The sequence below is a fragment of the Streptomyces sp. NPDC043176 genome, from assembly GCF_056436715.1.
The window spans coordinates 1-114,988 of sequence record NZ_JBWKCA010000024.1; the positions used below are offsets into that span (position 1 = coordinate 1).

General features: G+C 73.5%; 94 protein-coding genes, 3 pseudogenes and 1 riboswitch. Of the genes and pseudogenes, 58 read left to right on the forward strand and 39 right to left on the reverse strand.

Annotated elements, in window-relative coordinates; genetic code table 11:
• Positions 1 to 148: 148 nt before the first annotated feature.
• A complete protein-coding gene (locus tag AC067A_RS30555; RefSeq protein WP_479245934.1) occupies positions 149 to 1,594 on the reverse strand; it encodes a glyceraldehyde-3-phosphate dehydrogenase in 1,446 nt (481 codons plus the stop codon).
• A gap of 136 nt (positions 1,595 to 1,730) precedes the next feature.
• Between AC067A_RS30555 and AC067A_RS30560 the strand changes: the two genes are divergently transcribed.
• A complete protein-coding gene (locus AC067A_RS30560) occupies positions 1,731 to 4,748 on the forward strand; it encodes an AfsR/SARP family transcriptional regulator (protein ID WP_479245935.1) in 3,018 nt (1,005 codons plus the stop codon).
• Between the two features lie 42 nt (positions 4,749 to 4,790).
• Here AC067A_RS30560 and AC067A_RS30565 read toward each other — a convergent pair whose 3' ends face one another.
• The 3 genes from AC067A_RS30565 to AC067A_RS30575 form a co-directional block, all read right to left on the reverse strand.
• The gene (locus AC067A_RS30565; protein WP_479245936.1) at positions 4,791 to 5,450 is read right to left on the reverse strand and encodes a GNAT family N-acetyltransferase; all 660 of its coding nucleotides are present in this window, start codon (positions 5,448 to 5,450) and stop codon (positions 4,791 to 4,793) included.
• Positions 5,451 to 5,556: 106 nt separating this feature from the next.
• Positions 5,557 to 6,588 carry a serine hydrolase domain-containing protein gene (locus AC067A_RS30570; RefSeq protein ID WP_479245937.1) on the reverse strand — a complete coding sequence of 344 codons (1,032 nt, stop codon included), beginning with the start codon at positions 6,586 to 6,588 and terminating at the stop codon, positions 5,557 to 5,559.
• Between the two features lie 237 nt (positions 6,589 to 6,825).
• Entirely contained in the window at positions 6,826 to 8,577 is a 1,752-nt protein-coding gene (locus tag AC067A_RS30575; protein ID WP_479245939.1) for a VanW family protein, read from the reverse strand.
• 290 nt (positions 8,578 to 8,867) lie between these two features.
• Here AC067A_RS30575 and AC067A_RS30580 point away from each other — a divergent pair, with 290 nt between their 5' ends.
• From AC067A_RS30580 to AC067A_RS30600, 5 genes are all read left to right on the forward strand, one after another.
• Positions 8,868 to 9,632, forward strand: coding sequence for an IclR family transcriptional regulator (locus AC067A_RS30580; protein ID WP_479245941.1), 765 nt, complete (start codon positions 8,868 to 8,870; stop codon positions 9,630 to 9,632).
• A 46-nt stretch (positions 9,633 to 9,678) separates the two neighbouring features.
• Positions 9,679 to 10,008: a putative quinol monooxygenase gene (locus tag AC067A_RS30585; protein WP_479245943.1), complete on the forward strand. Its 330-nt coding sequence runs from the start codon at positions 9,679 to 9,681 to the stop codon at positions 10,006 to 10,008.
• Positions 10,009 to 10,112: 104 nt separating this feature from the next.
• On the forward strand, positions 10,113 to 11,147 hold the full coding sequence (locus AC067A_RS30590) for a LacI family DNA-binding transcriptional regulator (protein ID WP_479245944.1): 1,035 nt from the start codon (positions 10,113 to 10,115) through the stop codon (positions 11,145 to 11,147).
• A 126-nt stretch (positions 11,148 to 11,273) separates the two neighbouring features.
• Positions 11,274 to 15,785: an aminotransferase class I/II-fold pyridoxal phosphate-dependent enzyme gene (locus AC067A_RS30595; RefSeq protein ID WP_479245946.1), complete on the forward strand. Its 4,512-nt coding sequence runs from the start codon at positions 11,274 to 11,276 to the stop codon at positions 15,783 to 15,785.
• Positions 15,785 to 16,552, forward strand: a complete 768-nt coding sequence (locus AC067A_RS30600; protein WP_479245947.1) for a class I SAM-dependent methyltransferase — start codon at positions 15,785 to 15,787, stop codon at positions 16,550 to 16,552. The genes AC067A_RS30595 and AC067A_RS30600 overlap by 1 nt, the downstream gene beginning before the upstream one ends.
• A 10-nt stretch (positions 16,553 to 16,562) precedes the next feature.
• Here the strand turns inward: AC067A_RS30600 and AC067A_RS30605 are convergent, their stop codons facing one another.
• The 3 genes from AC067A_RS30605 to AC067A_RS30615 form a co-directional block, all read right to left on the reverse strand.
• Complete coding sequence (locus AC067A_RS30605; RefSeq protein ID WP_479245948.1) at positions 16,563 to 17,657, reverse strand: glycosyltransferase family 4 protein; 1,095 nt, start codon at positions 17,655 to 17,657, stop codon at positions 16,563 to 16,565.
• Positions 17,658 to 17,721: 64 nt separating this feature from the next.
• Positions 17,722 to 19,632: a glycosyltransferase family 4 protein gene (locus AC067A_RS30610; RefSeq protein WP_479245950.1), complete on the reverse strand. Its 1,911-nt coding sequence runs from the start codon at positions 19,630 to 19,632 to the stop codon at positions 17,722 to 17,724.
• Between the two features lie 702 nt (positions 19,633 to 20,334).
• Positions 20,335 to 21,123, reverse strand: coding sequence for a glycosyltransferase family 2 protein (locus AC067A_RS30615; protein ID WP_479245952.1), 789 nt, complete (start codon positions 21,121 to 21,123; stop codon positions 20,335 to 20,337).
• Positions 21,124 to 21,318: 195 nt separating this feature from the next.
• Between AC067A_RS30615 and AC067A_RS30620 the strand changes: the two genes are divergently transcribed.
• The 6 genes from AC067A_RS30620 to AC067A_RS30645 all read left to right on the forward strand — a co-directional run bounded on the left by AC067A_RS30620 (position 21,319) and on the right by AC067A_RS30645 (position 28,939).
• The gene (locus AC067A_RS30620; RefSeq protein ID WP_479245953.1) at positions 21,319 to 23,160 is read left to right on the forward strand and encodes a glycoside hydrolase family 15 protein; all 1,842 of its coding nucleotides are present in this window, start codon (positions 21,319 to 21,321) and stop codon (positions 23,158 to 23,160) included.
• 61 nt (positions 23,161 to 23,221) lie between these two features.
• On the forward strand, positions 23,222 to 23,692 hold the full coding sequence (locus AC067A_RS30625; protein WP_479245955.1) for a hypothetical protein: 471 nt from the start codon (positions 23,222 to 23,224) through the stop codon (positions 23,690 to 23,692).
• Positions 23,634 to 24,707: a phosphatase PAP2 family protein gene (locus AC067A_RS30630; protein ID WP_479245957.1), complete on the forward strand. Its 1,074-nt coding sequence runs from the start codon at positions 23,634 to 23,636 to the stop codon at positions 24,705 to 24,707. Before AC067A_RS30625 ends, AC067A_RS30630 begins: the two co-directional genes overlap by 59 nt.
• A 43-nt stretch (positions 24,708 to 24,750) precedes the next feature.
• Positions 24,751 to 26,976, forward strand: a complete 2,226-nt coding sequence (locus AC067A_RS30635) for an NADP-dependent isocitrate dehydrogenase (protein WP_479245959.1) — start codon at positions 24,751 to 24,753, stop codon at positions 26,974 to 26,976.
• A gap of 119 nt (positions 26,977 to 27,095) precedes the next feature.
• Entirely contained in the window at positions 27,096 to 27,389 is a 294-nt protein-coding gene (locus tag AC067A_RS30640; RefSeq protein ID WP_479245961.1) for a hypothetical protein, read from the forward strand.
• Positions 27,390 to 27,484: 95 nt separating this feature from the next.
• Entirely contained in the window at positions 27,485 to 28,939 is a 1,455-nt protein-coding gene (locus tag AC067A_RS30645) for a sigma-70 family RNA polymerase sigma factor (RefSeq protein ID WP_479245963.1), read from the forward strand.
• Between the two features lie 16 nt (positions 28,940 to 28,955).
• Here AC067A_RS30645 and AC067A_RS30650 read toward each other — a convergent pair whose 3' ends face one another.
• The 4 genes from AC067A_RS30650 to AC067A_RS30665 form a co-directional block, all read right to left on the reverse strand.
• The gene (locus tag AC067A_RS30650) at positions 28,956 to 29,567 is read right to left on the reverse strand and encodes a CAP domain-containing protein (RefSeq protein WP_479245965.1); all 612 of its coding nucleotides are present in this window, start codon (positions 29,565 to 29,567) and stop codon (positions 28,956 to 28,958) included.
• A 137-nt stretch (positions 29,568 to 29,704) separates the two neighbouring features.
• Positions 29,705 to 30,577, reverse strand: a complete 873-nt coding sequence (locus tag AC067A_RS30655; RefSeq protein ID WP_479245966.1) for a universal stress protein — start codon at positions 30,575 to 30,577, stop codon at positions 29,705 to 29,707.
• Between the two features lie 355 nt (positions 30,578 to 30,932).
• Positions 30,933 to 32,366 (reverse strand): acyl-CoA dehydrogenase family protein, encoded by a 1,434-nt coding sequence (locus AC067A_RS30660; protein ID WP_479245968.1) that lies wholly within the window; start codon positions 32,364 to 32,366, stop codon positions 30,933 to 30,935.
• A 158-nt stretch (positions 32,367 to 32,524) separates the two neighbouring features.
• Entirely contained in the window at positions 32,525 to 32,980 is a 456-nt protein-coding gene (locus AC067A_RS30665; protein ID WP_479245970.1) for an RrF2 family transcriptional regulator, read from the reverse strand.
• 907 nt (positions 32,981 to 33,887) lie between these two features.
• On the opposite strand from AC067A_RS30665, the gene AC067A_RS30670 reads away from it, so the two are divergent.
• Positions 33,888 to 34,772, forward strand: coding sequence for a glutathione S-transferase C-terminal domain-containing protein (locus tag AC067A_RS30670; RefSeq protein WP_479245972.1), 885 nt, complete (start codon positions 33,888 to 33,890; stop codon positions 34,770 to 34,772).
• Between the two features lie 168 nt (positions 34,773 to 34,940).
• Here AC067A_RS30670 and AC067A_RS30675 read toward each other — a convergent pair whose 3' ends face one another.
• Entirely contained in the window at positions 34,941 to 35,978 is a 1,038-nt protein-coding gene (locus AC067A_RS30675) for an NAD-dependent epimerase/dehydratase family protein (protein WP_479245974.1), read from the reverse strand.
• Between the two features lie 142 nt (positions 35,979 to 36,120).
• Between AC067A_RS30675 and AC067A_RS30680 the strand changes: the two genes are divergently transcribed.
• A complete protein-coding gene (locus AC067A_RS30680; RefSeq protein ID WP_479245976.1) occupies positions 36,121 to 36,357 on the forward strand; it encodes a DUF5133 domain-containing protein in 237 nt (78 codons plus the stop codon).
• 137 nt (positions 36,358 to 36,494) lie between these two features.
• Positions 36,495 to 39,005 carry an ATP-binding cassette domain-containing protein gene (locus tag AC067A_RS30685; protein ID WP_479245979.1) on the forward strand — a complete coding sequence of 837 codons (2,511 nt, stop codon included), beginning with the start codon at positions 36,495 to 36,497 and terminating at the stop codon, positions 39,003 to 39,005.
• Positions 39,006 to 39,120: 115 nt separating this feature from the next.
• On the opposite strand, the gene AC067A_RS30690 is transcribed toward AC067A_RS30685, so the two are convergent.
• A complete protein-coding gene (locus AC067A_RS30690) occupies positions 39,121 to 40,350 on the reverse strand; it encodes a D-alanyl-D-alanine carboxypeptidase family protein (RefSeq protein ID WP_479245980.1) in 1,230 nt (409 codons plus the stop codon).
• 333 nt (positions 40,351 to 40,683) lie between these two features.
• Here AC067A_RS30690 and AC067A_RS30695 point away from each other — a divergent pair, with 333 nt between their 5' ends.
• Both AC067A_RS30695 and AC067A_RS30700 read left to right on the forward strand, forming a co-directional pair.
• Complete coding sequence (locus tag AC067A_RS30695; RefSeq protein ID WP_479246089.1) at positions 40,684 to 42,603, forward strand: NAD-binding protein; 1,920 nt, start codon at positions 40,684 to 40,686, stop codon at positions 42,601 to 42,603.
• 106 nt (positions 42,604 to 42,709) lie between these two features.
• Positions 42,710 to 43,912: a cytochrome P450 family protein gene (locus AC067A_RS30700; protein WP_479246091.1), complete on the forward strand. Its 1,203-nt coding sequence runs from the start codon at positions 42,710 to 42,712 to the stop codon at positions 43,910 to 43,912.
• 73 nt (positions 43,913 to 43,985) lie between these two features.
• Here AC067A_RS30700 and AC067A_RS30705 read toward each other — a convergent pair whose 3' ends face one another.
• The 5 genes from AC067A_RS30705 to AC067A_RS30725 form a co-directional block, all read right to left on the reverse strand.
• Positions 43,986 to 44,231, reverse strand: a complete 246-nt coding sequence (locus AC067A_RS30705; RefSeq protein ID WP_479245982.1) for a hypothetical protein — start codon at positions 44,229 to 44,231, stop codon at positions 43,986 to 43,988.
• 62 nt (positions 44,232 to 44,293) lie between these two features.
• Complete coding sequence (locus AC067A_RS30710; RefSeq protein WP_479245984.1) at positions 44,294 to 44,770, reverse strand: NUDIX hydrolase; 477 nt, start codon at positions 44,768 to 44,770, stop codon at positions 44,294 to 44,296.
• Between the two features lie 107 nt (positions 44,771 to 44,877).
• A complete protein-coding gene (locus AC067A_RS30715; RefSeq protein WP_479245986.1) occupies positions 44,878 to 46,110 on the reverse strand; it encodes an FAD-dependent oxidoreductase in 1,233 nt (410 codons plus the stop codon).
• Positions 46,107 to 47,525, reverse strand: a complete 1,419-nt coding sequence (locus tag AC067A_RS30720) for an FAD-dependent oxidoreductase (RefSeq protein ID WP_479245988.1) — start codon at positions 47,523 to 47,525, stop codon at positions 46,107 to 46,109. The genes AC067A_RS30715 and AC067A_RS30720 overlap by 4 nt, the downstream gene beginning before the upstream one ends.
• Positions 47,525 to 48,988: an FGGY family carbohydrate kinase gene (locus tag AC067A_RS30725; RefSeq protein WP_479245989.1), complete on the reverse strand. Its 1,464-nt coding sequence runs from the start codon at positions 48,986 to 48,988 to the stop codon at positions 47,525 to 47,527. Before AC067A_RS30725 ends, AC067A_RS30720 begins: the two co-directional genes overlap by 1 nt.
• 301 nt (positions 48,989 to 49,289) lie before the next feature.
• Here AC067A_RS30725 and AC067A_RS30730 point away from each other — a divergent pair, with 301 nt between their 5' ends.
• A complete protein-coding gene (locus AC067A_RS30730; RefSeq protein ID WP_479245990.1) occupies positions 49,290 to 50,264 on the forward strand; it encodes a hypothetical protein in 975 nt (324 codons plus the stop codon).
• Between the two features lie 79 nt (positions 50,265 to 50,343).
• A complete protein-coding gene (locus tag AC067A_RS30735; RefSeq protein WP_479245991.1) occupies positions 50,344 to 51,876 on the forward strand; it encodes an amino acid permease in 1,533 nt (510 codons plus the stop codon).
• Positions 51,877 to 51,991: 115 nt separating this feature from the next.
• Here the strand turns inward: AC067A_RS30735 and AC067A_RS30740 are convergent, their stop codons facing one another.
• Complete coding sequence (locus AC067A_RS30740; protein ID WP_479245993.1) at positions 51,992 to 52,756, reverse strand: GntR family transcriptional regulator; 765 nt, start codon at positions 52,754 to 52,756, stop codon at positions 51,992 to 51,994.
• Between the two features lie 183 nt (positions 52,757 to 52,939).
• Between AC067A_RS30740 and AC067A_RS30745 the strand changes: the two genes are divergently transcribed.
• Positions 52,940 to 54,280, forward strand: coding sequence for a DUF2252 domain-containing protein (locus AC067A_RS30745; RefSeq protein ID WP_479245995.1), 1,341 nt, complete (start codon positions 52,940 to 52,942; stop codon positions 54,278 to 54,280).
• Positions 54,281 to 54,311: 31 nt separating this feature from the next.
• On the opposite strand, the gene AC067A_RS30750 is transcribed toward AC067A_RS30745, so the two are convergent.
• Positions 54,312 to 55,703 carry an NAD(P)/FAD-dependent oxidoreductase gene (locus tag AC067A_RS30750; protein WP_479245996.1) on the reverse strand — a complete coding sequence of 464 codons (1,392 nt, stop codon included), beginning with the start codon at positions 55,701 to 55,703 and terminating at the stop codon, positions 54,312 to 54,314.
• Between the two features lie 185 nt (positions 55,704 to 55,888).
• On the opposite strand from AC067A_RS30750, the gene AC067A_RS30755 reads away from it, so the two are divergent.
• Positions 55,889 to 56,278 (forward strand): hypothetical protein, encoded by a 390-nt coding sequence (locus AC067A_RS30755; protein ID WP_479245998.1) that lies wholly within the window; start codon positions 55,889 to 55,891, stop codon positions 56,276 to 56,278.
• A gap of 52 nt (positions 56,279 to 56,330) precedes the next feature.
• Here AC067A_RS30755 and AC067A_RS30760 read toward each other — a convergent pair whose 3' ends face one another.
• From AC067A_RS30760 to dhaK, 9 genes are all read right to left on the reverse strand, one after another.
• Positions 56,331 to 56,867 (reverse strand): PadR family transcriptional regulator, encoded by a 537-nt coding sequence (locus tag AC067A_RS30760; protein WP_479245999.1) that lies wholly within the window; start codon positions 56,865 to 56,867, stop codon positions 56,331 to 56,333.
• Between the two features lie 32 nt (positions 56,868 to 56,899).
• Entirely contained in the window at positions 56,900 to 58,915 is a 2,016-nt protein-coding gene (locus AC067A_RS30765) for an oxidoreductase (protein ID WP_479246001.1), read from the reverse strand.
• A gap of 96 nt (positions 58,916 to 59,011) precedes the next feature.
• Positions 59,012 to 59,884, reverse strand: coding sequence for an ATP-binding cassette domain-containing protein (locus AC067A_RS30770; RefSeq protein ID WP_479246002.1), 873 nt, complete (start codon positions 59,882 to 59,884; stop codon positions 59,012 to 59,014).
• Positions 59,881 to 60,630 carry a cobalt ECF transporter T component CbiQ gene (gene cbiQ, locus AC067A_RS30775; protein WP_479246004.1) on the reverse strand — a complete coding sequence of 250 codons (750 nt, stop codon included), beginning with the start codon at positions 60,628 to 60,630 and terminating at the stop codon, positions 59,881 to 59,883. Before cbiQ ends, AC067A_RS30770 begins: the two co-directional genes overlap by 4 nt.
• 6 nt (positions 60,631 to 60,636) lie before the next feature.
• Positions 60,637 to 61,137: an energy-coupling factor ABC transporter substrate-binding protein gene (locus AC067A_RS30780; RefSeq protein WP_479246092.1), complete on the reverse strand. Its 501-nt coding sequence runs from the start codon at positions 61,135 to 61,137 to the stop codon at positions 60,637 to 60,639.
• A gap of 8 nt (positions 61,138 to 61,145) precedes the next feature.
• Positions 61,146 to 61,844 (reverse strand): energy-coupling factor ABC transporter permease, encoded by a 699-nt coding sequence (locus AC067A_RS30785; protein WP_479246006.1) that lies wholly within the window; start codon positions 61,842 to 61,844, stop codon positions 61,146 to 61,148.
• Positions 61,845 to 61,873: 29 nt separating this feature from the next.
• Positions 61,874 to 62,106, reverse strand: a riboswitch (cobalamin riboswitch).
• 52 nt (positions 62,107 to 62,158) lie between these two features.
• Positions 62,159 to 62,602 carry a PTS-dependent dihydroxyacetone kinase phosphotransferase subunit DhaM gene (locus AC067A_RS30790; protein WP_479246093.1) on the reverse strand — a complete coding sequence of 148 codons (444 nt, stop codon included), beginning with the start codon at positions 62,600 to 62,602 and terminating at the stop codon, positions 62,159 to 62,161.
• A gap of 113 nt (positions 62,603 to 62,715) precedes the next feature.
• Positions 62,716 to 63,336, reverse strand: coding sequence for a dihydroxyacetone kinase subunit DhaL (dhaL, locus tag AC067A_RS30795; RefSeq protein WP_479246007.1), 621 nt, complete (start codon positions 63,334 to 63,336; stop codon positions 62,716 to 62,718).
• Positions 63,337 to 63,373: 37 nt separating this feature from the next.
• Complete coding sequence (dhaK, locus tag AC067A_RS30800; protein WP_479246009.1) at positions 63,374 to 64,366, reverse strand: dihydroxyacetone kinase subunit DhaK; 993 nt, start codon at positions 64,364 to 64,366, stop codon at positions 63,374 to 63,376.
• A gap of 400 nt (positions 64,367 to 64,766) precedes the next feature.
• On the opposite strand from dhaK, the gene AC067A_RS30805 reads away from it, so the two are divergent.
• Positions 64,767 to 65,078, forward strand: coding sequence for a hypothetical protein (locus tag AC067A_RS30805; protein ID WP_479246011.1), 312 nt, complete (start codon positions 64,767 to 64,769; stop codon positions 65,076 to 65,078).
• On the opposite strand, the gene AC067A_RS30810 is transcribed toward AC067A_RS30805, so the two are convergent.
• The gene (locus AC067A_RS30810; RefSeq protein ID WP_479246013.1) at positions 65,079 to 66,041 is read right to left on the reverse strand and encodes an SDR family oxidoreductase; all 963 of its coding nucleotides are present in this window, start codon (positions 66,039 to 66,041) and stop codon (positions 65,079 to 65,081) included. It lies immediately after the preceding gene.
• Positions 66,042 to 66,201: 160 nt separating this feature from the next.
• Here AC067A_RS30810 and AC067A_RS30815 point away from each other — a divergent pair.
• Positions 66,202 to 66,774 (forward strand): annotated as a pseudogene (locus AC067A_RS30815) (aminoglycoside phosphotransferase family protein); the annotation flags it as partial.
• Between the two features lie 211 nt (positions 66,775 to 66,985).
• Here AC067A_RS30815 and katG read toward each other — a convergent pair.
• Positions 66,986 to 69,190 (reverse strand): catalase/peroxidase HPI, encoded by a 2,205-nt coding sequence (gene katG, locus AC067A_RS30820; RefSeq protein WP_479246015.1) that lies wholly within the window; start codon positions 69,188 to 69,190, stop codon positions 66,986 to 66,988.
• Positions 69,191 to 69,538: 348 nt separating this feature from the next.
• Complete coding sequence (locus AC067A_RS30825; protein ID WP_479246016.1) at positions 69,539 to 69,919, reverse strand: STAS domain-containing protein; 381 nt, start codon at positions 69,917 to 69,919, stop codon at positions 69,539 to 69,541.
• 138 nt (positions 69,920 to 70,057) lie between these two features.
• On the opposite strand from AC067A_RS30825, the gene AC067A_RS30830 reads away from it, so the two are divergent.
• Positions 70,058 to 70,537 carry an ATP-binding protein gene (locus tag AC067A_RS30830; protein WP_479246018.1) on the forward strand — a complete coding sequence of 160 codons (480 nt, stop codon included), beginning with the start codon at positions 70,058 to 70,060 and terminating at the stop codon, positions 70,535 to 70,537.
• 173 nt (positions 70,538 to 70,710) lie between these two features.
• Positions 70,711 to 71,313, forward strand: coding sequence for a hypothetical protein (locus tag AC067A_RS30835; protein WP_479246020.1), 603 nt, complete (start codon positions 70,711 to 70,713; stop codon positions 71,311 to 71,313).
• 477 nt (positions 71,314 to 71,790) lie between these two features.
• Here AC067A_RS30835 and AC067A_RS30840 read toward each other — a convergent pair whose 3' ends face one another.
• The gene (locus tag AC067A_RS30840) at positions 71,791 to 72,585 is read right to left on the reverse strand and encodes a DUF2382 domain-containing protein (protein ID WP_479246022.1); all 795 of its coding nucleotides are present in this window, start codon (positions 72,583 to 72,585) and stop codon (positions 71,791 to 71,793) included.
• A 269-nt stretch (positions 72,586 to 72,854) separates the two neighbouring features.
• Between AC067A_RS30840 and AC067A_RS30845 the strand changes: the two genes are divergently transcribed.
• The 6 genes from AC067A_RS30845 (at position 72,855) to AC067A_RS30870 (ending at position 78,159) form a co-directional block, all read left to right on the forward strand.
• Positions 72,855 to 72,989 (forward strand): hypothetical protein, encoded by a 135-nt coding sequence (locus tag AC067A_RS30845; RefSeq protein WP_479246024.1) that lies wholly within the window; start codon positions 72,855 to 72,857, stop codon positions 72,987 to 72,989.
• Between the two features lie 165 nt (positions 72,990 to 73,154).
• Positions 73,155 to 73,703, forward strand: a complete 549-nt coding sequence (locus AC067A_RS30850; RefSeq protein WP_479246026.1) for a phosphatase PAP2 family protein — start codon at positions 73,155 to 73,157, stop codon at positions 73,701 to 73,703.
• Positions 73,704 to 74,143: 440 nt separating this feature from the next.
• Complete coding sequence (locus tag AC067A_RS30855) at positions 74,144 to 74,752, forward strand: hypothetical protein (protein ID WP_479246028.1); 609 nt, start codon at positions 74,144 to 74,146, stop codon at positions 74,750 to 74,752.
• A 374-nt stretch (positions 74,753 to 75,126) separates the two neighbouring features.
• On the forward strand, positions 75,127 to 75,588 hold the full coding sequence (locus tag AC067A_RS30860; RefSeq protein ID WP_479246030.1) for a class F sortase: 462 nt from the start codon (positions 75,127 to 75,129) through the stop codon (positions 75,586 to 75,588).
• A gap of 1,297 nt (positions 75,589 to 76,885) precedes the next feature.
• The gene (locus AC067A_RS30865; RefSeq protein ID WP_479246032.1) at positions 76,886 to 77,518 is read left to right on the forward strand and encodes a carbonic anhydrase; all 633 of its coding nucleotides are present in this window, start codon (positions 76,886 to 76,888) and stop codon (positions 77,516 to 77,518) included.
• A complete protein-coding gene (locus tag AC067A_RS30870) occupies positions 77,515 to 78,159 on the forward strand; it encodes an L-threonylcarbamoyladenylate synthase (RefSeq protein WP_479246034.1) in 645 nt (214 codons plus the stop codon). The genes AC067A_RS30865 and AC067A_RS30870 overlap by 4 nt, the downstream gene beginning before the upstream one ends.
• 210 nt (positions 78,160 to 78,369) lie before the next feature.
• Here the strand turns inward: AC067A_RS30870 and AC067A_RS30875 are convergent, their stop codons facing one another.
• The gene (locus AC067A_RS30875) at positions 78,370 to 79,536 is read right to left on the reverse strand and encodes a Rieske 2Fe-2S domain-containing protein (protein ID WP_479246035.1); all 1,167 of its coding nucleotides are present in this window, start codon (positions 79,534 to 79,536) and stop codon (positions 78,370 to 78,372) included.
• Positions 79,537 to 79,931: 395 nt separating this feature from the next.
• Between AC067A_RS30875 and AC067A_RS30880 the strand changes: the two genes are divergently transcribed.
• The 10 genes from AC067A_RS30880 (at position 79,932) to AC067A_RS30925 (ending at position 90,588) form a co-directional block, all read left to right on the forward strand.
• Positions 79,932 to 80,732, forward strand: a complete 801-nt coding sequence (locus tag AC067A_RS30880; protein ID WP_479246094.1) for an alpha/beta fold hydrolase — start codon at positions 79,932 to 79,934, stop codon at positions 80,730 to 80,732.
• The gene (locus AC067A_RS30885) at positions 80,732 to 82,072 is read left to right on the forward strand and encodes a PP2C family protein-serine/threonine phosphatase (protein ID WP_479246037.1); all 1,341 of its coding nucleotides are present in this window, start codon (positions 80,732 to 80,734) and stop codon (positions 82,070 to 82,072) included. The genes AC067A_RS30880 and AC067A_RS30885 overlap by 1 nt, the downstream gene beginning before the upstream one ends.
• Complete coding sequence (locus tag AC067A_RS30890; protein WP_479246038.1) at positions 82,069 to 82,398, forward strand: STAS domain-containing protein; 330 nt, start codon at positions 82,069 to 82,071, stop codon at positions 82,396 to 82,398. The genes AC067A_RS30885 and AC067A_RS30890 overlap by 4 nt, the downstream gene beginning before the upstream one ends.
• Before the next feature lie 760 nt (positions 82,399 to 83,158).
• Positions 83,159 to 84,094, forward strand: coding sequence for a TauD/TfdA dioxygenase family protein (locus tag AC067A_RS30895; protein ID WP_479246039.1), 936 nt, complete (start codon positions 83,159 to 83,161; stop codon positions 84,092 to 84,094).
• 20 nt (positions 84,095 to 84,114) lie between these two features.
• Positions 84,115 to 84,672: an NADPH-dependent FMN reductase gene (gene ssuE / locus AC067A_RS30900; RefSeq protein WP_479246040.1), complete on the forward strand. Its 558-nt coding sequence runs from the start codon at positions 84,115 to 84,117 to the stop codon at positions 84,670 to 84,672.
• Between the two features lie 23 nt (positions 84,673 to 84,695).
• Positions 84,696 to 85,733, forward strand: coding sequence for an ABC transporter substrate-binding protein (locus tag AC067A_RS30905; protein WP_479246041.1), 1,038 nt, complete (start codon positions 84,696 to 84,698; stop codon positions 85,731 to 85,733).
• Between the two features lie 5 nt (positions 85,734 to 85,738).
• Positions 85,739 to 86,563 carry an ABC transporter ATP-binding protein gene (locus tag AC067A_RS30910; protein ID WP_479246043.1) on the forward strand — a complete coding sequence of 275 codons (825 nt, stop codon included), beginning with the start codon at positions 85,739 to 85,741 and terminating at the stop codon, positions 86,561 to 86,563.
• Entirely contained in the window at positions 86,560 to 87,702 is a 1,143-nt protein-coding gene (locus AC067A_RS30915) for an ABC transporter permease (RefSeq protein ID WP_479246044.1), read from the forward strand. Before AC067A_RS30910 ends, AC067A_RS30915 begins: the two co-directional genes overlap by 4 nt.
• Before the next feature lie 169 nt (positions 87,703 to 87,871).
• A complete protein-coding gene (locus AC067A_RS30920; protein WP_479246045.1) occupies positions 87,872 to 89,242 on the forward strand; it encodes an LLM class flavin-dependent oxidoreductase in 1,371 nt (456 codons plus the stop codon).
• A 128-nt stretch (positions 89,243 to 89,370) separates the two neighbouring features.
• Positions 89,371 to 90,588 carry a phospholipase D-like domain-containing protein gene (locus AC067A_RS30925; protein ID WP_479246047.1) on the forward strand — a complete coding sequence of 406 codons (1,218 nt, stop codon included), beginning with the start codon at positions 89,371 to 89,373 and terminating at the stop codon, positions 90,586 to 90,588.
• Here AC067A_RS30925 and AC067A_RS30930 read toward each other — a convergent pair.
• Entirely contained in the window at positions 90,579 to 91,502 is a 924-nt protein-coding gene (locus AC067A_RS30930; protein WP_479246048.1) for a YihY/virulence factor BrkB family protein, read from the reverse strand. The genes AC067A_RS30925 and AC067A_RS30930 overlap by 10 nt on opposite strands.
• A 112-nt stretch (positions 91,503 to 91,614) precedes the next feature.
• On the opposite strand from AC067A_RS30930, the gene AC067A_RS30935 reads away from it, so the two are divergent.
• The 4 genes from AC067A_RS30935 (at position 91,615) to AC067A_RS30950 (ending at position 95,699) form a co-directional block, all read left to right on the forward strand.
• Positions 91,615 to 91,854: a hypothetical protein gene (locus AC067A_RS30935; RefSeq protein ID WP_479246049.1), complete on the forward strand. Its 240-nt coding sequence runs from the start codon at positions 91,615 to 91,617 to the stop codon at positions 91,852 to 91,854.
• A 211-nt stretch (positions 91,855 to 92,065) separates the two neighbouring features.
• On the forward strand, positions 92,066 to 93,901 hold the full coding sequence (locus tag AC067A_RS30940) for a bifunctional phosphatase PAP2/diacylglycerol kinase family protein (RefSeq protein ID WP_479246051.1): 1,836 nt from the start codon (positions 92,066 to 92,068) through the stop codon (positions 93,899 to 93,901).
• Positions 93,867 to 94,844: a YihY/virulence factor BrkB family protein gene (locus tag AC067A_RS30945; protein ID WP_479246053.1), complete on the forward strand. Its 978-nt coding sequence runs from the start codon at positions 93,867 to 93,869 to the stop codon at positions 94,842 to 94,844. Before AC067A_RS30940 ends, AC067A_RS30945 begins: the two co-directional genes overlap by 35 nt.
• Before the next feature lie 48 nt (positions 94,845 to 94,892).
• Positions 94,893 to 95,699 (forward strand): phosphatase PAP2 family protein, encoded by an 807-nt coding sequence (locus AC067A_RS30950; RefSeq protein WP_479246055.1) that lies wholly within the window; start codon positions 94,893 to 94,895, stop codon positions 95,697 to 95,699.
• A 33-nt stretch (positions 95,700 to 95,732) separates the two neighbouring features.
• Here the strand turns inward: AC067A_RS30950 and AC067A_RS30955 are convergent, their stop codons facing one another.
• On the reverse strand, positions 95,733 to 96,056 hold the full coding sequence (locus AC067A_RS30955) for a YkvA family protein (protein ID WP_479246057.1): 324 nt from the start codon (positions 96,054 to 96,056) through the stop codon (positions 95,733 to 95,735).
• Positions 96,057 to 96,133: 77 nt separating this feature from the next.
• Here AC067A_RS30955 and AC067A_RS30960 point away from each other — a divergent pair.
• Positions 96,134 to 96,232 (forward strand): annotated as a pseudogene (locus AC067A_RS30960) (IS5/IS1182 family transposase); the annotation flags it as partial.
• 80 nt (positions 96,233 to 96,312) lie between these two features.
• Here AC067A_RS30960 and AC067A_RS30965 read toward each other — a convergent pair.
• Both AC067A_RS30965 and AC067A_RS30970 read right to left on the reverse strand, forming a co-directional pair.
• Positions 96,313 to 98,274, reverse strand: a complete 1,962-nt coding sequence (locus AC067A_RS30965) for an acyl-CoA dehydrogenase family protein (protein ID WP_479246059.1) — start codon at positions 98,272 to 98,274, stop codon at positions 96,313 to 96,315.
• Positions 98,275 to 98,692: 418 nt separating this feature from the next.
• Positions 98,693 to 98,929, reverse strand: a complete 237-nt coding sequence (locus AC067A_RS30970) for a hypothetical protein (protein ID WP_479246096.1) — start codon at positions 98,927 to 98,929, stop codon at positions 98,693 to 98,695.
• 595 nt (positions 98,930 to 99,524) lie between these two features.
• Between AC067A_RS30970 and AC067A_RS30975 the strand changes: the two genes are divergently transcribed.
• The 3 genes and pseudogenes from AC067A_RS30975 to AC067A_RS30985 all read left to right on the forward strand — a co-directional run.
• Positions 99,525 to 100,028, forward strand: a complete 504-nt coding sequence (locus AC067A_RS30975; RefSeq protein ID WP_479246061.1) for a hemerythrin domain-containing protein — start codon at positions 99,525 to 99,527, stop codon at positions 100,026 to 100,028.
• 944 nt (positions 100,029 to 100,972) lie between these two features.
• Positions 100,973 to 101,710, forward strand: a complete 738-nt coding sequence (locus tag AC067A_RS30980; protein ID WP_479246063.1) for a dienelactone hydrolase family protein — start codon at positions 100,973 to 100,975, stop codon at positions 101,708 to 101,710.
• 152 nt (positions 101,711 to 101,862) lie between these two features.
• Positions 101,863 to 102,231 (forward strand): annotated as a pseudogene (locus tag AC067A_RS30985) (transposase family protein); the annotation flags it as partial.
• Between the two features lie 20 nt (positions 102,232 to 102,251).
• On the opposite strand, the gene AC067A_RS30990 reads toward AC067A_RS30985, so the two are convergent.
• Positions 102,252 to 102,545: a hypothetical protein gene (locus tag AC067A_RS30990; protein ID WP_479246065.1), complete on the reverse strand. Its 294-nt coding sequence runs from the start codon at positions 102,543 to 102,545 to the stop codon at positions 102,252 to 102,254.
• A gap of 1,293 nt (positions 102,546 to 103,838) precedes the next feature.
• Here AC067A_RS30990 and AC067A_RS30995 point away from each other — a divergent pair.
• From AC067A_RS30995 to AC067A_RS31035, 9 genes are all read left to right on the forward strand, one after another.
• Positions 103,839 to 104,795 (forward strand): RecB family exonuclease, encoded by a 957-nt coding sequence (locus tag AC067A_RS30995; protein ID WP_479246067.1) that lies wholly within the window; start codon positions 103,839 to 103,841, stop codon positions 104,793 to 104,795.
• 259 nt (positions 104,796 to 105,054) lie between these two features.
• Entirely contained in the window at positions 105,055 to 106,047 is a 993-nt protein-coding gene (locus AC067A_RS31000; RefSeq protein WP_479246069.1) for an ATP-binding protein, read from the forward strand.
• Positions 106,044 to 106,559 (forward strand): hypothetical protein, encoded by a 516-nt coding sequence (locus tag AC067A_RS31005; RefSeq protein ID WP_479246070.1) that lies wholly within the window; start codon positions 106,044 to 106,046, stop codon positions 106,557 to 106,559. The genes AC067A_RS31000 and AC067A_RS31005 overlap by 4 nt, the downstream gene beginning before the upstream one ends.
• Positions 106,556 to 107,341: a zinc finger domain-containing protein gene (locus AC067A_RS31010; protein ID WP_479246072.1), complete on the forward strand. Its 786-nt coding sequence runs from the start codon at positions 106,556 to 106,558 to the stop codon at positions 107,339 to 107,341. The genes AC067A_RS31005 and AC067A_RS31010 overlap by 4 nt, the downstream gene beginning before the upstream one ends.
• 222 nt (positions 107,342 to 107,563) lie before the next feature.
• The gene (locus AC067A_RS31015) at positions 107,564 to 108,067 is read left to right on the forward strand and encodes a single-stranded DNA-binding protein (RefSeq protein ID WP_479246073.1); all 504 of its coding nucleotides are present in this window, start codon (positions 107,564 to 107,566) and stop codon (positions 108,065 to 108,067) included.
• A gap of 66 nt (positions 108,068 to 108,133) precedes the next feature.
• Positions 108,134 to 109,303 (forward strand): recombinase RecA, encoded by a 1,170-nt coding sequence (gene recA / locus AC067A_RS31020; protein ID WP_479246075.1) that lies wholly within the window; start codon positions 108,134 to 108,136, stop codon positions 109,301 to 109,303.
• A gap of 44 nt (positions 109,304 to 109,347) precedes the next feature.
• Positions 109,348 to 110,580 carry a Holliday junction branch migration DNA helicase RuvB gene (gene ruvB, locus AC067A_RS31025; protein WP_479246077.1) on the forward strand — a complete coding sequence of 411 codons (1,233 nt, stop codon included), beginning with the start codon at positions 109,348 to 109,350 and terminating at the stop codon, positions 110,578 to 110,580.
• Between the two features lie 1,256 nt (positions 110,581 to 111,836).
• On the forward strand, positions 111,837 to 113,198 hold the full coding sequence (locus tag AC067A_RS31030; RefSeq protein WP_479246078.1) for an alpha/beta fold hydrolase: 1,362 nt from the start codon (positions 111,837 to 111,839) through the stop codon (positions 113,196 to 113,198).
• On the forward strand, positions 113,195 to 114,859 hold the full coding sequence (locus tag AC067A_RS31035; protein ID WP_479246079.1) for an alpha/beta fold hydrolase: 1,665 nt from the start codon (positions 113,195 to 113,197) through the stop codon (positions 114,857 to 114,859). The genes AC067A_RS31030 and AC067A_RS31035 overlap by 4 nt, the downstream gene beginning before the upstream one ends.
• Positions 114,860 to 114,988 lie beyond the last annotated feature (129 nt).

A 114,988-nucleotide genomic window follows, 5' to 3' on the forward strand; every position in this document is an offset into this window, starting at 1 on the left:
CCGGTACGTAAGGGGGGGAGGGACCCGGGAGCGACCCCAGGGGGACGCCGGCCGGGCCGCCCGCGGGGGGGGGGGGGGGGGGGGGGCCGCCCCCCCGGGGGGGGGGGGGGGGGGCGCGCCGCCGTGCTGTGGTGCGGAGGGGCGGGGATCAGACCGCCGGGACCGGGAAGGTCGGGTACTCCACGCCGGAGACGTGCTGGACGACCCGGATGACCTGGCACGAGTAGCCGAACTCGTTGTCGTACCACAGGTAGAGGATCGCGTTGTCGCCGTCGACCTTGGTCGCACCGGCGTCGACGATGGACGCGTGGCGCGAGCCGACGAAGTCCATCGAGACGGCGTCGGGGGCCGTGGTGAAGTCGATCTGACGCTTCAGCGGCGAGTGCAGCGAGACGTCGCGGAGGTACTCGAGGACCTCTTCGCGGGTGGTCTCACGGCCCAGGCGCAGGCTCAGGATCGCGATCGAGACGTCCGGGACGGGGACGCGGATCGAGCTGCCGGTGATCGGGGCCTTGAGGTCGGGCAGCGCCTTGGCGACGGCCGAGGCGGCACCGGTCTCGGTGATCACCATGTTGAGCGGCGCGGAACGGCCGCGACGGTCGGCCTTGTGGTAGTTGTCCAGCAGGTTCTGGTCGTTCGTGAACGAGTGGACCGTCTCCACGTGGCCGCGCAGCACGCCGTACTCGTCGTCCATGGCCTTCAGCGGCGGGACGATCGCGTTCGTGGTGCAGGACGCGCAGGACAGGATCTGCTCGTCCGGCTTGACCGTGTCGTGGTTCACGCCGTGCACGATGTTCGGCACGTCGCCCTTGCCGGGCGCGGTGAGGACGACCTTGTCGATGCCGGGGCGCAGGTGCTTGGAGAGGCCCTCGCGGTCCCGCCACTTGCCGGTGTTGTCGATGAGGATGGCGTTCTCGATGCCGTACGCCGTGTAGTCGACCTCGGAGGGGTCGTTGGCGTAGATCACCTTGATCGTGTTGCCGTTGGCGACGATGGTGCTGTTCGCCTCGTCGACGGTGATCGTGCCCTGGAACTGGCCGTGGATGGAGTCGCGGCGCAGCAGCGAGGCGCGCTTCACGAGGTCCTGGTCGCCGCCGCCGCGGACGACGATCGCGCGCAGGCGCAGACCGTTGCCGGAACCGGCCTTCTCGATGAGGAGGCGGGCGACCAGGCGGCCGATGCGGCCGAAGCCGTAGAGGACGACGTCGCGTCCGTCACGGCGCTCGATCTTGTTCTCGCCCGTGGCGCCGGCGACGGCCTCGGCGGTGAACTCGGCCACGGAGAGCCCGCGGTCGTCGGTCTTGTAGTCAGCGGCCAGCACACCGATGTCGATCTGGCACGGGCCGAGGTCGAGGGTCGTGAGCGTCTGGAGGAACGGGAGCGTCTCGGTGACCGAGAGCTCCTCGCCGTCGATCTGCCGGGCGAAGCGATGGGTCTTCAGGAGGCTGACCACCGACTTGTTCACCAGGGAGCGGCTGTGGACCAGGACGGTGACGTCCTGCTCCCGGTGCAGCTTCCCGATGATCGGGATCATCGACTCCGCGATCTCCTCGCGGTTCTTCCAACTGGTGAACGAGTCGTCATTGACAGTCACAAGATTATCTTTCGAGCTAGGCGGCGCTCATATGGTAACCCCCGGCCGGTTTGATCAATCAAGGGGTGCCGAACCGTACGATGGGGCCCGTCGGGATCCGCCGCTCGCAGGCGGCCCGCCTACCTGATGCGGGGGCATGGTGGTGGTGAAGTTCGGGCTGTTGGGACCGCTCGTCGTCCACGACGGGACGGAGCCGCGACCGGTGACCGGTCCGAAGGTCCGGGTCCTGCTCGCCGCGCTGTTACTCCAGGCGAACCACACGGTGTCCAGGGACGCCCTCAAGGAGGCCCTCTGGGGCGCGTCCGTGCCGGCCAGCGCCGACGCCGCCCTCGCCAACCACCTCACCCGGCTCCGCAGGGTCCTCTCCGCCGCCGACGGCGGCGCCGAGGAGCGCCTGCGGACCGTGGCCCCCGGCTACCGGCTGCTGGTCCACGAGGGCGAACTGGACGCCGACGTCTTCGAGGAGCGCGTCGGCGCCGTACGCGAGGCGCACCGCCGCGAGGACTGGGAGGAGGTCCGGCGGCAGACCGCGCTCGCCCTGCCGCTGTGGCGCGGCACACCCCTGGCCGACCTGGCCCCCTTCTCCGACACCGAGGCGCCCGCCCTCCGGATCCACCGGCTCGCCGAGGCGCGCCTCCAGGCCCTGGAGTGGAACTTCGACGCCGAGCTCCGCCTCGGCCGCCACCACGAGGCCGTCGGCCCGCTCGCCACCCTGGCCGCCGAGCACCCCCTGCGCGAGGAGTTCCACGGGCTGCTCATCCGGGCCCTGCACCGCTCCGGCCGCCAGGCGGAGGCCTTCTCCGCCTTCCAGCGGCTGCGCCGCGGCCTGGTCGACGAGCTCGGCACCGAACCCGGCGCCGCCGTCCAGGACGCCCACCGCGAGCTCCTCGCGGGCGAGCCCGCCCCCCGCCCGGCCCCGGCTCCCGCCCCGGCCGCCGCGCCGCCCCGGCCCCCCTTCCAGCTGCCCTACGAGGGCGACGCCTTCACCGGCCGCGAGGACGAGGTGGCCCTCGTGCGCTCCCTGCTCACCGGGCCGGCGACGGAGTGCGGGGCGCCCGGCGCCGATGAGGCCCGGGCGAACGGCGAGGCGTCCGCGGGCCGTCCGGCGCCCACGGTGCCGGCGCCCCGTCAGGAGCAGGCCCGCCCCTCCCCGTACGTCAGGCCCGTGGTGATCTCCGGCATGGGCGGCGTGGGGAAGACCGCCCTCGCCGTCCACGTCGCGTACGGGCTCCGCGAGGAGTTCCCCGACGGGGCGCTCTACGCCGACCTGCGCGGCTACTGCTCCCACGGCGCGCGGACGGCCCACGAGCTGCTCGCCCGGTTCCTGTCCGACCTGGGCGTGCACCACGAGGCGCTGCCCGACGACACCGACGACCGGGCCCTGCTGCTCCAGGCGGCACTCGCCGAGCGGCGCGTCCTCCTGGTCCTCGACAACGCGCGCGACGCCGCCCACGTGGCGCCCCTCCTCCCGGCGGGCGGACGGAGCGCCGCCCTGATCACCAGCCGGCAGCTCCTGGCCGACCTGCCGGGATCCGCCGGCGTCCCGCTCTCCCCGCTGTCCCCGGCCGACCAGCACGCGCTGCTCGCCAGGCTCGCCGGAGCCGACCGCGTACGGAGCGAGCCCGAGGCACTGGCCGACATCCTGGCCGCCTGCGGGGGCCTGCCGCTCGCGCTGCACATCGTCGGCGGACGGCTGGCCTCCCGGCCCCACTGGCCCCTCGCGCTCCTCGCCCGCCGGCTGACGCCCCACCAGGGCCGCCTGGAGACCCTCTCGATGGGAACCTTCGACGTCCAGCGGACCTTCGCCATGAGCTACGTGGCCATGCGCGACAGCCACCGTCCCCTGGAACGCGAGGCCGCCCGCGCCTTCCGGACCCTGGGCCGGGTGTGGTCGGCGCACCCGGTCACCCCGCAGTCCGCCGCGGCCCTGCTCGACCTCACCGAGGCCCGGGCCGCCGCCGTCCTGGACGTACTGGCCGACGCCCATCTCGTCCTCAACCCCGAGCCGGACCGGTACGTGCTCCACGACCTGCTGGGCGAGTACGCCGGGCAGCGGGGCGACGAGGAGGACCCGGAGGAGGAGCGCGCCGCCGCCGCCCTGCGGATCATCGCCTGGTACGTCGCGGCCCTGTCGGAGGCGACGCGCACGGCCACCCGGGAGACGCAGTCCCCGCCACCGCTCGACGCGGAGGCCGGGACGACCCTGTCGCTGCCCGCGTTCGCCGACGACGACGAGGCGATCCGCTGGTCCGCCAGGGAGCTCCCGGCCGTCCGGGACGCCCTCGCCCAGGCCGGCGAGCTCGGCCGCTCCGACATGGCGTGGCGACTGGCCGTAGGGCTCTTCGGCTACGCCGGCACCCACTGGTGGACGGGGGAGTGGGACACCTGCCTCGCCCAGGCGATGGACATCGCCCGTGCCCACGACGACACGCTCGGCCAGGCCTGGCTGCACCGGCGGATGGCCGTCGCCCACGGCATGGCGTTCCGCAACGAGGCCTGCCTGGAGCACCTCGGCATCGCCCTGGAGCTCTTCACCGCACGCGGCGACACGGCGGCCCGGGCCTCCATCCTCGGCAACATCTCCGCTCTGTACATCCAGATCGGCGACGCCGAGCAGGCCCTCGTCCACGCCGAGGTCTCCCGTGACCTCCACCGCGGTCTGGGGAACAGCCGCGGGGAGGCGCTGCTGCTCAGCCGGATCGCCGACATCCGTCACCTGCGCGGCGAACTCGACCTGGCGGCCGCCGACTACCGGCGGATCGTCGACCTCCTGCAGGGCGCCGGCCACGGGGTCTTCCTGGCCACCGCCCTGACGAACCAGGCGGACAACCTGCGCGTCCTCGGACGCCGCGACGAGGCGTTCGCCGCCCTCGAGAAGGCACTCGACATCCGGCACCGCATGAACGACCACGGCGGCACCGCCGACTGCCTCGTCGTCACCGCCCGGACCCACCACCACTTCGGCGAGTGGGCCGCCGCCCGCGACACCTGGGAGACCTGCCTGGAGCTCGCGCGCCGACACCGCCTCCCCACCCGCGTCGAGGAGTGCCTGGAAGGCCTCGCGGCCCTCCCCGACCCCCCGCCCGCCCCTCACGCCCCCACCCCGCGCCCCGTGCCCTGCCCGTCCGCCTCCTGGGGCGGCCGGCGCGGCTAGGGCCTGTCCGGCACTTCCCGCCGGGTCCGGGGCACCACGGCGTCAGGCCCGCCCGGGGGCGGTGGTGGGGGACGTGCGGCGTTCGCGGAGGGCGGCGAGGCGGTGTTCGAGGGCGGTGCGGCGGTCGGGCCATTCCTCGGTGATGACCGAGAAGACGGCGGAGTCCCGGAGGCGACCGTCCTCGCCGGGGGCCCAGGAGCGGGCGGAGTTCCGCAGGACGCCCTCGAAGGTGGCGCCGACGCTCTGGATGGCGGCCCGCGAGCGGGCGTTGCGGGCGTCGGTCCTGAGGTCGACCCGGGCCACGCCCCAGGTCTCGAAGGCGTGCCGGAACAGCAGGTACTTGGCCTCGGTGTTGACGCCGGTGCCCTGGGCGGAGGCCGCGAGCCAGGTGAAGCCGACCTCGACCGCGCAGAGGCCCTCCCCGGACGGCCACGGGCGCGGCTCCCAGAAGGAGGTGGCGCCGACGACGCGGCCGGTCACCGCGTCCACCTGGACGTACGGGGCGAGCCTGCCGTCGGCGGCGCGACCGAGCTGCGTGTCGATGTACGCCCCGACCTCCTCCCGGCGCGGCACCCAGGTGAAGCCGTACGAGTCCCGTTCCTCCTCCGCCGCGTCGGCGAGGCCGGTGGCGTGGTGGTGCCCCAGCGGCTCCAGACGCACGAACGCGCCCTCCAGAACCGGCCCTTCCAGGGTGAAACCCATGAATCCGCACTCCGTACGCGTCGAACCCGTCAAAGACCGTCCAGCTGGTGAGCAGAGTGGCAGAGCCCCGTAGCGGGGAGCACCCGAAATTCTCTCGGGGGAGCCGTCACGGAAAGGCGAGGGCCCGGAAGACGTCCCGGACCCGGGCCAGCGGGCCGGGGTCGCGCGTGAGGTAGAGCCGGTTGGTGAGCAGGACGGCCCAGCGGCCGCGCGTCGGCGAGACCCACAGGGCCGTGCCCGTGAAGCCGAAGTGCGCCCAGACGTCGTCCGGCGGCTCCGTGCCCGGTGCCGGATGCCAGAACAGGCCGCGCGGCGGGACGAGCGGACCCGTGCGGACGCGGAGCGAGGCCGCCGTCCAGTCGGCGGAGAAGACGCCGGGCACCGGGGCGAGCAGATGGCGCAGGAACCGGCCGATGTCGGCGGTGGTGGTGAAGACCCCGGCGATCCCGCAGGCTCCGCCGAGGAGCCGGGCCGAGAAGTCGTGGACGGTGCCCTTCAGACGGGCGCCGCTCTCCTCGTCGTACTCGGTGGGCGCGCACCGCTCCCGCGCCGCGGCGTCCAGCGGCCCGTACCGGGTCTCCGTCATGGCGAGGGGGCCCCAGACGCGCTCCCCGGCAAGCCGGGGGAGGGGCCGCCGGGTGAGGTGCTCGGCGAGGTAGCCGAGGATCAGCGCGGCCCGGTCGGTGTACGCGACCGCCTCGCCCGGCCGGTGCCGCAGCGGTTCGGCGAGGACGCCGTCCCGGACGTCCTGCGGGTCGGAGCCGTACAGATGGCGGAGGTTGGCGCGGAGCGGCAGGCCCGCGGTGTGCGTGAGCAGGTCGTGCGCGGTGGCCCCGGACAGCGGCCGGCCGGCCGCCTCCGGCCAGTACGAGCCGAGCGGAGCGGTCAGGTCCAGCTTCCCGGCGTCGACGAGGGTGCCGACGACGGCCCACACCGCGAGGATCTTCGTCAGGCTCGCGACGTCGAAGAGGGTGTCGGCGCGCACCGGTTCACCGGGGCGCGCCGGGTCGAGCAGCCCTACCGCGCCGGAGGAAAGGGTGGTGCGGGCGTCGCCCACGGCCCAGGCCGCGCCGGGGGTGACGCCCGCGCGCACGGCGTCGTCGAGGATCCGCTCGAAGGGGTCGCTGCGCTGTGCCAAGGCTGCCTCCGACGGGTCGCACGGGGCGGGCCCGCCGGGAGGGGCTGACGGGCCGCTCCGGAGTGATGCCCCGGCCGTACCGGAAGACACCCTTCCGGTGGCCCGTGTCCCGCCGTGGCGGCCTCCCCGCCCCGGTGTCGCCCGCCGGCATGTGCGGCGGCGCGGCGGACCGGCGCTGCCTCCCGGCCCGTCAGGCCCGGACGAAGGGCGAGAAGCGACCCGGGCGTCCCCGGCCCGTCAGTCCGTCGTCGTCTTGCAGGTGACCTCGTCGCGCGGGGTGTAGTGGGTCTTGAAGGTCTCCCGCTTCACCTCGGCCCCGCCGTTCCTGAAGACCCGGTCCACCGAGATGTCGAACCCCTCGAGCGGCGGCTGCGGCACGCAGGCCTCGCCGGTGCCCTCGCGCTTCGTGGGCTCCGTGAGGTTGGTGCGGGGTCCCTCGACCGCCTCGACGGAGTCGTACTTCTTCGTCCCGAGGAAGCTGACCGTCACCGAGGAGTCCGTCGCGCCCGCCTTGATGTAGATCGGCTTGCCCGTGTCGTTGCGGAACTTCAGGTCCAGGCTGCCCCAGGCGACGGTGGCCTCGCGGCCGGCGGGGTAGCGCTCGATGTAGAACGAGTGGGCGCCGTACTCGACGGGCTTCACCCCGGCGAAGAACATGGCGTTGAAGACGGTCGTGGCCATGGCCGACACACCGCCGCCGGGGGCCGACCGGTACTGGCCGTCGAGGATCATCGTGCCGTCGACGAAACCGTTGTCGGCGGTGCGCTCGCCGACCGTCCTGTTGAAGCTCCACACCTCGCCGGGCTGCACGAGCGAACCGTTGATGAGCTCGGCCGCCCGGCCGATGTTCTTCGTCCGGTACGGAGCGGTGGGGAAGTTCACCGTGAACGACGACATCTGCTCGGTGATCCCGAGGCGGGCCAGCGACTCGGCGGTCAGCTGGGGCTGGGTGACCGTGGTGGCCACCGGAGCCGTACGCGCCGCCGCACCGGTCTTCGTGAGCAGCGGGCGCACGGCGTCGCCGAGCGCCTTCGCGGTCACCTCGTGGCCCGGACGGCCCTCCGACTCGACCACGACCCTGCCGTCCCGCACGCCGAGGGCCGCCTCGACCGGCGTGCCGGTCAGCCCGGCGATCGGTCGCGCCACGTCGGGGTCGCGCAGCAGCGCCTCGGGGTCGAGGTCGGCGGTGAGCCGCCCGTCCTCGTTCTTCACGGTGAGGTGGTCGCCGAGCGTGGCGGGGGAGATGCGGAGCCGCTCGGTACCCGTGGTGAGGGTCACCGGCCCGGACACGGCGGGCTTCGCGTACGTGTCGAGGAAGCGCGTCACCTCGGCGGCGGGCAGCTTGGGCTCGGTCACGGAGACGGGGAGGCTCACGGCGGAGGCGCCCGTCGTGGCGGGATAGGCCGCGCGCAGGGTCTCCACGGCACGGCCGGTGTCCAGCTTCCGGCCCGTCACCGGCTGGGTCGCGACCGCCTTGCCGTCGCGGAAGGCGACGGATCCCTCGCGGACCGCGCGGTCGTTCTCCTTCGCGAGGCCGGCCACGGCGGCCTTCGCCTTGCCCTCGTCGTAGGCGAGCACGGGACGGATCTCGCGTTCGCCGGACGAGAAGAGCCGGCCGATCACGGTGAACGGGTCGCGGGCCGGGTCGGCTGCCAGGTCGGCGGTCTTCGCCACGTCCACGGTCAGCCCCGCCTCGGCGGGGGCGACGGTGGTCGCGCGGTCGCCGACCTGGACGGGTATCGGCGCGGTCCACGAGGCGGGGGCCTCGGCCGCGAGCCTGGCGCGCGCCTCCGCGCGGCTCATCCCGCCGATGTCGATGCCGTCGACCCGGGTGCCGGCCGATATGTCGTCCCCGGTGGCGACGAGCCCCGCCACGTACAGGCCGCCCGCGGCGACGGCGACCACGCCCGTCGCGATCGCCGCCGTGCGCAGGCGCGGGCTGCGCCCCTGGCGGGGCGTCGGGGCATGGTCGGTCCTGGAGCGGAGCACACGCTCTCCCGGGGCGTCGGGGATGGGGGATCCACACGACGGTACGCCGAAAGAGTGTCTTATGCACATAAGGAGGCTTTGACCTGCTGTGATACGAAGCGCGCCGAAGTGGCCACGGACCGTGCCCGAGCGGGATCCGGGCGGCGCCCCGAGCGGAATCCGGACGGTGCCCCGAGCGCGATCCGGGCGGGGTGCCGAGCGGGATCCGGGCAGCCCCCGAGCGGCCCGGAGGTGTCCGGATCCCGACCGGCGCGACCCATCCGCCGGGGCCTGACGCCTAAGCTGGAGCGATGTCCGTCACACCGAGCCCCAGCCCGGGTCCCCAGTCCGTCGACCGGGCCCTCGCCGTCCTGGACACGGTCGCCGACGCGGACCGGCCGGTGGCGGCGAAGGCGCTGGCGCGGCGGCTCGGGTGCGCCCTGTCGACCGTCTACCACCTGACCGGGCCGCTGCTGGCCCGCGGCTACCTGGTGCGCACCGCCGAGGGGTACGCGCCCGGCCCGCGGGTCCCGGCGCTCCACCGCTCCCACCAGCGGCACCACGGACTCGGCGCGGGGACCGGCGAACTGCTCGGCCGGCTGCGCCGCGCCACGGGCGCGGAGGCGTACCACACGGCCTACCGCGACGGGCGGATCACGGTGGTCGACACCACCGCGCCGGTGACCGACGCGGCCCACCCTTTCGTGCCGGGCCCCGAGTTCCGCGCGCACGCGACCGCCCACGGCAAGGCGCTGCTCGCCGCGCTGCCGCGCCCGCTGCGCCGCCGCTACCTGACGGAGCACGGCATGGCCCGCTTCACCGACCGGACGATCACCAGCGAGGAACGCTTCGAGGCCGAGGCCGCCCGGGTCCGCGACCAGGGCTTCGCCGTGTCGGTTGGGGAGGCCGACCCGGCGTACACCTGTCTCGCCGTGGCCCTGCCGGAACGCGGCGACGGGATCGTCCACGCGCTGTCGGTGTCCCTGCCCACCGCCGACTTCGCCCGTCGGCAGGGCGACATCAGGGCCGCGCTGGTGCGGGCCGTCCCCGGCTTTCCGGCCCTGCCGGAATCCTGACCGGTCGGACGCGCGCCGCCGCGGCGGGCGGTCGCAGAGTGGACGCATGATCTTCATCGCCGTGCGGTTCACCGCCCGCCCCGACCACGCCGACCGCTGGCTCGACCTGGTCGCCGACTTCACCCGCGCCACCCGCGAGGAGCCCGGCAACCTCTTCTTCGACTGGTCCCGCAGCGTCGACGACCCGAACGTCTTCGTCCTCCTGGAGGCCTTCGCCGACGCCGAGGCCGGCGCCGCCCACGTCGCCTCCGCGCACTTCAAGGCCGGCCTCGCCACCCTGGCCGGAGCCGTCGCCACCACCCCCGAGATCATCAACGTCGAGGTGCCGCAGCAGGGCTGGGGCGCCATGGCCGAGCTCGCGCCGACCGACGCCTGAGGAGGGTCCGCGGCCCCGCCGCACACACCCCGGCGTACGCCGTCCCGCCTGATAGGTTCGCGTGCAACGCAGGCGGGGCGGCGGCCCGAGGGGAGAAGCGGCACATGGCGGCGAGCGGACGGCAGACCGGCAGGCCCACCCTGGAGGAGGTCGCGGCCAGGGCAGGCGTCGGCCGCGGCACGGTCTCCCGGGTCATCAACGGCTCTCCCAAGGTGAGCGAACAGGCCAAGGCCGCCGTCGAACAGGCCGTCGCCGAACTCGGTTACGTCCCCAACCGGGCCGCCCGCGCACTCGCCGGAAGCCGCACCGACGCCGTCGCCCTCGTGATCCCCGAGACCGAGGCCCGGCTGTTCGCGGAGCCGTACTTCCTCGACATCATCCGCGGTGTCAGCAGCGAACTCGCCGACGCCGACAAGCAGTTGCTTCTCACCCTGATCCGCAGCGAACAGGAGCGGCAGCGCTTCGAGCAGTACCTCGCGGCGCAGCGCGTCGACGGCGTCCTCCTCGTCTCCGTACACGGCGCCGACCCGCTGCCCGACCAGGTCAGGGCACTGGGCCTGCCCGCCGTCCTCAACGGGCGCCGGACCGAGGACGAACGCGTCGCCTTCGTCGACTCCGACAACACCGGCGCCGGCCGGACCGCCGTCGCCCATCTCGCCGCCCGCGGCCGGCGCTCCATCGCCACCATCACCGGCCCCCTCGACATGTACGTGGCCCGCTGCCGGCTCGACGGCTACCGCGAGGGCCTGGCCGAGGCCGGGCTCGCCCCCGCCCCGGACCTCGTCGCCACCGGCGACTTCACCGAGGAGGGCGGCCGCCGCGCCATGCGGGAACTCCTCGGCCGAAGGCCCGACCTGGACGCCGTCTTCGCCGCCTCCGACGTGATGGCCGCGGGCGCGCGGGGCGTCCTGCGCGAGGCGGGCCGCCGCGTCCCCGAGGACGTCGCCCTCGTCGGCGTCGACGACTCCGCCGTCGCCCGGCACATGGACCCGCCCCTGACCAGCGTCCGCCAGCCCATCGAGGAGATGGGCCGCGCCATGGCCCGCGTACTCCTCCAGGAGATCGCCGACCCCAGCGACGCCGACGACCAGCCCCGCCGGATGCTCCCCACCGAACTCGTCGTCCGCGCGTCCTCCTGACGGACGGACGCCCACGGCGCCGAGATGCAGCCGCTCGGGCGGCCCCGGACAATGGACACCGTACGGGGTCCGTATCCGCGACCAGGGCGCCTCGACGCGTCCGACCCGACAAGGGGGCGGTCGACGATGCCGCTGGGCCAGCCCGACCGGTCGCCCACCAAGACCGGCGCACTGCGCAGATGGACCCTGCTGTACCTGCTGGCCGTGGCGCTCCTCACCGTCGCCTACCTGATGTTCCCCGCCCGGCACACCGTCCTGTGGGCGCTCATCGGGCTGAGCGGCGTCGCGGCGATCCTCGTCGGCGTCCATCTGCACCGGCCCGCCCGGCGCTGGCCCTGGCTGGTCCTCGCCGCCGCCAACCTGGCGTTCGTGGGCGGCGACACCACGTACAACGCCCTGGAGGCCTTCTTCGGCCAGACCAGACCCTTCCCGTCCCTCGCCGACGCGCTGTACCTGATCACCTACCCGCTGTTCGCCATCGGCCTGTTCGGCTTCATCCGCTACCGGGCGGTCGGGCGCGACCTCGGCGTCGTCCTCGACGCGCTCATCCTCACCTCCGGCCTCGCGCTGCTGTCCTGGGTCAACCTCATCACCCCGCTCGCCAGGAGCGAGGACATGAGCTGGACCGAGAAGGCGATCTCCATCGCCTATCCCCTCGGCGACGTGCTCATGCTCGCCATGCTCGCCCGGCTCCTCGTCCCCGGCGGCCTGCGCTCCCGGTCCGTGCAGCTCCTCACCCTCGGCACCTGCGGCATCCTCGCCTCCGACGTCATCTACGGCACCCTCCAGCTCAAGGGCACCTGGCAGGTCGGCACCGCCTGGGACCTGGGCTGGGTCGTCTTCTTCACCGCCTGGGGCCTCGCCGCCCTCCACCCCTCGATGACCGGCCTCACCGAACGCGCCCCGGAGCCGGCGCCGAAGATGGCCGAACGACGGCTCGCGCTGCTCGCCGGGGCCTCCCTCGTCGCCCCCGCCCTGCTCCTCTTCCAGTCGCTGCGCCACGACCGGGACCAGGACATCGCCGTCATCGCGATCTTCTCGGCGCTGATGTTCCTCCTGGTCCTCGCCCGTCTCTGGGGCATGATGAACGAGCACGACCGGGCCGAGGCACGCGAACGGAGCCTCAGGACCGCCGCCGCCTCCCTCGTCGCCGCCCTGAGCCCCCGCGAGGTCGCCGGCGCCGTGGAGACGGCGTCCGCGACGCTCTTCGGCCAGGACGCCGACCACCGGGTCCTGCTCTTCACCCGGGACCGCGGGGGCGGCCTCGACGCCGTCGCCACCGTCAACCACCCCTGGAGCTGCCGGACCGAGGTGCTGACCCGGCACCCCGACACCGCCTGGCCCCAGCTCGTGGCCGACGGCGCCCGCCTCCTGCCCGTCCTGCGGCTCGACCCCGCCGTCGCCGCCGAGGTGGCCGGCGAGACCCACGCCCTGCTCTGCCCCCTGGAGCTCCAGACACCCACGGGGCGCGAACCGCTGCTCGGCGTGCTGCTGCTCGCCGGACCCGAGAAGAAGCTCGCCGAGATCGCCGCGCCCGCCCAGTCCCTGGCCTCCCAGGCCGCGCTCGCCCTCGAACGCTTCCGGCTCAGCGAGGAGGTCAACCGCCGGACCAGCGAGGCCTACTTCCGCACCCTCGTGCACAACACCTCGGACGTCATCCTCATCGTCGACGACGACGACACCGTCCGGTACGCGAGCCCCTCCGCCGAGAGCCTGTTCGGCCACCCGCTCCTCCCCGGCACCCCGCTCACCGACCTGATCGCCCCCGCCGACGCCCCCGGCGCCCTGCGCGTCCTCGCCGACGCCCGGGGCCGCGGCTCCGTCGACGCCCGCGACGACTGGAAGCTCCTCCACGGCGACGCATCCGACCTGGAGGTCGAGGTCCGGTGCAGCAACCTGCGCAACGAACGCACGGTGCACGGCCTCGTCCTCACCCTGCGGGACGTCACCGAGCAGCGGAAACTCGAACGGGAACTGACCCACCGGGCCTTCCACGACTCCCTCACCGGCCTCCCCAACCGGGTCCTGCTCCTGGAGCGGGTCGAGCGGGCGCTGCTCCGCGGCCGCCGCGAGTCCACCCTCACCTGCATGCTCTTCGTCGACCTCGACGACTTCAAGGTCGTCAACGACACCATGGGCCACTCCGTCGGCGACGAACTCCTCGTCGCCGTCGCCCGCCGCCTCACCGCCGTCCTGCGGCTCACCGACACCGCCGCCAGGCTCGGCGGCGACGAGTTCGCCGTCCTCATCGAGGGCGCCCGCGAACCCCGCGACGCCGAGGCCCTGGCGGCCGAGATCGTGCACACCCTGAGCCAGCCCTTCCACCTCACCGACGGAGCCGTCTCCGTCTCCACGAGCGTCGGCATCGCGACCGTCCTCGACAGCGCCCACGCCGAGGAACTCCTCGGCCACGCCGACCTCGCCCTGTACGCGGCGAAGGCGGCCGGCAAGAAGCGCTGGCGGCTCTTCCACCCCGAGCTCCACTCCCGGCTCGTCGCCCGCCACGAGCTCCAGGCGGGCATGGACGCCGCCATCGCCGACCACGCCTTCGCCCTGCGCTACCAGCCGATCGTCGAGGTGGACACCGGCGCCCCGGCCGGCCTCGAAGCGCTCATCCGGTGGCCGCACGCCCGGCGCGGGATGGTGCCGCCCGACCAGTTCATCACCCTCGCCGAGGAGAGCGGCCACATCATGCCGCTGGGCGCCTGGGTCCTCGAACACGCGGCGCTCGACATCGCCCGCTGGCAGCGCGCCCACCCCCGCGCCGTCCCCCTGTACGCCAACGTCAACGTCTCCGCCCGCCAGTTCCGCGACCCGGGACTCCTGGAAGAGGTACGGCGCGCCCTCCACTCGTCCGGACTCGCGGCCGGCTCGCTCGTCCTGGAGCTCACCGAGACCGTCCTCATGCGGCAGGACGCCCAGATCCGCACGACGATGGCCGCCCTCAAGGACCTGGGCGTCTCCATCGCCATCGACGACTTCGGCACCGGGTTCTCCTCGCTCAGCTACCTCCGCGAGTTCCCCATCGACGTCCTGAAGGTCGACAAGTCGTTCATCGACGACATCACCACCGACCCGCAGCAGGTCGCGCTCGTCGAGGGCATCGTGCGCATCGCCGACGTCCTCGGCCTCCAGGTCGTCGCCGAGGGCATCGAGCACGAGGAACAACGGGCACTCCTCGCCGACATGGGCTGCCGGTTCGGGCAGGGCTACCTCTTCGCCCGCCCGATGACCGCGCACCAGGCGGAGTCGTACCTGCACCGCGCCCCGCACGCGGCGGACCGCCCGGCCGTCCGGCTCGCCGATCCCCCCGTCCCCGGCCCGGCCGCCCGCATCGCCGGGCACACCACCGTCCACGAGGTGACGTCCGCGACCGGACGACCCCCGCGGCCGTCCCGCTGGCGGGACCTGGAACACCTCCAGCGGACCAGCCGCATGTGCGACGCCGTCATCGACGAGATCGACGGCCGGCGCATCCGCGTCGGCGACGACTGGCTCGTCGACTTCGCCTCCTGCAACTACCTCGGCCTCGACCTCGACCCCACCGTCATCGACGCGATCGAACCGGAGGTGAGACGCTGGGGCACCCACCCGAGCTGGTCGCGCCTCATCGGCAGCCCCCGGCTCTACCCCCGGATCGAGGAGCGGCTCACCGAACTCCTCGGCGCCTCCGACACCCTCCTCCTGCCCACCATCACCCTCATCCACCAGTCGGTCATCCCGCTGCTCGCCGGCACCGGCCAGGTCTTCGTCGAGGCGCAGGCGCACCGCACGGTGTACGACGGCTGCGTCGCCGCCCGCGGCCAGGGCGCCGAGATCCACCGCTTCCGTTCCGACCGGCCCGAGGAGCTGGACGCCCTGCTGCGCGGCGCGCCCGCCGACGCCGGCCGGCTCGTCTGCATGGACGGCGTCAACAGCATGACCGGCAACTTCCCCGACCTGCCCGCCCTGGCCCGGATCTGCCGGGAGAACGGCGCCCTGCTGTACATCGACGACGCCCACGGCTTCGGCGTCATCGGGGAACGCACCCCCGGCGAGAGCAGCCCGTACGGCTCGCGCGGCAACAGCATCGTCCGCCACCTCGGCGAGAGCTACGACGACCTCGTCCTGGTCGGCGGCTTCTCCAAGGCGTTCTCCTCGCTGCTCGCCTTCCTCGCCGTACCGCGGTGGCTCAAGGACCACCTCAAGGTGGCGGCGGCGCCGTACCTCTACTCGGGACCCTCGCCGACCGCCTCGCTGGCCACCGCCCTCGCCGGACTCGACGTCAACGAGGAGCGCGGGGACGAGATCCGCGCCGACCTGTACCGCAAGACGGCCCGCGTCCTCGCCCACGTCCGCGGCCTCGGGATCGTCACCCCCAACACCGACGGGCTGCCGATCATCGAGATCCCCCTCGGCGACGCCGGCGACCTCGACGCCGTCGCCGACTTCCTCTGGGAACACGGCATCTACGTGACCCTCGCCTCCTACCCCCTCGTCCCGCGCGACCGGGTGGGCTTCCGCGTCCAGGTCACCGCCGCCAACACCGACGAGGAGATCGACGAACTCTGCGCGGCCCTCACCGAACTCGCCGGCCGCTTCGCCCTCCAGCCCGCCGCCGACGGCCCCGTCGCGGCCGGCCGGCCGCCGGAGCAGTGATGGGCCGCACCGAACCGCGCCCGCGGGCGGACCACCGGGCCCGCCGCAACCGCGACGCCGACTGGAACGCCTGGCCCGTCGCCGACTACCTCGCCGAGAACTACCGCCGGCTCCACCCGTGCGACGTCGGCGTCATCCACCACCACTCCGCCGTCTACCGGAGCTACGGCCCCGCCTCCCTGACCCGCACGCTGGAACTGGGCGCCGGGCCCAACCTGTACCCGCTGATGCTGGCGGGCGCCGCCAGCCGTCACGTCGACGCACTCGAACCCAGCGCCGCCAGCGTCCGCTACCTCCGCCACCAGCTCGTCCACGGGGCCGACGACAGCTGGCAGCCCTTCTACGCGCTCTGCCGCTCGCTCGACCCCGCCCTCCCGGAGGACTGCGCCGAGGCGCTCGCCCGGGTCCGGGTCGTGCCCGGCACCGCCGGCGACCTGACCCCGGGCCGCTACGACCTCGCGTCCATGAACTTCGTCGCCGAGAGCGTCACCGAGGACTTCGAGGAGTTCACCGCGCTGTGCACCGCCTTCGTCCGGGCGGTACGCCCCGGCGGCCGGCTTCTCGCCTCCTTCATGGAACAGATGCCGAGCTACCGCATCGGCACCGGACCGGTCTGGCCCGCCTGCCCGGTCGACGAGGAGACCCTGCGGAGCGTGTTCGCGCCCCGCACCACCGGCCTGCGGATCGTCCGGCTGGCCAAGGACCGCACGCTGCCCGAGTACGGGGACACCGGCGTGCTCCTGCTGACGGCGGAGCGGCCCGGCTGAGCGCCCGTCGTCAGGACAGCAACTCCCGGTAGAGGGCCGCGTACCGGGCGGCGAACCGCTCCGGGCCGAAGTGGTCCTCGACCAGCGCCCTTCCCCGGTCGGCGAGCATGTCCCAGGAGCGCGGCCGGTCGAGCAGCCACGCCAACTGCTGCCCCGTGCGGCGCGCGTCACCGGCGGGGGCCCGCAGCACGGCGTGCCCGAAGTCGGCGAACTGCGGCAGGTCGCTGAGGACGGCCGGCCGGCCCGAGGCCAGGGCCTCCAGCACCGTGAACGGGATGTCCGCCTTGCGGCCGAGGGAGACCGGCGGGAACAGCAGCACGTGGACGGAGGCCAGCAGGGCGTGCATGTCCTCGACGTACCCCCGCACCTCCACGTCGACGAGACCCGCCGCACCGGCCCGCTCCCGCAGCGCCTCGTTCAGCGCCTCCTGGTCCTGGCCCGGCCGGCCGCGCATCGCGAGCACGAGCCGGAACCGGCTGCCCGCGCGGTGGGCCTCCGCCGCCGCGTCGATCGACAACTCCGCCCCGCCGTGCGGATCGTGGTGGCCGGTGAACAGGACCGTGGGGAAGCCCTCGGGACGCGGCAGGTACGGCCACCGGTCCAGGGCGATCATGGGCGGCACCACCCGTACGTCGCCGAAGTCGGCGGCCCGCAGCCGGCGCGCCATCGACTCCGAGAGGGCCACCGTCGTCCCCAGCGGCCGGACGCGCGCCAGGATCCCGGGGTCCACCACGCAGGGCACCGTGTGGACGACCGGCCGCCCGCCGAGCAGCAGCGGACGCAGCCACGAGAACACCGGGAAGACGCGACCGACCGTCAGGACGGCGTGCACCAGGTCGACCCGGCGCGAGAACACCGCCGCGGCCAGCGCCGCCTGCACGCGTTCGGAGGCGTGCGGCTCCTCACCGCGGGAGAGGACGCGGACGGGGCGCCCCCGCCGCGGCCCGGCGCGCCGCGGATGCGGCCACTGGGTGAGCCAGAAGAAGTCCACGTCGGGCAGGGCGTCGAGGACGGACCTGGCGAGCCGCACGTCACTGCCCTCCGTCCCGTCCAGCGGACCGCTGGTCAGGAGCAGCACGCGGGGACGCCGCTCGACGACGGCCATCACGCACCGCCGGTGCGGCCGCTCCGCCGACGGCGCGGAACACCTGACGCGGAGGCGGGACCCGTCAGCAGGTCGACTGCCATGACGCCCCCTTCTTCCGCGGCCGCCGGGGGAAGGCGGGGGAGTCCAGGAGCCGGTGGGCGAGGGCCAGGTAGCGGCCCGTCGTCTCGTCCCACGTGTAGTGCCGTGCGGCCAGCCCCGCGCGCCGCCCGAGACGACGGCGGAGCGCCGCGTCGGCGGCCAGCTCGGCCATGCGCTCCCCGAAGGCCGCCACGTCGAACGGCCGCACGGCCACGTCCCCGCCGTCGCGCATCCAGCGCAGCGCCGGCAGGTCGAAGTGGAGCACGGGCTTGCCGTACGCCATGCCTTCGAGGGCCGCGAGACCGAAGGTCTCGTGGCGGGACGGAAGCACCAGGAACGCGCTGTCGCGCAGGAGTTGGCGTCTGCGCTCGTCCTCGGCGGGACCCACCCAGTGGATCCGCGGCTCCGCCCCGTGGGGCCGGTCGGCGAGGAGGTCGGCGAGGCGGCGTTCCTCCTCCGGGGTGCCGCTCCCCGCCAGCAGCAGGTCCAGCGGAGGCCGGGCCCGGTCGTACGCGTCGAGCAGCAGGTCGAGGCCCGAGGCCCAGCTGTCGACGCGGCCCAGGAAGAGGATGAACTGCCCCGTGCCGAGCCGTGTCTCGTCGAGACCGTGCTGCTCGACGCCGCCGGTGATCACCTGCACGTCGGCCCGGGGGCTGAGCCGCCGGACCTCCACGCCGTCCGCCGTGTTCGTCACCACGATGTGCCGGTAGCAGCGCAGTCCCAGCCTCTCCACCAGGAAGAACGGGATGTGATAGCGCCGCCACAGCGCCTTCGCGCAGCGACCCTGGTCGATGCCGACGACGGGGGCGGCCGTGGTCAGCGGCAGGAAGCTCGTCGAGAACGGGGGCGTGAAGCTCTCCAGCCACAGATCGTGCCGGATGCGGCGGGACACGAGCGGCAGCAGCGCCAGGAACAGCAGCCGTCCCGCGCGCGGCCCGGCCCGGCCCACCGGCAGCCGCACGTACCGGACGCCGTCGCGCTCCTCCGTGCCGCCGTGCCGCCCCGCCGTCACGACCGTGACCCGGAAGTCCTCGGCGAGCCGCCGGGCCACCTTCGCGGCCACCAGGGCTCCGCCGCCCCGGTGGCCGGGCAGGTCGTCGCCGTCGTAGACGGACACCACCACGTGCCGCCGCACGCCCTCGCCCGGGTTCCGCGAGGCGTCCCGCACGCCTGCCCGCGCCCGCTCGGCGGCCCGTCCCCGCATCCGGGCCCGAGGCCGCTCGACGGCCCGCTCCCGTTCCCGTACCGCGTCGACGATCCGCTCCAGGGCCGAGCCCGCGACCAGGGACGGCGCCCGCTCGCCGGCGAGCCGGGCGATCCGCGGCAGCCGCCGCGACCAGGCGCGGTAACGGGCCCAGGAGGGGGCCGGGTGACCGGCCGTCTCCGACCGGTCGCGGCCCCGGGGCGCGTCCGGTCCGGTGTCGACGAGGAGCGTCAGGTGGTAGCGGCCGGCGATCCCGCGGAAGGCACCCGCCACGCCGGAGGAGGCCGGCGGGTCGAACGCCACCAGGCCGTCCAGCGGCCCCCGTTCGGTCACGACCACCGCCTGTCCGCCGCGTGTCCGGGCGCGCCTCCGTGCCACCGTCCGGGCCACCGCGATCCGGACGGCGAGTTCGCCCGCCTCCAGGAACGCGTGGGCACGGCGCGGCGCGGCTCCCCGGCGCTTGGGATCCGTCGCGCGTCGTGCCCACCCGTCCCCGCCCGGTTTCCCCGCGCCCCTCGCGGGCGTGCGAACCGGGAGCAGGCGGCACAGGAGACAGCCGTGACCCCGTACGACGACCACGGCCAGGCCGCGTTCGTCGAGCAGCGCCGCCAGCCTGTCGACGAGAGCGGACCGGCCGGCGTCGGCGGGCCCCGACACGGCGACCAGAAGAGGACCTCGTACGGCGGTCATGGCAGCCGCCTCCGAGGTCCACCGGTCCGCCGGATCCCGTCGGGGTACGCCCGGGCGCGTGAACCGGGGTACGGCGACGGGACGTCCGAAGCGGGGGACGGCGAGGGGACGTCCGAACCGGGGGACGGCAAGTGGACGTCCGAACCGGGGCACGGCGAGGGGACGTCGATGAGCCGGGTGACGTGGCTGAGGTGGGTGACGGCGTGCGGGGGGGCGTGCGTGACGCGGGTGCCCGGAGCGGCGCCGTCAGAGCCGCCCGATCGATCTGGTCCGCCCGATGGGGCGGAGGCGCCTCGTCCGCCGGAACCGCGGCGACGCGGGGCGTGCGCGCGCACCGAACGGGCGCGCCGCCGCCGGGCCGCGCCGTGCGGCCTGCACGTCCGGCCTGCGGGCGGCGTGGCGGCGGCGTGGATCCGGTCGGAGACCCGGCGCGCCGGGTGGGCGGTCGGGCGGTGCGGGGCGGTGCGGAGCGGACGGCGCCGGGCCTCGGACAGGGGCCAGTCGGTCACCCGCCGCAGGGGATGCGGTGCGGATGCCGCCGGCGTTCGGCTGATGGGGAGGAAGGTCACGACGAGCCTCTTCCGGCAACCGACCCTACCGAGGGCCTGACGAGTTCTGGGCCGATCCGTCTCGAAACGTCTGTCCTGTAGCGCTTGTCCTGAAAAGCGCTGTATCCAGCCTTAGCTTCCGGGGGGTGATTCGTCAACCGGAGGAGCCGCGGAAGGGGCCGCGGGCCAGGCGGGACAGCGCGTTGTGCGGTCGTTCGTCGAGGAGCGTGCCGAGGATGCGGGCACCGTCACGGACGGTGCGCAGGCGCGACGCCCCGTGGCGGCACGGCAGCTCGCGGCTGGGTACCTCGGCCACGCGCAGCCCGTAGTGCAGCGCGTGCGCGACGAGTTCCGCCCCGAGTTCCACCCCGTCCTCGCGCAGGTCGAGAAGATCGACGAACGAGCGCCGGAATGCGCAGAACCCGTACCAGAGATCGGTGAGGTGCTGGCCGTACAGCCTGCGTGCCACGCGCAGCAGCGCGCGATGTCCCAGGCGCCGCGCCAGCGAGGAGGCGGCGACGTCCCCGCCCGCGATGAAACGCGATCCCTTGACGAAGTCGTAGCCGTTCTCCAGGTAATGCAGGAAATGCGGGATCTCGTGCGGGGACATGCTTCCGTCGGCGTTCATCAGCACGATCAGGTCCCCGGTGGCGGCCAGCAGGCCCGCGTGCGGGGTGTCGCCCCTCCCGAAGTCCCAGGCCCCCACGCTCCGCACCGTCAGGCCCGGTCGCGCCCCGCCCCCGTCGGTACCTCCCGCACCGTCCGGCGCCCCGACCAGCACCACCTCCCGCACGCTCGCGGGCACCTGTCCGAGCAGGACGTCGAGACCGGCCCCCGGGTCCTCGTGGCCGGGGCGGATCGTGAGCACGAGGCTCACCGTCCGCGCCCCGGCACCCGGCGTCCGGTCGGTCGACCGGCGCAGGGGGTGCGAATCACTACTCATCGGTACGCCTTCCGCGCGGCGGACCCGCGTCTTCCAGAATCCTGCGCGGAGGTCCACAGCGTCAAGAAAAGCGGAAGAATATGCCGTCCTGTGCGAAGGAATACCCGGAAAGGAACGGCCCCTGTGACCTGACGACTTCCCGCGGGAAAGCCGGTCGCTTATGCAACGGCCCCCCGCCCGGCATACAATCCCGTCATGGCAGGGCGAATTGAAGACTACGCCCTCGTCGGTGACCTGGAGACGGCGGCGCTCATCGGGACCGACGGGTCCGTCGACTGGTGGTGCGCACCCCGCTTCGACTCGCCCGCCTGTCTCGCCGCCCTCCTGGGCGAGCCGGAACACGGCCGGTGGCTCCTCGCCCCCGTCGACGCGGCCCGCTGCACGCGCAGGAGTTACCGCGGCGACACGCTCGTCCTCGACACCGTCTGGGAATCCGTCTCGGGCACGGTCCGGGTCACCGACTTCATGCCGCCGCGCTCCCCCGGGGAGGACGCCCCGACGATCGTCCGCCTGGTCGAGGGAGTCGCCGGACGGGTCGCGATGCGCGGCGAGTCGACGGTCCGCTTCCACCACGGCAGCATCGTGCCGTGGACCCGCTCCGTGGACCGCCGCACCGTCGCCTCCATCGCCGGACCCGACGCCGCCTACCTCTCCTGCGGCCCCGGCGTCGACCCCGTCCTCACCCCGGACGGCAGCACCGTCGACTTCACCGTCACGGCCGGCCGCCGCGTCGCCTTCACCCTCGGCTGGCGCCCCTCGCACGCCGCCGCGCCCCCCGCCGTCACGCCCGCGGGGATCGACGGCGCCCTCACCCGGACCCTCGCCTTCTGGAACGACTGGGCCGCCGCGCTGCGTTACGACGGTCCCGCCAGGGAGGCCGTCATCCGCTCCCTGCTCACCCTCAAGGCGCTCACGTACGCCCCCACCGGCGGCGTCGTCGCGGCGGCCACGGCCTCCCTCCCCGAGTCCATCGGAGGCGAACGCAACTGGGACTACCGCTTCTGCTGGTTGCGCGACTCCACCTTCACGCTCTCCTGCCTGCTGCGCGGCGGCTACCGGAGGGAGGCGCTCGCCTGGACGGCGTGGCTCCTCCGCGCCGTCGCGGGCGCCCCGGCCGACCTCCAGCCGCTGTACGGGGTCGAGGGGCAGCGCCGCCTCCCGGAGACGGACGCCGACTGGCTTCCCGGCTACGAGGGTTCACGTCCCGTCAGGTTCGGCAACGCGGCCGTCGACCAGTTCCAGCTCGACATCTACGGCGAGGTGCTCAACACCGTCTACTCGGCGGTCCGGGCCGGTGTCGTCCTCGACCCCCCGACCTGGGCCCTGGTCGCCGCGCTCCTGGAATACCTCGGCGAACGCTGGCAGGAACCCGACGAGGGCATCTGGGAGGTCCGCGGCCCGCGCCGCCACTTCGTCCACTCCAAGGTGATGGCCTGGGTCGCCGCCGACCGGGCCGTCCGCCTCGCCCGCGTCGCCGGACTCCGCGGCTCCGTGCACCGCTGGCAGGCGCTGCGCCACGAGCTGCACGCGGAGATCTGCGACCGGGGCTGGAGCCCCGAGCAGCGCTCCTTCACCCAGTCCTACGGAAGCCCCCAGGTCGACGCCACCGCCCTGCTGATCCCCCGGCTCGGCTTCCTCCCGCCCGGCGACCCGCGGGTCGTCGGCACCGTGCAGGCGATGGAACGGCTCGACGACCACGGGTTCCTGCGCCGGTACGGGGACGTACGGGACGGCGGCACCCACGCCCTCGACGACCTCGGCGGCACCGAGGGAGCCTTCGTCGCCTGCACGTTCTGGTACGCCGACGCCCTCGCCATGACGGGCCGTCCCGCCGAGGCCCGCGCCGTCTTCGAGCGCGTCCTCGACATCCGCAACGACGTCGGCCTCCTCGCCGAGGAATGGGACCCGGCCGCCGCCCGCCAGCTCGGCAACATGCCCCAGGCGCTCAGTCATGTCGCCCTGGTGAACACGGCGTTCACCCTCTACGGCACCCGCCGTCACGACCGCGACGGCTCCCGTCACCTCGCTGTGGCATGATCGCCCCGACCCCGACCCCGACCCCGACCCCGGCAGCGGGCCGGGGACGAGGGGGCCGGACATGGACCGGCACGTCGCCGTCCCGGGCGCCATCGCGCTCCTCTTCGCCGCCGGCGGCGCCGCCGCGATCCGCACCGGCCGGGTCCGGCCCTGGCTGCGTGCCCGGGTCTTCCGGACGGGCCTCTACGGCGGGGGCCGGCCGCTGACGGCCGCCGCCTTCGCCGTCCAGGTCGCAGCCCCCCTCGCCGACGACCGGGCCGTACGCGCCGGCCCCGGCGGGGCGAGCGTGCTCGTCCTGCTGCTGGGCCTCGTCCTCCTGCTCCTCGGCGAGGCACCCGTCCCGCGAGCACTGACCGCCGCCGCGGCCGCGCGCCCCGCCGTCGAGGGCGGCCGGCCCGGACGGAAGCGGCGCCCGCGTGTCGTTCGGGTGAGTCCAGCGGGCGGGGCGGCCGCGCGTGGGTTCGAATCGGGGCATGGCTTCCTACGACAGGCTCCGCGCCGGCGGCTCCCCGAGGCCGCTGGAGACCGGTGACACCTGGTGGTACGCCGCCGTGGCCGGCGAGACCGCCGGCTCCTTCAGCACCCGGGTCCGCACCCGGACACGGCGCGCCTGCCTCGGGGCAGTCCTCCTCCTCACGGTCGTCTACGCGGGCCTCGTGCTCACGGCGACCGGCCGCCGCTGGGGCGACGCCGCCGTGACCGGCCGACGCGCGGACTCCGCCGCCGCCACCCTGCTGCGCGATCACCCCTCCCTCGCCGGCCTCACCACCTTCTCGCTGGCCGCCGGATGCGTCCTCCTCCTCGCCGTGGGCCTGATACGCAAGCGGTACGCGCTCACCGGGGCCGCGGCGGGCGGGCTGGTCACGGCCCTCGCCGTCACCGGCCTGCTCCAGCGGTACGCGCCCCGCCCCCGCCTCCTCGACACCGCGGGCGCCCTCGTCCCCAGCGGCTTCCCCAGCGCCCAGACCACGCTGGTCCTGGGCATCGCCTTCGGCCTCGTCCTCGTCGTCCCCTACCGGTTCAGGGCCCTGGCCGTCGGCGCGGGCACCCTCTGGGCCGCCGCCGTCGGCGCGTACACCATCGCCTCGGGCCGGCACCGGCCCGGCGACGTCATCGCCGCCGCCCTCGTCGTGCTCGCGGTCGACTGCGGGCTGATCGCCTTCCTCGCGCGCAAGGGCAAGGTCCGCCCCGGCGCCCGGCGCGGCCCCTTCCTGCCGGGCCTCCCGGTGACCGTCCCGCTCGCCCTGATCGCCGCGGCGGGACTCGGCGCCGGCCTCTGGCTGCTCGGCGACACCCTCAGCCTGCCCGCCACCGCCCCCTACGACCCCGCCGAGCTCCGGCTCGCCCACCGCTGCGGGCAGGCCCTCGCCGCCGGCGTGACGGCCGCCGCCGGACTCGTCCTGCTCGGACTGCTGCGCCGCGTCGACGTGGACGGCGCGCCCGCCCCGTACCGGCTCGGCGGGCCCTTCGTGGAGGCCGCCGGGGTGCGGCGCGAGGACGAGCCGGTGGGGCCCTTTACCGAGGACCGCGATCACGAGATATCTTGATGTCGAGCAATCTCGCATACGCAGACGTGGAGCGGAGCACCCGGTGACTGACTCGACCATCATCTACACCCACACTGACGAGGCGCCCGCCCTGGCGACGTACTCGTTCCTGCCCGTGATCCAGGCGTATGCCTCGCAGGCCGGCGTCACGGTCGAGACGCGTGACATCTCGCTCGCGGGCCGCATCATCGCCGTCTTCCCGGAGTTCCTGGAGGAGGGCCAGCGCATCGCCGACGCCCTCGCCGAGCTCGGTGACCTGGCCAAGACGCCCGGCGCCAACATCATCAAGCTGCCGAACGTCTCGGCGTCCATCCCGCAGCTCAAGGCCGCGATCGCCGAGCTCCAGGCGCAGGGCTACGCCCTCCCGGACTACCCGGACGACCCGCAGACGGACCAGGACAAGGACGTCCGCGCCCGCTACGACAAGATCAAGGGCTCGGCCGTCAACCCGGTCCTGCGCGAGGGCAACTCCGACCGCCGCGCGCCCGGCTCGGTCAAGAACTACGCCAAGGCCCACCCGCACCGCATGGGCGCCTGGACCCCCGAGTCGAAGACGAACGTCGCCACCATGAGCGAGAACGACTTCGCCTCCACGGAGAAGTCCGTCGTCATCGCGAAGGACGACACCCTCCGCTTCGAGTTCACCGCCGCCGACGGCACCACCAGCGAGCTCCGTGCCCCGCTGAAGGTCATCGCCGGCGAGGTCGTCGACGCCGCCGTCATGCGCGCCGCCGCGCTCCGCACCTTCCTGAGCGAGCAGGTCGCCCGCGCCAAGGCCGAGAACGTGCTCTTCTCCGTGCACCTCAAGGCCACGATGATGAAGGTCTCCGACCCGATCGTCTTCGGCCACGTCGTGCGCGCCTTCTTCCCGAACACCTTCGCCAAGTACGGCGAGGCGCTCACCGCCGCCGGTCTGTCCCCGAACGACGGCCTCGGCACCGTCCTGGGCGGCCTCGACGCCCTCCCGCACGGCCTCGGCGCCGAGATCAAGGCCTCCTTCGAGGCCGAGCTCGCCGAGGGCCCGGCCCTCGCCATGGTCGACTCCGACAAGGGCATCACCAACCTGCACGTGCCGTCCGACGTCATCGTCGACGCCTCGATGCCGGCCATGATCCGCACCTCCGGCCACATGTGGGGCCCGGACGGCCAGGAGGCCGACACCCTCGCCGTCCTCCCGGACCACAGCTACTCCGGTGTGTACCAGACCGTCATCGAGGACTGCCGCGCCCACGGCGCCTTCGACCCGTCGACCATGGGCTCCGTCCCGAACGTCGGCCTCATGGCGCAGAAGGCCGAGGAGTACGGCTCCCACGACAAGACCTTCGAGATCGCCGAGGCCGGCACCGTCCGCCTCGTCGACTCCGAGGGCAACGTCGTCCTGGAGCAGGAGGTCGCCGAGGGCGACATCTTCCGCGCCTGCCAGACCAAGGACCTGCCCATCCAGGACTGGGTCAAGCTCGCCGTCACCCGCGCCCGCGCCACCGGCGCCCCGGCCGTCTTCTGGCTGGACGAGAACCGCGCCCACGACGCGCAGCTCATCGCCAAGGTGAAGCAGTACCTCCCGGAGCACGACACCGAGGGCCTGGACATCAAGATCCTGTCCCCGGTCGAGGCCACCGCGTTCTCCCTGGAGCGCATCCGCCGCGGCGAGGACACCATCTCGGTCACCGGCAACGTCCTCCGCGACTACCTGACCGACCTCTTCCCGATCCTGGAGCTGGGCACCAGCGCCAAGATGCTGTCGGTCGTCCCGCTGATGGCGGGCGGCGGCCTCTTCGAGACCGGCGCCGGCGGCTCCGCCCCGAAGCACGTCCAGCAGCTCGTCAAGGAGAACTACCTCCGCTGGGACAGCCTCGGCGAGTTCTTCGCCCTGGCCGCCTCCTTCGAGCACCTCGCGACCACCACGGGCAACGCCCGCGCCCAGGTCCTCGCCGACACCCTCGACCGCGCCACCGGCACCTTCCTCAACGAGGACAAGTCGCCGACCCGTCGCCTCGGTGGTATCGACAACCGCGGCAGCCACTTCTACCTGGCCTTCTACTGGGCCCAGGAGCTCGCCGCCCAGACCGAGGACGCGGACCTGGCCAAGGCCTTCGCCCCGCTCGCCGAGACGCTGGCCGCCAACGAGCAGAAGATCGTCGACGAGCTCGTCGCGGTCCAGGGCTCCCCGGCCGAGATCGGCGGCTACTACCAGCCCGACCCGGCCAAGGCCGCGGCCGTGATGCGCCCGTCCGCCACGTTCAACGAGGCCGTCGCGTCCCTCGCCTGAACCGGCGCGGGACCCGTCGCCCGCACCCGCGCGTGACCGCCACCGCCCCGGCCGGAACTCCTCCGGCCGGGGCGGTCCCGTCGGTGGCGCATCTCACGTCCGGGTGTGAACCTGGATGGATGAGTTGGGCATCTTGGACGACCGCCGGTGTCTACACCGGGCGAGGTGGGGTGCTGACCGACGAGGCCGGAGCCGTCACGGGCGATCTGACCGTGCACACGACCTGGGCCGATCGAGAGGCACGCGTGGCCGTGCAGTACAGCGGCGCGTCCGACTGGTTCACCATGTCGGGCAGTCCCGTTCCGTGCGCGACGGAGGAGGAGAGCCGCGACCTGCACGACGCCGTCGTGGAAGCAGTCCGGGAGGGCAGAGGGGCCACGGTCCCGACCCTGCCCGCGGCACCACCGGTGTAAGGTCCCCAGGCACCACCGGAAGAAGTGTTATCCCTCCCGCGCCCACGGGTCTCCGAACCACGGGGGACTCGGACCAGGGATGAGGGAGCAGATCCATGCACAGCGACGAGGCCCGCACCACCGCACTGGTGGAGGCGGCCAGGGCCGGTGACGCGCACGCCAGGGACGCCTTGGTGCGCGCGTACCTGCCCCTCGTCCACAACGTCGTCGGCCGGGCCCTCGACGGCCACGCCGACACCGACGACATCGTCCAGGAGACGATGGTCCGCGCCCTCGACGGCCTCACCGGCCTCCGCGACCCCGACCGCTTCCGCTCCTGGCTCGTCGCCATCGCCATGAACGGGATACGGCGCCGCTGGCGCGAACGCCAGCAGGCGCCCGTACCCGGCCTGGACCGGGCGGCCGACCTCGCCGACCCGGCCGGCGACTTCACCGAACTCACCATCCTCCGCCTCGGCCTCTCCGGGCAGCGACGCGACGTGGCCCGCGCCACCCGCTGGCTCGACGAGGACGACCGTGAACTCCTCTCCCTGTGGTGGCTCGAGGCCGCCGGCGAGCTGACCCGGGCCGACGTCGCCGAGGGCCTCGACCTGTCCCCCCAGCACGCCGCCGTACGGATCCAGCGCATGAAGGAACGCCTGGAGACCGGCCGGGCCGTGGTCCGCGCCCTGGACGCGGTGCCGCGGTGTCCCGAACTCGCGGAGACCCTCACGACCTGGGACGGACGGCCCTCCCCGCTCTGGCGCAAGCGCGTCGCCCGGCACCTGCGCACCTGCGCCGGATGCACGGGACGCGTGACCGGCCGCCGCGGACTCGCCCCGGTCGAGGGCCTGCTCGTCGGCATCGGCCTGGTGCCCCCGCTCGCCGCCGGGGTGCTGCGCGGCGCGGAGTCCTTCGCACCCGGGCCCGTCGTCTTCGAGACCGCCTCCCGGTGGACACCGGTCCGGCGCGCCTGCGTCGCCGCGGCCGCGGCCGTCGCCGTCCTCGGGGCCGCCGCCCTCCTCGTGCCCCGGCAGCCCGACACCCGGCTGACGCCCGCCCGGCCCGCCGCCGCGCCGCCGCCCGCCACGACACCGCCCCCGGCACCCGTGACGACCGTCGCCGTCCCGGCCCCGACCACCCGGCCGCCCCGGCCCCCCAGGACGACGCCCCCGGCCCCCCGGCCCACCGCCGAGGAACGGCTGACCGCGAAGGTCAACCGGCTGCGGACGGCGGCGGGTTGCGGACCGCTGCACACCGATCCGCGGCTGGTCGCCGCGGCCCGCGCCTACGCCCGGGACATGGCCGCGCGCGGCTACTACGGGCACAGCAGCCCGGAGGGCGACTTCGCGGACGCGCGGATCACCGCCGCCGGGTACGACTGGAGCGCCTGGGCCGAGAACCTGGCCCGCGGTTCGTCCGACCCCGGGTCCGTCGTCGACGACTGGACCGACGGCGCGATGCACGAGGAGAACATGCTGAACTGCCGCTACCGGGACACCGGCGTGGCCTCGGTGCCCGGCCCGGCCGGCACGATCTGGGTGCAGAAACTGGCCGCCCCCGCGTCCTGACGGCCCTGCCGCGGGATCAGCGTCGGGAGCCGAAGTCCTGCACCCACCAGGGGCCGTTGGCGGTCAGCGTCACGCCGACGCCGACGTCCCTGAAGGCGCAGTTCAGGATGTTCGCCCGGTGACCGGGACTGTTCATCCAGTCCTCCATCGCCCGGGCCGGGGTCTTCGGCCCGCGGTGGATGTTCTCCCCCCAGGCCGACCACGCGTACCCTGCGCCGGTGATCCGGTCGCCCGCGTCGCGCCCCTCCGGGGTGTGGTGCTCGTAGTAGTCACGCGCCGCCATGTCGTCGGCGTGTCCCTGGGCGGCGGTCCGCAGGTGGCTCTCGGAGCGCAGCGGTCCGCAACCCGCCCTCTCCCGCTCGGCGTTGGCGATATCGACGACCTCCTGGACGAACTGCCGGGCCTTGGCGCCGGCCGCCGCGGGAGCGCCCGCGGCGGAGACGGCCGGGGCCGGCGAGGCCACGTACATCCCGGTCACCACCGCCAGCACGGCGGCGGCCCCGGACAGCGCGACGGTGATCCGGAAGGAGGGGCGGGACGCCCGGCGGCGCGCGCCCCGGCTCCCGCGGTGCCGGCCGCGCGCGGGCGCGGGATGGTCGTGGTGGCCGGGACGGTCGTGGTGCCGCATGGAGCTCCGCTCTCTCGCCGAGGTCGCCGGAGGTCCGGTGCCGGGAGAGCCACCGGGGCGACGGCGGTAACACTGTCCGCCGCGGCCCGCCCCGACACTCTCCGTCAACCCGACGCGTCAACCCGCGTCCGAGCTTTTCAGCCCTGCGGAATCACCGCCACCGGGCAGGGCGCGAGATGCAGCGCCGCGTGCGCCACCGAACCGATCCGCGGACCGATCGCGCCCCGCCGGGCCCGGCGCCCGACCACCAGGAGCCCGGCGGCCCCCGAGGTCGAGAGCAGCACCTGCCCCGCGCTGCCCAGTTCGACGTGCTCGGTCACCGGCACGTCCGGGTACCGCTCGCGCCACGGGGCCAGGGCCTCCCGCAGTGCCTTCTCCTCGTACGGCACGAGCCCGCCGGCCTCGTCGGCGAGTCGCATCGAGGCCGGGCTGTACGCGTACAGCGGCGGCAGGCTCCACGCGCGGACGGCCCGCACCGACGCCCCGCGCGCGGCGGCGGTCTCGAAGGCGAAGCCCAGGGCCGCGGCGCTGTCCTCGGGGTCGCCGTGCTGCCCGACCAGGACGTGTCCGGCGGGCGCTTCGGCCTGTTCGCCGTCGCGGGAGCGGACGGCCACCACCGGGCGGGTGGCGCCGGCGATGATCTGCTGGCCGTACGAGCCGAGCAGGAATCCGGTCAGGGCGCCGTGACCCCGCGAGCCGATGACGAGCATCTCGGCCCGCTCCTCGGTGCCGAGCAGCGCGGCCACCGGCGTGTCGGGGAGCACCTCGGCCGTGAGCGTGAGGTCCGGGTGGCGCGCCGCGATGGTGGCCTCGGCCTCGCGCAGGACGTCGAACGCCGCGCGCTGCTGGGTCTCGGGGTCCTGGACCAGCGGGATGTCGAGGGGCTCCCAGCGCCAGGCGTGCGCGAGCCGGAGCGGAAGCCCCCGCTGGAGGGCCTCGCGGGCGGCCCAGTCGGCCGCGGCGAGGCTCTCCGGGGAGCCGTCCACTCCGGCGACGATCTCACGACTCATCAGGCTGCCTCCGCGGTGACGGGCCCGCCAGGCGGCCGGGCCCTGCTGTCTCCAGCTTGGGCCCATCGGCAGCCTGACGGGAGGGCCGGAGGTCCCGACATGCCGGACCGTCAGCCCCGTTCGTACGACTTCCGGCCGCGCGGCTTCGGACGAGGTTCCCGCCGCGCGGCTTCGTACGGCGTCCCGGACGCGCGGCTCCGTGCACCGTCCTGGTCGTCTTGCTTCGTGCGGTGTTTCGGGCGCGCGGCTCCCCGCGCTGTCCTGGTCGCCTGGCTTCGTACGGCGTTCCCGCGCGTGGCTCCGTGCGCCGTTCGGGTGGCGTGGCTCCGTGCGCCGTTCCGGGCGCGTGGTGCGCTCAGGCCCGGAGGGTGAGCCGCGCGTGGGTGCCGTTGAGGTAGTGGTCCCCGATGTCCCGGAGCCGGTGGGAGGCCTGGGTGGGGGCGGTGAGGGCGCGGGCGTTGCGCCAGAAGCGGTCGAAGCCCGGTCCGCCGCCGCGGGCGTCGGGTCCCGGGCCGGTGTCGACGAGTTCCAGGATGCGGGTGGTGATGTGGACGGCGGCCCGGCCGGTGACCGTCTCGGCCGCCGCCACCAGGACGGCGATGTCGGCCCGTTCCTCCGGGCCGAGCGACCGTCCGGCGAGCAGCCCGTGTGCCAGGGCGTCGGTCGCCCGCTCCACCACGGCGGCGGCGGTGTGCGCGGCCGTCGCCAGCTCCCCGTACGCGAGGAGGAGGTAGGGGTCGTCCCCGGCCCCGCCCGCGGCGGCGCCGTCCGGGGCGATCGGGCCCTCCGGCCGGTCGGCCGGTGCCGGGCCCGACTGCCCGGCGCGGCTGACGTCCCGGGCCTCGGCGAGCGCGCCCTCGGCTATGCCGAGTCCGACCTGGACGAGCAGCAGCCGCAGGGCGAGCGGCGCGAGGGTGGCGAACGGGGCGACGGCGTGCTCGTCGTGGGGGAGCGCGCCGAGGACGTGTTCGGGCGCCACCGGCACGTGGTCGAAGGTGACGGTCCCCGCGCCGGCCAGCCGCTGCCCGACCCGGTCCGTCCCCGCGTCCGTGAACACCCCCGGGTGGGCCGGGTCCACCAGGACCACCAGCAGGTCGCCGGTGCCGCCGGGCCGGGCGCCGACGACGAGCCGGTCGGCCACCGTCACGCCGGAGGCGAACGAGCGCCGGCCGTCGAGGACCCAGCCGTCGTTCCCGGCGGGCGTGAGCGTGAGCCCCGGGTCGGCCTCGCCCCGCGCCGGTTCGATGCCGCCGGCGAGCAGCCAGCGCTCCTCCGCCGTACAGGCGTCGAGGGCGAGCGGGGACCGCGCGGTGTGCGGGGCGCCCGCCGTCCGTCCGGCGCCCCGCGTGCGTGTCGTCGCCGTCGACGAGTCGCCGCCGTCCTCGTCGGAGGCGGCTTCGGGGACCTGGTCCTCCGCCGGCGCCGGGCCGAAGAAACGGCTGCTCCACGACAGCGCGTAGTGGTGGGCGAGGAGTTCGCCCACCGAGCTGTCGGCGGCGGAGATCTCGCGCACGACGGCGCACGCGGCGCGCCAGTCGGCGCCGCGCCGGGTCGGCCCGGGTGCCGTCAGGAGGGCGGGCAGCCCGGCTTCCTGGAGGCGGGCCACCTCGTCGAACGGCGCCTTGCCGGCGCGGTCCCTGACGAGGGCGTCGACGGCGAGGTCGTCGGCCAGCTCGCGGGTGACGCGGGGCCAGATCTCGTCGTCGGCCGGCCGGTCGACGGGACGGACGGCCGGTGCGGAGTCGGTGCGCGGGGCGGGTCTCTTCGGCGATTTCCTCGGCGTGCTCACGTCACCTCACCTGATCTCTCGTATCCCCACTGGAATAGTAGGGATAGTGGCAGAGGTGAGGCGCCCACCCCAAGGGGCGTCCGTACCGTGGACAGGGGTGTCTTGACCAGTGGGATGGCGTCAAGTCGGCGCGGCCCGGCCGGGGTTCGATCCGCCGGTCAGGGGTTGGTCCACGCCTCCGGATCGTCCGCGAGCGCGATGACCCCGTCCGGCAGCCTGGCCGCGGCCACCTCGGCGAGCGAGACCCCGAGGACCTCGCGGACCCCCGCCCGCAGGGCGATCCACAGCGTGAGCAGCGACTCGGCCGGGCCCGTGTACGACAGGTCCGGCGGGCGCTCCCCGCGGACGGAGACCAGCGGCCCGTCCACGCAGCGGATGACGTCCGCGACCGAGATCGTCTCCGCGGGCCTGGCCAGCCAGTACCCGCCGTTGCCGCCGCGCTGGCTCTGCACCAGGCCGCCCTTGCGCATGTCTCCGAGAATCCCCTCCAGGAACTTGTGCGAGATGCCCTGGCCCTCGGCGATGGCCTCGGCCTTCAGCGGCCCCGAGTCCTGGGAGGCGGCGAGCTGGAGGGCTGCCCGCACCGCGTAGTCGGCCCTGGCTGAAATGCGCATGCGCGCATTATTCCGTACCGGCGAGGGGCCCGCCGCCCGCACGCCCACCCGCCGAGCCGCGACCCCGTCGGGCACGCCCGACGCGGGCTCCCGGGTCCGGAGTGCGGTCCGCCGGGCCCTGGGCGCGGTCCGCCGAGGGGACCGCCCGTCCGGGACCGCGCGCCCGACAAGTCGGGCCGTACCGCACCCTTGACGCCGCCGGTGGCCCGCCGGACACTCATGGACGGGAAAACCGAGCGAACGGGTAGGGAACCATGGGGCGCAGCGGCAGACGGGACACGTACCGCGCAGCGCTCCTCCCGCGCTCCCTGCCCCTCACCTCCCGCCGCCACATCGATCTCCTGCGGGTCTGCAGCGCCGCCTAGCTGCCCGTCCGAGGGCCGGGGCCGACGGGCCCGACCATCCGGGGCTTCCTCCCGCCGGGCCGTCCGAAGCCCTCAAGCCGGATCCGGGGGCGGGGCGGGCCGTCCGGCGGGCCGACGCGCCGGAGCCCGCCCGTCGGGTGGGTCGGTGCTCCGCCCCGCCCGGCAGGTGGGTCGAGGCTCCGTCCCCCTCGGGTGGGGCGATCGGCCCGAGCCCGCCCGGTCCGCCTGGCGAGTCGACCCACCCGCGCCGGTCCGGGCGGTCCACTGGTTCGACGCGCCCGGCCCCGCCCCGGCGGTCCGGTCGGTCGACGCGTCGGGCCCGGTACCGGCGTTCCGGTGGCCGGACGCACCGGTCCCATCCGGCCCGTCCGGCGGGTCGACGCGTCCCGGCCTGCCCGGCACGGCAACGCGCCGTGCCGCGTCCGCACTTCCTTTCCGCACCTCTGCCGCCCCCGGCCGGACCGCCGGTGCCGTCCGTCGCGCCTCGCGACCGGCACCGGCGGGCATCGGACGGACCCGGCACCGAGCACCCAGGGAGAAGCATGTCCGTCGTCCCGTCCTCGCTCCTGCCCGCCTCCGCCGTGCCCGCCTTCCGGGGCAGGATCGGCCGCGACGCGGCGAGCGGCCACTACGCCGTCCCGCACCGCTACCGCCTCCACGTGGCACCGTCGACACCCGGCTGTCTGAGGATCGCCGTCACCCACGCCCTGCTCGGACTCGACGACACGCTCCCGCTCACCGTGCTGCCCGAGAACCCCGACACGCCCGACGGCGGATATGCCGCACTCCGGCCGCTGTACGAGGCGAGCGCCCACCTCTACGACGGTCCGGCCGCCGCGCCCGTCCTGAGCGACGGCTGGACCGGACGGATCGTCAGCACCCACGTCCCCGACATCCTCCGCGACCTGGCCCTCCGCTTCCGCGGTGACGGCCCCGACCTGCTGCCGAGCGCGCGGCGGCGCGAGATCGACGCGATCGCGGACCTGTGCGAGCGGAGCGTGAACCGGGCGGCCCAGCAGGCCGGTGAACTCGGCATCGACGGCGAGGCGGCCCACCGCGACCCGCTGACGGTCCTCTTCTCCGCGCTCGGCCGCCTGGAACGGCGGCTCGCCCGCGGGCCGTACGTCCTCGGCGACGCGCCGACCGCCGCGGACGTGCACGTCTGGGTCACCCTCGTCCAGCTCGACACCGTCCACCGCTGGCACCTGGACGCCGCCGCCATGGACCGCGTCGCCGGGCATCCGGCCCTCTGGTCCTACGCCCAACGCCTGGCCGCCCGGCCCGAGTTCGCCCGCTGCCTCGACATCGACGCCGTCCTGCGCCGCCACCGCGCCCACTGCCGGGGCCGCGAGGCCGCCGGCGCGGCGATCCGCATCGTCGACTGGTCGGCGTGCCCGACCCGACAGCCCGGACACGCCGGTTCGTAGGGCGCGCCCCGGCCGAACGCCCCGGCCCGGACGCGCCGACGCGCAGGGGACGCGCCGGCCGAAGGCCCCACGGCCCACGCCACGGCCCACGGCCCACGCCACGGCCCACGGCCCACGCCACGGCCCCGTGGCCCGTGCCTCGCGGACCAGCGCCTCACGGGGCCGGGTTCAGCCGATCCGGTGGCCGGCCAGTGGGGCCGTGTCGTCGCCGGCGCCGGCCCGGACGCCGCGCAGGAACGCGGAGAGGGCCTCCTCGGCGCTCGAGGACGGCTCCCAGCCGAGCTCCCGACGGGCCCGTTCGGTGGCGAGCAGCGGGAGGTGCCGGAGTGCCTCGAAGAGGCCGGGGGAGGCGGGGACGAGCCGGAGGCGCCAGGCGGCGGACAGGGCGCCGCGCACCGCGCCGGCCGGTACCTTCACGGGCTTGGCGTGCAGCATCCGGCCCAGTGTCGCGGCGTCGAGCACCGGCTCGGCGGCGAGGTTGAACGCGCCGCGGACGTCCCGCAGGAGCGCCCTCCGGTAGGCGTCCGCGGCGTCGTCCGTGTGCAGGACCTGGAAGCGCAGCCCGTCGAACTCCGGGAGCAGCGGCAGCAGATCGGGCCGCATCAGCTGGCCGGGGAAGAACCGTCCCGCGAAGATCCGCCGCTGGCCGCTCGCCGACTCCTCCTTGAAGAGGAACGCCGGACGCATCCGTACCACCCGGGTCTGCGGATGGTCGCGCTCGAAGGTGTCGAGGACCCGTTCCAGATAGGACTTCTCCCGGGTGTACGCGGCACCCGGCCAGCCGTGCGTCGGCCACGCCTCGGACACCGGGGCGTGGCCCTCGGGGCCGGGGGAGTACGCGCCCACGGACGAGGCGTGCACGAGCACCGGCACATGCGCGGCCGCGACCGCGTCGAAGACGCGCACCGCGCCGAGGACGTTGGTCCGCCAGGTCTCCACGGGGTCGTGCGTCGGCCCGAACCGCCAGGCGAGGTGGACCACCGCGTCCGCGTCCGCCACGTACTGCGCGAGCCGCGGTTCGTCTCCGTCACGGGAGAGGTCCACCTCGGCCCACTCCACGCCGGGCAACTCCAGGTCCGGCCGTCGCCGGGCGAGGCCGAGGACCGATCCGACCCGCGGTTCGGCCGCCAGGATCCGCACCAGACTCGTCCCCACATTGCCGGTGGCGCCGGTGACGACCACCCGCTGAATCGTGCTCGGGTTCATGTCCTCGACCCTCCTTCATGGGCGGCGCGAGCGCACCCGGAGCGCCGCACCGAAAGCCCCTCGTCACTCAACGTGTCCGTGTCGGTCGCGGGGGCGGCCGACGGCCGGGAGTATGGAGCGACGCAGGAGACAGGAGAACGCCATGCTGCTGCCCGACAGGAACACGGTCGACCGGCTGCTCCGGCACTACCGCACCCAGGAGCGGACCGTGCTGGACAGTCCGTGCGACCTGTCGGCCCGCCGGCGCTTCGAGGACACGGTGTACACCCTGTGCGTGCTGATGGGAAAGCGCACCGCCCAGGAGGCCGTGCACGCCGCCGAGCGCTATGTGACCGGCGCCCGGACCACGGCGCCCGGGTATCCGTGGCGGAGTGGCTGACCGGACCGGCCGGCCGTCGACAAGCGCGTCCCCGGGGCCGCGGTTAGCGTGGCGGGGTGCGTCGCACGCCCCCCCGGTGCCGGGTGCGGCGGTACGTGGCGCCTCGCGTTCCGGCCTGCCCGGCGGAGGGAGACACGATGACCAAGGCCCGCAGGACGGACACCGCGAGGACCGGCGCCGCCGAGACCGGCAACGGCCGGGCAGGCACGGCGAAGACCTCCACCGCGAAGACCTCGGCCGTGAAGACCTCCGCCGCGAAGTCCGGCACCGCGAAGTCCGGCACCGCGAAGTCCCCCGCACCGCACGCCGCCGACCGGCAGAACCTGATCCGCGTGCACGGGGCGCGGGTGAACAACCTCAAGGACGTCAGCATCGAGATCCCGAAGCGCCGGCTCACGGTCTTCACCGGCGTCTCCGGCTCGGGCAAGAGCTCCCTGGTGTTCGACACGATCGCCGCCGAGTCGCAGCGGTTGATCAACGAGACGTACAGCGCGTTCGTGCAGGGCTTCATGCCGACGCTCGCGCGCCCGGAGGTCGACGTGCTCGAAGGCCTGACCACCGCGATCATCGTCGACCAGCAGCGTCTCGGTGCCGACCCGCGCTCCACCGTCGGCACCGCCACCGATGCCAACGCGATGCTCCGCATCCTCTTCAGCCGCCTCGGCAGACCGCACATCGGCCCGCCCGGCGCGTACGCCTTCAACGTCCCCTCCGTACGGGCCAGCGGCGCGATCACCGTCGAACGCGGTGCCAAGAAGGCCGTCAAGGCGACGTTCAGCCGCACGGGCGGCATGTGTCCGCGCTGCGAGGGCCGCGGCACGGTCTCCGACATCGACCTCACGCAGCTCTACGACGACGCCAAGTCGCTCGCCGACGGGGCGCTGACCATCCCCGGCTACACCCCGGGCGGCTGGAACCACCGGCTCTACAGCGAGTCGGGCTTCGTCGACGCGGACAAGCCCATCCGCCGGTACACCAGACGGGAACTGGCGGACTTCCTCCACCACGAGCCGGTCAGGATGAAGATCGCGGGCATCAACATGACCTACGAGGGTCTGATCCCGCGCATCCAGAAGTCGTTCCTGGCCAAGGACAAGGAGGGGATGCAGCCGCACATCCGGGCCTTCGTGGAGCGGGCCGTCACCTTCACCACCTGCCCCGAGTGCGACGGCACCCGCCTCGCCGAGGGCGCCCGGTCGTCGAAGATCAGGCGGAAGAGCATCGCCGACGTCTGCGCGATGCAGATCAGCGACCTGGCCGAGTGGGTGCGGGGCCTCGACGAACCCTCGGTGGCCCCCCTCCTCACCGCGCTCCGCGAGACCCTCGACTCGTTCGTCGAGATCGGCCTCGGCTACCTGTCCCTCGACCGGCCCTCGGGCACGCTCTCGGGCGGCGAGGCCCAGCGGGTCAAGATGATCCGCCACCTCGGCTCCTCGCTCACCGACGTCACCTACGTCTTCGACGAGCCCACCACCGGCCTGCACCCCCACGACATCAACCGCATGAACGACCTGCTCCTGCGCCTGCGAGACAAGGGCAACACGGTGCTCGTCGTGGAGCACAAGCCGCAGACCATCGCGATCGCCGACCACGTCGTCGACCTCGGCCCCGGCGCGGGCACCGCGGGCGGCTCCGTCTGTTTCGAGGGCACCGTCGAGGGGCTGCGGGCCGGCGACACGGTCACCGGCCGCCACTTCGGCGACCGCGCCGCACTCAAGGAGAGCGTGCGCGAACCCACCGGTGCCCTGGAGATCAGGGGCGCGACCGCCCACAACCTGCGGAAGGTCGACGTCGACGTCCCGCTCGGCGTGCTCTGCGTGGTCACCGGCGTCGCCGGCTCCGGCAAGAGCTCCCTCGTCCACGGATCGATCCCGGCGGGCGAGGACGTGGTCTCGGTCGACCAGGGTGCGATCCGCGGCTCGCGCCGCAGCAACCCGGCGACGTACACCGGCCTGCTCGACCCGATCCGCAAGGCGTTCGCCAAGGCCAACGGGGTGAAGCCCGCGCTGTTCAGCGCCAACTCCGAGGGCGCCTGCCCCACCTGCAACGGCGCCGGAGTCGTCTACACCGACCTGGCGATGATGGCCGGTGTCGCGACCGCCTGCGAGGACTGCGAGGGCAAGCGGTTCCAGGCCTCGGTGCTCGCGTACCACCTGGGCGGCCGGGACATCAGCGAGGTCCTCGCGATGCCGGTCGACGAGGCCGAGGAGTTCTTCGGCGCGGGCGAGGCCCGCACCCCGGCCGCGCAGCGCATCCTGGAGCGGCTCTCCGACGTCGGACTCGGCTACCTCTCCCTCGGGCAGCCGCTCACCACCCTCTCCGGCGGGGAACGGCAACGCCTGAGGCTGGCCACGCACATGGCCGACAAGGGCGGCGTCTACGTCCTGGACGAGCCGACCACCGGCCTGCACCTCGCCGACGTCGAACAGCTCCTCGGCCTGCTCGACCGCCTGGTCGACTCCGGCAAGTCGGTCGTCGTCGTCGAACACCACCCGGCGGTCATGGCCCATGCCGACTGGATCATCGACCTCGGGCCCGGCGCCGGTCACGACGGCGGCCGGATCGTCTACCAGGGCCCGCCCGCCGGCCTCGTCGCCCGCCGTGCGACCCTCACCGGCGAGCACCTGGCGCAGTACGTCGGCGCCTGACCCCGGCGCCGGGGGCGGCGCCCCCGCTTCACGACGGCACGCCACCGGTACGCGTGCGGGCGACGCCCCGGACGCGTACCGGACCAGGCGTCACGTACCGGTCACACCACGCGGATCAGCCCCGGTGGGCCGCCCTGCGCCGCCACCCCCACAGGGCGATCGCCGCCGCGCAGGCCGAGGCGACCAGGGCCAGCGGCAGGCCGGCGGACATGCCCGACGGGGCCTCGTCCCGCTCGGGCGCCGCCGCGCCGGCCCGGTGCTCCGGGCCGGCGCGGAGCACCGGGCCGGCGGCCGGTGCGGCGCGGCCGGACACCGCGACGGCCCGGGTGTCCGGGCCGGCGGCCGCCTTCGTCCGCGCCGGCAGCAGCGAACCCACCGGCCGGACCCGGCCCGCCGCCTCGAAGCCCCAGTCGAGCAGGGAGCGGGCCTCCTCGTAGACGGCGAGGCCACCGCCGCCCTGCGGGTTCATCACCGACACGACGAGGGTCCGGTCGCCCCGCTGGGCCGCGGAGATCAGCGTGTTGCCCGCGTTGCTGGTGTAGCCGTTCTTGATCCCGAGGAGTCCCGGGTAGCGGGCCACGCCGTCCGCGCCGGTCAGCAGCCGGTTGGTGTTGGCGATGCCGTACGACCAGGTGCCGGCCGGGAAGTCCGCGTACCGGGTCGAGCTGTACCGGACGAACGCGGGGTCCTGCAGTCCGGCCCGGCCGAAGACCGCCAGGTCGAACGCGGAGGACACCTGGTCGGGTGCGTCGTAGCCGTCGGGGGAGACCACATGGGTGTCCCGGGCACCGAGGGCCCTGGCCTTGTCCTGCATCTGGCGGGCCATCGACTCCCAGCCGCCGCTCATCGCGGCCAGGACGTGCACGGCGTCGTTGCCCGAGCTGAGGAAGACCCCGTTCCACAGGTCCGAGACCTTGTACGTGTACCCCTCCTTCAGGCCGACGAGACTGCTGCCCGCCCCGATCCCGGTCAGCTCGGCGTCCGCCACCGTGTGCCGCTCGGAGGGCTCGTGGTGGGGGAGCGCGGTGAGGGCGAACAGCGCCTTGAGGGTGCTGGCCGGCGGCAGCCTCCGGTGCGCGTTCCGCGCGGCGAGCACCTCGCCGGTGGCGGCGTCCGCAACCACCCACGAGAGCGCCGACACCGAGGGGACCTGGGGGGCGCCCGGCAGTCGCTGCACCTGGGTGCCCTGCCGGTCGAGCCGGGCGGGATCGACGTACTGCCGTGCGGGCGGCGTGGGTTCCCCGACGGAGGTCCCGGCCGAGGCCGTGGCCACCGGAACCGGCAGGACGAACAGCAGCGCCGCGGTACCGGCGACAACATGACGGACAGCTGACGTGACGATCATTCGGTCACCGTAGGAAGGCACCGCCGAACACGCAGAGCGGAGTGCGCCGACCGGCGTAGCGAACGTGCCGGACGGGGGCGCGTCGTGCGCCCGCCCGGGTGGTGGGCGGCCACCCGGTCCGCTGTCGGCGGCGCAGGGCATCCTTGTGACGTGTCCTCACACCCGCAGCCCAGCAACGCCGTTCCGGTCGGCGGCGACGGATCCGGACCTCCGGACGCCACCGCCCGCGCCCTCCCCGGCCCTGCCCGCCCGCCCGGCGCGGCCGCCGCGGGCCCCTTCGGCGCGCCCGCCCTCCGGACGGACCGGCCGTCCCGTACGGCCCCGGCCGGGCACATGGTCGTGTGCGGTGACGACGCCCTCGCCCACCGCCTCGCGCGCGAACTGCACGAGGTGTACGGGGAGCGGGTGACCCTCCTGGTGCCGGCGCCGCCCGAGGCACCCCGCGCGCCCGCCGCCCGGACCGGCCGGGCACTGGCCCTGTTCGGCCGGGTGACCGCCGCCGTCACCCGCACCACCGGGTCCGGCGCGGCGCCCGGGGCCTCCGGCGACGGCGGCGAACCCGGCGGCGCCCCCCGGGTCGTCGAGGCCGCCGAGGCGGACGACCGGGCCCTGGTCGACGCCGGCGTCGAGCGGGCCGCCGCGCTCGCCCTCGTCCACGAGGACGACGAGACCAACATCCGGGCCGCGCTCACCGCCCGCCGCCTCAACCCCCGGCTGCGCCTGGTCATCCGGCTGTACAACCGCAAGCTGGGCCAGCACCTCGAAACCCTCCTCGACCAGGCCGCCGCCGTCGTGGAACCGGGCCTCGACCCCGAGAAGCTCGACGCCGCCACCACGGTCCTCTCCGACGTCGACACCGCGGCCCCCGGACTCGCGGCGGCCGCCGTCGCGGGCACCAGCAAGGTCGTCCAGGCCGGCGGACTGCTGTTCCACGCCGTCGACCGGCCGCCGCGCGAGGGCGAGCCGCCCGATCCCGGCCTCTGCACGCTCGCACTGCTCTCGGCCACGGCCGGCGACCCGGCGGGCTGCGAGGGTTCCGAGCACAGCGGGGACGCCGGCCCCCGGCTCCTCCCCGACGACCGCACGGTGGCCGCCGCGACCGGCCGCGCCGCCGTCACCCTCGAAGCGGTCACGGCGGCGGGCCCGGACCTCCCGGCGCCTCGCCTCGCCGCCTCCGCCCTGCCCGTCGCCTCCCTCTTCTCCCGCCGACTGCGCTGGTCGCTCGCCGGTGCGGCCGGCGCCGTCCTCGCGCTCGCCCTCGCCTCCACCTTCACCACCGGCGACCACCCCCTGCACGCCGCCTATCTGACGCTGCTCGACATCTTCGCCATCGGCGACCCGGCCGTCGGCGAGCCGACCAGCCGCCAACTGCTCCAGATCCTCGCCGGGTTCGTCGGGCTGCTCCTGCTGCCGGTGATCGTCGCCGCCCTCCTCGAAGGCCTCGGCACCTTCCGCACGGCGACCACCCTGCGCAGGCCGTCCCGCGGCCTCTCCGGCCACGTCGTCCTCCTCGGCCTCGGCAAGGTCGGCACCCGGGTCCTGGCACGCCTCCGCCGGCTCGGCATCCCGGTGGTCTGCGTCGAGTCCGACCCGGAGGCCCGCGGCATCGCCGTCGCCCGCCGGCTCCGCGTCCCCACCGTCATCGGCGACGTCACGGAGGAGGGCGTCCTGGAGGCGGCCCGGATCCACCGCGCCCACGCACTCCTCGCCCTGACCAGCGTCGACATCACCAACCTGGAAGCCGCGCTGTCCGCCCGGGCCGTCACCCCCGACCTGCGGGTCGTCCTGCGCCTGTACGACGACGACTTCGCCACGGCCGTCTTCCGCACCCTGCGCACCGCCCACCCCACGGCCGTCACCCGCAGCCGCAGCGTCTCCCACCTCGCCGCGCCCGCGTTCGCCGGCGCCATGATGGGGCGCCGGATCCTGGGCGCCGTGCCCGTCGAGCGCCGGGTGCTGCTCTTCGCCGCCGTGGACGTCGCCGCGCACCCCCTCCTGGACGGCCGGACGGTCGCCGACGCCTTCGTCCCCGGCGCCTGGCGGGTCATCGCCCTCGACGGCGCGGCGGCGGGTCGGGCGGACCGCGCGAGGGGCTGGCGCCTCCACCCCGACCGGCGGCTCGTCCCGGGCGACCGCGTCGTCGTGGCCGCCACCCGCCGCGGCCTCGCCGAGCTCCTCGGCAGGGGCGGCCCGGGCGGCCCGGCGGGTGAAGACGCCGTGCGGGACAACTCCGTACGAACGGAGGCGGGTTGACCGTAGGATCTGAGCGCTCACGTGCCGAGACGGCCCGCATCCGCAGTCAGGAGTGCCTTCCTTGAACACACCGCACAGCACCGCCTCCGGCCGGCCCCCGTACCGCATGGACACGGGCGGCTGCCCGCACGCGGCGAACGCGCGGCTGCTCGCCCAAGGCGCCGTGGCCCCGGTGATCCTGCCCGGCGGGATCGAGGGCATGGCGGTGCTCGGCCACGACGCCCTGCGGGACTTCCTCACCCACCCCGACGTCGCCAAGGCGCCCCACCACTTCACGGCGCTCACCGAGGGCCGCATACCCGAAGGCTGGCCGCTGCTGACCTTCGCCACCGTGCCGGGCATGACCACCGCCGACGGGGCCGACCACCGCAGGCTGCGGACCCTCGTGAGCAGCGCTTTCACCGCACGCCGGGTCGAGGAGCTCCGCCCGCGCGTGGAGGCGGTCACCGCCGGACTGCTCGACGGCCTCGCCGAGGCCGCCCGTGCTGGTGACGGCGTCGCCGATCTGCGCCGCCACTACGCGCTTCCGCTGCCGCTCGGCGTCATCTGCGAACTCCTCGGCGTCGACCCGGTCCACCAGGACCGGCTGCACCACCTCTCCAGCCTCGTCGTGGCCACCGACACGGAGCCCGCCCAGGCCGTCGCCACCAACCGCGAACTCGCCGGACTCCTGGGCTCCATCGCCGCCGCCAAGGCCGCCGACCCCGGCGACGACCTCATCAGCGCCCTCATCGCGGCCCGGGACGAGGGCGGCGACCGGCTCAGCCAGTCCGAGCTCATCGGCACCCTGGTCCTGATGATCATCGCGGGTCACGAGACCACCCTGAACCTCGTCACCAACGCCGTCCGGGCGCTCTGCGCCCACCGCGACCAGCTCGCCCTCGTCGTCGAGGGCCGAGCCGACTGGGCGGACGTGGTGGAGGAGACGCTCCGCTGGGACAGCCCGGTCAGCTCCTTCCCGTTCCGCTACCCCACCCGCGACCTCACGGTCGACGGCACGCTCATCCCCCGGGGCACCCCGGTCCTCGCCGGGTACTCGGCGGCAGGCCGCGACGCGAAGGCCCACGGCCCGGACGCCGACCGCTTCGACATCACCCGCACGCCGGCGGCGAAGCACCTCTCGCTCGGTCACGGCCCCCACTACTGCCTGGGCGCCCCGCTCGCCCGGATGGAGGCCGCGATCGCCCTGGAAGCGCTCTTCACCCGCTTCCCGGACCTCGACCTGGCCCTCCCCGAGAGCGAGCTGACCCGCCACGCCGGCTTCGTCGGCAACAGCGTCCGAGCCCTCCCGGTCCGCCCGGGAGCCTGAGCGCCCACGACACACCCGTCGGCCCGGAGCCGGGCCTCCGACGGCCCGGCACGCGACGCGCGGGCGTACCCGCTCACCCCGTGCGCCCCCATGCGGTCGCGGGGGAGACCCGCAGGGAGGAGACGAGGCGCAGCAGGCGGTCCTCGTTCCCGGAGAGGCCCGCGGCGCGGAGCGCCTCGTCGGCCTCGGCCATCGGGTGGCGGAGCATCACCCCCGCGTAGGGGGCGAGCTGCGGGTCGGTCAGCACGGCCTGGGTGGACTCGAGGAGACGCAGGTACGCCTGGGCCGCCGCGCGCTCGGTTGCGGTGAACGTGGTCATGTCGGGCTCCCTCTCGACAGTTCGGCGCTCACCACCTTCTCGTACGGGTCTGACAATCGGGCTCAGCCCCGCCCGTCGAGGTGCTCCCGGAGCCGCTCGAGGAAGACCCGCTGCCCCGTGACCAGCAGCGGAGCGGCCGCCTCCGGGGCGAACCAGCCCACCCGGTCGATCTCCGGGAACTCCGCCGTGACGCCGGAACGCGGCGGCCACTCCATGGTGAAGGTGCCCGGCACCACCCGGGCCGGGTCGAGATCGCCCTCGACGGCCCAGATGGTGACGATCTTCCCGTTGCGCTGCCGGGCCTCCCCGAGCGGGAACCACTCGCCGTCCGGTGCCGCCAGCCCCAGCTCCTCCCGGAACTCCCGCCGCGCCGCGTCCTCGGCGGTCTCGTCCGGCTCGTACTGGCCCTTGGGGAACGACCAGGCCTCCTCCTCCCGGGACTCCCAGAAAGGCCCGCCCATGTGCCCGATGAGTACCTCGACGTCCTCGCCCCCCGTACGACGGAAGACCAGAAGACCCGCGCTGCGTTTGTCCGACATGAGCCCCAGTGTGGCCGACCGCCCCGGCCCACGGGGCCCACCCACGGAGCCCGCCCACGCAGCCCACCCGCCGCCCGGCGGGGGCGGCGGGGGCATGCTTCCGGGCCTCACCCCTCGGCGGCTGCCACCACCACCGGACCGCCCGAGCCGTCGACGCCGTCGGTCCACGCGGATCCGAGCAGCACCGAGCGCCAGGGGACCAGCGTCCCGGCCAGCCGCTCCCGTCTGAGCAGCACGTCCCCCTGCCGGGCGGTCAGCACCGGCCGCAGGAGCCGCCGCTCCGGCCGGACGAGCAGAGGGACCGCCGGCGCCGATCCCAGCAGACCGGGCGTCACCCACCGCAGCGGGCCCTCCGTCGTCACCGGGACCCCTCCGGCGGGCCAGGCACCGCCGGCGAGCCGGGCGAGGACGGCGCCGGCCACCGCACGCCCCTCCGCGGCGGCCCGCCGCGCCGGCTCCCCGCCGTGGAGGAGGTTCCCGACGGCGAAGACGCCGGGCGCGGCGGTACGGAGACCGCCGTCGGTCACCGGGCCGCGGGAGCCCGGCGCGAGCGGCACCCCCAGGAGCCGGACCAGCTCGTGGTCGGGGATCCAGTCGCCGGTGAACACCACGGTGTCGCACCGCAGGACGGCCGACCGCCCGTCCGCTCCCCGGACCGCGACGCCGGTCAGCCGGCCGCGTCCGATCAGCTCCGTCACGACCGTGCCGCGGAGCACCGGCACCGGAGGCGCGGACGTGCCGACGGTCCGGAAGGCGAGGGCGGCCTCCGGCGGTCCGGCGACGACGGCCGTCACCACGGCGCCCGCCTCCCGCAGCGTACGCACCGCGTGCCGGGCGACCGGGTCGCCGCCGACGACCACCGCCCGCCGCCCGGCCAGACCGGCCCGCGCCCCGAACCGGGCGACCGTCCGCTGGAGCTCACCGGTGGTCAGCACCCCGGCGGGCCGCGAGCCCGGCACCAGACGGGCGCTGCGCGGCCGCTCGCGGGCTCCCGTGGCCAGGACGACCGCGCGGGCCCGGATCCTCTCGAGCCCCGTCGGGGCGGTGACGTCCAGGGTCAGAGGTCCGGCCCACCCGGTGGCGGAGACCCCCGTGCGGACGGTGGCGCCGGCCCGGGTGGCCGCCCGCACCGCGCGCCGCGCGTACGCCGGTCCGTCCAGGGGCCTGCCGAGCGCGTCCGCGCCGAACCCCGGCCGGACGCAGTGGCGCGGGACCCCGCCGGCGGCCGTCTCCCGCTCCAGGACCTCGACCCGGCCCGCACCGGCCGCCGCGAGACCGGCGGCCGCGGCCAGTCCGGCGGGCCCCGCGCCCACCACGAGCACGTCGACCGTACGGATCACCGGGCCCCCTCCCCGTACTCCTGGCCCAGCGCCCGCAGCTCCGCGCCGCAGTAGTGGCCCTGGCAGCGTCCGCCGCGGGCCCGGGTCCTGCGGCGCAGCCCGTCGGGTCCGGCCGGTGGGATCGTCGAGGTGAGAGCGGCCCGGATCTCGCCGCGGGTCACCCGCTCGCAGTGGCACACGATCGCGCCGAACTCCGCGTCGCGGGCGATGAGTCCCGCGTCGCGGTAGGGCCGGAGGAAGGCCTCGCCGAGGTTCGGCATGCGGACCGGCGCGAGGGGCCGCTCGGGCCCCGGGTCGAGGCCGCAGTCGGCGAGCAGCCCGAGCACGTGGTCGGCGATGGCCAGGGAGGCGGTGAGCCCGGTGGAGCGGATGCCGCCCACGGTCACGTACCGCAGGGCGGGATGGGCCGCGATCCGGTAGTCCTCCTGACCGGTGGCGGCCCGCAGTCCGGCGTAGACGGCCGTGACCTCCTCGTCGAGGAGCGCCGGGAGGATCCGGCCGCCCTGTTCGCGCAGCCCGGCGAGCCCCTCGGCCGTCGTCCCGGTGGCGGTCTTGTCGTCCAGGTCCTCGGCGGTGGGGCCGAGCATCACGTTGCCGTACACGGTCGGCGAGACGAGCACGCCCTTGCCCAGCGGACCGGGGACGGGCAGCAGGATGTGCCGGACGAGGTCGCGGGCGAACTTGTCGAACACGAGGAGCTGGCCCCTGCGCGGGGTGACGGTGAAGTCCGCGCGCCCGAGCAGCGCGTCGAAGCCGTCGGCGTGCAGCCCGCAGGCGTTGACCAGGTGGCGGGCCCCGAGCACCCCGCGCCGGGTGACGAGGCGGTGGTGCGGATCGCCCGGACGCACCGTCTCCACCCGGCAGTTCAGATGCAGGTCCACTCCGGAGCGGACGGCCTGCGTCGCGTACGCCAGGGTCGTCGTCCACGGGCAGATGACGGACTCGCCCGGCACTTCCAGGGCGGCCAGCGCACCGGCGCCCAGGTGCGGTTCCCGGAGGGCGAGTTCCGGCGCCGACAGCAGGCGCGTCGTGCGGTGGCCGTTGCGCTCCGCCTTCTCCGCGAGGCGGGGGAGCGCGGCCCGCTGCTCCTCGTCCCAGGCGACGAGCAGGGCGCCCAGCGGCTCCACGGGGATGCCGGTCTCCCGCGCGTACGCGTCGAGCAGTCCGTGTCCCTCGCGGACGAGCCGTGCCTCCAGGGTGCCGGGGACCGCGTCGAAACCGGTGTGCAGGATGGCGGTGTTGGCCTTCGACGTACCGTCCCCGACGTCGTCCGCGGCGTCCACGAGCGCGACCCGCAGCGGGTGTCGGGCGAGCGCGCGGGCGATGGCGGAGCCGACGACCCCGGCGCCGACGACCACGACGTCGTACACCGCGGCCCCGCCGGCCGGGAGGGGACCCGTGCGCGTGACGCCCATCAGACCGCACCCGGGGCGTCGGCGCCCCCGGAGCGGTCGACCAGCGCCGCCACCTCGGCACGGAACCGGGCCAGCCGCGCGGACGCCTCGTCACCCGAGATCCGCGGCCGGTACACGGCCGCGGGCTTCCACTCGGGCACGGCCTCGCGGAGGGTGAGCCCCGGGTGGCGCCCGAGCCGGGCGACCGCGCCGATCCCGAGGGCCGTGGCATCGGGTGACGAGGAGACCTCGACGGGGAGTTGCAGCAGGTCGGCCTGGGTCTGCATGAGCAGCGCGGACCGGGTCAGGCCCCCGTCGGCGCGCAGCGCGGACGGCGGCGCGCCCCGGTCCGCCGCGGCGGCCGAGGCCAGCTCCACGACCTGGGCGGCGATCCCCTCGCAGAGCGCCCTGACGAGGTGGCCCGGCCCGGTGTCGAGGCCGAGCCCGGTGAGCGAGCCGCGCACGTCACCCCGCCACCAGGGCGCGGCGAGCCCCGCGAACGCGGGCACGAACGTGACGCCGCCGGAGTCCGGCACGCCGCCGCCCACCGCGTCGAGCTCCCCGGCCCCGGCGATCACACCGAGGTCGGTGAGCCAGCGGACGGCCGAGGCGACCGTGTACACCTGGCCGTCCAGACAGTGGGTCGCGTGTCCGCCGAGTCGCCAGGCGACGCAGCTCACCAGGCCCGCCGCGGCCCTCCGCGGCTCGGGTCCGGTCTGCGCGAGGAGGAAGGCCCCGGTCCCGTAGGTGCACTTGACGGCGGCCGGGTCGTCGGCGCTCTGGGCGAGCAGCGCCGCCTGCTGGTCCACCAGGAGGCCGGTGAGAGGGAGCGGCGGACCGAACGCGGTCGTGGTGCCGACCGGCGTGTCGCAGTCCACCACCCGGGGCAGCCGCTCGCCGCCGAGTCCGTACAGGTCGAGGGCGGTGTCCGACCAGGCGACCGTGTCCAGGTCGAGGAGTCCGGTCCGGCCGGCCGTCGCCGCGTCGGTGACGAACGCGCCCGTCAGCCGGTGGACGAGCCAGGAGTCGCTGGTGGTGACGACCCCCGCGCCGGTGGCGTGGCGGCGGATCCAGGCCATCTTGGGCGCGGCGAAGTACGGGTCGACCGGGAGGCCCGTGAGGTGCCGCAACCGCTCGGCGTGCGCGTCGAGTCCGGCGCAGACCTCGGCCGCCCGCCGGTCCTGCCACACCAGGGCGTCGGTGAGGGGCTCGCCGGTGGCGGGGTCCCAGGCGAGCACGGTCTCGCCCTGGTTCGCGAGGCCCACCGCCTCGACGGTGGTGCCCGCCTCGGCGAGTGCCGTCCGCCCGGCGGTGACCACGGAGTCGTACAGCTCACGCGGGTCGACCTCGACGAGGCCGCCCGGCAGGTAGCGGGGCCGGACCGGGGCCGTGCCGCCGCCGATGACCCCGCGCTCCGGACAGAGGACGAGGGCCTTCGTGCCCGAGGTCCCCTGGTCGACGGCGAGTACCGGGCCGCCTGTCATCGTGCTGCTCCCGTCCCTGGACCGACAGTGATCATCCGATCACCGAAAGGGGTCAGGGTGCCGCCGCCGGGACCCCGCGTCAAGCCTCGGCGGGGGATCACGTCAAGTCCGTGGATCTACCTGACAGTAAGTCAAATTCGGTCGTTGGCTGGATAGTTACTCTCACGAAAGAAAGTGGACCGGTCGCATCCATCGCCCTCTATAGTGATCGCCGATCAACGGCCGGGACGCCCGCCGGGGGACTGACCACCCCCTCCATCCACCGAGGACCCATGTCACCCACACCACGCCCCACCCCCTGATGGCCGCGCACGGCTTCAGACCCGTCTACCACCCCGCGGGCCACGACCACGCCCTGCGCAACGCCGTCCAGGACTTGCGCACCGGCCGCTGGGTGGCCATGGCGCGGCTGCTCGACGAGACGGCGGGCTGGGACGGCTGGACCCGGCGCACCCAGGTCCTCGCCGCGGTCGCCGCGGGCACCGACGTCGTGCACACCTGGCGCGCCGAGCAGCCCGAAAGCCCCGCCGCCGCCGTGATGCACAGCCGCGTCGCCGTCGAGCGGGCCGTCCGCGCCCACCGCGCCGGCCACGCGCGCACCCGGGAGCTATGGCAGGAGGCCTGGAGTGCCTGCCGCGAGGCCGCCGAGCGGTCCCCCGCCGACCCGGTGCCCTGGGTGGGCCTCATCGCCCTCGCCGCCCTCGACGAGCGCCAGCGCATGGCGGAACACCGGCTCACCCCGCCCGCCCCCATGCTGCCGCCCGGCCCCTGGGGCCTGCTCGCAGAGGCCGAGAAGCGCGACCCGTACAACCGCGAAGCGCACCACCGGATGCTCCAGTTCGTCTACGCCCGCCGCCCGGGACCGCTCTCCGAGGCCGTCAACTACTCCTACTGGGCCGCCTCCTCGGCCCCCGTGGGCTCCGCCCTGCACGCGCTCCCGCTCTACGTGCGCGTCGAGCGCTACCGCCGCGAGCGCGGCCACGAACGCGCCCTCGACCTCCACTGGGTCGCCGAGGACGCGGTGCGCGACGCCCGCCGCGCGCTCGACGAGTGGTTCCTCTTCTGCGCCACCGACGAGGCCTCGCTGCTCGACCTCAACCACCTGGCGCACGCCCTGTTCGGAGCCCTCCGCTTCCCCGATGCGGCCCGGGTCTTCGAGGCCCTCGGCCCGTACTACACGACGCTGCCCTGGGCCTACCGCACCGCCCGCCCGGACGACCGCGACCTGGCCGAAGAGGTCTTCCTGCGCGCCCGCGCACGCTGTCTCGGCGGCTGATCCCCGCCGGTCCCCACCCCGCGTACGGCCCCCCGCGTACGCCCACGCCCGCTCACCGCCCGTCCCCCGGAGGTAACCCATGTCCCGCACCGCGGCCCCCGCCGACGCGATACGCAAGCCACCCGCGGCCCATGACGAGGAGGCACGGCTGAGAGAGCTCGGCTACCAGCCCGTCCTCGCCCGCCGCATGGGCGGCTTCGGGAACTTCGCGATCAGCTTCTCCGTGATCTCGGTCCTCTCCGGCTGCATGACCCTCTACGGCTTCGGCATGGGCACCGGCGGTCCCGCCGTCATGCTCTGGGGCTGGGCCGGCGTCGGCCTCTTCGTGCTGTGCGTGGGCCTCGCCCTCGCCGAGGTCACCAGCGCCTACCCGACCTCCGGAGCGCTCTACTACATGGCGGACCGGCTGGGCGGTCGCCGCTGGGGCTGGTACACGGGCTGGCTGAACCTGCTCGGTCTGCTCGGCGCCATCGCCGGCATCGACTACGGCGCCGCCCTCTTCACCGGCGCCTTCCTCAACCTGCAATGGGGCTTCGAACCCACCGCCGGCTCCACCTTCCTCGTCTTCCTCGCGATCCTGCTGCTGCACGCCGTCCTGAACCTCTTCGGCGTCCGCCTCGTCAGCGTGCTCAACTCGATCAGCGTCTGGTGGCACCTGGCCGGGGTCGCGCTCATCGTCGGCGCCCTCGCGTTCGTCCCCGACCGCCACCGGTCCGTCGACTTCGTCTTCACCGAGTTCGTCAACGACACCGGCTGGGCCAACCCCTTCTACGTCGCCGCCATCGGCCTGCTCCTCGCCCAGTACACGTTCTCCGGCTACGACGCCTCCGCCCACCTCTCGGAGGAGACCTCCAACGCCTCCGTCACCGCCGCCAAGGGCATCGTGCGGGCCATCTGGGTCTCCTGGATCGCCGGCTTCGCCCTCCTCGCCGGACTGAGTTTCGCCATCCAGGACTACGCCGCCACGCAGAACAGCGCCACCGGCGTCCCGCCCGCGCAGATCTTCCTCGACGCCCTCGGCTCCGGCGGCGCCACCGCCCTGCTGCTCGTCGTCATCGTCGCCCAGCTCTTCTGCGGCAACGCCGAGGTCGCCGCCGCGAGCCGCATGGTCTTCGCCTTCAGCCGCGACAACGCCCTTCCCGGCTCCGCCCTCTGGCGGAGGGTCAGCACCCGCACCCAGACCCCCGTCCCGGCCGTCTGGCTCGCGGTCGCCGTGGCCGCGCTGCTCGCCGTGCCCTCGCTCTACTCCGCCACCGCGTACGGCGCCGTCACCGCGATCAACGTCATCGGCATCACGCCCGCCTACGCCATCCCGATCTACCTGCGGCTGCGCGCCGGCGACCGGTTCACCCCCGGGCCCTGGACCCTGGGCCGCTGGAGCAAGCCCATCGGCTGGACCGCCGTCGTCTGGGTCGCCTTCGTGACCGTCCTCTTCTGCCTGCCGCAGAAGTCCCCGGTCACCGTCGACACCATGAACTACGCGGTGATCGCGCTCGCCGTCGTCCTCGTCCTGGCCAGCGTCTGGTGGTACGTCGCCCGCCGCTCGTACGGCACCCCGACGGCGTACGGGACGGCCCGCGAGGAGGCGGAGATCGCGGAGGGCATCGTCTAGGCCGTCTCCTTCGGGTCTTGCCGGTCAGGCAAGACCCGAAGGAGACGGCCTGGTCGCCCGGAGACGGCGCCGCCCCCGCGCCCGACGGACGCCGGGCACGGGGGCGGCGCGGGTCTCAGGCGCTGAACTCGTAGGTCCAGGCCGCCGACTGGGCCGCGAAGTCGATGTCCGTGATCTCCAGAGCGTGCCCGTGCTGGTCGCTGACCACCCGGTGGACGAGCAGCCGGGCCGCGCCGTCGGCCGTCGTCGCGGCGGGAGCCGGCGGCACGCCGACCGACTCCCGGTGGGTGATCCGCAGGCCCGCCTGATGCATCCAGTGGTACAGCAGGCGCAGATCGGGCTGCCGGTGGCAGTCCTTGCCCCGCCGGTAGCGGGCCAGTTGCGGGATCTCGGTGAGGGCCGGCCGCGAGAACCACGACACCGCGCGCTGGAGCGCCGCCCCGTGCGGCCCCAGCACCACGTGCCGGTGGACGAGGGTCGGCTCGCCGGGGGCGAGGAGCAGGCGGGATGTCAGCGGGGTGGGCGGCGGCTCCCAGGTCAGCGAGGCCCGCACCAGCGCCTCGGCGGCGCGGGGGCCGCCGGGGAAGGTCGGCCGGCGTGCCGTCAGGGCGGGGACGGCCGGCTCGGGGTCCGTGCCGTCGGGGCCGGCGGCGGCGAACGTCCCCCGCCGGTCGGTGACCACGAGCCGCTCGTCCCGGAGGAGCTGGAGCGCGCTGCGCACGGTCTGCCGGTTGACGTGGTAGCGCTGGGCCAGGGAACGTTCCGACGGGAGCCGGCTGCCCGGCGGGATGCGCCGCCCGGCGAGGTCCTCGCGCAGGGCGGCGGCGACCCGGAGATACAGCGGCGGTTCCGCCGCCGTCTCGGAATCGGGCTCGACCATGATCAACCCTCTCTTCGCTCAGCGTGACCGCATGGGTCGTGTGGGTGATCAATTCCTATCATTGGTCTAAACCATTTTGCTAGTGCGGCCCGGCAGAGTGGCCGAAAGGAGCACCGCGCCTTGTAATGGGGTAGCAGGTGACGGGCGCGAGACCGCTGCGGCGGAAGAAGGGGGTGGGGCCGGATGACCACACCGTCGGAGCGTGCCGCCCAGGGCAAGGCGGCGCGCAAGCGGGTGTCCCGCTCCTCCCACGGCCGCTGGATACCCAGCTCCCAGCGCCCCGACCCGCTGCACGTCCTGGACCAGGAGGCCGAGGGCCGGCTGCCCGACCTCGCCCCCCTCCGGTACGGCCGGATGGCCGTCTCGCCCTTCGCGTTCCTCCGCGGCGCCGCCGCCGTCATGGCCGCCGACCTCGGCGCCCAGCGGCACACCGGGCTCACCGTCCAGCTCTGCGGCGACGCCCATCTGCTGAACTTCGGCGTCTACGCCTCCCCCGAACGGACGCTCCTCTTCGACGTGAACGACTTCGACGAGACCCTCCCCGGCCCCTTCGAATGGGACGTCAAGAGACTCGCCGCCAGCGTCACCGTCGCCGCCCTCCAGAACGGCAGCGCCAAGCCGAAGGCCCACCGCGCCGCCCTCGTGGCCGTCGAGTCCTACCGGACGACCATGCGGCGGCTCGCCGGACTCGGCGAGCTCGCCGTCTGGTACGAGCGGATCTCCGCCGACGACGTGCTGTCCCTGGTCCGCCACGGCGAGCGCGCCCGCGTCACCCACGGGCTCGCCCGCGCCCGCCGCCGCACCAGCCTCCAGGTGCTCGGCAAGCTCACCGAGGTGGACGACGCAGGCGGCCGGCGCTTCATCGAGGACCCGCCCCTGCTCGAACGGGCCACGAACGTCGACCGGGTCACCCTCGGCAAGATCTTCAGCGACTACCGCAGCTCGCTCGCCGAGGAGCGGCGCGTCCTCCTCGACCGCTACCGCTACGTGGACGCGGCCCGCAAGGTCGTCGGCGTCGGCAGCGTCGGGACCCGCTGCTTCGTCCTCCTCCTCGAAGGACGCGACGCCTCGGACCCCCTCCTCCTCCAGATCAAGGAAGCGGGCCCCTCCGTCCTCGAGCCGTACCTCGCGCCCTCCGCGTACGCCCACCAGGGCCGCCGCGTCGTCTGCGGCCAGCGCCTCACCCAGGCCGCCAGCGACATCTTCCTCGGCTGGATGACCGGACCCCAGGAGCGCCACTTCTACTGGCGCCAGTTGCGCGACATGAAGGGCTCCGCCGAGGTCGAGACGATGTCCCCGGCCACCCTGCGGGACTACGCGCGGCTCTGCGGCCGGGCCCTGGCCCGCGCCCACGCCCGCTCCGGCGACCGGATCGCCATCGCCGCCTACCTCGGGGCCACCGACGTCTTCGACCGGGCCGTCGCCGACTTCGCCCTCGCCTACGCGGGCCAGAACGCCGACGACTACGCGGCCCTCGGCGGGGCCATCGCCTCCGGCATGGTCACGGCGGCCCCGGGCGCCTGACCGGCACCCGGGACGCCTCACCCGAACGGACCTACGCGTCGCGGCGCAGGGGCGGCTCCGCCGGCGTCGCGTGGACCGGTCCGAACAGCACCGCCCGCGCCACCGCCGGAGCGAACAGCGCCGTCAGCGGGGCGGTCAGGGTGAGCGCCGCACGGAACGGCACCCCCACGACCGGGTCACCCGCGGCCCGCGCCTGCACCCGGCGCAGGTACCAGCCGACCGCCTTGTCCGCGGGCCCCGGGCGTGCCGCGTCGCCCACGGCACCGGGCATCTTCTTGTCCGCGCCCGCCGAGATGTCCCAGGCCTGCTTCGACGCGTCGAACAGCGCGCGCTGCACCTGCCGGGTCGTCGGGGTGCGCCTGGGGTCGGTGAGCGCCCGGCGCAGCGCCACCGCGGAGATCGCGGCGACGGCCATGCCCTGCCCGTAGATCGGGTTGAACGCGCACAGCGCGTCACCCGTGGCGAGGAAACCGGCCGGCCGGCGGCCCGGACGGTCGTACCGGCGCCGGATGTTGGCCGTCTTGCGGAAGCCGTAGACCGGGGAGACCGGCTCGGCCCGCGCCAGCCAGTCGCTGATCACCGGGTGCGGCAGCCGCTTCGCGTACTCCTCGAACGCGCCCTCCTCGGTGGGCGGTTCGTCGCCCCGCAGCCCGGAGAGGGTGACCAGGTGCCGCCCGTCGCCGAGCGGCAGCACGACACCGGCGTACACCTGGTCGGGGTTGGGCACGACGTAGTATCCGACCGCGTCCGTGCCCGGCACGTCGGCCGGCGAGCGGTAGACCCGGGTGGCGTACGCGAGGCCGGTGTCGAGGGTCTCCTCGTGCGGGGCCTCCGCGCCGATCCCGGCCAGCCAGTCGGCGGCCTTCGTGGACCGCCCCGACGCGTCCACCACCAGATCGGCCTCCAGGGTGCGGGTCTCCTTGTCCGCCCCCGCCCCGCGCTCGCGCAGCCTCACGCCCCGGACGCGCGAGGAGTCACCGGTCAGCCCCACGGTCTCGGTGCCCTCGAGCAGCTCGATCCGGGGATCGGCCAGCACCCGCTGCCGCACCAGCCACTCCAGCTGGGGCCGCGGGCCGGTGTAGAAGTGCGCGGTCGCCTGCGTCCGGCGGAACCACCGGCCGTTCTGCCACTGCACCATGTCCTCGGGCACGCCCACCTTCGGCGCGCCCAGCTCCCCGAGCTCCGCCATGAACCCCGGCAGCAGCTCGTCCAGCGCCTGCTGTCCCCCGGCGATCAGCACGTGCAGGTGCCGCCCCTGCGGAACCCCCGGCCGCGCCTCCTGCCCCTCGGGGAACCGGTCGCGCTCGACGACCGTCACCCGCTCCGCGTGATCCGCCAGCACCCGCGCCGTGAGCAGCCCGGCCAGACTCCCCCCGATCACCACCGCGTGACGCGCCACACGACCCCCCAACTCGTCGGACATACCCGCCCTTTCCTCTCCCGGAACCGGAACTCCCCAGTATCCACGCCCCCGTGCCCCTCGTCGCCCCCGCCTCGCCCGCCGGAGACTGCGTAGGGTGGCCCCGTGGCATCCGAGCGCGCGACGGACCCCACCGGCTTCGGGTAGCCCGCCAGGGGCTCCCTGGCGGTCGTCACCTACGGAGTCGTATGTCACGCACCGCACATCACCTTTCCCGCTCACGCCGCCCGTGGCCCGACGGACGGCTCACGGGCGAACCCTGGTGTTCCGTCGTCGTCTGGGACCTCAGGTACAGCGCCGACCGCCTCGACGAGGCGGCGCGCGAGCGGACCAGGCCCCGGCCCCAGGCGGTCCGCCGGACCGTCGAGTTGCGCGCCTGGCCCCGATTCGAGCAGGACCGGGCGGTCGCGATCTGGTCCGCGCAGGACGAGCGCAGGGCCCGGCAGCGGCTGCGGGCCCGGACGCGGACGCTGACGCGTCTGGTGAACGGCACCGGCGGGACGATCGCCCGCACGGCCCCGTACACCCTGGACGTGCCGCCGTACCGCCATCGGCACCTCGCGCTCCGGCTCTCGTAGGGCAGGGGCCGCCGATGACGACGGGGGGTCCGGTCAGCCCCCCGTCGTCGCGTCACTCCGCGCCGAGTTCCGCCAGGGCGTGGGTGAGCCATTCGACCCAGAAACGCTCCAGGTCGATGCCGCCGCGGAGGACGAGGTGGCGGAGGCGGTCGGGTTCGGGGCGCGGGTGGGTGGCGGGGAAGTCGCGGGCCTCGATGACGAGGTACTCGTCCAACTGGGCCTGATGCGAGGAGAGGTGGCGTTCCAGTTCGGCGCGCAGGCCCGCGGAGCCGACCATGGCGGCGGCGCGCATGCGCAGGAGCAGGGAGGAGCGCATGGGCTTGGGGTCTTCGGAGCGGGCGACCCAGGTGGTGAGTTCCTCCCGCCCCGCGGGGAGCACCTCGTACTCCTTCCGCTGTCCCCGGGCGGGGACCGGAGCGGGCAGGGCGCGGATGTGCCCCGCCTGCTCCAGCTTCCCCAGCTCGCGGTAGATCTGCTGGTGCGTGGCCGACCAGAAGTAGCCGATCGACTTGTCGAAGCGGCGCGTGAGTTCGAGGCCGGAGGACGGCTTCTCGAGCAGGGCGGTCAGGATCGCGTGCGGGAGGGACATGCTCGCATCCTAGGTTCGGCCGGCCACGGCGCTCACAGGGTGGCGGCGAGCCGCGTGCCCTGGTCGATGGCGCGCTTGGCGTCCAGCTCGGCGGCGACGTCGGCGCCGCCGATGAGGTGCGCCGTGCGGCCCGCCGCGACCAGCTCCTCGTACAGGTCCCGCTTCGGCTCCTGGCCGGAGCAGAGGACGACCGTGTCCACCGGCAGCAGCTGCGGCTCCCCGTCGACGGTCAGGTGCAGGCCCTCGTCGTCGATCCGCTCGTAGGACACGCCCGCGACCATCGTGACGCCCCGGTGCTTGAGCTCGGTCCGGTGGATCCAGCCCGTCGTCTTGCCGAGGCCGGCGCCGACCTTGGAGCTCTTGCGCTGGAGCAGGTGCACCTGGCGGGGCGGCGCGTTCCGCTCGGGCGCGCGGAGCCCGCCCCGGTTCTCGTAGGAGGTGTCGACGCCCCACTGGCGGAAGTACGTCTCGGGGTCCTGGCTCGCGCCCTCGCCGCCGTCCGTGAGGAACTCCGCGACGTCGAAGCCGATGCCGCCCGCGCCGATGACGGCCACCCGGTCGCCGACGGGCGCGCCGTCGCGCAGCACGTCGAGGTAGCTGACGACGCTCGGGTGGTCGACCCCGGCGATGGCGGGCGTGCGGGGGGAGACGCCGGTGGCGACGACGACCTCGTCGTAGCCGTCCAGGTCCCCGGCCGCGACCGGGGTGTTCAGGCGGACCTCGACCCCGCGCTCGGCGAGCTGGACGCGGAAGTAGCGCAGCGTCTCCTCGAACTCCTCCTTGCCCGGTACCCGCTTGGCGACGTTCAGCTGGCCGCCGATCTCGGCGGCGGCGTCGAAGAGGGTGACCGCGTGGCCGCGCTCGGCCGCGGACACGGCGCAGGCCAGTCCGGCCGGGCCCGCGCCGACGACCGCGACGCGCTTGGCGAGGCGGGTGGGGGAGAGGACCAGCTCGGTCTCGTGGCAGGCGCGCGGGTTGACCAGGCAGGACGTGATCTTGAGGTTGAAGGTGTGGTCCAGGCAGGCCTGGTTGCAGCCGATGCAGGTGTTGATGGTGTCGGCGCGGTCGGCGGCGGCCTTGGCGACGAAGGCGGGGTCGGCCAGGAACGGCCGGGCCAGCGACACCAGGTCGGCGCGGCCGTCGGCGAGGATCTCCTCGGCGACCTCGGGCGTGTTGATGCGGTTGCTGGTGACGAGCGGTACGGAGACCGCGCCCATCAGCTTCTTCGTCACCCAGGTGTACGCGCCGCGCGGCACGGAGGTGGCGATGGTCGGGATCCGCGCCTCGTGCCAGCCGATGCCGGTGTTGATGATGGTCGCGCCGGCGGCCTCGATCTCCTTGGCGAGCTGGACGACCTCCTCCAGGGTGGAGCCGCCGGGGACGAGGTCCAGCATGGACAGGCGGTAGACGAGGATGAAGTCCCGGCCCACCCGCTCGCGGATCCGGCGGACGATCTCCAGGGGGAACCGCACGCGGTTCTCGTAGGACCCGCCCCACCGGTCGGTCCGCTGGTTGGTGGCGGCCGCGATGAACTCGTTGATCAGGTAGCCCTCGGACCCCATCACCTCGACGCCGTCGTACCCGGCCTCCCTGGCCAGCTCGGCGCAGCGGGCGTAGTCCTCGACGGTCTGCTCGACCTCGGCGTCGGTCAGCTCGTTCGGCACGAAGGGGCTGATGGGCGCCTTGATCGCGCTGGGGCCGACCAGGCCGGGGTGGTACGCGTACCGGCCGAAGTGCAGGATCTGCATCGCGATCCTGCCCCCTTCGGCGTGCACGGCTTCGGTGATCAGCCGGTGCTCGGCGACCTCCTCGGCGGTGGTCAGCTTGGCGCCGCCGTCCCAGGGCCGCCCGGCCTCGTTGGGGGCGATGCCGCCGGTGACGATCAGCCCGGCGCCGCCCCGCGCCCGCTCCGCGTAGAACGCGGCCATGCGCTCGAAGCCGTGCTCGGTCTCCTCGAGGCCGACGTGCATCGATCCCATGATCACCCGGTTGGGCAGGGTCGTGAACCCGAGGTCGAGCGGGCTCAGCAGATGCGGGTACGGGGTCATGGGGGCGCCTCCTCGCGCAGGGTGGTCGCCCTCAGTTCTACGGGGACCCCGGGCGCTTCTGCAACTAGTTGCAGAAGATTGGCGACGTGACGTCCACTACTCGGTGACGAAGGAGTCCAGGAGGGCGCCCAGCTCCTCCGCCGTCCGGGGCTCGACGGCGTCGGGCCCCAGCAGGCCGTGCGCGCGCAGGAGGCGGGCCACGGCGGTGCCCCAGGGCCGGCGGAGCCGGGCGGCCGCGAGCAGGGCGTCGTCCGCGAGGAGGTCGGCCACCGGGCCGGTGTGGAGACCGGAGGGAGCCAGGACGGCCGCCTCGTCGGCCCAGCGCAGTGCCAGGTCGACGTCGTGCGTCGCCATCACCACCGTCGTGCCGCCCTCCCGAAGCCGCCGCAGGGCGTCGAGGAGCCGCTCCTGACCGTGGGGGTCGAGACCGGCCGTCGGCTCGTCCATGATCAGGACCCGCGGCCGCATCGCCACGGCACCCGCGATCGCGGCCCGCTTGCGCTGCCCGTACGACAGCAGGTGCGTCGGCCGGTCCGCCAGCGCCACGATGTCCAGGGCCTCCAGCGCCTCGCGCACCCGGAGCCGCACCTCCTCCTCGGGCAGCCCCAGGTTCATCGGCCCGAACGACACGTCCTGGCCGACCGAGGCGGCGAACAGCTGGTCGTCCGGGTCCTGCACCACCAGTTGCACCGTGGTCCGCAGCCGCGTCAGCCCCCGGCGGTCGTACGCCACCTCCGCGCCGTCCAGGAGCAGCGACCCGCTTCCGCACCGCAGCCCCCCGCTCAGCAGCCGCAGCAGCGTCGTCTTGCCGCTGCCGTTGCGACCGAGGAGCGCGATCGCCCGCCCCTCCGCCACCGCGAAGTCCACGCCCGACAGGACGGCGGGACCGTCCTCGTAGGCGAAGCCCGCCCCCACCAGCTCCACGACAGGCGTCGAGCCCTGGGCCGTCGCCGGGTTCTGAGACGTCACGGAAGGAACCTTTCCAGTACGAGAGTGAGGGCGACGAGCCCCCCGAGGAGCACGCCCGTCGCCGCGAGGAACCGGCGGGAGATCCCGCACACGGGCACCAGCACCCGCAGCGTCCCGTCGTACCCCCGGCCCGCGAGCCCCGACTGCAGCCGCTGCGCCCGGTCGAAGGCGCGCACGAACGTGGTCGCGCCGAGACCGGCGAGCGAACGCCAGGTCGCCGCCCGTGACGTGTGCCCCAGGCGGGCCGCCTGTGCCTGCCGGATCTTCGACAGCGAGTCCAGCAGCAGGAAGATGATCCGGTACATCACGAGCGCCACGTCCACCACCGGCGCCGGCACCCCCGCCCGGACCAGCCGGGGCAGCACGTCCGACACCGGCGTCGTGAACGCGAACAGCAGCACCCCGAGCGAGGCCGCCGCCGTCCGCGCCAGCAGCTCGCCCGCGTGCGTCGGCCCGGCGGGCGCGAGCGCCACGAGTCCGCGCGCCCCGCCCACCTCGAACAGCAACGGCACCGCACCCGTGACACAGAAGCCGAGCGGCACCCGGAACGCCCGCCACAACTGACGGCCCGGCACGCCGGCAGGCCCGAGCAGCACCACGAGCGTCACCGCCGCCACCAGCACGGCCCCCGGCCACGGCGGCAGACACACGGCGCACAACGTCAGACCGAAGCCGAGGAGCGCCTTCTCGGCGGGATGGCGGGAGCGCCAGCGACTGCTGTGCGCAGCCGCGTCGATGGGCAGCATCGGCGTCTACGCGTCCCGGTCCCCGACGTCACCGACCGGCCCCGGACCGGCGGCCGGCACACCGGAGCCCCCGGCGACCGGCCGCGTCGCGCCGGAGCCCGGACCGTCGGGACGCGGCGAACCGGAGCCGACGTCCTGGGCGCCGCCCGTCGCGGACGCGCCCGCGCCTTCCGTCGCCCGACCGCCCTGACCGGCGTCGGCCGCCACCAGAGCGGCGCCCTGCCGGCGGCCGCGCCGCAGACCGAAGTAGTACGCCAGGACTCCGGCGCCCAGCGCCGCCTGGAGGGCGAAGAGGGCGGACTCGATCTCGCCGGACGGCGGCTCGTACAGCGGGCTGAACCACGGCTCGTAGTCCGGCCGGAGCTCCGTGATGGCGGTCTCCGCCTCCGCGTCCGCCCCGGTGAACGGCTCTTCCTTGTGGTCGCCCAGACCCAGGACGAGCGGAAGCACCGCGAGCGCGACGACGACCAGCAGCAGCAGTCCGTTGATCTTCGCGTTCCGGCTGATCCTGGTGCTCATCGCGCCGTCGCCCCCTCGCGCAGTTCCTTCTCGGCCCGGGGAAGGACGCCCAGACGCGTCAGGTCACCCTTGCTCGACTGGGTGAGCAGCCGCATCACGAGCACGGTCAGCAGCCCCTCGCTCACCGCCAGCGGAATCTGCGTCACCGCGAAGATCCCGCCGAACTTGGCGAGCGCGCCCGCCACGCCGGTGGCCGGGTCGGGGAAGGCGAGGGCCAGCTGCACGCTGGTGACGCAGTACGTGGACAGGTCGGCGACGAACGCGCCGAAGAAGACGGCGACCATCAGGGGCGTGCCGAACCGGCGCAGCAGGCGGTACGTCCCGTACCCCGCCCAGGGCCCGACGATCGCCATCGAGAAGGCGTTCGCGCCGAGCGTGGTCAGTCCGCCGTGGGCGAGCAGCAGGGCCTGGAAGAGCAGGGTGATCGTGCCCAGGACCGCCATGATCGGCGGCCGGAACAGGATCGCCCCCAGACCCGTGCCCGTCGGATGGGAACAACTGCCCGTCACCGAAGGCAGCTTGAGCGCCGACAGGACGAACGTGAAGGCACCGGAGGCGCCCAGCAGCAGGGTGGACTCGGGGTTGGACCGCACCTCGCGCGTGAGCGCGCGGACCCCGTGGACGACGAACGGGGCGGCCGCGACGCCCCAGGCGACGGCGTGCGCAGGGGGCAGATACCCCTCGGCTATATGCATGGTCGGGAGACCCTCTCCAGCACCTCGTGGATGGACAACGCACCCTGGCCGGTCTCCTGGCTGACGGTCATCCGTCCGACTCCGCCTTCCCACACCGCGGCGGTCTCCCGTCGTGGTCCAGTGGCTTCCCCGAGGGCGCTTCCCGCGGGGGTGGAGCCGGACCTCCCGATCACAGTGGCGAGGGCCGCACCGGTACTGCACCGGTTTCCCGTACACCAAGGCCCTGCGACATTAGTGCGTTGACCAGGTACATCACAACACGGTCGCCACCCGGTGCGGCTCCTCCGTCACTCCGCGCACGCGGCCCCGCAGGGTCATTCCTTGCGATAGGCGTAGGCCTCCGAGGCGGCCGCCGCCACCGCGTCGAGGTCCCCGCCCGCGCTCGCCGTCACCAGCGCCGCCACCGCGCCCTCGACGAACGGCGCGTCCACCAGCCGGGAGCCCCCGGGTAGTTCGTCACCTTCGGCGAGGAGCGCCTTCACGGTGAGCACGGCGCTGCCGAGGTCGACGAGCAGCGCCACCCCGGCGCCCCGGTCCGCCTCCTTCGCCGCCTCGGCGATCAACTCGGAACTCGTCCCCAGCCCTCCGTCAGGCGTCCCGCCCGCCGGTACCACCGGCGCCAGCTTTCCACCCCCCGCCAGCCCCCGCGCCAGCTCGGTCACCGCCGCCGCCACCGCCGCACTGTGCGACACGAGCACGATCCCGACGAGGGCCGCACCGCGAGGCCCCGCACCGCCCGATCCCGCGTCCCCGGGCACCGCACCGCCCGATCCCGCGTCCCCGGACGCCGGGCCACCGGGCCCCGCACCGCCGGTGACCGCGTCGGCGTCCACGGCCGCGCTCCCGGACGCCGAAGCGCCGCCCGGCGCGCTCACGACACCCCCTCCGCGGCCGCCGTCTCGGCGAGCGCGGAGAAGAGCAGGGCCGACGACGTCGCCCCCGGGTCCCGGTGCCCGACCGACCTCTCGCCGAGGTAACTCGCCCTGCCCTTGCGCGCCCGCAGGGGTACGGTCCCGAGGGCGCCCTCGTCCGCGGCCGCGCGCGCCGCGCCGAACGAGGTCCGCAGCCCCTCCACGGCCGGGACCAGCGAGTCCAGCATCGTCTTGTCGCCGACGTGCGCGCCGCCGAGCTGCGAGACGGCGGCGACGCCCGAGTCCAGGGCCTCGGCGAGCCGTACCCGGTCGATCGTCCCGTCCTCGCCCAGGGTCTTCCCGGCGCGGCGCAACAGCGTCCCGTACAACGGCCCCGACGCGCCGCCGACCGTGGAGATGAGGTGGCGCCCGGCGGTGGTGAGCACGGCGCCGGGCGTCGCCGGCGGGTCCTTCGCCAGGGTCTCCGTCACGGCGGCGAACCCGCGCTTGAGATTGGCTCCGTGGTCGGCGTCGCCGATGGCCGAGTCCAGCTCGGTCAGCCGGTCCGCCTCGCGCTCGACGGCCCCGGCGACCGCGGCCAGCCAGCGCACGAGGAACTCCGCCCCGAACGTCTCCGTCATGCCCTCTCCCTCGTCCGCACGCGTCCCCACCCCCGCCTCACCGGCCCCAGCGCAGCGCGGGCGTCTGCACCGGCGCGTCCCACAGCCGCAGCAGCTCCTCGTCGACCTCGCACAGGGTCACCGAGCAGCCGGCCATGTCGAGCGAGGTCACGTAGTTCCCGACCAGTGTCCGCGCCACCGGCACTCCCCGCTCGCCGAGCACCCGCTGCACCTCCGCGTTGAACCCGTACAACTCCAGGAGCGGAGTGCCGCCCATGCCGTTGACCAGCGCGATCACCGGCCCCGCGGGGACCAGGTCCTCGACGACCGCGTCCACGGCGAAGTCCGCGATCTCCCGAGAGGTCATCATCGCCCGCCGCTCACGGCCCGGCTCCCCGTGGATGCCGACGCCCAACTCCAGCTCACCGGGCGGGAGGTCGAACGTCGGACTGCCCTTGGCGGGCGTCGTGCACGCGCTCAGCGCCACCCCGAACGACCGCGACCGCTCGTTCACCCTCCGGGCGATCGCCTCCACGCGCTCCAGCGGAGCCCCCTCCTCCGCCGCCGCTCCCGCGATCTTCTCCACGAACAGCGTCCCCCCGGTCCCGCGCCGCCCGGCCGTGTACAGGCTGTCCGTCACCGCCACGTCGTCGTCGACCAGCACCTTGGCGACCTGGATGCCCTCGTCCTCCGCGAGCTCCGCCGCCATCTCGAAGTTCAGCACGTCGCCGGTGTAGTTCTTCACCACGAACAGCACCCCGGCCCCGCTGTCCACGGCCGCCGCCGCCCGCACCATCTGATCCGGCACCGGCGACGTGAACACCTCCCCGGGGCACGCCGCCGCCAGCATCCCCGGCCCCACGAACCCCCCGTGCAGCGGCTCGTGCCCCGACCCGCCCCCGGACACCAACGCCACCTTCCCCGCCACCGGCGCGTCCCGCCGCACCACCAGCCGCCGCTCCACGTCCACCGTCAACTCGGGGTGCGCCGCCGCCATCCCCCGCAGCGCGTCCGCCACGACGGTCTCCGGCACGTTGATCAACATTCTCAAGGGTGTCTCCTCGCAAGGCTGAAAGATGGGCCCTGACCTGTGTTTTCGCAGGTCAGAAGCTAGGTGTGCGAAAGTCGACCTTGGCGGTCCACGGCGCTCGAGGGCGGTCTCTGTCGGCGCTGATGCCGAGTGGACGCCGACTTCGGTGACGACATGTCAGGCTCGGATCCTCATCGACTTGGGCGGGTCCCGCCGCCCCTGTGGGCAGTATCGACCTTGCGGCAGCGAAGGTCACGCAGACCTGACGGATGTGCGGCTCGCAGGTGGCCGCGCACGGGGTGCCGAGGGCCGCCGGCACAACGGGCGGTCCTAATGGTGTGCGTGATCGGGGCCTCCATGGACGACTGGGAGAACACCCGCATCACTTTCCCAGGCGCTCTCCAGGGCCCCTGGGTGATCGATGAAAAAGGCGCAGAAGCAAACCGAGCCGAGCGGCATGCGGCGCTTTCAGCAGCGGCTCCGTCTTCGAAGGTGGTGCATACCGCTGCCCATCACTCCGTCAGGTTGGTACGTGGTCGTTGAAGGGGGCGGATTTCCTGACGACGTTCGCGAGCCCGGCGAGCACGGTGCGGTGACGGATCGGGATCAGCGCGCCGAGGGCGGCGTTATGGAGGACGCCGCCGACGCCGCGCAGGAGGTGCCCGCCGATTTCGACCGGAATCTCCTTGCGCCGGGGGAGGCTTACCGCCCAACCTCGCGAGGCGCGGCGTGATCAGGTGGTGTCGTTCGGCCGGGGGGCTCCTCCCGGTCGAAGGTGAGGCTGCCGGTTCGCCGTTGCGTGTGCTGTGGTGTCGGCTGCCGCGCCGCCGGGCCCGAGGAGCCCGGTCGGCGGTAGGGGATCGTCTCCACGGGCTGCGAGGACCCACCGGAAGTAGTGCACGACGAGCGTGGGCACGAGGGCCCGGGCGGCTTGAGCGCCGCGCAGCCACGGCGGCGCGTAGACGTGGGCGGACCGGCGCTCGATGCCCCGGACCATGGCTTGCGCGTAGGTGTCGGGGTCCTGGTTGACGGAGGCCGGCCAGGGGATGCGCGCCCGCAGTTCCCCGAAGACCGCGGTCTGGTCGGCATGACGGATCAGGGAGGTGTCGGCCCAGTTCAGGTAGGCGATCCCGACATCGACACCACGGTGGCCGACCTCGGCCCGCAGGGCGTGGGCGAAGGCTTCGACCCCGGATTTGGAGGCGCAGTACGCGGTGAGGAGCGGCGTGGGCGCGAGGGAGGCGAGGGAAGCGACCTGCAGGTAGTAACCACGGGTGGCCAGGAGGTCGGGCAGGAAGCAGCGGGCGGTGAGGGCGCTGCCGACGATGTTGACCTCGATCACCCGGCGCCAGTCCTGGGGATCGCAGTCCAGGAGGGTCCCGCCGATGGCGACGCCGGCGTTCGCCACGACCACCGACGGCGTGCCCAGCGTGTCCCGGACGGCTTCGGCCGCGGCGGCGAGGGCGTTCGCGTCGGTCACGTCGACGGTCCAGGCGACGGCGGGGCCGGGGAGGCTCGCTGCCAGTCGGCGCAGCCGCTCCCCTTCCAGTCCGAGCAGGGCCATCGTGGCGCCGCGCCGGGACAGCGCGTAGGCGGTGCTCGCGCCGATTCCCCGTGCGGCCCCGGTCACCACCGCGAGGCGGCCTTCCAGCGGGGGGCGTGCGTTGTCGGGCCGCTGCCGAGAGCGGGTCCTCATGACCAGCGCCTGCCCGGGCGGAGCGGTTCCATACACGGCGCCCGCCGCGCGGCCTTGCACGCCTCGCGCAAGGGCGAGGCGCCGACCCCGTATCGGCATGGGGGGATGTGGCGGCACGCACGGGGTCCGGTCCGGCTCGGCGTCCAGGTGACGGACTGCGGTCCGGCGGGGGGCCGGTACTCCAGCTGCAGATCGCGACCTTCGTGGTGCGCGGGCTGCCGGGCGGCAGCGGCTGCGTGAGCAGGCCGATGCCTGGGAGGAGCAGCTGCGCGAGGACGCCGAGGAACTGCCACGTGCGCTGCCACGTCAGGTACTGGACGCCGCCGTGGCGACCGTTCGGGAGCTGGGCCGGAACCAGCCGGAGACCCTCGTCCACGGCGACCTCCATGCCCGGAACATCTTGCGCGCCTGCCGAGAACCGTGGCTGGCTGTCGACCCCAAGGGGTACGTGGGAAATCCCGCCTACGACGGCGGCACACTGCTGAAGTCCCGCGCGCTGACGCTCCTCGAAGCGGATGACCTGTGCAAGGCTGCCCACCGCGTCTTGGACGTCTTCGCCGAGGCCGCGGAACTCGACCGTGAACGCGTCCGACGGTGGGCCCAGTTCCATGCCGTCCAGGCCGCGTTCTGGGGCCGCCGCCACGGATTTCGTGTCGCCCGCAGTGGTCCACGACTGGACTGGCTCACCGAATTCGCCGACCGCCTGGCGGAGTTGCTCACCGAACGCTCGTAGTTCGTGAGGGTGCCGCCGCGCGGCGCCAGGTCGGGGCGAGCGCGCGCCCCATGCCGTGGGTGACGCCGGTGATCAACGTGGTGGGGTGGGTCATGGCGACCACGGTGGCCCGGACGGCGGCCCCCGGGCAGTGTGTGGCGCACCCGGGGGCGGCACCACCAGGCTCCGTGAGGAGTGGGGCCGGGCGAGCCGGCCGGCCCCACTCCTCCGCTCAGCGCAGGTCGAACCGGTCGAGGTTCATCACCTTGTCCCACGCGGCCACGAAGTCACGCGCGAACTTCTCTCCCGCGTCGGCCGACGCGTACACCTCCGCGAGCGCGCGCAGCTGCGAGTGCGAACCGAAGACGAGGTCGACGGGGGTGGCGGTCCACCGGACCTCCCCCGTCGCGCGGTCGTGTCCTTCGAAGACGTTCTCGTCGGACGTCGACGCCTTCCACTCCGTGCGCATGTCGAGGAGCTGGACGAAGAAGTCGTTGGTCAGCGACTCCGTCCGGTCGGTGAAGACCCCGTGCCGCGACCGCCCGAACCCGGTGTCCAGCACCCGCATGCCCCCGACGAGCACCGTCATCTCCGGCGCCGTCAGTGTCAGCAGGTTGGCGCGGTCGAGGAGGAGGGTCTCCGGCGACAGCTTCTCCCCGGCCCTGAGGTAGTTGCGGAACCCGTCCGCCCGGGGTTCGAGCACCGCGAACGCCTCCACGTCCGTCTGCTCCTGCGAGGCGTCCGTGCGGCCCGGCGCGAACGGCACCGTGATGTCGTACCCCGCGTTCTTCGCGGCCCGCTCGACGGCCGCGCACCCGCCGAGCACGATGAGGTCCGCGAGCGAGATCCTCGCCCCGCCCGCCCCTTCGAAGTCCGCGCGGATCCCTTCGAGGGTCTCGACCGTCCGCGTCACCTCCGGCAGGTCGTTGACCTCCCAGTCCTTCTGCGGGGCGAGCCGGATCCGCGCCCCGTTCGCGCCGCCGCGCTTGTCGGTGCCGCGGAAGCTCGCCGCCGACGCCCAGGCCGTGGTGACCAGCTGGGAGAGCGACAGTCCGGAGTCGAGGACGCGCGCCTTGAGGGCGGTGACGTCCGCCTCCCCGACCAGCGGGTGGTCGACGGCGGGGACGGGGTCCTGCCAGAGCTGCGGCTCGGGGATCCACGGGCCGAGGTAGCGCGAGAGGGGACCCATGTCGCGGTGCAGCAGCTTGTACCAGGCCTTGGCGAACGCGTCCGCCAGCTCGTCCGGGTTCTCGTGGAAGCGCTTCGCGATCGGCGCGTAGACCGGGTCGAGACGCAGCGAGAGGTCCGTCGTGAGCATCATCGGCGCATGCCGCTTCGACGGGTCGTGCGCGTCGGGAACGGTGTCCTTCGCCGCCGCGTCCTTGGGGGTCCATTGGTGGGCTCCGGCAGGGCTGGTCGTCAGCTCCCACTCGTACCGGAACAGGTTCTCCAGGTAGCCGTTGTCCCACTTCGTCGGCTCGTTGGTCCAGGCGCCCTCGAGCCCGCTGGTGAGGGTGTCGGCGCCCTTGCCGCTGCCGTACGCGTTCTTCCAGCCGAGGGCCTGCTGTTCGACGGGGGCGGCCTCGGGCTCGGGGCCGATGTACTCCGGGTCGACCGCGCCGTGACACTTGCCGAAGGTGTGGCCGCCGATGATGAGGGCGGCGGTCTCCTCGTCGTTCATCGCCATGCGTCCGAACGTCTCCCGGATGTCCCGGGCGGCGGCGAGCGGGTCCGGGTTGCCGTTGGGGCCCTCCGGATTGACGTAGATCAGGCCCATCTGCACGGCCCCGAACGGGCCGGTGAGCTCCCTGTCACCGCTGTAGCGCTCGTCCCCGAGCCAGGTGTCCTCCGGGCCCCAGAAGATCTCCTCCGGCTCCCAGACGTCGGGGCGCCCGAAGCCGAACCCGAAGGTCTTGAACCCCATGGACTCCATGGCGCAGTTGCCCGCGAAGACCAGCAGATCGGCCCAGGAGATCTTCCGTCCGTACTTCTGCTTGACCGGCCACAGCAGCCGGCGCGCCTTGTCGAGGCTCGCGTTGTCCGGCCAGCTGTTGAGCGGGGCGAACCGCTGGGCGCCCTGACCGCCGCCGCCCCGGCCGTCCGCGATGCGGTACGTCCCCGCGGCGTGCCAGCTCATCCGGATGAAGAGCGGCCCGTAGTGGCCGTAGTCGGCCGGCCACCACTCCTGGGAGTTCGTCATCACCTCGAAGACGTCCCGCTTCAGTGCGTCGACGTCGAGGCCGGCGAACTCCTTCGCGTAGTCGAAATCCCCGCCCATCGGATCGGACAGGGGCGAATGCTGATGCAGGACCTGCAGGTCCAGCTGGTTCGGCCACCAGTCCATGTTGGCCTTGGGCCGGGTCTCGGTGGGGGTGGGTGCGGGAATCGCCGGGTTCTCGCTCTCGCTGCCGGGCACGTGGATCCTTCTTCCGCTCATCGTGACGGTTTCGGCGTCCGTCATGCTCGCGTACGGCGGACCGTGCAGCCGTGAGAACACGCAGGGCACCGCAAACCTCGGGAAATGATCAGAAGGAAGGACTTTCGGGGCGGCGGGCCAGGAGGTTGTGCTTCCACCTCAAGCCCGGCAGCTACGCCCCCCCCGCTCTCATCGAGGCCCTCAAGCAGCCCAAGGCGTTCCCTCGCGGGGAGCGGGTGGTCGCCGATGTCGCCGACGCCACCGAACAGGGCATCCACCGCGTCAACGACAACCCCCGCCTGCCCTGGTCCTTCCTCATTCCCACAGGCCTCGCCCTCCACCCGCCAACCCCACGGAGTCAACGAAAGATCAGTGGTCGCCGAGTGCTTGGCGAAGGGTCTGACGGCAGTCGATGACGGCGTCGACGCCGACGATGCCCAGGGTGCGCATCACCGCTTCGGTCGGGGCGGCCAGGCGTAGCCACCCGCCGGCCTCGCTGAGAGTTCGGTGCACGGCGATGAAGATGTTGATGCCGCTGGAGTCCATGAAGGTCACCTGCCGCATGTCGACCACGACACGGGGAAGGGGCACGCCGGACGTGTCCAGGGCCTGGCGGAGGGTGTCGCCGGTGTGGTGGCCGATCTCCCCGCTCAAGGCCACGACGCGGATGCCGTCGGTGGCGGTGACCGTGACCGACAGATTGACCGACCGCGCAGCTTGTTCGGCTTCCGTCATCGGATTCTCAACCATGCCGGTGATCCTGGCACACTCGGACCTCGGCCCGGAACGACGCCCTGGTGTGCCGGAGTTAATGGAGGGGCGCGAGGCGTTTCCCGTGTTTTCGGGGGTACGCGTGCGGGGTTGACGGGGGAACGAAGGGCGGCCGCGATGGGATCAGTGCCTGTGGGACAAGACGGCACCGTGCCGTACGAGCGTGCCCTGCACACTACGGTGGCCTTGGAGGGGGACGGCACGGACATCGCCCAGGCCCGCCATCTGGCTGCCGGTTTCCTCACCCGTGTGCAGGCGGAGCACGGCCTGCCCGTCTCGCAACGCGCCACGGACCTGACCCGGTTGGTGGTCAGCGAGCTGGTCACGAACGCCCGCAAGTACGCTCCCGGGCCGGTGCTGCTGGACCTGCGCGTCATCGGCGACCTGGTCGAGGTGGCCGTGTGGGACTCCGATCCGGTGCTGCCCATCGCGCGGGCTGCGGACGCGGGCCGGGTGGGGCAGCACGGTCTGGAGATCGTGATGGCCGTGGCCCAGGGCTTCGAGGTACGGCGAGAGCCGGTCGGGAAGCGCATTACCGCCCGCCTTGCCCTCGTCGACGACCCGGGTGGCGCCGTCTCCGACCGTCCGCCCTGGTAGGAGGACCGTACGGGCCCTCGCCTGGCGTGTCGCCACCCGGCCCGGCCGGCCTCCTGGTCGGCCTGCTCCATTCGCACCAACCGCGATGGCGGCCGGCCATCTCCTCGGCAACGGTGAACAGGTGCCCGGTCGCCTCGCCCGGGCTTCATCCGCCTGGGCCAAGGGAGCCGGTCATGTCGACACGCAACACGATGCTGCGCAGCCTGCACGATGTGGGGTTGGCCGCCTGGTTCGGCGGCTCTCTCATGGGTGCGGTCGGTCTGAACGGCGCCGCCCGTGACGAGGGAGGCACCTGGGCCACCTCCGCGAGGATCGCCAGCTCCGGCTGGGCGAAGTGGACCCCCCTCAACGCCGCAGCGATCGCCACGCACCTGTTCGGCTCCGGCGGCCTGCTCGCCGTCAACGCCCCGCGGGTCGCCGCCCAGCAGGGAGTCGCCGCCTCCACCCTCACCAAGACCGCCCTGACCGGCGCCGCCCTCGCGGCCACCGCCTACAGCCGCGTGCTGGGCAAGAAGGTCGAGCTGGCGGCCTCTTCCGACCCGCAGGACGCCGAGAAGGCGGCCAAGCACCCCATCGACACCGACAAGGCCCAGCGGCACCTGGCCTACATGCAGTGGGTCGTGCCTGCACTGACCGGCGGCCTGGTCATCCTCAACGCCCTGCACGGCGAACAGCAGCGCCCCGTCGAACAGGCCCACGGCATGTGGCAGCGCGCTCGCTCCCTCACCCCCCACATGGCCATGCCCTCCGCCCCCGACTGGCATCTGACTCACTGACGCGCCGCCCGCCGCCGAAATGCCGATCCGAGGCACTGCGGCAGGGCCCCGCCACCCCGCGCTCGCGGCCCGCACACCGCTACGGATTCGGTGGAGCACCCCTTTCACCACCTGCCGGTGGTCGCGTCACCGGCCGCGGCGCCCGTTGCTCACCCGTAGCAGGGGCTCCAGCCGCTTCCCCTGGGTGTTGGTCGGACCACCCCTGTAGTCCATGCCACTGCCGGCGGCCCGCCTGCCCACCGGGGTGCCGCCCGGTGCGGCCATGCCGGGCCCGGAGGGCGCCGCCGCTGCTTGGCGGTCACTCATCCTGTCTGTGGATCCCTTTGGTGGCCTTCCGCGCCAGGGCACACCCGCGATGCGAGGCGAGGTCGCCGTGCCGTGCTCATCGGCGAGTTCGGTCTTGATCGGGAGCAGGCCCCGGCCGGTCGACCGGGGCCTGCTCCATCGGCATGCTCGGGGCGGGCGGATCCGGTGGGTTCAACGGTCGCGCATGTCGTCGTCGGACGTGTCGGATTCGATCTTCTCCTTGCGGATCTCGCCGGTGACGGTCTCCTCGTCGACGTGTTCCTCGGCGGTCAGGCGGACGCGCTCCACGGGGACGGCCTCGGTTGCGACGACGGGGCGTTCTTCGTGGAGGATGACCTCGTGCTCGGCTTCGCTGATGTCCGGGCCCGACATCGCGGCATCGCGGTTGGCGTCGGTGATGGGTTCGCGTTCGACGCGGACTTCTTCGTGGCGGACGGGGATGGTCTGCTGGACTTCCTCGGTCACGACGTACTTGCGCAGCCTGGCCCGTCCGGTTTCCTGGCGCTCGATGCCCACGTGCATCTGCTCCTCGGAGCGGGTCATCGCCTCGTCGGAGGTGTCCATGCCTTGCGTGCCCTGCATGGTGGTGTCGCCGGTGCGGGCCCAGCCGGCGGTACCGGGCTGGTTGGCCTGGGTCCAGGCGGTGTCCCAGTCGATGCCGTAGTGCTCGTACAGGCGGTGTTCTTCGTCTTCGGAGAGGTGGCCGCCGGAGTCGACGTCGACGTTGGGGGCGTCCTTGACCTTGTCCTTGGCGAAGGGGACTTCCAGGTGGTCCTCGACCATGGTGGCGTTCTGGATGGGGACGAAGGACTCGCTGGTGCCGAACATGCCGGTCTTGACGCTGACCCATTCGGGCCGGCCGGTGACATCGTCGAGGAAGACGTGCTTGGCCTCGCCGATTTCGTTCCCGTCGGTGTCGTAGACCGGGTGGTCCAGCACGGCCGGGATCTGCTCTTGCGTGATCATACGCGCTCTCCTCCTGGTTTTTGTGATCAATACCTTTTGTGCCCATTTGGGCCACTACCCGTGCGGCCGGGGGCAAACGTGTTCTCGGTACGGAAATGGGAGAGGCATGGGCTGCGACGGTGTGAAAGGCCGCCAGGTATCCCCATCGCGCCGAATCCGGGGCGGGGAGACGATCACGACCGCCTGGACGCGGACCAGGACGGCAGTGCGGGGCCGGATGAGCGGTACCGGACAAGCCCGGCGAGCTGCCCAAACGTTCTTGGCGGGCGGTGCCGCGCGGCACCTTCGAGGAGTTCAAGGACGACGAGCCGGTCGACCGGGCCGCGGCGCTGAGCCGTTACGGCGTGCCGGCCCGGCAGGCCGGTGCCGCCCTGGGGATCGGTGACAGTGCGGTGACGGTGTGATCGATCGCGAAGTGACCGGCCCTGGTCCTCCTGGTCGTGGTCATGATCGTGCTGTGGTGCTGGGCTGCTCCGAACGCCAAGGGCGGGGGCAGGTGGAGTGAGGAGGACCGCCGCCGGATGGAGTGATCACGGTCTGCACGGCCTCGGTGGGGGCAGCTGCTGACCATGAGGCTTCTGGCGTCCCTGCGGGCGGGCGAGAACCGGCTGACCAAGCGCATGGCGTCCTGGGATACCCCATGGGCGCGTGGCCTGCTGCCGCCGGTGGAGGATGCGGCCGAGCACACGAAGCCGTGGTGGGCGGTGGCCATGCTCATGGCGGCCGGGGGCGGCTGGAGGGGCCGCAAGGCCGCGGCGGCGGGCGTTGCGGGCATGGTGGTGGCGCAGGTGCTTGCCAACGGGGTGGCGAAGCGACTCGTCGAACGCCGCCGTCCCCCGAGGGAGTGGATCCCGCACGGGGACGTGGAGGACCGGCCCGACAGCTCCTCTTTTCCCTCCGGGCACACCGCCGCCGCTGTCGCGTTCACCGCCGCCGTCGCTCCGACCTGGCCGTGGGCGGGCACCGCGTGCGCCGTACCCACGGTTCTGGTGGCGATCGAGCGGGTCCACAGCGGCGCCCACTACCCCTCCGACGTCGCCGCAGGAGCCGCCATCGGGCTGGCGGCGGCCACTGCGGTACGGGCCGCGCCCCGCCTGCTGCCGCGCCACCTCGGGTGACGCACCGGTCGCCGTCGCGGGTGCCGGCCGGTTGCCGGATGGGCACGCGACTGACAGCAGGGGCCCCACTGCGGGGGCAAACGGGACAGCCGAACGGCGGTTCGCTCGCCGGACGCCGAACCCACCTCCGCCCCCTGCCGCCCTCTCCGGACGTAAATGCGGTCGTCACCGACGGCAAGCAGCGCTCTGCAAGATCAACGTCCTCAACGGCCGCGCCGACCTCATCGGCGCCCTCCCCGCCGGCCGGCCGGAGTTCGACTGCCGTCGCGTCCTGGCAGGCAACGCCTGCGTCAGGGCGACCAGCTGACATCGGTGCTCCTGATTCCCATATGTACTAGCTCGGGTGGCGGTCCGTCACCCAAGAGCTGACGGTGGGCCATGTCGCTGCGTACGGAAGCAGACAGCAGTCGGCTGACGCAGCGGATGAAAGGAAGACGTCGATGCGCTCTGCCCGCATTCTCTTCGCCGCCACCGCCACCGTCGGCGCGCTGGCCCTCACCACGCCCGGCGCGTACGCGCTCACGGCCGGCGACTGGGACAAGGACGACTCCGCCCACAGCCAGAAGCGTGACCACGACAAGCCGCACGGTGGCGTGCACACCGGCTCCGGCGCCCTGTCCCTGCTCGGCGGAGACGACTGGTCCAAGGACGAGCACGACAAGAAGGAGCACCACAAGGGCGGCAAGGACCACGACAAGCCGTACGGCGGCATGCACACCGGTGGCGGTGCGCTCACCGCGGTGAGCGGAGACGACTGGTCGAAGGAGCACGACAAGAGCGGCGACTACGAGAAGAAGCACGACAAGCCGTACGGCGGGATGCACACGGGATCGGGCGCTCTGTCCGCGGTCAACGCCGACGACTGGGGCAAGCCCGAGCAGCAGAAGCAGGAGGGGTACAAGCACGACAAGCCCAAAGGCGGTATGCACACCGGTGGCGGCGGTCTGGCAGGGAACGGCATGAGCCTGACCGGCGCGCTGGTGCTGGCGGGCGGGGCGGCCGCGTTCGTCCTTCACCGCCGCAAGAAGACCGCCGGCGCGTCCGCGTGATAGCCGTCCCGGCGCAGGGGCTGCCGTCCTGAGGGCGGCCCCTGCGCCGCGGAGACAGTTTCTGCTCGCCACGCGACCCCGGATCCGCCATGCCCGATGAAAAGACGTCCGTGATGGAACACCCGCCCGACCCCGCGAGCGAAGAAGCACCGCGCCGCCCGGCACGATGGGTCGTACCCACAGTGTTCTGGACGACGGCGCTCGCCGCGCTCCTGGTCCTCCTCGGACCGAACCCGTTCACGCAGGACGAGACCGCTGCCCCCCGCCCCGGGGCACCTTCCACGACGGTGTCGGACCCGGCGGCCGTCGCTTCGGCGTCCCCTCGTACACCCCACCGGGCCCCGCCGAAAAACGACCCGCCGTCCGGTCTCTCGATGCCCAGAGCGATTCCCACCCGCCTGAGGATCGACAAGATCGGTGTCGACGCCCCGTTCACCGGCCTGAAGATCGGGCCCTCCGGGGCTTTGGACCCGCCCCCTGCCGACGACACCAATCTCGTCGGATGGCACACCGCCGGTATCGCTCCCGGCGAGCGGGGGACCGCGCTCATCGCCGGCCATCTCGACACGGCCACCGCGCCGGCTGTCTTCGCCCGGCTCGGCGAACTCGAGGCCGGCGACTCCTTCGAGGTCGCGCGCGCCGACGGCACCACCGCGGTCTTCCTCATCGACTCCGTGGAGAGCTTCCGCAAGGACGACTTCCCGGACAAGCGCGTCTACGACGACACCCCCGACGCCCTCGTCCGGCTCATCACCTGCGCAGGTCCCTACGACCGCACGGCCAAGGACTACACCGAAAACCTCGTCGTCTTCGCCCACCTGCAACCCACCGACTGACACCCGCCACGACCACCCGCTCCGCCTGCTCCCGCCACCACTCCCGCGCCGCCACCTGCAGGCGAAGAGGGCGATCCACCACAACGTGCCGGGGCTCAGCCCGGGCCGCTGCCCAGCAGGACCCCCCGAGGAAGGGCCCGCCACCCTGAGCGGAGGTAGCGGGCCTCTCCATCCGGGCTCGCCGGCGGCCTCCCACAGCACGTCGAACCCGTTTCAGAACACACCGTGCGCCGGGATGTCCCACTCCGAGCGGGCGATCGGGGGCCCTCACGCTGAACCGACGGTGTGAGGGAAGACGCGCCTGCCACTCCCGGCCGGGAAGGCGGCTTCGGTGCCTGCGTCGCCCGCATAAAGGCGGCCGTAGGGGTGACGGGCCGGTCCGCAGGGCTTTTCCGGCAACCGGGAACCTCCGGCGGTCAAAGGCGGGACGAAGTCTGCCGGAGCCTGTGGAAGGCGCACTGACCCACAAGTCCCCGCAGGCGAGCAGAGCCAAGGGCCAGGGGCCGTCGACGGGCCGGTGGCCGTAGGCGGTCAGCCGGCCGCGGGTGCGGGTGGCCACGACGAGGCCCTCGATCCTCAGCACGGTGTGCGTACGGTGCCCGTCCGGGGACGGGTGCTCGCGCAGCCGTACGTCGCTGACGTGTCCGATCTCCCGGCCGTCACGGTCCCGGACGCGGCCGTCTTGCCCCAGGTCCAGCCGAAGTACTGCGCCACGATGTAGCCCGAGGACAGAGCCGTCTCCAGCGCCGCGCCGAACGGCCCCGATCCGTAGCTCCGCCAGGACGTCCGCCGCGTCGTCCAGCACCGTGCCCAGGCGTTCGCGGACGGCGTCGGCCGCCTCGTCCGGTGGCTGCCGGGACTCGAACGTGCCCTGCGCGGCCAGCAGATCGGTCTCCGTCTCGCCCAGCAGCACCGACACGTACGGCCCGGTCAGCCGGCCCTTTCCGGCGGCTTCCACCGCCAGCCCGGCCGCGGACACCGCCGAAGCCGCCGCCTCCGCGGTGTTGGCCGCCTTGCGCCGGTAGTCCTCCTCCGAACGGGAGGAACCCGCGCAGCCGCCCATCGCGGCCACGAGCATGAGCACCACCGCCCCCGCGACCACCGGCCCCGTGCCGGGGGCGCCGGGCGCTCACCGGCCCCTCAGCACGAAAGAGACGCCCACCCCGTGCCCCGGCTCGACACCAGGACACGTCACAGGCGCGGCGACGCGCCGTCGATGGTGCCGAGCGCGGGACCTTTCGAGTCCAGTACATGAACGGTCGAAGCCGAAAACGGCATGAGATCATAAGGTGACGTCATGCCCAGAACCTCTCCTGCCCTTGCCCTCGACGCCCTTCTCGACGGCAACCGTCGCTTCGTCTCGGGCACGCCCGAGCACCCGAACCAGGACGCGGCCCGCCGTACGGAGCTCGCGCCCGGCCAGGACCCGTTCGCCGTCATCCTCGGCTGTTCCGACTCGCGGCTCGCGGCCGAGATCATCTTCGACCGGGGGCTCGGCGACCTGTTCGTCGTCCGCACCGCGGGTCACGTCCTCGGCCCCGAGGTCCTGGGCAGCGTCGAGTACGCGACGAGCATCCTCGGCGCGCGGCTCGTGGTCGTGCTGGGCCACGACTCCTGCGGCGCGGTCGCCGCGGCCCGCGCGGCCGTCGAGGAGGGCTTCGCGGCCACCGGCTTCGTGCGGGACGTCGTGGAGCGGGTGACGCCGAGCATACTGGCGGCCCGGACCGCCGGTCTGACGGAGGACAGCGACATCGTCGACGAGCACATCCGGCACACCGCGGACCTGCTCCTGGACCGTTCCCGGCTGCTGTCCGACCAGGTGGCGGCGGGCGAGATCGCCGTCGTCGGCCTCGGCTACGAACTGGCGGGCGGCAGCGCCCGCCTGGTCACCACGCACGGTGTCGTGGCGGAGGAGGGAACCCCGGCGTGACGGCCCGTTTCGACTGCTCCGACCCGGCGGTCCGCGCCGCGGGCCTCGCCGGGGCCGCGGCCGCCGTACGCCGCGGCGAACTGGTGGTCCTGCCCACCGACACCGTGTACGGGGTCGGCGCGGACGCCTTCGACCCGAAGGCCGTCGCCGCCCTGCTCGCGGCGAAGGGCCGCGGCCGCCACAAACCCTCCCCCGTCCTGGTCGACTCGGCCGCCGCCCTGGACGGGCTGACGGACGGGCTCCCGGACGCGGCGGGCGCGTTGATCGACGCCTTCTGGCCGGGCGGCCTCACCCTCGTGGTCCGGCACCGGGCCTCCCTGGACTGGGACCTGGGCGAGACCGGCGGCACGGTCGCCGTCCGCATGCCGGACCACCCGCTCACCCTGGAACTCCTCGCGACGACGGGCCCGCTGGCCGTCTCCAGCGCCAACCTCACGGACCACCCGTCGCCTCAGGACTGCGACGCCGCCCAGGGGATGCTGGGCGACTCCGTGGCGGTCTACCTCGACGGCGGCCGCACCGCCGGCGCGATCTCGTCATCGATCGTGGACCTGAGCGGCGAGGCACCGGTGCTCGTCCGCGACGGCGTCCTGCCGGTGGACGAACTCCGCGCGCTCGTACCTGACCTGATCGTCCACTGATCGGAGGGCCTCCCTCCTGAAGCAGCGAAAGCGTGTCGCCCGGGGAGGGTCCGGCGACAGCGGACGGAGGTGGGCGCCGTGCATCGGGCCAGAGGCTGCGAACGCAGTCGGCAGGCGGAGACGGGTCGCGCAGTCGCGCTGCTCGCCGCAGAGCCGGATCGAGCTTCAGCTGATGCTGTGCCCGGTGGCGGACTGTTCTCGCTCCCTCTGTCAGGGCGTGCTTCCGAGGCTTGCGGTGCGCAGGTCCGCGTCGGGGCAGCCCGGGTAGGGGGCAGGCGGGGGAGCGAGGGCGACGCCGTTCGCACGCAGTACCTTCCGCACGTCCAGGATCAGCGGGAAGACCTCCTGGTTCAGGTCTTCCCGCTGCTCGTCCCAGGCTCTCTGTTCGGCCTCGACGGCCATCCTGTCCTGGGCGAACACGCGCTCGGTGAAGCGCCGGATCAGCGGCCAGGCCAGGTGCAGGGCGCCGGGGACGGGCGGCTTCGCGATCATGAGCAGACCGAAGACCCGGCTCACACGCTGCTCGGCGTCCTCCGGCACGTAGGCCGCCCACAGGGAGAAGGCCGCCGAGTCGGACGATTCGGGAACCGCCCGCAGGGTCTGGTAGGGGTACTCCGTTCGGATGGTGACGACGTCGGGCGTCGAGGCGCCGCCCACGCCCTCGGCGGAGAGCAGGCCCGCGCCCCGGTCCTTCCTGCCGCCGGAGGGGACGAAGAGGTACCTGGCCTCCACGGAACTCGGACCCCTGTCGTAGCCGAGCAGTTTCGGCTGGATCCGGCCCAGGACGCCCCGGTGGAGGAACTGGTGGTTCATGTCGAGCAGGTTCTCGTGCAGGAACGAGTAGTGGCAGCGCACCGTGCGAGAGAACATCATCGTCCGGTGCCGGGCCGATTCCGCCTCGGGGAGGACGGGCAGGGGGGCGTCCGCCGCCCTGGCGGGGTCGCCGGGGAAGACGAAGACGAGTCCGTAGCGCTCTCGGACGGGGTAGGAGCGCACCCCTCGGGGCGGTCGTTCGGCGCCCTTGGGGAGGTAGGGGATCTGCGAGATGCGCCCGTTCCCGCGGTAGGCCCAGGCGTGGTAACAGCAGCGGAGGATCTCGCCCTCCACCACGCCCAGGCTCAGCGGCACCTGCCGGTGGGCGCAGCGATCCTCCAAGGCGTACGCGGTACCACCCGCACCCCGGTAGAGCGCGATGCGCCGCCCCGCGAAGGACACCGCGCGGACCTTGCCCCTGCGCAGGCCCGCCGACCGGGCGACGGGGTACCAGAAGTCCGGATCGATCCCCACGCGCCGCAGATCGACCTCGCGCGTCCTGCGGTCACCGTCCCGCGGCCCGTGCTCCCCATCCGCAACGGTGGCATCGGCCTCCTGGGGCATACGCGTCCCTCTCCCTCCGAGCTCTCACTCTCCACTCATACAGGGACAAGCCGAACACGATCTGTTCGGATGTGCGATTCGTCGGTCTGCCGACCGTCCGTGCATGCCGCACCCGAATGGCCCACTACCCTCGGCTGGGTCCTTGGCCTGTCGCTTGACCTCGTCCCCGTCGGCGGCGGGGACGGAGCAGACCGTTTTTGAGGCCGTCAGGTACTCCGGGAAGTTCCGGGCCTCTGTCATCGCTGTCGTGGCTACTCGTTCCTAGGTGTCTCCTCCGGCAGCGCGGTGCGGATGCGCCTGGGCGCGTCCGCATGATCCTCACGAAGCCGGGCATGGGGGGAAGCGCCCGTGCCTGCCGTTCGGGTGTACCGACCCCGGATGAAAGTATGGCTGGCGTGGACATCTACCGCAGGAACAACGTGACGGTCACCGGCCGTCGGAACGGGCCGACGCTGGTGCTGGCGCACGGGTTCGGCTGTGATCAGAACCTGTGGCGTCTGGTCGTGCCGGCCCTGTCCGAGCGCTACCGGGTCGTGCTGTTCGACTACGTCGGCTCCGGCGGTTCGGACCTGTCGGCCTGGAGCGAGGAACGGTACGCCTCGCTGGACGGCTACGCCCAGGACGTGGTGGAGGTCTGCCGGGAGCTGGATCTCGAGCAGGTGGTGTTCGTGGGGCACTCGGTCAGCGCCATGGTGGGCGTGCTGGCGGCGCGGGCGGCGCCGGAGCGGATCGGGACGCTGGTGATGGTCGCGCCCTCGCCGTGCTACATCGACGACGACGGCTACCGCGGCGGGTTCACCGCGGAGGACATCGACGAGCTGCTGGCCTCTCTGGAGTCGAACTATCTGGGCTGGTCATCGGCCATAGCCCCGGTGATCATGGGCAACCCGGAGCGCCCCGAGCTCGGGGAGGAGCTGACCAACAGTTTCTGCGCGACCGATCCCGACATCGCGCGGGTCTTCGCCCGCACCACGTTCCTGTCCGACAGCCGCCAGGACCTGAAGAGCGTGAAGGTGCCGACGCTGGTGCTGGAGTGCGCTCAGGACGTCATCGCCCCCCGCGAGGTCGGCGCGTACGTCCACGCCGCGATCCACTCCTCCCGCCTGGTCACCCTGGACGCCACCGGTCACTGCCCGCAGCTGAGCGCGCCCGAGGCCACCGCTCAGGCGATCCTCGCCTTCCTGGAGTCGCTGTGATGTGCCGGGTGGGGGAGGAGCCGGAACCGACGGAATCCGGGAACGGGACGGCGACCGACGCGGTGTTCACCGCGCTGCTGGAGGACAGCGTCGAAGAACTGTACGAGTCGGCCCCCTGCGGGTACCTGTCCACGCTGATGGACGGCACCATCGCCAAGATCAACACCACGCTGCTGGAGTGGCTCGGTCTGGAGCGCCGGGCGGTGGTGGGGCGTAGACGTTTCGCCGATCTGCTCACGGTCGGTGGCAAGCTCTACCACGAGACGCACTTCGCGCCGCTGCTGCGGCTGCAGGGGGAGCTGCACGGCATCGCCCTGGAGATGAAGGTCGCCGGCGGCCGACTGCCTGTACTGGTCTCCTCCACCGTCAAGCACGGCAGCGAGGGCGAGCCGCTGCTGATCCGCACCACCGTCTTCGACGCCTCCGACCGCCGCTCCTACGAGGAAGAACTCCTGCGGCGCAAGCAGGAGGCGGAAAAGGCCCGGGCCGAGGCCGAGCAGGCACGCGCGGAGGCGGAAGCGGCGCACCGGCAGGCCGAGGCCGACCGGGCCCGGCTGGCCGACGCCCTGGCCGTGCTGCAGCAGTCCCTGCTGCCCGTCACCCTGCCCGCCGTGCCGGGGATGGAGACGGCCGTCCACTACCACACGGCCTCCGCCGACCGCCTGGGCGGCGACTTCTACGACCTGTTCCCCCTCGACAACACCCGTTGGGGCTTCTTCCTCGGCGATGTGTGCGGCAAGGGCCCCGAGGCCGCGGCTGTCACCTCCCTGACCCGCTACACCCTGCGTGCCGCCGCCTTCCACACCCCGGAACCGGCCGCGGTGTTGGCCACGCTGAACTCCGCGCTGCACGAGCGGTACGCCGTCGGCGGCGATCCCCGCTACTGCACCGCCATCTTCGGCTTCATCGACACCGGCGCCGACCCGGGCCGCCTCGTGGTCCGGCTCGCCTCCGGCGGCCACCCGCCGGCCCTGATCCTGCGCGCCGGCGGACACGCGGAGTTCCTGCCCACCCCCGGCGGCCTGCTCGTCGGCGCCCTTCCCGACGCGTCCTTCACCACCGCCGAGACCACCCTCGCGCCCGGCGACACCCTCCTGCTCTACACCGACGGCCTCACCGAAGCACGCACCGGCGCCACCCGCGAGAGCCTGTACGGGGAGGACGCCCTGCACGCCTTCGCCACCGCCCACGCCGGCGCCACCGCCCAGGAAACGATCACCGCGCTGACCGAACTGCTGGACGGATTCGGCGACGGTCTCGACGACGACACCGCCCTGCTCGCCTTCGGCGTACCCGCCACCCATCCGCACCCCCGCCCGACAACGAATAAGACCCGATGAGCCCGCTGAGCATGACCGACCGAACCACCGTCACCGGCCCCGTCGTGGAAGTCGCCGGCGACCTGGACTACGCCCACGCCGCCGAGCTGCGTCGAGAGGTCGAGCGCCTCGCCCTCCAGTCCGGCCAGCGCCTGGTGATCGACCTGACAGGTCTGGAGTTCTGCGATTCCAGCGGCATCACCGCCCTCCTCGCCGCCCGCCAGCACGCTCTGACCGCCGGCGCCGACATCGTCCTGGCCGCCGTCCCCGCCAACACGCTGCGCATCCTGCGCATCGTCGGCCTCGACCAGGTCTTCACCATCCACCCCGACGCCCCCACCACCTGACCACCCCTCCCCGGGGCGAACCCGGATCGGTGGTGCTTCGTACTCCGCAGCGCGATCAAGCCGCGATCCTTCTTCTCGTCGGGGCCGGCACAGGGTTCAGCGACCCGTACGCACTCGTTCGCACGGTGGCCGAAGAACGGTGTCACGGCCGGCCGGTCGATGCCGCGGATGGTGGCATCGGTCTGTCGTTTCTGCGCGGCGGGACCGGGGAGCGTGGCGGCGGCGTTGCGGGACCGTGAAATCCAGCCACGCTTTTCGGCCGCCGCAGGTGAGGCGATGGGGACGCGAGGAACAGCAAAAGGCCAGTTCGGCGGGGGTGCGCGCGGGACCGCCCAGGTTCGGGGCCGGGAGGGGAGCAGGGGTTGACCGGGGGTGGGGGCGCTGACACGCTCCGGGACATGTCCGCGAACGAACTTCTCGTCCCGCGGCTCCACACCCCCGGCCCCTGTACCGCGCCGGGCGCGTGTCCGGGCCGCTGTCAGGCCTGAGCGCGACCTGATCCGGGCGCTCGTCCCGACTACCGGGGCCGCCCCTGACGGGCCGCCCCGTCCCGACTACCGGGGCCGCCCCTGACGGGCCGCGCCGTCCCGACTACCGGGGCCGCGCCTGACAGGCCGCGCCGTCCCCAGGCAGCGCGGCCGTGTCCGCCGCACGGGACGACCTCCGCGCCACGTTTCCCTCACCACCCGTCTGCCCGCGCACCGCGGCGGGTCGCTCACCCGTAGCCCTGTTCCCCCTTCGCCCTCCCCAGGGAGCTTCCATGGCCACCGCTACCACCACCCTGCCCACGGTCACCAAGATCGGCGGCCGCATCGGCGCCGAGATCGGCGGCGTCCGCCTCGGCGGCGACCTCCCCGCGGAGGCCGTCGCCGAGGTCCGGGCCGCGCTGCTCGCCCACAAGGTCGTCTTCCTCCGCGACCAGGACCACCTCGACGAGGCCGCGCACGAGGCCTTCGCCCGGCTGCTCGGCACGCCCGTCGCCCACCCCACCGTCCCCTCCGCGGACGGGCGTTACGCCCTCGGCATCGACTCCCACCACGGTGCCCGCGCCAACCAGTGGCACACCGACGTCACCTTCGTCCCCGCCTACCCCGCCTTCTCCATCCTCCGCGCCGTCACCGTCCCCCCGTACGGCGGCAACACCCTCTGGGCCAACACGGCCACCGCCTACGCCGGCCTTCCCGAGCCCCTGCGGGCCCTCGCCGACAGCCTGCGCGCGCTTCACTCGAACGAGTACGACTACGCCGCCCTCCACCCCGACGCGCTGCCCGAGGCGCTGGCGCAGTACCGCGAGGTGTTCACCTCCACCTCGTTCCTCACCGAGCACCCGGTGGTCCGCGTACACCCCGAGACCGGCGAACGCGCTCTGCTGCTCGGCAACTTCGTCCAGCGCATCGACGGGCTCACCGGCCGCGACTCGCGCGCCCTGCTGGACCTCTTCCAGGCGCACATCGAGCGCCCCGAGAACACCGTGCGCTGGCAGTGGCGGGCCGGTGACGTCGCGATCTGGGACAACCGCGCCACCCAGCACTACGGCGTGGACGACTCCGACGAGCACGAGCGCACCCTGCGCCGCGTGACGGTCGACGGGGACGTTCCGGTCGGGCCCGACGGGGTGCCGTCCCGCCTGATCAGCCCCGAGACCGTTCCGGACCCCGCCTTCGGCATCGCCTCCGGAGCTTCGACCGCCGTCTGACCGTCCCGCAAGGAGCCCCCGTGCCCAACCTGCTCGCCATCACCGGCAGCCCCTCCGCCCACTCCCGTACCGTCGTCGTCTCCGACCACGTGGTGCGCCGCTTGGCGCACTCCGGTTTCGAGACCGCGCACCTTTCCGTACGCGACCTGCCCGCCGCCGACCTGCTCTCCGCCCGCCGCGGTGAGCCGGCCATCCGCCGGGCGCTCGAAGCCGTCGCCGAGGCCGACGGCCTGGTCATCGCGACCCCGGTCTACAAGGCCTCGTACACCGGCCTGCTCAAGGCCTTCCTCGACCTGCTCCCGCAGGACGGGCTGGCCGGGAAGACGATCCTGCCCCTGGCCACCGGCGGCAGCCTCGCCCACGTCCTGACCATCGACTACGCCCTGCGCCCCGTGCTCGCCGCGCTCGGCGCCCGGCACGTCACGGCGGGCCGGTTCGTCCTCGACTCCTCCGTCGAGCGCGGCAGCGGCCCCGACCGGCTGCGGCCCGAGGCGGAGCTGGACCTCTACCAGGCCGTCGACGAGTTCGCCGACGCCCTGCGCTCCGCCCCCGCCGCCGAGCTCACCGCCACCCCGTAACCCCGTACCGAAAAGGAACCGTCATGGCCGCAGCCTTCACCTCGACCACCACCTCCCGTCGCCAGTTCCTCACCCTGCTCGGCATCTCGGCGGCCGCGGTGAGCTGCGGCACGGCCACCGCCGGCGGCGGCTCGGGCTCCGGCGCGCAGATCAAGACCCTGAAGTACCAGGGAGGGGTCGGAACGGTCTCCCTGCCCGAACTCGCCGCCGACCTGGGCTACTTCGAGGACGTCAAGCTCGAATGGGTCGGCAACACCATCAGCGGTCCGCAGGACATCCAGTCCGCCGCCACCGGCCAGACGCACTTCGGCAGTGCCTTCAACGGCGCGGTCATCAAGCTCGCCGCCGGCAACGCCCCGATCAAGGCCGTCATCTCCTCCTACGGCTCCGACAAGTACTCCTACGCCGGTTACTTCGTCCTGGAGGACAGCCCGATCCGCTCGGCCCGCGACCTGATCGGCAAGAAGGTCGGGATGAACACCCTGGGCGCGCACTACCAGGCCCTGCTCGACCTCTACCTGAGTCGCAACGGCCTCTCCAAGGCCGACGCGGGGAAGGTCGAGCCCCTCGTGGTGCCGCCGGTCAACACCGAACAGGCGCTTCGCCAGAAGCAGATCGAGGTCGGCGTGCTCACCGGGATCCTGCGCGACAAGGCCGTCGCCGGCGGCGGCATCCGCCCGCTGTTCACGGACGTCGAGCTCCTCGGCCCGTTCAGTGCGGGCACGTACATCATGACCAAGCGTTTCATCAAGCAGAACCCGGACACCGTACGGACCTTCACGACCGGCGTGGCCAAGGCCATCGAGTGGTCCCGCACCACCCCGCGCGACGAGGTCATCGCGCGGATGACGGAGATCGTCAAGAAGCGCGGCCGCAACGAGGACACCGCCGCCCTGAAGTACTGGCGCTCCTACGGGATCGCCGAGCCGGGAGGCCGGATACCCGACAAGGAGTTCCAGCTCTGGCTCGACTGGCTCGGTGAGCGCGGCGAGATCAAGAAGGGGCAGCTCAAGCCGTCCGACCTCTACACCAACGAGTTCAACGGTTACGGGAAGGGCTGACCGGCATGGCGAGGATCGTGTTCGAGGCAGTGACGAAGGCCTTCCCGGCGAAGGGAAGGAAGAACAAAGAGGAGTTCACCGCACTCGACGGCATCGACCTGGAGATCCCGGCCGGGGAGTTCATGGTCGTCGTGGGCCCCAGCGGCTGCGGGAAGTCCACCCTCCTGGACCTCCTCGGCGGCCTGTCCCGGCCGACGTCCGGCCGAATCCTGCTCGACGGCAAACCGGTCACCGGGCCCGGCCTCGACCGGGGCATCGTCTTCCAGCAGTACGCGCTGCTGCCCTGGCGGACGGCGCTCGGAAACGTCGAGTTCGGCCTGGAGGCGACCGGCGTACCGAGACGTCAACGAACCTACCGGGCAAGGGAGTTCCTGGAACTGGTCGGACTCACCGGATTCGAGGACCGGCACCCGCACGAGCTCTCCGGCGGCATGCGCCAGCGCGTCGCGATCGCCCGCTCGCTGGCGTACGACCCGGACGTGCTGCTGATGGACGAGCCGTTCGCCGCACTCGACGCCCAGACCAGGGAGTCCCTCCAGGACGAGCTGCGCCGCATCTGGCAGCGCACGGGCAAGACGGTCGTCTTCATCACGCACGGCATCGAGGAGGCGGTCTACCTCGGCCAGAAGGTGGCCGTCATGACCTCCCGCCCCGGGCGCATCAAGGAGGTCGTCCCCATCTCCTTCGGGGAGGCCCGCACCGCCGGACTCCAGGGCGAGGACCTGCGATCCAGCCCGGAGTTCGCCCGCTACCGCCACGAGATCTGGACCCTGCTCCACGACGAGGTGGCGCGCGCGCAGCAACTGGAGAAGGAGGAGGCCACCGTATGACCACCGACACCACCCTCGCGAGCACCCAGGGCGCCACTGTCCTGGCGGGGTCCGGCGAAGACGTCCGAACCCCGGCGGCCCCGGCCACGGCGCCGGAGCCGGATACGGGCGGGCCCCCGGCCCCGCCGACCGCTCCGGCCGCCGAACGGGACCCCGGGCCGGCGACGTCCACCGACCGGTCCGCACCCGCGGATCACGCGCCCGGTTCCACCGACCCGGCCCGCGCCGCCGTCCTGGCCGGGCCCGAGGAGGACGTCCGCACCCCGGCTTCGCCCGCAGCCCCGGTCGCCGGCCGGGACCGCGGGTCCCCGGCGGCCGGCGACCTGCTCAAGACCCCGACCCCGGCGGCCCGGCGCGCCCGGCGGCTCGTAAGGGCACTGGCGCGGGGGCTGAAGGCCGTCGGACTGCGCTCGGCCGCCCTGCTCGCCCTGTTCGCCGTATGGGAGGCCGCGCCCCGGCTCGGCCTGGTCGACGCCACCTTCCTGCCGCCCGTCAGCGTGGTCGGCGAGGCCTGGTGGGAACTGCTGGGCAACGGCCAGCTCGTCGAGCACACCTCGGCCAGCCTGACCCGCTCCTTCGGCGGCTTCGGGATCGCCGTGGCCGTCGCCGTCCCGCTCGGCCTGCTCATCGGCTGGTACCGGCCCGTGGCCGCCGTCCTCGGCCCGCTCCTCGAGGTGTTCCGGAACACCGCGGCCCTCGCCCTGCTGCCGGTCTTCGTGCTGCTCCTCGGCATCGGGGAGACGTCGAAGGTCTCCATCGTCGTCTACGCCTGCGTCTGGCCGATCCTGCTGAACACCATCAGCGCCGTCGGCAACGCCGACCCCACGCTGATCAGGCTGGGGCGCTCGATGGACCTGTCCACCCCGAGGCTCTTCCAGAAGGTGATCCTCCCGGCCTCCGTGCCGGCCGTCTTCACCGGCATCCGGCTCGCCGGGGCCGTGTCCATCCTCGTCCTCGTGGCCGCCGAGATGATCGGCGCCAAGGCAGGCCTCGGCTACCTGATCAACGCCTCGCAGTTCAACTTCGCGATCCCGCAGATGTACGCGGGCATCGTCACGATCTCCGCCATCGGCGTGGCCTTCAACCAGCTGCTGGTCACGATCGAACGCCGTCTCAGCCTCTGGCGCGTCCCGGCCTGATCCCGCTCGCCTTACGACGCCGCGCAGCGGACGAGAGCGCCGCCCGCGGGGACGAGAGCGCCCGCCGCCCGCGGCCCCGGCCGCCCGTCCCGCAGCCGGCTCACCGCCCCCGCCGGTCGGCCGCGCCCCGAGCAGCCACCGTCTCGCCACCGAAACCCCAGGACCGGACATGACCGCATCCCGCACCCTCCACCTCAACGCGTTCCTCATGAACGCCGGACACCACGACGCCGCCTGGCGCCACCCCGACAGCAGCCCCGAACGCGCGACCGACCTGCGGTACTTCCAGGAGCTGGCCCGCACCGCCGAGCGCGGAAGGCTCGACTCCATCTTCTTCGCCGACGGGGTCGCGCTCTGGGGCAAGGCACGCTACAACGCCCTCGGCGGCTTCGAGCCGCTCACCCTGCTCTCCGCGATCGCCGCCGTCACCGAGCACATCGGACTGATCGCCACCGTCTCCACCACCTTCAACGAGCCCTACAACCTGGCCCGGAAGTTCGCCTCCCTCGACCACATCAGCGGCGGCCGCGCCGGCTGGAACATCGTCACCTCCGGCAGCGTCGACGAGGCCCGCAACTTCAACCGCGACGAGCACCTGGAGCATGCCCGCCGCTACGAGCGGGCCCGCGAGTTCCTCGACGTCGCCCTCAAGCTCTGGGACAGCTGGGAGGACGACGCGATCGTCCTCGACAAGGAGCGCGGCATCTACGCCGACACCGACAAGCTCCACCCCGCCGCCCACCGCGGCGAGCACTTCGGCGTCGCCGGACCGCTCAACGTGCCGCGCTCCCCGCAGGGGTACCCGCTGCTCGTGCAGGCCGGATCCTCCGAGGACGGCAAGGAGTTCGCCGCCCGGTACGCCGAGGCCGTCTTCACCGCCCAGCAGACCCTCGCCGACGGCCAGGCCTTCTACAAGGACCTCAAGTCCCGGCTCGCCCGGTACGGCCGGGCCGAGAGCGACCTGCTCGTCCTGCCCGGCATCGCCCCCGTCATCGGGTCCACCGAGGCCGAGGCGAAGGCCCTCGAACAGCAGCTCACCGACCTCCAGATCCCCGAGTACGGCCTCGCCCAGCTCTCCGGCATGCTGAACGTGGACCTCACCGGCCTGCCCCTGGACGGCCCGCTGCCCGACCTCCCCGAGGAGCGGGACATCAACGGCAACAAGAGCCGCTTCACCCTCGTCGCCGAGCTCGCCCGCCGCGACGGGCTCAGCCTGCGCGAGCTGATCGCCCGCCTCGGCGCCGGCCGCGGTCACCGCACCTTCGCCGGCACCCCCGAGCAGATCGCCGACCAGCTGGAGGAGTGGTTCACGCAGGGAGCCGCCGACGGCTTCAACATCATGGCCCCCGTCCTGCCGACCGGCCTGACCGACTTCGTCGACCACGTCGTGCCGATCCTCCAGCGCCGCGGCCTCTTCCGCACCGAGTACACCGCCCGCACTCTCCGCGAGAACTACGGCCTGCCGCGTCCGGTCAACCGCTACGCGCGGGACGGCGTACAGGTGAGCCCGGAGGGGCCGGTCCGCCACGGAGGCCATTGATAGATTCGGCCCTTGCCGTGCCCCGCCGCGCGCCAGCTCGGCGGGGCACGGTGCTGCGAAGCGGCCGGACTCCTGGATGCTGTCGCATGTGATCCTGATCGCCGACGGCCCGACCGAGGAGTACCGGTATGTCTGACAGAGAAACGCCTTTCGGCGGTGCAACGACCGCGACGGCCGACAGCGGCCCGGTCGACGAACGGATCCACCGCATACGTCGGCGCCTGGAAAGGCTCATCGGCGTTGCGGCGACCGAGGGCAACGCCGTACGTCCTCTGCGCAACGGGGACGAGATCTTCGCCGCGATGCTGGACGCGATCGACAGCGCCCGTCACACCGTCGACATGATGACCTTCGTCTACTGGCGGGGTGACATCGCGCGGCGTTTCGCCGTCGCCCTGTCCGACCGGGCGCGTGCGGGGGTACGGGTGAGGCTGCTGCTGGACGGCTTCGGCAGCCGCCTGATAGAGCGGGACCTGCTGGACCGGATGAGCGAGGCCGGAGTCGAGGTCGCCTGGTTCCGCAAGCCGCTCTACCTCTCACCGCTCAAGCAGAACCACCGCTGTCACCGCAAGGTCCTCGTGGTCGACGAGCGGACCGCTTTCACCGGAGGCGTCGGGATCGCCGAGGAGTGGTGCGGTGACGCGCGCAACCCCCACGAGTGGCGGGACACGCACGTCGAGGTCCAGGGCCCCGCCGTGGACGGCATCGCCGCCGCCTTCGCCCAGAACTGGGCCGAATGCCACACGGAACTCTTCGACGAACGCGACCGGTTCGTGAGCCACCGCCCGAGCGGGAGCGCCATCGTGCAGGTGGTCCGCGGCTCGGCCAGCTTCGGCTGGCAGGACATGCAGACCCTGATGCGCGTGATCCTCGAATCGGCCGAGGAACGGGTCCGTCTGGCGACCGCCTACTTCGCGCCCGACAGCTACTTCATCGACCTGCTCTGCGCCACGGCCCGCCGAGGCGTGGAAGTCGAGATCCTGCTGCCCGGCCCCTACACGGACAAGCGGGTGTGCCAGCTGGCGGGTCAGCACCGCTACGAGGAGCTGACCGCCTGCGGCGTGCGCATCCACCAGTACCAGCCGACCATGATGCACGCGAAGGTCGTCACCATGGACGGCGTCGTGTCCCTGATCGGCTCCACGAACTTCAACCGCCGCTCCCTCGATCACGACGAGGAGGTCATGCTCGCCGTCATGGACGCCAAGTTCACCGCCACCCTCGACGCGCACTACGACGAGGACCTCGAGGTCAGCGAACTGATCAGCCCGGACCGGTGGAAGCGGCGCTCGCTGTTGCAGCGCGCCCGGGAGACCGCGGTGCTCCCCATCCGCCGCTACCTGTAGGAGGAGGCCGTCGCGGCGTCCGCCGGCGCCTCGCCGGTTCGTCGCCCGGGCCGTGCGAGCACCGCGTTGAACTGCGCGCCGGCGAGCAGGGCCAGGTTGCTGAACCACAGCCACACGAGGAAGACGACGACCCCCGCCAGCGAACCGTAGAGGCGGCTGTAGGTCCCGAACTGCGTGTAGAGGGTGAAGAGCGCCGAAGCGCCGAGCCACAGGAAGGCCGCCAGGGCGCCGCCCGGAAACCCCCGGCGCGCGCCGCGGGCCTGGGCGGGTCCGGTCCGGTAGAGGATGAGGATCAGCGCCGTGACGATCACCAGGAGCACCGGCCACCGCAGGACGGCCATGGCGTCCGTGCCCGAGTGGCCGGCGGCCGCTGCGAGCCGACGGGCCACGGGGCCGGTCGCGACGAGGCTCGCGGCGCCCGCGACGAGCAGGGCCAACAGCACGCCGGCGGTGAGGACGAGGACGTGCGCCGCACGCAGCGGCGGCCGTGTGTCGGGCAGCCGGTGCATCGCGTGCAGAGCGCGACGGAAGACCGCCAAGTAGCTGGAGGCGGACCACAGTGCGCTCAGGACTCCGCTGACGAGCAGCGCCCACAGGGAGGACGGGGCAGAGGTGAGGCCCTCCAGGGCCTCTCGGAGCACCTGGGCCGACTGGGGAGGGGCGTAGGAGGTGAGGTCGCGGATCAGGCGCTCGCGGGTGCCGGTCCCGGCCAGTCCCACCAGGGAGACCGAGACGAGCAGGGCGGGCACGAGTGCCAACACCGCGTAGTAGGTGAGGGCCGCCGCGTAGTCGGCGATGTTGTCGTCCCAGAGGCGTACGGCGGTGCTCCCCAGGTTCGAGCGGGCGCGCCTCAGCGACTCGACGAGCCGGTCTCCCGGGGTGCTCCGGCGCGTGCGGAGAGTGTTCGATGTCACGGTGTCCTCCTGCCCGGCGTCGCCGCTCTCATCACCACAGCGGAGGAATGAGAACCGCGGAGAGGGGCAGCCGAGGTGCGGAACCCACGTGGAATCGAACGAGGAGAATCCGATGCACAGCACCCCCGAGCCAGAGCTTCCCGACCCGGTCCCGGCGACGCCCGACGCCGTCACACCGGACCTGCCCGCGCCGGGACCGGACGCACCGGACATCCGGGTCACCGGAGGCGAGCGCCCCCGGACCGACGAAGCCGACGAGGACGGCGAGCGGCAGAAAGCCACCGGCGAACGGAGCGAGCACCGTCCAGCCGCCGGCCCGGGCACCCCGGCACCCTCGGAACAGCCCGATTAGGCCCCGTCCGGCCGGTCGTGTGACCACCTCGTGACAGGGGCGTCCCAGGGGTGGCAGATCTGACGGAGAGAAAGAGGGCGACCGCGACGGTCGGACACCGAGGGGGAGCGGCCTCGGCCGTGACCTCCGTCCACGACGGCGTGGAGCCCTGGTCACGGTCGGAACGGCCCCAAGGGCGCATGACCCGCGCCTGACAGGTAACACGGCCCCAATGACGAACTCACCCGAGGCGGGGGCCAGGCCGGGCCGTCCGCTCCTGTTGCTACCCGTGCAGACGGCCGTGGTCGCCGTGCTGGGGCTGCTGGTGACCGGTCCCCTCGCACAGCACTGGCCGCTGTCGGCGGAGGACGGGGTCAACCGCGCCCTCGCGGCCCGGCGTACCCCTTTCGCCACCGCGCTCACCGACGGGGCGTCCCTGCTGGCCGGCACGGAGATCGTGATCGCCCTCACCCTCGTGTGTACGGCCGTCCTGCTCGTGGCGCCCCGCGTGCCCCGATGGCGGGAGGCGGCGTTCCTCGCCGTGGCGGTGGCCGCGCAGTCCGCGGTCTTCCTGCTGGTCACCCTCGTCGTGAACCGCGAACGCCCCGACGTGCCCCACCTGGACCCGGCACCGCCGACGTCCAGCTTCCCTTCCGGCCACGTCGGGGCCTCCGTCGCCCTCTTCGGCGGGCTGGCCGTCCTCGCGTCCCGGCGTCTGCAGGGCGTTCGACGACACCTCGTGGTGGGGCTGCTCCTCGTGATCCCGCTGTTCGTGGCGGTCTCCCGGGTGTACCGGGGCATGCACCACACCTCCGACGTGGTGGCGGGGCTGCTGAACGGCGCCTGCACGCTGGCCCTGGTGGCGGCCGCCCTGCTGCCGCGCCCCAGGGAGGAGGAGCCGCCCGCCCCGGCCCCCGCCGCGCACAGCGGGCGGCGGGCCGTGGTGGTGCGCCACCCGCTCGCGTGCGGCGACGGGACCGCGGCCCGGGTACGGGCCCTGCTGCGCGACCACGGCTACGCGGAGCAGCGGTGGACGGAGACGACGGCCGGGGACCCGTCCGGTGACCTGGCCTCGTGCCTCGGCGGGAGGCACACGGATCTGGTCGTCGTCTGCGGCGGGGACGGTACCGTACGCGCCTGCGTGGACGCGGTGGCCGGGACCGGGCTCCCCCTGGCGATCGTCCCCTGCGGCACCGGGAACCTCCTCGCCCGTAACCTGCGGCTGCCGAGCGAGCCCGTGGCCGCTCTGCGGGAGGCCCTCCGCGGGCAGGCCGTCGGCCTCGACGTGGGACGGATACGGGGCGACGGGATCGCGCCGACCCGGTTCGCGGTCATGGCGGGTGCCGGGTTCGACGCCGCCATGGTCCGGGACGCCTCGGCGCGGCTCAAGGAGCGCCTGGGCTGGGCCGCGTACGTGGTCTCGGCCGTACGGCATCTGGGGGACGCCCGGATGCGGCTGTCGATCCGGCTGGACGGGGGCGCCCCGTTGGAGCGGCGGGCCCGCATGGTCGTCATCGGCAACGTCGGGACCCTTCAGGGCGGGCTGCCGCTGCTGCCGGACGCCCGGCCGGACAGCGGCAGGCTCGAGGTCGTCCTGCTCGACCCGCGCGGGGTGACCGGCTGGCTCGCCGCAGCCGGGTACCTCGCCTCGCGCGCACCGGGCGGCCGGCGGCAGCGCGCGTCCGGCACGGGGAAACGGCCCCTCGCGCACGGCGCCCTGGAGTACTTCGGCGCGGCCCGGATCGACCTCCGCTTCGCCCGGCCCCAGCCGCGCGAGCTCGACGGCGACGTCTTCCCCGCGGGCACCCGCCTCACCGCGGAGGTCGAGCCGGGGGCACTGCGGGTGTGCCTCCCGGCCCCGGCGGGGGCAGACGCCCCGACAAGGACAGGCATCCCGACAAGGACAGGCGCTCTGGCGGGAGCAGACACCCCGGCGGCAGCGGTCCCACCGACGCCGGAAGACATCCCGACGCGGGCAGGCACCCCGGAGGGGCCGGACGTCCCGGCGCGGGCCGGAGGAGAAGGAGGGGACCATGGGCACCGCGACGCGCGTACCGCAGCGCAGTGAGGTCAAGGCCGTGGAGGCCGAGCTCCGTCAGCGGGGGGAAGCCCTGTCGGGCGAGGAGGCCTGGGCCGCGCTCCGCCGCTACGGACGCTGGTCCCTCGTACGGGATTCTTTCCTACGGTTCCGTTACGCCGACGGGTTCAGCCACTCCCGGGCCCTCGCCCTGCAGACCGTCCTGGCGATCCTTCCGCTGGCCATCGCCGTCATCGGGCTGTCCGGGGTGCTGCACACCGAGGACATCGGGCGGATCGCCGAGCTGACGATCCGCCGGATCAGCGGTCCGAGCCAGGACGTGGTGGACGACGCCCTGCGGGAGAGCCGGCGGCACGCGGGGGAGGGCGGCGCGGCCGCCCTCTGGCTCGGCCTGCTGTTCTCCGTCGCGAACGTCACCACGGCCATGTGCCAGGTGGAGCGCGGCGCGAACCGCATATACGGCGTGGAGCGCGACCGGCCGTTCCTCCACAAGTACGCCCGTGGGCTGGTGATGGCGGTACTGGCCGGGGTGCCCCTCGGACTGAGCTTCTGCGTCACCGTCCTCGGATCCGACCTGAACCGGGCCCTGATCGAGGTCTACCACCTGGAGCCGGCCACGTCCCGCGCGTGGGACGTGCTGCGCTGGCCTCTGGGGATCCTGTTGGCGGTGATCGCCACCAGTGTCGTCTTCCGCCGCTCGCCCCGGCGCGCCCAACCGGGCCACACCTGGCTCGCCTTCGGTGCCACCGTCCATCTGCTGCTGTGGCTGGGCGCGACGTGGGCACTGAGCCTGTACGTCGGCTCCGGAGGCTCCTTCACCACCGTGTACGGGCCGCTGAGCGCGTTCATGGCACTGCTGTTGTGGTCGTACCTCACCTCGCTCGCGCTGTTCCTGGGCCTTTCCTTCGCCGCCCAGCTGGAGGCCGTACGGGCGGGGGTGACGACACCGATCACCGAGGACCCCGGGGTCTGAGCCGACCGGCCCTCCCGAACTCCCCGACGGAAAGGAACCGTACCGACCATGACCGAGCGTTCCACCCATCCCTGGCGGCACCGTCTCGGACGGCTCGTCATCGGCCACGGCCGGGCCGACACCCGGTTCGGCGTACGGCTGGTGGCGGGCGCGGCCCTCACCGCCCTGGCAGCCGTCCCGTTCTCCCTCGCTCTGGTGCTGGTGGAGTCGCACTGGGCCCCGCTGCACCGTCTCGACCAGGACGTGGCCGAGCGGCTGCACCGTTCCGCACTCGGCAGTCCGGCCTGGGTACGAGTGCTCGACTTCCTCACACACGTCGCGTGGGGGCCGCTGACCATGCGGCTCCTGGTGGCCGGCGCGGTGGTGTGGCTCCTGCGACGGCGGGCGTACCGCCTCGCCGCCTGGGCGGCCGTCACCGCGACGGCCGGCGGGCTGGCCGGGCTGCTGGTCAAGAACGTGGTCCAGCGTGTCCGGCCGCACCTGCCGGATCCCGTCGCCCACGCGCCCGGCTTCTCCTTCCCCTCCGGGCACGCCATGACGGCCACCACCTCCTGTGCCGTCCTGCTGCTGGTCCTGCTCCCCCTGGTACCGCGTGCCTGGCGGCCGCTGCCGTGGGTCCTGGCGGCGGTGGCGGTGCTCGGCGTGAGCTACACGCGGGTCGCGCTCGGGGTGCACTGGGTGAGCGACGTGGTCGGGGGCTGGCTGCTGGGACTGGCGGTGGTGACCGCGACCACGCTCGCCTTCGAGGCGTGGCGCGGCGACATCGGCCGCTCGCGCACCGCCCCCACCGAGGGCCTGGAGCCCGAGATCGTGACGGACTCCCCGGAGCCGGTGGGCCCGCCCGGCTCCCGATGACGCGGGGCCGGCCTCACCGCGACGGCGGTACCCTCACCGACCCGTCGGCCGGGGTTTTCCCGATGCCGCGGGCCGCTGCTCGGGATTCGCCCCGCTTTTGGCGGCTGCCGCGTGCAGTGCCCGCAGGGCGATCAGGAGTACGCCGATGTCGTCCAGGTAGACCGGATCCGGTACGAGGTCGATCGGCGAGATCGTGTAGACCACCGCCGCCCAGAACAGGGCCTTGGACTGCAACGGGACACCTGCGTCCAGGAGCGTCCTGCGAGCGCGGAACACGCGCACGAGCAGAACGGCCGCGGCGCCTGCCACCACGAGCACGAGAACTACGGCCACGATGAGCCAGAAGGTACTGTCCATGCCGCTCTCCTACCCCGTGACGCCCCGGCCGTGCGGGGCACGGACAGCGGCATCCGCTCCTGTCGGCGAGGCTTCGGCACCGACGGGTCCGGGCCCGCGTCGAGCATACCTTCGCCCGCATGAGGCACTGCGAGATCCTCCGCGACCGCCGGCGGCGCGGCAACGGACCCCGCCATGGGGCCCCAGGTCGTCGCCCACCCGTACAACCTCGCCCGCGCCGCGGGCGAGGGGCCTGTCCGCAGAAGCCGTCCCGCTCTCAGCCCAGCAGGTCCGGCGCCCGCAGCATCTCGGGCGGGATGCTCCAGGCGTCGACCAGGTCGACGGCCAGGGGCCGGACCTTGCGGCAGAGGTCGTTCACCTCGCGGCTGATCGCCTTGGACCGCTGGACGGTCAGCCGGCCGTGCTCCATGAACCAGGCTCGGTCCGCTTCGATCGTCGACAGCGCGAACAGGTCGCAGAGCAGCTCCAGCGCGACCTTGTTGCCGCCGTCGGGCAGGGCCCGGATCGCGTCGACGAACGCTTCCAGCACCAGTCGCTCGACGTGCGCGTGGGCGAGCGCGATCACATGGTCCTGCACCTGCGAGAAGACGGTGCCGGGATCACGTTTCCGGTCGGCTCCGCGCTTGAGCCGGCGGGCCAGCCCGGCGAGCATGTGCTCCTCGCGGTAGCGCAGCATGGCCAGGTGGTACTCCGAGTCGAGCAGCCCGGCCTCCCGGTCCCATTCGTCACCGCCGGGCAGCAGGTCGCGGACCCGTTCCAGGAGCTTGTGGACGGACGCCTTCTCGATGACGGTCTCGACGGCGAGGCCGGTGACGTAGCGGACCACGCCGACCTGGTCCAGGTCCTCGAACTCGCTGGCGTGGTCGGTGAGCAGGCCCTTCGCCACGAGCTGGAGCAGCACGTGGTTGTCGCCCTCGAAGGTGGTGAAGACGTCACTGTCGGCCTTGAGCGCGGCGAAGCGGTTCACCGCGAGATAGCCGGCGCCCCCGCATGCCTCGCGGCACTCCTGCACCGTACGGGTGGCATGCCAGGTGCCGAGCGCCTTGGTGCCGGCGGCCCGCGACTCCAACCGCCGCCGCGCCTGCGGGTCGTCCTCGTGGCCGGAGAAGACCTCGTGCAGCTGTCCGCGGACGACGTCCTGCGCGAAATGCAGTGCGTACGTGCGGGCGAGCAGCGGCAGCAGCCGACGCTGGTGCAGCCCGTAGTCGAGCAGGAGCTGCTCCTCGGCACCCGGCGAGGCCTCGAACTGACGTCGCCGCACGCCGTACTTGACGGCGAGCGTGAGGGCGACCTTGGCGACGCTCACCCCGGCGCCGCCGACACAGACCCGGCCCTGGACGAGCGTGCCGAGCATGGTGAAGAAGCGGCGGTGGGGATTCTCGATGGAACTGACGTACGCACCCTCGGGCGTGACATCGGCGAAGCGGTTGAGCAGCGCCTCACGCGGCACCCGGACCCCGCCGAAGCGGATCCGGCCGTTGTCCACGCCGTTGAGGCCCATCTTGCGGCCGTCGTCCTCGATCTCGACGCCCGGCAGGACCTTTCCCCCGGACCGGAGCGGCACGACGAGCGCGTGCACGCCGCGGGACTCCCCGCCTACCTCCAGCTGGGCGAAGACGACCGACAGCTCGGCGTGGCAGGCCGCGTTCCCGATGTAGTCCTTGCGGGCAGCGTCACCTTCGGTGGTGACGACGAACTCCTGGGCCCCGGCGTCGTACCGGGCCACCGTCCCGAGCGCCTGGACGTTGGAACCGTGCCCGGTCTCGGTCATCGCGAAGCAGCCCAGAAGCCGCCCGGCGACCAGGTCCGGCAAGTAGGCGTCGTGGTGACGTCCGGTACCCAGGTGCAAGATGGCGCCGCCGAACAGCCCGAACTGCACACCGACCTTGACCAGCACCGACAGATCACCGAAAGCGAGGGTCTCGAAGGCGGCGACAGAGGCGCCGACGTCGTCGCCGCCCCCGTACGCCGCCGGGAAGCCCATACCGGTCTGGCCGGTCCCGGCCATCTCGACCACGATGTCGCGCACCCGCTCGCGGAACGCGTCCGTGCCGAGTCGCTCGGCGTCCTCCAGCACAGAGGAGTGGGCCACCAGATTGGTCCGGACAAGGTCTCGGATCCCGGCGTACTCGCTGTCGAGAAGGGCCGCCAGGGCTTCGGCGTCGATCACGGGAGGCGTGTAGCCGCTCGCTGCGGCAGAAGTGTCGTCGGGTGCCATGGCCCTCCGTTACCCCGGCCGGTGCCGATCAACCGGCGATGATCATGTGAGCAGGCGAAGCCTACGGGAGCCCGGTCCCCGTGACGCGGAGCCGGGCCGCCCGGACGGGCAGGGCTGCCCCGAGCCGGTTCCGCAGCGCGGGCGCCGCCGCACTCGAGCAGATGCGGGCGTCGACACCGAGAGCGGCCGGCGCATCGGCGGAGACGGGGAGGCCGGACCTTCGGCGCGGTCGTCCGGTTCGTGCGGCAGCGGCAGCGGCGCCGGGGGAGCGGGTTCCCTTTCACGGACGGTTCGCGGTCAGGGATGCGAGCGCCGGCGCTCGCGGCCCCGCCGTCCGAAAGGGGGTTGAGGTCGTGCGACGAGGAGGCGGACGAAGCGGGAGCTGCTCCCGTTCCGCGGGGCATGAGGCCGGAGGGGTTCAGTGCCGCACGAAGGGCAGATCCGCAGGTTTCACCCGGTCGCGCGGCCCCGCTGCTTGCATCACCACGTCCAGCACTCGCGTCGGGTCAGCGGCGTACGCGTGGGAGAACCAGGCCATGTTGGCTTCCACCACGGCCCATCGATGGCCCGGGCGGGAGGTGTCGAGCAGTCGTCCGACGTCCACGACGACGGCGCTCGGCAGGGCGGCCATCGTCGACGTCCGCCGTCCGGGCATGACAAACACCGCAACCTCCTTCACGACGTGCAGTGCCGTCAGGCTAGACCCGACCCGACCCGACCCGACCCGACCCGACCCGACCCGACCCGACCCGACCCGACCCGACCCGACCCGTTCGGTTCGAGGCGCGCACCCGGCCCCGTAGGGAAACAGCGGCATACGCGAGTGTTCGGACCGAGACGTCCTCTCCGGAGCATCGGGGTGGGCTCCCGAGCGGGGCTGCCAGGTGTATTGATCACGAGCGTTGTCAACGCCGGCTGGTCTTGCTCATGGCCAGGACCTCCGGTGCGATGAAGGTGTCCAGGCTTCACCGCACCGGAGATCTTCGTGACCCACCGTAATGCCCGGCTGACTGTTCAGGGCAGGCGGATCTCTCGGTCGGACGTGTCCTGGCGGGCCGTCCCGTGGCGCACGTCGCCCCGGGCAAGGGGAGCGGCGGACCGGTGGCGCCCGGGTCGCCGCGTGACGGTGCTGTCCGTGTTCCGGAAGCGGGCCACCCGTCCTGGCCGGCGACGGGTCGGAGCCAGGTTTCAACCGGCCGCGAGCGAGCACGCACCAAATGACGAGGACCCCGACTCGAGGAGGTAGTGCCATGGCCGAGGAACTGGAGGAACAGGACGTGGTAGCGGTGATCCTCAAGGATCACCGGACCATGGAGGAACTGTTCCGGCAGATGCGGAGCGTGGAGGCCGACCGCGCGGGAGCGCTGAAGAAGTTCTCCGCGTTGCTCATCGCCCACGCCGAGGCAGAGGAGGCCGAGGTCTACGGAGCGCTGAAGCGCTTCAGGAACGTGGACGACGAAGAGGTCGAGCACGGGGTGGAGGAGCACGAGGAGGGCAACGAAGCGCTGCTGGCGCTGATGGAGGTCGACGAGGTCGGCTCGGAGGAGTGGGACTCGAAGCTGGAGGATCTGGTCAAGGCAGTCTCCCACCACGTGGACGAGGAGGAGAGGACGATCCTCAACGGAGCCCGGGAGAACGTCCCCGACGAGCGTAGGGCCGAGCTGGGCGCCGCGTTCCTGAAGGAGCGCCGGAGGCAGCTGGAGTCGGACTGCGGCAGCATCGAGAACGTCCGGGCCATCGTCGGCGACCGCTGACAGGAGCCGACCCGCCTCAGCCGAGCGGTTTGCGGCCTGCCGGTACGCGTTCCGTCCAGGGCGGCGGCCCCGGCGGACTGCCGTCTCCGAAGGGCCGCCCGCGCGGCGTAGTGCCGGGCCTCCTTGCTGCGCCCGGGACCGTCGATGACAGCAATGCGTACGCGGTTGCCTCGCCCCGAACGTCCCATCCGTCCGCCACGGCGGCTCCGTGCCGGGCCGCCGGCTCACCCCCGGACCCCCGCCGGAACTGGACAGGACGCTCCACCACCCGCGACACCGACACCGCCATCGGCATGACGAACGACCCGCAGCCGCCCCACCCCGGCCGATCGCCCCGATCCCGGTCCGCACCGGCACACAGAGCCGGGACCGGGGCGCGGGGGACGCCTGCCTCGGGGGACGCCTGCGCGGACGTCGCGCCCGCTGCGCCGCAGGCTTGAGGTCGTCTCCTGGAGGCAGGTCCTCTACGACGCCCGCCCCACGAGGCAGGTCTTCTACGGCGCCCGCCGCACGAGGCAGGTCTTCTACGGCGCCCGCCGCACACAGAGACAGCCCCACCCGAGCCGGGCCACCACCACCGCCCCGGGTGTGAGGGCGCCTCACGCCACGAGGTCGCTGACGGCGCAGGTCACCCGATACGCGTGGGAACCTCGGCCGTCTCAGCACGAAAGCCGCCGCCGGACTCGGCCAGGCCGGCCGAACCGTGAGATGGACCAGCTGGTGACGCCCATCACGGGAGCGGGCCGGTATATCCCGGAATCCTGCCGCGAGGGTCGGCCTCCAACGCCGTGGCCTGGGTGAGTGATCCGACAGCGCTGCCGTGGGGGCGGGGTTGGTGGCGGTTCTTGTGAACCCTCGCCGCGTTTCAGAGGGATACCCGCGCTGTTCTGCCGGCGGCAGAACACCGGCCGGGCCGGCCCCGACGATCACTACAGTCCAGTCTCATGACGACGATCACGACGCGTACGGTCGAGTATCCGGCCGACGGTTTGACGATGATCGGGCATCTCGCGCTCCCGGCCGGTGTAGACCGCCGGCCCGCGGTGCTGCTCGGACCAGAGGGCACGGGGCTCAGCGACGTCGAGCGCCGCCGGGCCGACGCTCTCGCCGAACTGGGATACGTGGCACTGGCCTTCGACCTTCACGGCGGGCGCTACCTAGGTGACCCCGAGGAGATGCTGGCCCGTTGTCTGCCGCTGCTCGCTGATCCCGACCGGATGCGCGGCATCGGCCACGCGGCGCTCGACGTGTTGCGCACCGAACCGCGGACCGACCCCGACCGGATCGCCGCCGTCGGCTACGGCACCGGGGGAGCCGTCGGACTGGAACTCGGGCGCGACGGCGTCAGCCTGCGCGCGATCGGGACAGTCAACGCACTGACCACGGGCCGACCGGGCGAGGCGGCGCGCATTCGCTGCCCGGTGTGGGCCGGGGTCGGATCGGAAGACCCGATCATGCCGCCCGCGCAACGGAACGCGTTCACCGCTGAGATGCAGGCCGCAGGCGTCGACTGGCGCCTCACGGTCTACGGCGGCGCCTTGCACGCCTTCCACCACCCGCCGGTCGACCACCCCGTGGTGCCCGGCGTCGGCTACCACCCACGGCACGCGCAACGAGCCTGGCGCGACGTCGTCGACCTGCTCGCCGAGTGCCTGCCCGTGACGGAGGACCTGGAGGCATGACCCAGGCGAACATGCTGTCGCCAGGCACGGTCGGCGTCGGGCACCGACACCCCCTCCCCTCAAGTCCGCACAGCGGAATTGCATGCGGGCGGAAGTTCGAATGCGGAGGCGTATTCACAACTGCCTCAGTAAATACCGGATTTACCGCGACAGGACCCCACGGCGATCAGCCTGGCCTGCGGCGGGGCTCCCGGCCCCAGGGCGGCCGCCCTCGCACCCGAGCGGACCACGTGGGCGGCGGCAAGGCATGCAGCTCACGTCGGAACCGGCGCTACCTGCGAAGACGCCGGATCAAACACGCCATCCCCGAACCGAAGGACCAACGGGCCAACCGCAAACGCCGCGGCAGTGGGGGCGGCCGGCCCACCGGCTTCGACAGCGACATCTGCAAACGCCGCAACGAAGTCGAGCGGACGGTCAACCGGCTCAAGAACTCCCGGGCCGTCGCCACCCGCTACGACAAGAGGCCCTACGTCTTCCACGGCACCGTCACCACCGCGGCTGTCCGGTTATGGCTCCGGGGCCGAGCCGGCCTGCAGTCTCAGTCCCCGAGGAACCACAGGTACAGGCCCTGTCCGTCGAGAACCACCTGACCCGGCTCGATCAACTCGCTCGCGAACTCATCAGTCAGCACGCCTGCAGGCAGCCGCGGTACCTCCTCCAGCAGGGTGGACACCTGCCGGTGGTTGAAAACGGTGTCCGCGTACGGCAGCAGGTGTCCCAGCATGGGAAACACCGACTGATCAAGACCAGCCAGTTCGGGACCCCAGACCACACCGTGCTTCGCGCTGGCCTCGATCGTGCCGTTCTCGCTTCGGATCTGGAGATCGATCACGGTCAGATCCTATGGCCTCATGATCCACCGGACAGAGCCTGGACGCCCTGTGCCGCAAGCTGGACGGAAAGGCCGCTGGGGCCAAGACGGCACGGCGCAAGAGGGTCGGCTGTTCCGGAACCGGGCCGGCAACTACGTGGACCCATCGGCCTATGGCACGACATGGGCGCGGGCACGGAAGTACGTTCTCACGCGCATGGAGCTCAGCTCCCGGCTGGCCGGGCGGCCCTACGAGCTTCGGGCACGCCGGTACCTCGTTGTGTGAGCGGGTGGCAGATTACGGCGTGGCGCCGGCCTCCTGGGTCGCCCGGTCGGGCGAACGGGCGCCTGACACCCGGGGGCGGAACGACCTGTGACGGCTGGGACGGTCGTCACCGGGGACGTGGTGCTCGTGCGCTTCGGTCCACTCGTGCGACTGCTCCGGGCGTGAAGCCACCGGGCTTTGGCCGTCACGTCGGGAAGTACGGCGAGGGGCTCCCGGGCACGGGTGCGACGCGGAGCCTCCCCGCCCTCAGGGGCGGTCTGCTGAGGTGACGGCTGAAAGGTGGCCGCCCTGTGCTCGCGGCTGCCGTGGTGGCGGGCCAGAGCTCGCCGGTTCTTCAGGTGGGCGATGCCGTGCTCGACGCGGATCCGACGTGAGGAGTGGCCTTGCGTCGGCGTTCGGAAACCGATGGTCCTGATCCCCTCGGGGCAGAGGGTCCGGCGCTGGTGTCCAACGGAGGCGACAGCAGTCGGAGGACGCTGTCGCCGGTCGGCGCGGGCGGGCCCGAGCAGCCCCTGCACGGCAGCCGCTCCACGGTCGTCCGCCGGGACGCGGTCTCCGCGCCGGCCTCACCGAGGAGCACGCTCTCCACGGGGCAGCTGCCCGGGCTGGTGCGGGATGCCTTCGCGGCCGCGTCGCCACAGGCCCCTCTCCGGTGCGCGCATGAGTCGCTCGGCCCTTCAGCGGACGACCTCGTGGCCCCGCGGCTGCAGTTCCCGCCAGATCTTGCGGGCTCCGTGGACACGCCGGCCGGTGTCGAGCACAGCCTGGATCAGCACCTTCGACTCGCGGCTTGCGCGGGTGGCGGGGCGGGCCGTGGATTCCGGGGCGGGCCGCCCGGCACGGGTGACCCGTGGGGTGATCCTTGTTCGGCAGCCGGTGGGGGTGCCGGTGGAGAGGATCTGCTCGACGACGGGGCGTCCGGTCCGGAAGGCGTCGGCGGCCCCGATGGGGTGGGCGCGCGACCACTGCCTCCGCAGGCGGGGACGGTGCCGGAGCGGTGCGCCGGCCTCCGGCGTAAGGTCAGGGGTGTGCAGCCGATCGACACCTCCGGCGCACCGGCCCAGCCCGCAGCACTCCGGCCCGCCGCGCCGCCGTCGTCGCTGTCGCCGTCGCGGGCGGGCGACTTCATGCAGTGCCCGCTGCTCTACCGGCTCCGGGTGATCGACCGGCTGCCGGAGAAGCCGAATGCGGCGGCGGCTCGGGGCACGCTGGTGCACGCGGTGCTGGAGCGGCTCTTCGACGTCCCGGCGGCGGAGCGCACGGCCGTCCGGGCCCGGGCCATGGTGGCGGGCGAGTGGGAGCGGCTGCTGGCGGCGCGGCCGGAGCTGGGCGAGCTGTTCGCGGAGGACCTCGACGGCGAGCGGCTCGCGGGCTGGCTGTCGGAGGCGGAGCGCCTGGTCGAGCGGTGGTTCACCCTGGAGGACCCGTCGCGGCTGGAGCCCGCGGAGCGAGAGTTGTTCGTCAAGATCACGCTGGACTCCGGGCTGAGGCTGCGCGGGATCGTCGACCGGGTGGACGTGGCGCCGACCGGCGAGGTGCGGATCGTCGACTACAAGACCGGCCGGGCCCCCCGGCCCGAGTACGCGGCGGACGCGCTGTTCCAGCTGAAGTTCTACGCCCTGGTGCTGTGGCGGCTGCGTGGCACCGTGCCGCGCCGCCTGCAACTGGTCTACCTGGGCAGCGGGGACGTGCTCACTTACGACCCGGCGGAGGCCGATCTGCGGGCCGTGGAGCGCAAGCTGCTGGCGCTGTGGGACGCGATCGGGCGGGCGACGCGGACGGGCGACTGGCTCCCGCGCCCGAGCCGACTGTGCGACTGGTGCCCCCACCGGGCGCTGTGCCCGGCCTGGGGCGGCACCCCGCCGCCTTATCCCCTGGCCGTCGCCACGGACCCGGCCGCGGGAGAGGGTGAGCACCCGGCCGCCGAGGAGGGTGAGCACCCGGCCGCGGGGGAGGGTGAGCACCCGGCCGCCGACGTCGGCTGAGGCCGGAGACGTCCGACACCCGTACACGTGCGGGAGGCATTATACGCTTTCCCGCTGACATTTCTCCCTTTCCTGTATTTTTGTCGGTGAAAAGGGTGGATTGTTCCCTCTTGGGTACTTACTGTGGGTGCAGACAGTAATTCGAATGCACATTCGATCCGAGAGCGGCCGCCCGGGAGCACGTCCTGCCGGACGAGGACCGAGTCCCCTACCGGCCAGGCCCACCCGGAACCGCCGTCGCAGACGCCAGGAGAACGGCGTGAACCTCACCTTCACCACCGCCACCAAGGAACAGGCCAAGGCCCGTATCGCGCTCGCCGGCCCCACCGGGTCGGGCAAGACCTACACCGCCCTGGTCACCGCCGCCGGGCTCGGCGAGCGGATCGCCCTGATCGACACCGAGCACGGCAGCGCCGCCAAGTACGCCGACGAGTTCGCCTTCGACACCCTCCCGCTCACGACGTTCCAGCCCACCACCCTCGTCGACGCGCTCGCAGTGGCCGCCCACGACGGCTACGACGTCATGATCGTCGATTCCCTGAGTCACTTCTGGTCCGGCACCGGCGGGATGCTGGAGCAGGTCGACAACGCGGCCAAGCGCCTCGGGGCGGGCGGCAGCTTCGCCGGCTGGAAGGAGGCCCGCCCCCAGGAGCGGGCGATGATCGACGCCTTGCTCGCCTACCCCGGTCACCTCATCGTCACCATGCGCACCAAGACCGAGTACGTCGTGGAGGCCGACGAGCGCGGCCGCAAGGTGCCGCGCAAGATCGGGCTCAAGCCCGAGCAGCGGGAGGGCATCGAGTACGAATTCGACATCGTCGGCGACCTCGACCACGAGAACACCCTGGTGATCTCCAAGTCCCGGGCGAAGCTGCTGTCCGGGACGGTGCTCCACAGGCCGGGCCCGGAGTTCGCCGAGGCCGTCCTCGGCTGGCTGGAGACCGGCAAGCCCGCCCCCTCCGTGTCCGACTACGTCACGGCGGCCACCGCGCCGGGCGCCAGCCACGACGAGCTGCGCGCGCTGTACGAGGAGGTCCGGCGGCACAACCTGCTCGGCGCCGCCGTCCTGGACGACACCGGGGAGACCCACACGCTCGGCCAGTTGATAGTGCGCCACGGCACCGCGGCGGCGAGGAACAGGGTCGCCGAGGACGTCGAGGCCGGGGCCGGGACCAAGCGGGAGAACGGGACCGAGCGGGAGAACGGGACCAAGCGCGAGAACGGGACCGAGCGGAAGGCCAAGTCCGCATGAGCCTCAAGGAGCACGCCACCCGGGTCGCCGTGCTCCGGGTGCTGCGCGACGCCGTCGAAGCCGAGTACCAGGCCGAGCGCCACGAGGTCCTCGAGGAGCTGCGCGCGGCCCGCGCCGAGCTGAACCTGAAGTCGGTCCGGGTGGCCCTGCCGGACGACACACCGGTCGCCACCCTCACCCTCGTCGACCCCAAACCGGCGGTCGTGGTCGCCGACGAGGAGGCCTTCACCGCCTGGGTGGCCGACAACCACCCCGGCGAGGTGGAGACGCTGGTCCGGGTGCGCCCCGGCTGGCAGCGGCAATTCCTCGCCCGGCTGAGCTGTCGCGACCCGGTCGCCGACCCGTACACCGGTGAGGCGATCCCGGGGCTGGGTGTGCTGTCGACCCCCGAACCGCGGTCGTTCAGCCTGCGCCCCCTGCCCGGTGGGCGGGAACGGATCGCCCGCGCCTGGCACACCGGCACGCTCGACCTGAGCCGTCTGCTCCCCCTCAAGGGTGGCGAGGATCCATGACCGCCGTCATCGCCCGCCCCGACCGGGACCCGCTCGGCACGGTGTGGTTCCTGGTCTCCCAAGCCGATCACCTCGATTGCGGCCGCTGGACGTTCGAGGACGACAAGCGGCTGCGGTGCGCCTGCGGGGCCGTCCTGTACGTGTACCAGCAGCCGGCGGATGCGGCGGGAAGCGGCGCACCGGCGTCGGCCGGGACGTTCCCCCGCGGAAGGGAAGAGCGAATGCTGCCGGTCGAGACGGCCCAGCTCGTCGCCCTGGTCGCGGCGATGTGCCCGTCGATGCACCTGGAGGAGGAGACCACGACGGACGCCTGGCACCTGCTGCTCGCCGACCTGGACGTCGCCGATGTGGGGGCGGCCGTGACCCGGCTGGGCAGGGAACGGTCCCGTATCGCCGCCGCCGACATCCGCGCCGAGGTGCGCGCGATCCGGGAGGAGCGGCTCGCCCGCAACCCGCTGCCGCTCCCGGACAGCGACCCCGACGACCCGCGCCGTTATCGTGCGGAACTCCTCGCGCTGGTGACCGCGATCGCCTCGGGGCAGCGAGTCGAGCGCATACCCGCCGCCCCGGTCGGTCCGCCCTCCCACCCCGCCGGCTCGAAGCGCGACCCGCGCGTCCGCTCCCTCCGCGTGCCCTGCCCCTGGTGCGGGGCCGCCGCAGGCCGTCCCTGCACCGTCCCCCGGCTCGGCATCCCGCTGAGGAGAGCCCCCGCCCACCAGGCACGGCTCATCGCAGCCGGGCTCGCCGAGCCCGGGCCGAGGCAGGAGGGGGAAACGAGGTGAACCCGATGATCCCCGATTCGACGAAGGACCGCCGTACCGGAGCCCCGTCATCCCTCGCCACCGCGACTCCCCTGGAGACCCGCGCCGCCCAGCCCACCCCTCACACCCGGCCGGAGCGGCGCAGCCTCCCCTCCGGGCACCGTCACCACCGGTACGAGGCTGCCCGTCGAACTCGAACAGGCATGGGTGAGGAATCACCCGTCGCACGAGAGGAAAGCCGCCATGGCCGGTGAAACCGTCATCACCGTCGTCGGCAACCTGACCGACGACCCCGAGCTGCGCCTCACCCCGTCCGGCGACACGGTCGCGCACTTCACCGTCGCGTCCACGCCCCGCACCTTCGACCGGCAGAGCAACGAATGGCGGGACGCCGAGACGCTGTTCCTGCGCTGCTCGGTCTGGCGACAGGAGGCGGAGCACGCCGCCGAGTCCCTGACCCGCGGCACCCGCGTCATCGTCCAGGGGCGGCTGCGCCAGCGGACGTACGAGACCCGGGAGGGCGAGAGGCGGACCGTCATCGAACTGGAGGCCGACGAGATCGGCCCGTCGCTGCGGTTCGTCGCCGCGATGATCACCAAACCCCCGCACACCGGCGTCCCCGCCGGTTCCCGCGGCGGCCCCCGTCCTCCCGCGGAGGACCTGGTCACCCGGCCCGACGGCCACGAGCGGCCGGTCCCCGCCGAGGGCGGACGACGTGCCCCCCGCGAGGAGACGGAGCCCTTCTGACGGGCCGGCGCACCCGTGCGCCGGCCGCGACCCCACACCGCACCGCACCCATCCGAGGCGGACCCCATGAAGGAACAGGACCGCGAGGAAGCGCTCGAACTCGCCCTCGCCCAGATCGAAAAACGGTTCGGCGCGGGCTCGGTGATGCGCCTGGGCGATGAGGCGGGGGTCCCGATCGAGGCCATCCCCACCGGCTCGATCGCCCTGGATCTCGCCCTCGGCGTCGGTGGCCTGCCGCGCGGCCGCGTGGTGGAGATCTACGGCCCGGAGTCCTCCGGCAAGACGACCCTGGCCCTGCACGCCATGGCCAACGCCCAGAAGGCGGGCAGGATCGTGGCGTTCATCGACGCCGAGTACGGCCTCGACCTCGAGTACGCCAGGCGGCTCGGCGTCGACACCGACGCCCTGCTGGTCTGCCAGCCGGACAACGGCGAACAGGCCCTGCAGATCGCCGACACCCTCATCCACTCCGGCGCCCTGGACCTCATCGTCGTCGACTCCGTCGCCGCGCTGGTGCCGCGCGCGGAGATCGAGGGCGAGATGGGCGACCCGCACGTCGGCCTGCAGGCCCGGCTGATGAGCCAGGCCCTCCGGAAGATCGCCGGCGCGCTGAGCCACTCCGGAACCACGATGGTCTTCATCAACCAGCTGCGCGAGAAGATCGGTGTGATCTTCGGCTCGCCGGAGACCACTCCTGGCGGCCGGGCGCTGAAGTTCTACGCCTCGGTCCGCCTGGACATCCGCCGGATCGAGACCCTCAAGGACGGCACCGAGCCGGTGGGCAACCGCACCCGCGTCAAGGTGGCCAAGAACAAGGTCGCCCCGCCGTTCAGGCAGGCCGAGTTCGACATCCTCTACGGCCTGGGCATCAGCCGCGAGGGCGAGTTGATCGACCTGGGCGTCCAGCAAGGCCTGGTCCGCAAGTCCGGTACCTGGTACACGTACGAGGGCGACCGGCTCGGCCAGGGCAAGGAGAACGCCCGCAACTTCCTGAAGGACAACCCCGACCTCGCCGACGAGATCGAGAAGAAGATCAGGGAGAAACTGGGCATCGGGACGAAGCCGGAGGCCCCGGCGGCGGAGCCCTGGGCGGACACGGCGAACCGGGTGGCCGCACCCGGCACCGTGCCGTTCGACTCGGTCGCGACCGGTCGGCGCTCCACCACGCCGACCTCGTCGGCCCCGAGCGGTCCGGTCCCCCGCGTCCTCCTCGACGGCACCCCGGCCGGGCCGTGAAGACCCGCCCGCCGCTCCCTCCCCCCGCAGCGAGGCGAACGCCGGTGAACCGGGGCGGCACCGCGCTCCCCGACGCCACCACGCCCCGGGACGAGACGCCGGCCCCGGGCAGGACCGCCGCCGGCCGGCCCACCGCGGCGGAGCCGGTCCACCGGCCGGCCGCAGCTCCCGCCGACGGCGAGGGCCGGGCCGCCGAGGCGGCGTTGCGCCCCAAGGACCTGGACGGGTTCATCGGCCAGGAACGGGTCCGCGAGCAGCTCGACCTCGTCCTCAGGGCCGCGCGGCAGCGGAGCGCCACCGCCGAACACGTGCTGCTCTCCGGTGCCCCGGGGCTCGGCAAGACCACCCTGGCGATGGTCATCGCCGCGGAGATGGGCGCCCCGCTGCGCATCACCTCCGGCCCCGCCATCCAGCACCCCGGGGACCTGGCGGCGGTCCTGGCCTCGCTCACCGGGGGCGAGGTCCTCTTCCTCGACGAGATCCACCGCATGTCCCGGCCCGCCGAGGAGATGCTCTACCTGGCGATGGAGGACTTCCGCGTCGACATCGTCGTCGGCACCGGCCTCGACGCGACCGCCATGTCCCTCGAACTGCCGCCGTTCACCCTCGTCGGCGCCACCGTCCGGGCCGGCCTGCTGCTCCCGCCGCTGCGCGACCGCTTCGGCTTCACCGCCCACATGGAGTTCTACGACCCGGGCGAACTCCAGCGCGTCATCCACCGGTCCGCCGGCCTGCTGGACGTCGAGATCGACCCGGCCGGCGCCGCCGAGATCGCCGGCCGCTCCCGCGGCACCCCCCGCATCGCCAACCGGCTGCTGCGCCGGGTGCGGGACTACGCCCAGGTCACCGCGGACGGCGTGGTCACCCGCGAGATCGCGTCCGCGGCCCTGGGGGTCTACGAGGTCGACTGCCGTGGCCTGGACCGCTTGGACCGGGCCGTGCTGCACGCCCTGCTGAAGCTGTTCGGCGGCGGCCCCGTCGGTCTGGCCACCCTCGCGGTCGCCGTGGGGGAGGACCGGGAGACGGTGGAGGAGGTCGCCGAGCCGTTCCTGGTCCGGGAGGGACTGCTGGCCCGGACGCCCCGGGGGCGGGTCGCGACGCCCGCCGCCTGGGCCCACTTCGGGCTCGTACCGCCGCCCGAGCCGTCCCGGCCGTCCTGGGCCGCGTCCCCGGGACTTCACCGGAGTGGCGATTCCGGACCGGACGGCCCGCCCGGAGGCCGCACCGTGCGGACCACCTCCCCGGCCGCACCCCGGCACCGGCCCCCGCCCCCGTGAGACCCATGGCTGTCCGTACGAAAACCGCCAAGCACCGGCCGTCCTGCCGCTGTGTCGGCGTACCCGTGAACGTGCCCGGTCCCGTACGGGGATGAACGTGCCCGGTCACGTACGGGATGGCCGTGCCCGGTCACGTACGGGATGGCCGTGCCCACTTGCTCACGTACCGCGGATGGAGCGTGGGCAGTGTGCCGCCGGTCTGTGAAGGGTGGCGGAGGGCGGCCGACCGTGCTCTCGGCCCACGACGACGGAGGCAACTTCGGCGCTTCTGAGGGCTGTTCGAGTCCGGGACGACGAGCCTGTCGGAGATCGCGAAGGAGACCGGGCCTCACCGCCGCACGCCCACGTGGAGGCCGGCCGCGTCTTCCGGCTCCTGCCTCACGACCGCGACAGCGGGCGTTCCCAGCGGGGCCACTGATCGAGTGATGCCGGTGAGGCCGAGATGAGATCCGCAACGCCACAGGCACCGCCGTCACCGGCCCGCTCGCCGGACCGGACCCGCACGCCCACCCGGTGGTGGACCCGCCCTCACCCAGCGCACCGTCAACCGTGCCCTCGCCCAGGGCCGGCGGTACACGCGTCGCACTCCGGCTGAGCAGCGGGAACAAGCGCCCGTGCCGCTTTCCGAAGGGCCGTGGTCCGCGCATGGTCCGGATCTCGCCGAGGTGTCCTCATGGCGCGCGGCCCACACCTCTCGTGTCGTGCCGCCGTTCGTCACCCCCCGGGGCGAATGCCGCCGCCCCTCGCTACGACCCTCAGCCCCTGCCGACGTCACCTGCCGGACCACCGGCCGCCGTGCTGCCCGGCTGCTCCGAGTGGAGCCCACCAGTGGTGGACCTCCGGCCCCGAACGCAGGCTGGCCCATGGCGGCGCGCGCCCGAACCATGCGGCGGCGACGGAGCCGGACGGCATCTTCCCAGCCGGGACGGCCGGCACGGTCAACCACGGAGAAGAGACGGGACCACATGACGGAACAGGGCATCAGAACGGGCCGCCTGTCGTCCGTTCGGGGGAGCGGCAGGTTCGCACGGAAACGGGGGGAACACCGGTACACGCGGCGACGCTTCCGGGGCGCGCGCACGGGAGTGGCGCTCGCCGCGGCCGGTCTGGCACTCCTGGGCGCGGCCGGCCCGACACCGAGCAGCGCCGGGCCCCCGCCCGTCACCGGGCCCCACCCCGGAGGTCCGGCGCGGTTCGTGCCGGGCCCCTGCCCGGAGGCACCGGAGCCGATCCCCGGACGGTGCGGGGTCCTGGAAGTGCCCGAGAGCCGAACCCACCGCGGCGGGGGGCGGACCATCAAGCTGGCCGTCGCCGTCATCGCGGCCACGTCGAAGAAGCCGGCCGAGGACCCGGTGGTCTTCATGGAAGGAGGCCCCGGCGGCGACCCGATCGGCGCCATTCCCTTCCTGATCGCCTCCCGCGTGAACCAGGACCGCGACCTGATCGTCATGACCCAGCGTGGCGGCCCCTACTCGCAGCCGCACCTCGCCTGCCCGGAGATCGACCGGTTCACCGCGAAAGCCGTCGGGCTGCCCTACGACGCACCCTCGACCGGACGGCTCCTGGTGCGCGCGGCGAAGGAGTGCCGGGACCGTCTGACGGCCGACGGAATCCGGCTCAGCGCCTACAACACCACCGAGAACGCCGCCGACTTCGCCGACCTGCGCAAGGCGCTGGGCATCAGGAAGTGGAACGTCTACGGCTACTCCTACGGCACCGATCTGGCCCTCACCTACCTGCGCCGGCACCCCCGGGGGATCCGCTCGGTGGCCATCGACTCGGTCGTGCCCCCGCAGATCGTGAGCCTGCCCTGGGCCTGGGACAGCGCTCAGGAGGGGATCAACTCGATCTTCGCGGCGTGCGAGGCCCAGCCCCGCTGCAAGAGCCGCTACCCGGACCTCTCGCGCACGCTGACGGAACAGGTCCGGCGCCTTGAGGCGAACCCCCTGAGGCTGACGGTGCGGCCGCCGGGGGGCGGGAACCCGGTGAAGGTCGTTCTCGACGGGGGCACGCTGGTGAACCTGCTGGTCGCCGACGGCGGCGCCCTGCCGGCCGTCGACGTCCCCGCGGCACTCGACGAACTCGCCCGCGGGAATCCGGAGCGCCTCGCACAGGTGCAAGCCGCCGGTGCGACGCCCGCCACCGGTGAGTTCGGCTACGGCCTCACGCATTCGGTGGCCTGCGCCGAGTGGGTGCCGGGCTATTCGAAGTCCGACCTCCTGGAGGCGGGACGCCGGGCCTTCCCCGGGTGGCCGGACACGGTGCTCGCCCACGCACCGCAGCTTCCCTTCGAGCACGACCTCTGCCGTGTCTGGAACGTCCCGGACCGCACCGCGATCCAGCGGGTGGCCACCTTCAGCAAGGTGCCGACGCTGATCATCACCGGGACGTTCGACGCGAAGACGGGGGCGAGCTGGGGACCGTACGCGGGCCGCACCCTGCCCCGCTCGACCGCCGTGCAGATTCCCGGGATCGGTCACTTCGTGGTCCCCCAGTCGCCCTGCGCGCAAAGCGTCCTGGCCTCCTTCCTCGCGCGCCCGACCGCGCCCGACACCGGCTGCGTGGCAGGACTCGCACGGGCACCGTTCACCATCACCCCTGACCCGGAGAGAACATGACGTCCCTCTGCCCACCCCGCCACCGGCGCGCGTCGCGCCGGCTCGCGGCCACGCTGGCCGGGGCCACGGCCGGTGCCCTCGTCGTCGGCCTCGCCGCGATGCCCGCACAGGCCGAGTCCGGCGCCGCGGCGCCGCTCGGCACCATCGCCCGGACGGCGGGCGACGCCCGCTTCGAGCCGGGCCCCTGCCCGAGGACGGCGGACCCGATTCCCGCCCTCGAACAGGCGCACTGCGGAACGCTCACCGTGCCCGAGAAGCGCTCCCGGCACGAGGGGCACCAAGGGCACGACGGGCAGCAGTGGCACCAGGAGCACCAGGAGCACCCGGGACACCCGGGACACCCGGGGCGCAAGATCACCCTGGCGGTCGCGATCATCCCCGCGGCCACCAGCAGACCGGCGGCCGACCCGATCGTGTGGCTCGCCGGCGGGCCCGGCGACGACGCGGTCTCCGAGATCCCGATGGCGCTCGCCGGCGGCCTGAACCGCGACCGCGACGTGATCTTCATGTCCCAGCGCGGGACCTACTCGGCCGACCCGCAGCTCACCTGCCCGAACGTCGACGAGTTCAACGTGCGCGCCCTCGATCTCGTGTTCGGTGCGCCGTCCACCGGGCGCCTGCACGTCGAGGAGACGCGGAAATGCCGCGACCGGCTGGTGGGCCGCGGGGCCGACCTCAGCGCCTACAACGGCATCGAGAGCTCCGCCGACTACGACGGCCTGCGCAGGGCACTGGGCATCAGGCAGTGGAACGTGTTCGGCATCTCCTACGGCACCGACCTGGCGCTCCAGTACATGCGCCTGCACCCGAAGGGCATCCGATCGGTCGGCATCGACGGCGTCCTGCCGCCGTCCCTGGCCGGAGGGGCCGTCACCTGGAAGGCCGCACGAGAGGGCTTCGACGGCATTTTCAAGGCATGCGCGCAACAGGCCGCCTGCAACACCCGCTATCCGAACCTCAAGGCCACCTTCGAGCGCCTCGTCGGTGAACTCGAGGCCCGACCGGTCACCACCACCGTCACCGTCCCGGGCCACCCGGAGCCGGTGAAGGTCGTGCTGGACGGCGGAGTCCTGGTGAACTGGCTGACCTTCGCCAGCCACCTGGCGGCCGGAGTACCCCGCTCCATCGACGAACTGGCCCACGGCAACCCGCGGCGGATCGCCGAGCAGTGGGCGGGGGGGAAGCTCAGTCCGCAGGCCATCGGAAGGCTTTCCCACGGGCTCGCCTTCGGTGTCTTCTGCAGTGAGTGGACACCGTACGAGAGCGAGGGCGACGTACTCCGTGCAGGGCGGCGCCTGTTCCCGTCGTTCCCCCGCTCGGTGCTGGTCAACGCGCCGCTCCTCACCTGGATGCACGCGGACTGCCGTGCCTGGGACATCCCCGCGGCGCCGCCCTCGATCCGCGAGGTGACGCGCAGCGACATCCCGACCCTCGTTCTGTCCGGCGGATTCGACGCCCAGACCGCCCCGAGCAGCGGGCCGTACGCCGCCCGCACGCTGAGCCGGTCCACCGCGGTCACCATCCCCTACGTCGCCCACGTGGTCTTCGCCGACTCGTCGTGTGCGCAGACGATCACCCGCTCGTTCTTCGACACCCCGACCGCGCCGAACACGGGATGCCTCGCGGGTCTCCAGCCGCCCGTGTTCGAGATCGGGCCGTAGAAGCCGGCCGCCTCCGGAACCGACCCGGCCCGGCCCGATCCCTCCCACCGGGGGACGGGCCGGGCCTTCCGACGACCGCGCCCGCCCAGGACGCCGGCGACCCGGCCGCGCCGGTCTCGGCGAGCGCCG

Bases quoted from the DNA above. Each gene is read 5' to 3' on its own strand.
- AC067A_RS30560 (WP_479245935.1), top strand. From the start codon at position 1,731: ATGGTGGTGGTGAAGTTCGGGCTGTTGGGACCGCTCGTCGTCCACGAC.
- AC067A_RS30565 (WP_479245936.1), bottom strand. From the start codon at position 5,450: ATGGGTTTCACCCTGGAAGGGCCGGTTCTGGAGGGCGCGTTCGTGCGT.
- AC067A_RS30580 (WP_479245941.1), top strand. From the start codon at position 8,868: ATGTCCGTCACACCGAGCCCCAGCCCGGGTCCCCAGTCCGTCGACCGG.
- AC067A_RS30585 (WP_479245943.1), top strand. From the start codon at position 9,679: ATGATCTTCATCGCCGTGCGGTTCACCGCCCGCCCCGACCACGCCGAC.
- AC067A_RS30590 (WP_479245944.1), top strand. From the start codon at position 10,113: ATGGCGGCGAGCGGACGGCAGACCGGCAGGCCCACCCTGGAGGAGGTC.
- AC067A_RS30595 (WP_479245946.1), top strand. From the start codon at position 11,274: ATGCCGCTGGGCCAGCCCGACCGGTCGCCCACCAAGACCGGCGCACTG.
- AC067A_RS30600 (WP_479245947.1), top strand. From the start codon at position 15,785: ATGGGCCGCACCGAACCGCGCCCGCGGGCGGACCACCGGGCCCGCCGC.
- AC067A_RS30605 (WP_479245948.1), bottom strand. From the start codon at position 17,657: ATGGCCGTCGTCGAGCGGCGTCCCCGCGTGCTGCTCCTGACCAGCGGT.
- AC067A_RS30610 (WP_479245950.1), bottom strand. From the start codon at position 19,632: ATGACCGCCGTACGAGGTCCTCTTCTGGTCGCCGTGTCGGGGCCCGCC.
- AC067A_RS30615 (WP_479245952.1), bottom strand. From the start codon at position 21,123: ATGAGTAGTGATTCGCACCCCCTGCGCCGGTCGACCGACCGGACGCCG.
- AC067A_RS30620 (WP_479245953.1), top strand. From the start codon at position 21,319: ATGGCAGGGCGAATTGAAGACTACGCCCTCGTCGGTGACCTGGAGACG.
- AC067A_RS30625 (WP_479245955.1), top strand. From the start codon at position 23,222: ATGGACCGGCACGTCGCCGTCCCGGGCGCCATCGCGCTCCTCTTCGCC.
- AC067A_RS30630 (WP_479245957.1), top strand. From the start codon at position 23,634: ATGGCTTCCTACGACAGGCTCCGCGCCGGCGGCTCCCCGAGGCCGCTG.
- AC067A_RS30640 (WP_479245961.1), top strand. From the start codon at position 27,096: ATGAGTTGGGCATCTTGGACGACCGCCGGTGTCTACACCGGGCGAGGT.
- AC067A_RS30645 (WP_479245963.1), top strand. From the start codon at position 27,485: ATGCACAGCGACGAGGCCCGCACCACCGCACTGGTGGAGGCGGCCAGG.
- AC067A_RS30650 (WP_479245965.1), bottom strand. From the start codon at position 29,567: ATGCGGCACCACGACCGTCCCGGCCACCACGACCATCCCGCGCCCGCG.
- AC067A_RS30655 (WP_479245966.1), bottom strand. From the start codon at position 30,577: ATGAGTCGTGAGATCGTCGCCGGAGTGGACGGCTCCCCGGAGAGCCTC.
- AC067A_RS30665 (WP_479245970.1), bottom strand. From the start codon at position 32,980: ATGCGCATTTCAGCCAGGGCCGACTACGCGGTGCGGGCAGCCCTCCAG.
- AC067A_RS30670 (WP_479245972.1), top strand. From the start codon at position 33,888: ATGTCCGTCGTCCCGTCCTCGCTCCTGCCCGCCTCCGCCGTGCCCGCC.
- AC067A_RS30675 (WP_479245974.1), bottom strand. From the start codon at position 35,978: ATGAACCCGAGCACGATTCAGCGGGTGGTCGTCACCGGCGCCACCGGC.
- AC067A_RS30680 (WP_479245976.1), top strand. From the start codon at position 36,121: ATGCTGCTGCCCGACAGGAACACGGTCGACCGGCTGCTCCGGCACTAC.
- AC067A_RS30685 (WP_479245979.1), top strand. From the start codon at position 36,495: ATGACCAAGGCCCGCAGGACGGACACCGCGAGGACCGGCGCCGCCGAG.
- AC067A_RS30690 (WP_479245980.1), bottom strand. From the start codon at position 40,350: ATGATCGTCACGTCAGCTGTCCGTCATGTTGTCGCCGGTACCGCGGCG.
- AC067A_RS30695 (WP_479246089.1), top strand. From the start codon at position 40,684: ATGGTCGTGTGCGGTGACGACGCCCTCGCCCACCGCCTCGCGCGCGAA.
- AC067A_RS30700 (WP_479246091.1), top strand. From the start codon at position 42,710: ATGGACACGGGCGGCTGCCCGCACGCGGCGAACGCGCGGCTGCTCGCC.
- AC067A_RS30705 (WP_479245982.1), bottom strand. From the start codon at position 44,231: ATGACCACGTTCACCGCAACCGAGCGCGCGGCGGCCCAGGCGTACCTG.
- AC067A_RS30710 (WP_479245984.1), bottom strand. From the start codon at position 44,770: ATGTCGGACAAACGCAGCGCGGGTCTTCTGGTCTTCCGTCGTACGGGG.
- AC067A_RS30720 (WP_479245988.1), bottom strand. From the start codon at position 47,525: ATGGGCGTCACGCGCACGGGTCCCCTCCCGGCCGGCGGGGCCGCGGTG.
- AC067A_RS30725 (WP_479245989.1), bottom strand. From the start codon at position 48,988: ATGACAGGCGGCCCGGTACTCGCCGTCGACCAGGGGACCTCGGGCACG.
- AC067A_RS30730 (WP_479245990.1), top strand. From the start codon at position 49,290: ATGGCCGCGCACGGCTTCAGACCCGTCTACCACCCCGCGGGCCACGAC.
- AC067A_RS30735 (WP_479245991.1), top strand. From the start codon at position 50,344: ATGTCCCGCACCGCGGCCCCCGCCGACGCGATACGCAAGCCACCCGCG.
- AC067A_RS30740 (WP_479245993.1), bottom strand. From the start codon at position 52,756: ATGGTCGAGCCCGATTCCGAGACGGCGGCGGAACCGCCGCTGTATCTC.
- AC067A_RS30745 (WP_479245995.1), top strand. From the start codon at position 52,940: ATGACCACACCGTCGGAGCGTGCCGCCCAGGGCAAGGCGGCGCGCAAG.
- AC067A_RS30750 (WP_479245996.1), bottom strand. From the start codon at position 55,703: ATGTCCGACGAGTTGGGGGGTCGTGTGGCGCGTCACGCGGTGGTGATC.
- AC067A_RS30755 (WP_479245998.1), top strand. From the start codon at position 55,889: ATGTCACGCACCGCACATCACCTTTCCCGCTCACGCCGCCCGTGGCCC.
- AC067A_RS30760 (WP_479245999.1), bottom strand. From the start codon at position 56,867: ATGTCCCTCCCGCACGCGATCCTGACCGCCCTGCTCGAGAAGCCGTCC.
- AC067A_RS30765 (WP_479246001.1), bottom strand. From the start codon at position 58,915: ATGACCCCGTACCCGCATCTGCTGAGCCCGCTCGACCTCGGGTTCACG.
- cbiQ (WP_479246004.1), bottom strand. From the start codon at position 60,630: ATGCTGCCCATCGACGCGGCTGCGCACAGCAGTCGCTGGCGCTCCCGC.
- AC067A_RS30785 (WP_479246006.1), bottom strand. From the start codon at position 61,844: ATGCATATAGCCGAGGGGTATCTGCCCCCTGCGCACGCCGTCGCCTGG.
- dhaL (WP_479246007.1), bottom strand. From the start codon at position 63,336: ATGACGGAGACGTTCGGGGCGGAGTTCCTCGTGCGCTGGCTGGCCGCG.
- AC067A_RS30805 (WP_479246011.1), top strand. From the start codon at position 64,767: ATGAAAAAGGCGCAGAAGCAAACCGAGCCGAGCGGCATGCGGCGCTTT.
- AC067A_RS30810 (WP_479246013.1), bottom strand. From the start codon at position 66,041: ATGAGGACCCGCTCTCGGCAGCGGCCCGACAACGCACGCCCCCCGCTG.
- katG (WP_479246015.1), bottom strand. From the start codon at position 69,190: ATGAGCGGAAGAAGGATCCACGTGCCCGGCAGCGAGAGCGAGAACCCG.
- AC067A_RS30825 (WP_479246016.1), bottom strand. From the start codon at position 69,919: ATGGTTGAGAATCCGATGACGGAAGCCGAACAAGCTGCGCGGTCGGTC.
- AC067A_RS30830 (WP_479246018.1), top strand. From the start codon at position 70,058: ATGGGATCAGTGCCTGTGGGACAAGACGGCACCGTGCCGTACGAGCGT.
- AC067A_RS30835 (WP_479246020.1), top strand. From the start codon at position 70,711: ATGTCGACACGCAACACGATGCTGCGCAGCCTGCACGATGTGGGGTTG.
- AC067A_RS30840 (WP_479246022.1), bottom strand. From the start codon at position 72,585: ATGATCACGCAAGAGCAGATCCCGGCCGTGCTGGACCACCCGGTCTAC.
- AC067A_RS30850 (WP_479246026.1), top strand. From the start codon at position 73,155: ATGAGGCTTCTGGCGTCCCTGCGGGCGGGCGAGAACCGGCTGACCAAG.
- AC067A_RS30855 (WP_479246028.1), top strand. From the start codon at position 74,144: ATGCGCTCTGCCCGCATTCTCTTCGCCGCCACCGCCACCGTCGGCGCG.
- AC067A_RS30860 (WP_479246030.1), top strand. From the start codon at position 75,127: ATGCCCAGAGCGATTCCCACCCGCCTGAGGATCGACAAGATCGGTGTC.
- AC067A_RS30865 (WP_479246032.1), top strand. From the start codon at position 76,886: ATGCCCAGAACCTCTCCTGCCCTTGCCCTCGACGCCCTTCTCGACGGC.
- AC067A_RS30875 (WP_479246035.1), bottom strand. From the start codon at position 79,536: ATGCCCCAGGAGGCCGATGCCACCGTTGCGGATGGGGAGCACGGGCCG.
- AC067A_RS30885 (WP_479246037.1), top strand. From the start codon at position 80,732: ATGTGCCGGGTGGGGGAGGAGCCGGAACCGACGGAATCCGGGAACGGG.
- AC067A_RS30890 (WP_479246038.1), top strand. From the start codon at position 82,069: ATGAGCCCGCTGAGCATGACCGACCGAACCACCGTCACCGGCCCCGTC.
- AC067A_RS30895 (WP_479246039.1), top strand. From the start codon at position 83,159: ATGGCCACCGCTACCACCACCCTGCCCACGGTCACCAAGATCGGCGGC.
- AC067A_RS30905 (WP_479246041.1), top strand. From the start codon at position 84,696: ATGGCCGCAGCCTTCACCTCGACCACCACCTCCCGTCGCCAGTTCCTC.
- AC067A_RS30910 (WP_479246043.1), top strand. From the start codon at position 85,739: ATGGCGAGGATCGTGTTCGAGGCAGTGACGAAGGCCTTCCCGGCGAAG.
- AC067A_RS30915 (WP_479246044.1), top strand. From the start codon at position 86,560: ATGACCACCGACACCACCCTCGCGAGCACCCAGGGCGCCACTGTCCTG.
- AC067A_RS30920 (WP_479246045.1), top strand. From the start codon at position 87,872: ATGACCGCATCCCGCACCCTCCACCTCAACGCGTTCCTCATGAACGCC.
- AC067A_RS30925 (WP_479246047.1), top strand. From the start codon at position 89,371: ATGTCTGACAGAGAAACGCCTTTCGGCGGTGCAACGACCGCGACGGCC.
- AC067A_RS30935 (WP_479246049.1), top strand. From the start codon at position 91,615: ATGCACAGCACCCCCGAGCCAGAGCTTCCCGACCCGGTCCCGGCGACG.
- AC067A_RS30940 (WP_479246051.1), top strand. From the start codon at position 92,066: ATGACGAACTCACCCGAGGCGGGGGCCAGGCCGGGCCGTCCGCTCCTG.
- AC067A_RS30945 (WP_479246053.1), top strand. From the start codon at position 93,867: ATGGGCACCGCGACGCGCGTACCGCAGCGCAGTGAGGTCAAGGCCGTG.
- AC067A_RS30950 (WP_479246055.1), top strand. From the start codon at position 94,893: ATGACCGAGCGTTCCACCCATCCCTGGCGGCACCGTCTCGGACGGCTC.
- AC067A_RS30955 (WP_479246057.1), bottom strand. From the start codon at position 96,056: ATGGACAGTACCTTCTGGCTCATCGTGGCCGTAGTTCTCGTGCTCGTG.
- AC067A_RS30965 (WP_479246059.1), bottom strand. From the start codon at position 98,274: ATGGCACCCGACGACACTTCTGCCGCAGCGAGCGGCTACACGCCTCCC.
- AC067A_RS30970 (WP_479246096.1), bottom strand. From the start codon at position 98,929: ATGCCCGGACGGCGGACGTCGACGATGGCCGCCCTGCCGAGCGCCGTC.
- AC067A_RS30975 (WP_479246061.1), top strand. From the start codon at position 99,525: ATGGCCGAGGAACTGGAGGAACAGGACGTGGTAGCGGTGATCCTCAAG.
- AC067A_RS30980 (WP_479246063.1), top strand. From the start codon at position 100,973: ATGACGACGATCACGACGCGTACGGTCGAGTATCCGGCCGACGGTTTG.
- AC067A_RS31005 (WP_479246070.1), top strand. From the start codon at position 106,044: ATGAGCCTCAAGGAGCACGCCACCCGGGTCGCCGTGCTCCGGGTGCTG.
- AC067A_RS31010 (WP_479246072.1), top strand. From the start codon at position 106,556: ATGACCGCCGTCATCGCCCGCCCCGACCGGGACCCGCTCGGCACGGTG.
- AC067A_RS31015 (WP_479246073.1), top strand. From the start codon at position 107,564: ATGGCCGGTGAAACCGTCATCACCGTCGTCGGCAACCTGACCGACGAC.
- recA (WP_479246075.1), top strand. From the start codon at position 108,134: ATGAAGGAACAGGACCGCGAGGAAGCGCTCGAACTCGCCCTCGCCCAG.
- AC067A_RS31035 (WP_479246079.1), top strand. From the start codon at position 113,195: ATGACGTCCCTCTGCCCACCCCGCCACCGGCGCGCGTCGCGCCGGCTC.